The 113820-nt window shown below is 59.4% G+C and carries 106 protein-coding genes, 2 tRNA genes and 1 pseudogene (2 of these 109 only partly in view); 64 read left to right on the top strand and 45 right to left on the bottom strand.

Annotated features, from left to right (window positions below; all coding sequences use genetic code 11):
* Positions 1 to 1640: the 3' portion of a beta-glucosidase BglX gene (gene bglX / locus FHW68_RS10430; RefSeq protein WP_183680297.1), read on the top strand. 652 nt of this gene lie to the left of the window's left edge; only the last 1640 of its 2292 coding nucleotides appear in the window; its start codon lies beyond the left edge, outside the window; it ends in the stop codon at positions 1638 to 1640.
* A 122-nt stretch (positions 1641 to 1762) separates the two neighbouring features.
* On the opposite strand, the gene FHW68_RS10435 is transcribed toward bglX, so the two are convergent.
* The 5 genes from FHW68_RS10435 to FHW68_RS10455 all read right to left on the bottom strand — a co-directional run bounded on the left by FHW68_RS10435 (position 1763) and on the right by FHW68_RS10455 (position 6228).
* Positions 1763 to 2920, bottom strand: coding sequence for a phosphatidylserine/phosphatidylglycerophosphate/cardiolipin synthase family protein (locus FHW68_RS10435; protein ID WP_183680299.1), 1158 nt, complete (start codon positions 2918 to 2920; stop codon positions 1763 to 1765).
* Between the two features lies 1 nt (position 2921).
* On the bottom strand, positions 2922 to 3512 hold the full coding sequence (locus FHW68_RS10440; RefSeq protein WP_095632354.1) for a YceI family protein: 591 nt from the start codon (positions 3510 to 3512) through the stop codon (positions 2922 to 2924).
* A 245-nt stretch (positions 3513 to 3757) separates the two neighbouring features.
* Positions 3758 to 4087, bottom strand: coding sequence for an amidase (locus FHW68_RS10445; protein WP_183680301.1), 330 nt, complete (start codon positions 4085 to 4087; stop codon positions 3758 to 3760).
* The gene (locus tag FHW68_RS10450) at positions 4084 to 5178 is read right to left on the bottom strand and encodes a serine hydrolase (RefSeq protein ID WP_183680303.1); all 1095 of its coding nucleotides are present in this window, start codon (positions 5176 to 5178) and stop codon (positions 4084 to 4086) included. Before FHW68_RS10450 ends, FHW68_RS10445 begins: the two co-directional genes overlap by 4 nt.
* Positions 5179 to 5346: 168 nt before the next feature.
* On the bottom strand, positions 5347 to 6228 hold the full coding sequence (locus FHW68_RS10455) for an acyl-CoA dehydrogenase family protein (RefSeq protein ID WP_183680305.1): 882 nt from the start codon (positions 6226 to 6228) through the stop codon (positions 5347 to 5349).
* Between the two features lie 154 nt (positions 6229 to 6382).
* On the opposite strand from FHW68_RS10455, the gene olsB reads away from it, so the two are divergent.
* Together olsB and FHW68_RS10465 are read left to right on the top strand one after the other, a co-directional pair.
* The gene (gene olsB, locus FHW68_RS10460) at positions 6383 to 7138 is read left to right on the top strand and encodes an L-ornithine N(alpha)-acyltransferase (protein ID WP_183680307.1); all 756 of its coding nucleotides are present in this window, start codon (positions 6383 to 6385) and stop codon (positions 7136 to 7138) included.
* Complete coding sequence (locus FHW68_RS10465) at positions 7138 to 7932, top strand: 1-acyl-sn-glycerol-3-phosphate acyltransferase (protein WP_183680309.1); 795 nt, start codon at positions 7138 to 7140, stop codon at positions 7930 to 7932. The genes olsB and FHW68_RS10465 overlap by 1 nt, the downstream gene beginning before the upstream one ends.
* A gap of 105 nt (positions 7933 to 8037) precedes the next feature.
* Here the strand turns inward: FHW68_RS10465 and FHW68_RS10470 are convergent, their stop codons facing one another.
* On the bottom strand, positions 8038 to 8607 hold the full coding sequence (locus tag FHW68_RS10470) for an ACP phosphodiesterase (RefSeq protein WP_095632360.1): 570 nt from the start codon (positions 8605 to 8607) through the stop codon (positions 8038 to 8040).
* Positions 8608 to 8761: 154 nt separating this feature from the next.
* On the opposite strand from FHW68_RS10470, the gene FHW68_RS10475 reads away from it, so the two are divergent.
* Genes FHW68_RS10475 through FHW68_RS10485 form a run of 3 tightly spaced genes read left to right on the top strand, consistent with a single transcriptional unit; the run spans position 8762 to position 11322 of the window.
* Complete coding sequence (locus FHW68_RS10475; protein ID WP_030132713.1) at positions 8762 to 9082, top strand: helix-turn-helix transcriptional regulator; 321 nt, start codon at positions 8762 to 8764, stop codon at positions 9080 to 9082.
* A 2-nt stretch (positions 9083 to 9084) separates the two neighbouring features.
* Positions 9085 to 10251 (top strand): MFS transporter, encoded by a 1167-nt coding sequence (locus FHW68_RS10480; protein WP_095632361.1) that lies wholly within the window; start codon positions 9085 to 9087, stop codon positions 10249 to 10251.
* 21 nt (positions 10252 to 10272) lie between these two features.
* Positions 10273 to 11322 carry an alkene reductase gene (locus FHW68_RS10485; protein ID WP_038979272.1) on the top strand — a complete coding sequence of 350 codons (1050 nt, stop codon included), beginning with the start codon at positions 10273 to 10275 and terminating at the stop codon, positions 11320 to 11322.
* A 97-nt stretch (positions 11323 to 11419) separates the two neighbouring features.
* On the opposite strand, the pseudogene FHW68_RS10490 reads toward FHW68_RS10485, so the two are convergent.
* Both FHW68_RS10490 and emhR read right to left on the bottom strand, forming a co-directional pair.
* Positions 11420 to 12303 (bottom strand): annotated as a pseudogene (locus FHW68_RS10490) (DMT family transporter).
* A 162-nt stretch (positions 12304 to 12465) separates the two neighbouring features.
* On the bottom strand, positions 12466 to 13098 hold the full coding sequence (emhR, locus tag FHW68_RS10495) for an efflux system transcriptional repressor EmhR (protein WP_095632364.1): 633 nt from the start codon (positions 13096 to 13098) through the stop codon (positions 12466 to 12468).
* 238 nt (positions 13099 to 13336) lie between these two features.
* On the opposite strand from emhR, the gene emhA reads away from it, so the two are divergent.
* From emhA to FHW68_RS10530, 7 genes are all read left to right on the top strand, one after another.
* Positions 13337 to 14494 carry an efflux RND transporter periplasmic adaptor subunit EmhA gene (gene emhA, locus FHW68_RS10500; protein ID WP_183680311.1) on the top strand — a complete coding sequence of 386 codons (1158 nt, stop codon included), beginning with the start codon at positions 13337 to 13339 and terminating at the stop codon, positions 14492 to 14494.
* A gap of 3 nt (positions 14495 to 14497) precedes the next feature.
* Complete coding sequence (gene emhB / locus FHW68_RS10505; protein ID WP_095632366.1) at positions 14498 to 17659, top strand: efflux RND transporter permease subunit EmhB; 3162 nt, start codon at positions 14498 to 14500, stop codon at positions 17657 to 17659.
* Entirely contained in the window at positions 17659 to 19119 is a 1461-nt protein-coding gene (gene emhC, locus FHW68_RS10510; protein WP_183680313.1) for an efflux RND transporter outer membrane subunit EmhC, read from the top strand. The genes emhB and emhC overlap by 1 nt, the downstream gene beginning before the upstream one ends.
* A 437-nt stretch (positions 19120 to 19556) precedes the next feature.
* A complete protein-coding gene (locus tag FHW68_RS10515; protein ID WP_183680315.1) occupies positions 19557 to 20816 on the top strand; it encodes an OprD family porin in 1260 nt (419 codons plus the stop codon).
* A gap of 200 nt (positions 20817 to 21016) precedes the next feature.
* Positions 21017 to 21664 carry a hypothetical protein gene (locus FHW68_RS10520; RefSeq protein WP_095632369.1) on the top strand — a complete coding sequence of 216 codons (648 nt, stop codon included), beginning with the start codon at positions 21017 to 21019 and terminating at the stop codon, positions 21662 to 21664.
* Positions 21665 to 21699: 35 nt separating this feature from the next.
* The gene (locus FHW68_RS10525) at positions 21700 to 22461 is read left to right on the top strand and encodes a DUF3050 domain-containing protein (protein WP_095632370.1); all 762 of its coding nucleotides are present in this window, start codon (positions 21700 to 21702) and stop codon (positions 22459 to 22461) included.
* A 49-nt stretch (positions 22462 to 22510) separates the two neighbouring features.
* Positions 22511 to 23329 (top strand): methyltransferase domain-containing protein, encoded by an 819-nt coding sequence (locus FHW68_RS10530; RefSeq protein ID WP_183680317.1) that lies wholly within the window; start codon positions 22511 to 22513, stop codon positions 23327 to 23329.
* Positions 23330 to 23424: 95 nt separating this feature from the next.
* Here the strand turns inward: FHW68_RS10530 and pcaC are convergent, their stop codons facing one another.
* The 10 genes from pcaC to pcaR form a co-directional block, all read right to left on the bottom strand.
* Positions 23425 to 23817 (bottom strand): 4-carboxymuconolactone decarboxylase, encoded by a 393-nt coding sequence (pcaC, locus tag FHW68_RS10535; RefSeq protein WP_017336845.1) that lies wholly within the window; start codon positions 23815 to 23817, stop codon positions 23425 to 23427.
* Between the two features lie 10 nt (positions 23818 to 23827).
* Positions 23828 to 24634 (bottom strand): 3-oxoadipate enol-lactonase, encoded by an 807-nt coding sequence (gene pcaD, locus FHW68_RS10540; protein WP_095632372.1) that lies wholly within the window; start codon positions 24632 to 24634, stop codon positions 23828 to 23830.
* An 11-nt stretch (positions 24635 to 24645) separates the two neighbouring features.
* Positions 24646 to 26010, bottom strand: coding sequence for a 3-carboxy-cis,cis-muconate cycloisomerase (locus FHW68_RS10545; RefSeq protein ID WP_183680319.1), 1365 nt, complete (start codon positions 26008 to 26010; stop codon positions 24646 to 24648).
* A 245-nt stretch (positions 26011 to 26255) separates the two neighbouring features.
* Positions 26256 to 26822, bottom strand: a complete 567-nt coding sequence (gene pcaG / locus FHW68_RS10550; RefSeq protein ID WP_183680321.1) for a protocatechuate 3,4-dioxygenase subunit alpha — start codon at positions 26820 to 26822, stop codon at positions 26256 to 26258.
* A gap of 1 nt (position 26823) precedes the next feature.
* A complete protein-coding gene (pcaH, locus tag FHW68_RS10555; RefSeq protein WP_095632375.1) occupies positions 26824 to 27528 on the bottom strand; it encodes a protocatechuate 3,4-dioxygenase subunit beta in 705 nt (234 codons plus the stop codon).
* A 37-nt stretch (positions 27529 to 27565) separates the two neighbouring features.
* Positions 27566 to 28771 carry a 3-oxoadipyl-CoA thiolase gene (pcaF, locus tag FHW68_RS10560; protein WP_177409325.1) on the bottom strand — a complete coding sequence of 402 codons (1206 nt, stop codon included), beginning with the start codon at positions 28769 to 28771 and terminating at the stop codon, positions 27566 to 27568.
* Positions 28768 to 29547 carry a CoA-transferase subunit beta gene (locus FHW68_RS10565; protein ID WP_095632377.1) on the bottom strand — a complete coding sequence of 260 codons (780 nt, stop codon included), beginning with the start codon at positions 29545 to 29547 and terminating at the stop codon, positions 28768 to 28770. Before FHW68_RS10565 ends, pcaF begins: the two co-directional genes overlap by 4 nt.
* Entirely contained in the window at positions 29547 to 30404 is an 858-nt protein-coding gene (locus tag FHW68_RS10570; protein WP_007903838.1) for a CoA transferase subunit A, read from the bottom strand. Before FHW68_RS10570 ends, FHW68_RS10565 begins: the two co-directional genes overlap by 1 nt.
* A gap of 284 nt (positions 30405 to 30688) precedes the next feature.
* Positions 30689 to 32035 (bottom strand): MFS transporter, encoded by a 1347-nt coding sequence (locus FHW68_RS10575; RefSeq protein ID WP_095632378.1) that lies wholly within the window; start codon positions 32033 to 32035, stop codon positions 30689 to 30691.
* A gap of 288 nt (positions 32036 to 32323) precedes the next feature.
* The gene (gene pcaR / locus FHW68_RS10580) at positions 32324 to 33166 is read right to left on the bottom strand and encodes a pca regulon transcriptional regulator PcaR (protein WP_095632379.1); all 843 of its coding nucleotides are present in this window, start codon (positions 33164 to 33166) and stop codon (positions 32324 to 32326) included.
* 666 nt (positions 33167 to 33832) lie between these two features.
* Here pcaR and FHW68_RS10585 point away from each other — a divergent pair.
* Entirely contained in the window at positions 33833 to 34033 is a 201-nt protein-coding gene (locus FHW68_RS10585; protein ID WP_183680323.1) for a hypothetical protein, read from the top strand.
* Positions 34034 to 34410: 377 nt separating this feature from the next.
* Positions 34411 to 35886, top strand: coding sequence for an inorganic phosphate transporter (locus FHW68_RS10590; protein WP_095632380.1), 1476 nt, complete (start codon positions 34411 to 34413; stop codon positions 35884 to 35886).
* Between the two features lie 256 nt (positions 35887 to 36142).
* On the opposite strand, the gene ccoM is transcribed toward FHW68_RS10590, so the two are convergent.
* From ccoM to FHW68_RS10600, 3 genes are all read right to left on the bottom strand, one after another.
* Positions 36143 to 36259, bottom strand: a complete 117-nt coding sequence (gene ccoM, locus FHW68_RS27430) for a cytochrome c oxidase subunit CcoM (RefSeq protein WP_007906619.1) — start codon at positions 36257 to 36259, stop codon at positions 36143 to 36145.
* 144 nt (positions 36260 to 36403) lie between these two features.
* Positions 36404 to 36565, bottom strand: a complete 162-nt coding sequence (locus FHW68_RS10595; protein WP_007906621.1) for a hypothetical protein — start codon at positions 36563 to 36565, stop codon at positions 36404 to 36406.
* A 103-nt stretch (positions 36566 to 36668) separates the two neighbouring features.
* Positions 36669 to 37010, bottom strand: coding sequence for an aspartate-semialdehyde dehydrogenase (locus FHW68_RS10600; protein ID WP_095632381.1), 342 nt, complete (start codon positions 37008 to 37010; stop codon positions 36669 to 36671).
* A gap of 229 nt (positions 37011 to 37239) precedes the next feature.
* Between FHW68_RS10600 and rapA the strand changes: the two genes are divergently transcribed.
* Complete coding sequence (gene rapA / locus FHW68_RS10605) at positions 37240 to 40086, top strand: RNA polymerase-associated protein RapA (RefSeq protein WP_183680325.1); 2847 nt, start codon at positions 37240 to 37242, stop codon at positions 40084 to 40086.
* 174 nt (positions 40087 to 40260) lie between these two features.
* Here rapA and FHW68_RS10610 read toward each other — a convergent pair whose 3' ends face one another.
* Positions 40261 to 41613 carry an MFS transporter gene (locus FHW68_RS10610; protein ID WP_183680327.1) on the bottom strand — a complete coding sequence of 451 codons (1353 nt, stop codon included), beginning with the start codon at positions 41611 to 41613 and terminating at the stop codon, positions 40261 to 40263.
* Positions 41614 to 41904: 291 nt separating this feature from the next.
* On the opposite strand from FHW68_RS10610, the gene FHW68_RS10615 reads away from it, so the two are divergent.
* Positions 41905 to 44187 carry a bifunctional diguanylate cyclase/phosphodiesterase gene (locus FHW68_RS10615; protein ID WP_183680329.1) on the top strand — a complete coding sequence of 761 codons (2283 nt, stop codon included), beginning with the start codon at positions 41905 to 41907 and terminating at the stop codon, positions 44185 to 44187.
* Here FHW68_RS10615 and FHW68_RS10620 read toward each other — a convergent pair.
* On the bottom strand, positions 44078 to 44974 hold the full coding sequence (locus FHW68_RS10620; protein ID WP_183680331.1) for an NAD(P)-dependent oxidoreductase: 897 nt from the start codon (positions 44972 to 44974) through the stop codon (positions 44078 to 44080). The genes FHW68_RS10615 and FHW68_RS10620 overlap by 110 nt on opposite strands.
* 198 nt (positions 44975 to 45172) lie before the next feature.
* On the opposite strand from FHW68_RS10620, the gene FHW68_RS10625 reads away from it, so the two are divergent.
* Positions 45173 to 47368, top strand: coding sequence for a hypothetical protein (locus FHW68_RS10625; protein ID WP_183680333.1), 2196 nt, complete (start codon positions 45173 to 45175; stop codon positions 47366 to 47368).
* Positions 47369 to 47649: 281 nt separating this feature from the next.
* Here FHW68_RS10625 and FHW68_RS10630 read toward each other — a convergent pair whose 3' ends face one another.
* Positions 47650 to 47955 (bottom strand): DUF2288 domain-containing protein, encoded by a 306-nt coding sequence (locus tag FHW68_RS10630; protein ID WP_095632386.1) that lies wholly within the window; start codon positions 47953 to 47955, stop codon positions 47650 to 47652.
* A gap of 352 nt (positions 47956 to 48307) precedes the next feature.
* Between FHW68_RS10630 and FHW68_RS10635 the strand changes: the two genes are divergently transcribed.
* The 11 genes from FHW68_RS10635 (at position 48308) to FHW68_RS10685 (ending at position 57109) form a co-directional block, all read left to right on the top strand.
* Positions 48308 to 49435: a branched-chain amino acid ABC transporter substrate-binding protein gene (locus FHW68_RS10635; RefSeq protein ID WP_095632387.1), complete on the top strand. Its 1128-nt coding sequence runs from the start codon at positions 48308 to 48310 to the stop codon at positions 49433 to 49435.
* Positions 49436 to 49667: 232 nt separating this feature from the next.
* Positions 49668 to 50591 carry a high-affinity branched-chain amino acid ABC transporter permease LivH gene (livH, locus tag FHW68_RS10640; RefSeq protein ID WP_095632388.1) on the top strand — a complete coding sequence of 308 codons (924 nt, stop codon included), beginning with the start codon at positions 49668 to 49670 and terminating at the stop codon, positions 50589 to 50591.
* Positions 50588 to 51844, top strand: coding sequence for a high-affinity branched-chain amino acid ABC transporter permease LivM (locus FHW68_RS10645; RefSeq protein ID WP_095632389.1), 1257 nt, complete (start codon positions 50588 to 50590; stop codon positions 51842 to 51844). The genes livH and FHW68_RS10645 overlap by 4 nt, the downstream gene beginning before the upstream one ends.
* Entirely contained in the window at positions 51841 to 52608 is a 768-nt protein-coding gene (livG, locus tag FHW68_RS10650; protein ID WP_060541115.1) for a high-affinity branched-chain amino acid ABC transporter ATP-binding protein LivG, read from the top strand. The genes FHW68_RS10645 and livG overlap by 4 nt, the downstream gene beginning before the upstream one ends.
* Positions 52609 to 53310: an ABC transporter ATP-binding protein gene (locus FHW68_RS10655; protein ID WP_030128348.1), complete on the top strand. Its 702-nt coding sequence runs from the start codon at positions 52609 to 52611 to the stop codon at positions 53308 to 53310.
* 165 nt (positions 53311 to 53475) lie between these two features.
* The gene (locus FHW68_RS10660) at positions 53476 to 53880 is read left to right on the top strand and encodes an antitoxin Xre-like helix-turn-helix domain-containing protein (RefSeq protein WP_183680335.1); all 405 of its coding nucleotides are present in this window, start codon (positions 53476 to 53478) and stop codon (positions 53878 to 53880) included.
* Positions 53874 to 54566, top strand: a complete 693-nt coding sequence (locus tag FHW68_RS10665; RefSeq protein ID WP_183680337.1) for an RES family NAD+ phosphorylase — start codon at positions 53874 to 53876, stop codon at positions 54564 to 54566. The genes FHW68_RS10660 and FHW68_RS10665 overlap by 7 nt, the downstream gene beginning before the upstream one ends.
* Positions 54567 to 54683: 117 nt before the next feature.
* Positions 54684 to 54989, top strand: coding sequence for a DUF2282 domain-containing protein (locus FHW68_RS10670; protein WP_095632391.1), 306 nt, complete (start codon positions 54684 to 54686; stop codon positions 54987 to 54989).
* 25 nt (positions 54990 to 55014) lie between these two features.
* Complete coding sequence (locus FHW68_RS10675) at positions 55015 to 55869, top strand: DUF692 domain-containing protein (RefSeq protein ID WP_095632392.1); 855 nt, start codon at positions 55015 to 55017, stop codon at positions 55867 to 55869.
* A complete protein-coding gene (locus FHW68_RS10680) occupies positions 55866 to 56627 on the top strand; it encodes a DUF2063 domain-containing protein (RefSeq protein WP_095632393.1) in 762 nt (253 codons plus the stop codon). The genes FHW68_RS10675 and FHW68_RS10680 overlap by 4 nt, the downstream gene beginning before the upstream one ends.
* Entirely contained in the window at positions 56624 to 57109 is a 486-nt protein-coding gene (locus tag FHW68_RS10685; protein WP_183680339.1) for a DoxX family protein, read from the top strand. The genes FHW68_RS10680 and FHW68_RS10685 overlap by 4 nt, the downstream gene beginning before the upstream one ends.
* Before the next feature lie 62 nt (positions 57110 to 57171).
* Here FHW68_RS10685 and FHW68_RS10690 read toward each other — a convergent pair whose 3' ends face one another.
* Entirely contained in the window at positions 57172 to 58086 is a 915-nt protein-coding gene (locus FHW68_RS10690; RefSeq protein WP_095632395.1) for a LysR family transcriptional regulator, read from the bottom strand.
* A 107-nt stretch (positions 58087 to 58193) separates the two neighbouring features.
* Here FHW68_RS10690 and FHW68_RS10695 point away from each other — a divergent pair, with 107 nt between their 5' ends.
* The 3 genes from FHW68_RS10695 (at position 58194) to FHW68_RS10705 (ending at position 61299) form a co-directional block, all read left to right on the top strand.
* Entirely contained in the window at positions 58194 to 58793 is a 600-nt protein-coding gene (locus FHW68_RS10695) for a short chain dehydrogenase (protein ID WP_095632396.1), read from the top strand.
* Positions 58794 to 58933: 140 nt separating this feature from the next.
* The gene (locus tag FHW68_RS10700; protein WP_183680341.1) at positions 58934 to 59590 is read left to right on the top strand and encodes a COG3650 family protein; all 657 of its coding nucleotides are present in this window, start codon (positions 58934 to 58936) and stop codon (positions 59588 to 59590) included.
* A 95-nt stretch (positions 59591 to 59685) separates the two neighbouring features.
* The gene (locus tag FHW68_RS10705) at positions 59686 to 61299 is read left to right on the top strand and encodes an NAD(P)/FAD-dependent oxidoreductase (protein WP_183680343.1); all 1614 of its coding nucleotides are present in this window, start codon (positions 59686 to 59688) and stop codon (positions 61297 to 61299) included.
* A gap of 125 nt (positions 61300 to 61424) precedes the next feature.
* On the opposite strand, the gene FHW68_RS10710 is transcribed toward FHW68_RS10705, so the two are convergent.
* Positions 61425 to 62522, bottom strand: coding sequence for a PLP-dependent cysteine synthase family protein (locus FHW68_RS10710; RefSeq protein WP_183680485.1), 1098 nt, complete (start codon positions 62520 to 62522; stop codon positions 61425 to 61427).
* 246 nt (positions 62523 to 62768) lie between these two features.
* Between FHW68_RS10710 and nhaA the strand changes: the two genes are divergently transcribed.
* Positions 62769 to 63953: a Na+/H+ antiporter NhaA gene (gene nhaA / locus FHW68_RS10715; RefSeq protein WP_183680346.1), complete on the top strand. Its 1185-nt coding sequence runs from the start codon at positions 62769 to 62771 to the stop codon at positions 63951 to 63953.
* Positions 63954 to 64168: 215 nt separating this feature from the next.
* On the opposite strand, the gene FHW68_RS10720 is transcribed toward nhaA, so the two are convergent.
* Positions 64169 to 64633 (bottom strand): glycine zipper 2TM domain-containing protein, encoded by a 465-nt coding sequence (locus FHW68_RS10720; protein ID WP_007906703.1) that lies wholly within the window; start codon positions 64631 to 64633, stop codon positions 64169 to 64171.
* 169 nt (positions 64634 to 64802) lie between these two features.
* Between FHW68_RS10720 and FHW68_RS10725 the strand changes: the two genes are divergently transcribed.
* Positions 64803 to 65039, top strand: coding sequence for a hypothetical protein (locus tag FHW68_RS10725; RefSeq protein WP_183680348.1), 237 nt, complete (start codon positions 64803 to 64805; stop codon positions 65037 to 65039).
* A gap of 5 nt (positions 65040 to 65044) precedes the next feature.
* On the opposite strand, the gene pdxH is transcribed toward FHW68_RS10725, so the two are convergent.
* The 5 genes from pdxH to dinG all read right to left on the bottom strand — a co-directional run bounded on the left by pdxH (position 65045) and on the right by dinG (position 73075).
* A complete protein-coding gene (gene pdxH, locus FHW68_RS10730; RefSeq protein WP_095632404.1) occupies positions 65045 to 65692 on the bottom strand; it encodes a pyridoxamine 5'-phosphate oxidase in 648 nt (215 codons plus the stop codon).
* Positions 65693 to 65716: 24 nt separating this feature from the next.
* On the bottom strand, positions 65717 to 66814 hold the full coding sequence (locus FHW68_RS10735) for an OmpA family protein (protein ID WP_183680350.1): 1098 nt from the start codon (positions 66812 to 66814) through the stop codon (positions 65717 to 65719).
* A gap of 112 nt (positions 66815 to 66926) precedes the next feature.
* The gene (locus tag FHW68_RS10740) at positions 66927 to 68072 is read right to left on the bottom strand and encodes a serine hydrolase domain-containing protein (RefSeq protein WP_095632406.1); all 1146 of its coding nucleotides are present in this window, start codon (positions 68070 to 68072) and stop codon (positions 66927 to 66929) included.
* Between the two features lie 266 nt (positions 68073 to 68338).
* On the bottom strand, positions 68339 to 70834 hold the full coding sequence (locus FHW68_RS10745) for a beta-galactosidase (protein ID WP_183680352.1): 2496 nt from the start codon (positions 70832 to 70834) through the stop codon (positions 68339 to 68341).
* A gap of 96 nt (positions 70835 to 70930) precedes the next feature.
* Positions 70931 to 73075 (bottom strand): ATP-dependent DNA helicase DinG, encoded by a 2145-nt coding sequence (gene dinG, locus FHW68_RS10750; RefSeq protein ID WP_183680354.1) that lies wholly within the window; start codon positions 73073 to 73075, stop codon positions 70931 to 70933.
* Positions 73076 to 73175: 100 nt separating this feature from the next.
* On the opposite strand from dinG, the gene FHW68_RS10755 reads away from it, so the two are divergent.
* Entirely contained in the window at positions 73176 to 73634 is a 459-nt protein-coding gene (locus FHW68_RS10755) for a CopD family protein (RefSeq protein WP_183680356.1), read from the top strand.
* Between the two features lie 111 nt (positions 73635 to 73745).
* On the opposite strand, the gene FHW68_RS10760 is transcribed toward FHW68_RS10755, so the two are convergent.
* From FHW68_RS10760 to FHW68_RS10775, 4 genes are all read right to left on the bottom strand, one after another.
* The gene (locus FHW68_RS10760; protein WP_183680358.1) at positions 73746 to 74504 is read right to left on the bottom strand and encodes a collagen-like protein; all 759 of its coding nucleotides are present in this window, start codon (positions 74502 to 74504) and stop codon (positions 73746 to 73748) included.
* Positions 74497 to 74775, bottom strand: a complete 279-nt coding sequence (locus tag FHW68_RS10765) for a DUF1145 domain-containing protein (RefSeq protein WP_095632411.1) — start codon at positions 74773 to 74775, stop codon at positions 74497 to 74499. The genes FHW68_RS10760 and FHW68_RS10765 overlap by 8 nt, the downstream gene beginning before the upstream one ends.
* A gap of 148 nt (positions 74776 to 74923) precedes the next feature.
* On the bottom strand, positions 74924 to 75637 hold the full coding sequence (locus FHW68_RS10770; protein WP_183680360.1) for an OmpA family protein: 714 nt from the start codon (positions 75635 to 75637) through the stop codon (positions 74924 to 74926).
* A gap of 90 nt (positions 75638 to 75727) precedes the next feature.
* Positions 75728 to 76423 (bottom strand): OmpA family protein, encoded by a 696-nt coding sequence (locus tag FHW68_RS10775; RefSeq protein ID WP_095632413.1) that lies wholly within the window; start codon positions 76421 to 76423, stop codon positions 75728 to 75730.
* Between the two features lie 200 nt (positions 76424 to 76623).
* Here FHW68_RS10775 and FHW68_RS10780 point away from each other — a divergent pair, with 200 nt between their 5' ends.
* The 4 genes from FHW68_RS10780 to FHW68_RS10795 all read left to right on the top strand — a co-directional run bounded on the left by FHW68_RS10780 (position 76624) and on the right by FHW68_RS10795 (position 78374).
* Positions 76624 to 77121: a DUF6231 family protein gene (locus FHW68_RS10780; RefSeq protein ID WP_095632414.1), complete on the top strand. Its 498-nt coding sequence runs from the start codon at positions 76624 to 76626 to the stop codon at positions 77119 to 77121.
* A 4-nt stretch (positions 77122 to 77125) separates the two neighbouring features.
* On the top strand, positions 77126 to 77602 hold the full coding sequence (locus FHW68_RS10785) for a YchJ family protein (RefSeq protein ID WP_095632415.1): 477 nt from the start codon (positions 77126 to 77128) through the stop codon (positions 77600 to 77602).
* A gap of 71 nt (positions 77603 to 77673) precedes the next feature.
* Entirely contained in the window at positions 77674 to 78159 is a 486-nt protein-coding gene (locus FHW68_RS10790) for an LEA type 2 family protein (protein ID WP_183680362.1), read from the top strand.
* Positions 78160 to 78164: 5 nt separating this feature from the next.
* A complete protein-coding gene (locus FHW68_RS10795) occupies positions 78165 to 78374 on the top strand; it encodes an SEC-C metal-binding domain-containing protein (protein WP_007906737.1) in 210 nt (69 codons plus the stop codon).
* 200 nt (positions 78375 to 78574) lie between these two features.
* On the opposite strand, the gene FHW68_RS10800 is transcribed toward FHW68_RS10795, so the two are convergent.
* Complete coding sequence (locus tag FHW68_RS10800; RefSeq protein WP_183680364.1) at positions 78575 to 79132, bottom strand: cysteine hydrolase family protein; 558 nt, start codon at positions 79130 to 79132, stop codon at positions 78575 to 78577.
* A gap of 425 nt (positions 79133 to 79557) precedes the next feature.
* Here FHW68_RS10800 and FHW68_RS10805 point away from each other — a divergent pair, with 425 nt between their 5' ends.
* From FHW68_RS10805 to FHW68_RS10840, 8 genes are all read left to right on the top strand, one after another.
* Positions 79558 to 82008, top strand: coding sequence for a penicillin acylase family protein (locus tag FHW68_RS10805; RefSeq protein ID WP_183680366.1), 2451 nt, complete (start codon positions 79558 to 79560; stop codon positions 82006 to 82008).
* Positions 82009 to 82327: 319 nt separating this feature from the next.
* A complete protein-coding gene (locus FHW68_RS10810) occupies positions 82328 to 83359 on the top strand; it encodes a ligase-associated DNA damage response exonuclease (protein WP_183680368.1) in 1032 nt (343 codons plus the stop codon).
* Entirely contained in the window at positions 83356 to 85044 is a 1689-nt protein-coding gene (locus FHW68_RS10815) for an ATP-dependent DNA ligase (protein ID WP_095632419.1), read from the top strand. The genes FHW68_RS10810 and FHW68_RS10815 overlap by 4 nt, the downstream gene beginning before the upstream one ends.
* 372 nt (positions 85045 to 85416) lie before the next feature.
* Positions 85417 to 86199, top strand: coding sequence for a transporter substrate-binding domain-containing protein (locus tag FHW68_RS10820; protein WP_095632420.1), 783 nt, complete (start codon positions 85417 to 85419; stop codon positions 86197 to 86199).
* A 56-nt stretch (positions 86200 to 86255) separates the two neighbouring features.
* Positions 86256 to 86984 (top strand): ABC transporter permease, encoded by a 729-nt coding sequence (locus FHW68_RS10825; RefSeq protein WP_095632421.1) that lies wholly within the window; start codon positions 86256 to 86258, stop codon positions 86982 to 86984.
* Positions 86981 to 87691 (top strand): ABC transporter permease, encoded by a 711-nt coding sequence (locus tag FHW68_RS10830; protein WP_095632422.1) that lies wholly within the window; start codon positions 86981 to 86983, stop codon positions 87689 to 87691. Before FHW68_RS10825 ends, FHW68_RS10830 begins: the two co-directional genes overlap by 4 nt.
* Positions 87692 to 87703: 12 nt before the next feature.
* Positions 87704 to 88822 (top strand): succinylglutamate desuccinylase/aspartoacylase family protein, encoded by a 1119-nt coding sequence (locus FHW68_RS10835; protein ID WP_183680370.1) that lies wholly within the window; start codon positions 87704 to 87706, stop codon positions 88820 to 88822.
* A 13-nt stretch (positions 88823 to 88835) separates the two neighbouring features.
* Positions 88836 to 89600 (top strand): ABC transporter ATP-binding protein, encoded by a 765-nt coding sequence (locus FHW68_RS10840; RefSeq protein WP_095632424.1) that lies wholly within the window; start codon positions 88836 to 88838, stop codon positions 89598 to 89600.
* A gap of 131 nt (positions 89601 to 89731) precedes the next feature.
* On the opposite strand, the gene FHW68_RS10845 is transcribed toward FHW68_RS10840, so the two are convergent.
* Both FHW68_RS10845 and dcd read right to left on the bottom strand, forming a co-directional pair.
* On the bottom strand, positions 89732 to 89938 hold the full coding sequence (locus tag FHW68_RS10845; protein ID WP_095632425.1) for a hypothetical protein: 207 nt from the start codon (positions 89936 to 89938) through the stop codon (positions 89732 to 89734).
* 105 nt (positions 89939 to 90043) lie between these two features.
* A complete protein-coding gene (gene dcd / locus FHW68_RS10850) occupies positions 90044 to 90610 on the bottom strand; it encodes a dCTP deaminase (RefSeq protein WP_007904652.1) in 567 nt (188 codons plus the stop codon).
* A gap of 354 nt (positions 90611 to 90964) precedes the next feature.
* Here dcd and FHW68_RS10855 point away from each other — a divergent pair, with 354 nt between their 5' ends.
* Positions 90965 to 91174, top strand: a complete 210-nt coding sequence (locus FHW68_RS10855; protein WP_002554837.1) for a cold-shock protein — start codon at positions 90965 to 90967, stop codon at positions 91172 to 91174.
* A 180-nt stretch (positions 91175 to 91354) separates the two neighbouring features.
* On the opposite strand, the gene FHW68_RS10860 is transcribed toward FHW68_RS10855, so the two are convergent.
* Positions 91355 to 92362: a DUF481 domain-containing protein gene (locus FHW68_RS10860; protein WP_095632426.1), complete on the bottom strand. Its 1008-nt coding sequence runs from the start codon at positions 92360 to 92362 to the stop codon at positions 91355 to 91357.
* Between the two features lie 227 nt (positions 92363 to 92589).
* Here FHW68_RS10860 and FHW68_RS10865 point away from each other — a divergent pair, with 227 nt between their 5' ends.
* The 4 genes from FHW68_RS10865 (at position 92590) to FHW68_RS10880 (ending at position 97314) form a co-directional block, all read left to right on the top strand.
* Positions 92590 to 92883, top strand: coding sequence for an MGMT family protein (locus FHW68_RS10865; protein WP_221217118.1), 294 nt, complete (start codon positions 92590 to 92592; stop codon positions 92881 to 92883).
* Between the two features lie 44 nt (positions 92884 to 92927).
* On the top strand, positions 92928 to 94487 hold the full coding sequence (locus tag FHW68_RS10870; RefSeq protein WP_095632428.1) for an AmpG family muropeptide MFS transporter: 1560 nt from the start codon (positions 92928 to 92930) through the stop codon (positions 94485 to 94487).
* A gap of 140 nt (positions 94488 to 94627) precedes the next feature.
* Entirely contained in the window at positions 94628 to 96343 is a 1716-nt protein-coding gene (locus FHW68_RS10875) for a proline--tRNA ligase (protein ID WP_095632429.1), read from the top strand.
* 17 nt (positions 96344 to 96360) lie between these two features.
* A complete protein-coding gene (locus FHW68_RS10880; protein WP_183680373.1) occupies positions 96361 to 97314 on the top strand; it encodes a hypothetical protein in 954 nt (317 codons plus the stop codon).
* Positions 97315 to 97428: 114 nt separating this feature from the next.
* On the opposite strand, the gene dinB is transcribed toward FHW68_RS10880, so the two are convergent.
* Complete coding sequence (dinB, locus tag FHW68_RS10885; RefSeq protein ID WP_183680375.1) at positions 97429 to 98490, bottom strand: DNA polymerase IV; 1062 nt, start codon at positions 98488 to 98490, stop codon at positions 97429 to 97431.
* A gap of 300 nt (positions 98491 to 98790) precedes the next feature.
* Here dinB and FHW68_RS10890 point away from each other — a divergent pair.
* The 4 genes from FHW68_RS10890 (at position 98791) to FHW68_RS10905 (ending at position 103369) form a co-directional block, all read left to right on the top strand.
* Positions 98791 to 98867: transfer RNA gene (locus FHW68_RS10890), tRNA-Met, on the top strand.
* A gap of 221 nt (positions 98868 to 99088) precedes the next feature.
* Positions 99089 to 99165: transfer RNA gene (locus FHW68_RS10895), tRNA-Met, on the top strand.
* A 278-nt stretch (positions 99166 to 99443) separates the two neighbouring features.
* Entirely contained in the window at positions 99444 to 102074 is a 2631-nt protein-coding gene (gene mprF / locus FHW68_RS10900; protein WP_183680377.1) for a bifunctional lysylphosphatidylglycerol flippase/synthetase MprF, read from the top strand.
* A complete protein-coding gene (locus FHW68_RS10905) occupies positions 102074 to 103369 on the top strand; it encodes a virulence factor family protein (protein ID WP_183680379.1) in 1296 nt (431 codons plus the stop codon). Before mprF ends, FHW68_RS10905 begins: the two co-directional genes overlap by 1 nt.
* A 204-nt stretch (positions 103370 to 103573) precedes the next feature.
* On the opposite strand, the gene FHW68_RS10910 is transcribed toward FHW68_RS10905, so the two are convergent.
* Both FHW68_RS10910 and FHW68_RS10915 read right to left on the bottom strand, forming a co-directional pair.
* A complete protein-coding gene (locus FHW68_RS10910) occupies positions 103574 to 103861 on the bottom strand; it encodes a type II toxin-antitoxin system RelE/ParE family toxin (protein ID WP_183680382.1) in 288 nt (95 codons plus the stop codon).
* Positions 103862 to 103872: 11 nt separating this feature from the next.
* Positions 103873 to 104163 carry a type II toxin-antitoxin system Phd/YefM family antitoxin gene (locus FHW68_RS10915; protein ID WP_183680384.1) on the bottom strand — a complete coding sequence of 97 codons (291 nt, stop codon included), beginning with the start codon at positions 104161 to 104163 and terminating at the stop codon, positions 103873 to 103875.
* 118 nt (positions 104164 to 104281) lie between these two features.
* On the opposite strand from FHW68_RS10915, the gene FHW68_RS10920 reads away from it, so the two are divergent.
* Positions 104282 to 104569, top strand: coding sequence for a DUF3077 domain-containing protein (locus FHW68_RS10920; protein ID WP_260296392.1), 288 nt, complete (start codon positions 104282 to 104284; stop codon positions 104567 to 104569).
* Positions 104570 to 104807: 238 nt separating this feature from the next.
* Here FHW68_RS10920 and FHW68_RS10925 read toward each other — a convergent pair whose 3' ends face one another.
* Entirely contained in the window at positions 104808 to 106709 is a 1902-nt protein-coding gene (locus FHW68_RS10925; RefSeq protein ID WP_095631627.1) for a potassium transporter Kup, read from the bottom strand.
* Between the two features lie 289 nt (positions 106710 to 106998).
* Here FHW68_RS10925 and rimO point away from each other — a divergent pair, with 289 nt between their 5' ends.
* The 6 genes from rimO (at position 106999) to tsaA (ending at position 112185) form a co-directional block, all read left to right on the top strand.
* The gene (gene rimO / locus FHW68_RS10930) at positions 106999 to 108336 is read left to right on the top strand and encodes a 30S ribosomal protein S12 methylthiotransferase RimO (protein ID WP_018926946.1); all 1338 of its coding nucleotides are present in this window, start codon (positions 106999 to 107001) and stop codon (positions 108334 to 108336) included.
* Between the two features lie 113 nt (positions 108337 to 108449).
* Positions 108450 to 108923 carry a GNAT family N-acetyltransferase gene (locus FHW68_RS10935; protein WP_183680386.1) on the top strand — a complete coding sequence of 158 codons (474 nt, stop codon included), beginning with the start codon at positions 108450 to 108452 and terminating at the stop codon, positions 108921 to 108923.
* Between the two features lie 188 nt (positions 108924 to 109111).
* Positions 109112 to 109822, top strand: a complete 711-nt coding sequence (locus FHW68_RS10940; protein ID WP_095631631.1) for an rRNA pseudouridine synthase — start codon at positions 109112 to 109114, stop codon at positions 109820 to 109822.
* Positions 109823 to 109899: 77 nt separating this feature from the next.
* On the top strand, positions 109900 to 110367 hold the full coding sequence (locus FHW68_RS10945) for a DUF1456 family protein (RefSeq protein WP_095631632.1): 468 nt from the start codon (positions 109900 to 109902) through the stop codon (positions 110365 to 110367).
* A gap of 160 nt (positions 110368 to 110527) precedes the next feature.
* Positions 110528 to 111298 carry an SDR family oxidoreductase gene (locus FHW68_RS10950; RefSeq protein WP_095631633.1) on the top strand — a complete coding sequence of 257 codons (771 nt, stop codon included), beginning with the start codon at positions 110528 to 110530 and terminating at the stop codon, positions 111296 to 111298.
* A gap of 185 nt (positions 111299 to 111483) precedes the next feature.
* Positions 111484 to 112185, top strand: coding sequence for a tRNA (N6-threonylcarbamoyladenosine(37)-N6)-methyltransferase TrmO (gene tsaA / locus FHW68_RS10955; protein ID WP_183680388.1), 702 nt, complete (start codon positions 111484 to 111486; stop codon positions 112183 to 112185).
* 145 nt (positions 112186 to 112330) lie between these two features.
* Here tsaA and fpr read toward each other — a convergent pair whose 3' ends face one another.
* The gene (fpr, locus tag FHW68_RS10960) at positions 112331 to 113110 is read right to left on the bottom strand and encodes a ferredoxin-NADP reductase (RefSeq protein WP_003443014.1); all 780 of its coding nucleotides are present in this window, start codon (positions 113108 to 113110) and stop codon (positions 112331 to 112333) included.
* Positions 113111 to 113231: 121 nt separating this feature from the next.
* Here fpr and FHW68_RS10965 point away from each other — a divergent pair, with 121 nt between their 5' ends.
* On the top strand, positions 113232 to 113820 hold the 5' portion of the coding sequence (locus FHW68_RS10965) for a LysR family transcriptional regulator (RefSeq protein WP_095631635.1). 338 nt of this gene lie beyond the right edge of the window; the window shows 589 of its 927 coding nt (coding positions 1-589); the start codon lies at positions 113232 to 113234; its stop codon lies off the right edge, out of view.

Here is a 113820-nt window from a genome sequence, read left to right on the forward strand (position 1 = left end):
ACGTCGTCGACATGAGCCCGGTCAAGATGTACCAGGATTACCTGCCACCGTATCGCGCCGCCATCGACGCCGGTGCTGGCGGGGTGATGGTTGCGCTGAACTCGATCAACGGCGTGCCGGCCACCGCCAACACCTGGCTGATGAACGACCTGCTGCGCAAGGAATGGGGCTTCAAAGGCCTGGCGGTCAGCGATCACGGCGCGATTTTCGAGCTGATCAAGCATGGCGTCGCCGCCGACGGTCGCGAAGCGGCGAAGCTGGCGATCAAGGCCGGCATCGACATGAGCATGAACGACACCCTTTACAGCAAGGAATTGCCGGGGCTGTTGAAGGCGGGTGAGATCGAACAGAAAGACATCGACAATGCCGTACGTGAAGTGCTCGCCGCCAAGTACGACATGGGCCTGTTCAAAGACCCATACCTGCGCATCGGCAAGGCCGAAGATGACCCGGCCGATACCTACGCCGAAAGCCGTCTGCACCGCGCCGAGGCCCGTGATGTCGCGCGCCGCAGCCTGGTATTGCTGAAAAACCAGGGCGACACCCTGCCGCTGAAGAAAACCGCGAAAATCGCGCTGGTCGGTCCACTGGCCAAGGCGCCGATCGACATGATGGGCAGTTGGGCCGCTGCTGGCCGTCCTGAGCAATCGGTGACGTTGTTCGATGGCATGACCCATGCGCTTGGCGCGCAGTCGACGCTGATCTACGCCCGTGGCGCAAACATCACCAGCGACAAGAAAATCCTCGATTACCTGAACTTCCTCAACTTCGACGCGCCGGAAGTGGTGGATGACCCGCGTTCGGCCAATGTATTGATTGAGGAAGCGGTCAAGGCTGCCAAACAAGCGGATGTAGTGGTGGCCGCGGTAGGCGAATCCCGTGGCATGTCCCACGAGTCGTCGAGCCGTACCGACCTGAACATTCCAGCCAGCCAGCGCGAGCTGATCAAGGCGTTGAAAGCCACCGGCAAACCACTCGTGCTGGTGTTGATGAATGGCCGTCCGCTGTCGATTCTCGAAGAGAACGAGCAAGCTGACGCGATTCTGGAAACCTGGTTCAGCGGCACCGAAGGCGGCAACGCCATCGCTGATGTGCTGTTCGGCGACTACAACCCGTCAGGCAAACTGCCGATCACCATCCCGCGCTCGGTGGGTCAGATTCCGACCTATTACAACCACCTGAGCATCGGCCGGCCGTTCACGCCGGGCAAACCGGGCAACTACACCTCGCAGTATTTCGAAGACACCACCGGGCCGCTGTTTCCATTCGGCTTCGGCCTGAGCTACACCCAATTCAGCCTGACCGACATGGCCCTTTCTTCAACCACACTGAACAAGACCGGCAAGCTCGACGCCAGGGTCGTGGTGAAGAACACCGGCAAGCGTGATGGCGAAACCGTGGTGCAGTTGTACATCCAGGACGTGACCGGCTCGATGATCCGCCCGGTCAAGGAACTGAAGAACTTCCAGAAAGTGCTGCTCAAGGCCGGCGAACAGAAAGTCGTGCACTTCACCATCACCGAGGACGACCTGAAGTTCTACAACGCCCAGCTCAAGTACGCCGCGGAACCGGGCAAGTTCAACGTGCAGATCGGCCTGGACTCCCAGGACGTGACGCAGCAGAGCTTTGAGTTGTTGTAATCCCTGCACGGACTGATCGTTCCACGCTTCGCGTGGGAATGCAGCCCGTGACGCTCCGCGTCACTGGACGCGGAGCGTCCCTAGAGGCATTCCCACGCGGAGCGTGGGAACGATCTGGGTGACTATCCCCGCCGATCCAGCATATTCACCACCAGCCGATCCACCCATCCCCACACCCTTTGCTTGATGCGTCGCCACAACGGGCGGCGTTTCCATGCGTCGATGCTGACTTCCTGGCTCAGGGCAAAGTCATTGCCGAAACTCGCCGCCACCGCCAGGGTCAGTGCGGGGTCCAAGGCTTCGAGGTTGGCTTCCAGATTGAAACGCAGATTCCAGTGATCGAAATTGCACGAGCCGATACTCACCCAGTCATCGATCAACACCATCTTCAGGTGCAGGAAACACGGCTGGTACTCGAAGATTCTCACCCCGGCCCGCAGCAGTCGCGGGTAGTAGCGATGCCCGGCGTAGCGCACCGACGGATGATCGGTGCGTGGCCCGGTCAGCAGCAGACGCACATCGACGCCACGAGCAGCCGCCCGACGCAATGAGCGGCGGACTTTCCAGGTCGGCAGGAAATACGGCGTGGCCAGCCAGATTCGGCGCTGGCCGCTGTTCAGCGCGCGAGTCAGCGATTGCAGAATATCGCGGTGTTGGCGGGCGTCGGCATAAGCGACCCGGCCCATGCCCTCGCCCGTGACTGGCACCCGTGGCAAGCGCGGCAAACCAAAGTGCGCAGTGGGTTTCCAGGCGCGCCGATGGCGGTTGGCGATCCATTGGCGGTCGAACAGCAACTGCCAGTCGATGACCAAGGGACCGGTGATTTCCACCATCACTTCGTGCCATTCGCTGGTGTCTTCGCCCGGGGTCCAGAACTCATCGGTGACCCCGGTGCCGCCGACCACCGCCAGGCATTGATCCACCAGCAGCAGCTTACGGTGATCGCGATAAAAGTTGCCTACCCAACGGCGCCAGCTCAGGCGATTGTAGAAACGCAACTCGACACCGGCGGCCATCAGGCGCTGACGCAAGGTCAGGGTAAAGGCCAGGCTGCCGTAGTCATCGAACAGGCAACGCACCCGCACACCGCGCTCGGCCGCCTGGACCAGCGCCTGCACCATGGCCTCGGCGCAAGCCCCCGCCTCCACCAGGTACAGTTCCAGTTCGACCTGTTCCTCGGCGCGGGCGATCGCCACCAGCATTCGCGGAAAAAACTGCGGACCGTCGATCAGCAATTCAAAGCGGTTGCCGTCGCGCCAGGGGAAAATTGCGCCGCGCATTTCAGCGCGCCGTGAAAATCAGCACCGCACCCACCGGCACCGACAGACTGATGGCCGACAAACCGGCAACCTTGCGCAAGCTTTCCAGGCCCGGGGCCAGGTCGAAGTCTTCAGCGTTGATCACCAACGGTTCGAGGGTCACCACTTGAAAGCGCCGGTCATCGAGACGGGTCGCCAGCAATTCGGCGTTGTACTGGTGTTGTTTGCCATGCAGGTTGACGGTCAGCGGCAAGCGCAACTCCAGTTGCGCTCCGGGCGCCAGGTCGTTGATCGGCCGCAGATCGATTTGCGTGGTGATCAGCGCTTCAGGGAACGTCTGGATATCGAACAGCTCCTTGCGCATGCGTTCGTCACGCAGCGGAATGCCACTGTTGATCGACTCCAGCTCAACTTCCACCTGCGCCAGGCCTTTGGGATCGACCTTGCCGTGAAGCACGAGAAAGCGCTGCACTTCGGAAATATTGGCGTTTTTAGTGCTGATGAACGACAGCCGCGAGGACTCGCCGTCCAGGTACCAATTGGCCTGGGCCGACACGGTGACACCGGCCAGCAGCAGGGAGGCGAGGGTTTTGCAGACAAAGCGGTTGAACATAGAGACTCATGGGCAGATAAACCTGAGCGAACCTTAACTGGCTGTGGGCGCATTGCAAACTCTAATGCCCCGGATCTTGAAACAAAGACATTCCCCTGTGGCGAGGGGGCTTGCCCCCGTTCGGTTGCGCAGCAGCCGCAAAACCTGTGTATGTGGACTACTTGAAGAAACTCATTGCCTGATTTTGGGAGTGCTTCGCCCTCCAACGAGGGCAAGCCCCCTCGCCACAAAGAGTCTGATGGCTGTCAGGGCTGCAACCGACATCCCTGCCGTTCACCAACCCAAACAGCGCTATGGCTGCGCCCCATACCGCCCGCCGTCACGCGCTTGTTCGCTGCGTCATCGACGAACCCGCTGGTGGGCAAATACTGCTTCACATAGCCTTGGCAATACTCGGCCGGATTGTTCATCACATAGCGGCACGAGCAGTATTCCTTGGCGGTGTAGGCGCTAATGATGCCCGGGAAGGCCCACAGCGCCACCCGCTCCTGCCAGGCCCAACCGAGCAAGGCAATCAGCAGCACCAGCAAAAGTGTGCTGAACGGTCGACGACGAATAAAACTGCGTCGGTTCATGGCTGCACCTTCATGGCAAACGCCTTGAGCACGAGTTTGAGCAATTCGTTGTGCCGATAACTGCCATCGCGATCATCGCCGTAGCGCACGATCACCAGCTTTTCGCTGGGAATCACGTACATTGCCTGCCCCCAATGGCCCAGCGCGGCATAGGTATCGGCGGGCGCATCGGGCCAGGGTTGGGTTGCGCCCTCCACTGCGCGATTGAGCCACCAATGCCCGCCGGGTACCGCTTCATCCTGATTGGCTTGATAGCCAGCGAACGGTTCACGACTGAAGTCGACCCAGTCCTTGGGCAGCAATTGCCGCTCACGCCACCGACCGTCGCGCGCCATCAACAGGCCGACCCGCGCCAGGTCCCGGGCAGTGAGATAGGCGTAGGACGATGCGACAAACGTACCCGTGGCATCCACTTCCCACACCGCACTGCGAATCCCCAAGGGTTCGAACAGCGCAGTCCATGGATAATCCGGATAACGGGCCGGGCCAACGATGGTTTTCAGCGCGGCGGACAGCAAGTTGGTGTCACCACTGGAGTAGCGGAATGCCTGACCGGGTTTGGCATATTCGTCGTGGTTGGCAGTGAACGTGGCCATATCGCGATGTCCACGGGTGTAGAGCATGGCCACCACCGAGGACTTCAATGGGGCATATTCATAATCTTCCTGCCAGTCCAAACCCGAGGCCCAGTGCAGCAGGTCGGCCATGGTCATGGCGGGGTGTTTTTCCAGCGCGGGATAGAATTTGCGCACCGGATCCTGGAGTTTGAACAACCCTTCGCCATAGGCCACACCCAGCACCGCGCCCATCACGCTTTTGCTGATGGACCAGGTCAGGTGCGGCGTTTGTGCAGTGGTCGGGCCGGCGTAGCGTTCGTAGATCAGCTGACCGTCGCGGATCACCAGCAAGGCATCGGTGCGAATGCCTTGGTGAGTGGCATCGTCGCGGGGCGCGAAGGCGTAGTTCTCCAGGGCTTGAAGTGCCGGGCCGATGATTTTCGGGCCGGGCGACCATTGCTCGGCCGGCCAGTTTTCGGCCTGGGCTGTGAGGCTGAGCAGCAGCATGTAAATCAGGGACAAGCCTTTGAACATGAGGGGCGCTCGGAGGGATGAACCTGCAGAGCCTAGTCGAGCTAGATGACAGTTTTTGAATTTGCGTCGTCCAAGAGATCGCCTTCGCGGGCAAGCCTCGCTCCTACAGGATTTGTGCCGGATGCGATTTGTAGGAGCGAGGCTTGCCCGCGAAGGGTCCCTTCAGCCTTATAACAATCCCGCCAACGCCTTGGCCAACCGCTTGCCCCGCGCCCCTGCCGCCAAATCCATCACCGCCTGATCGCGCTGCCACATCTGCGCCCATTGTGGCGGGCCATCGGCCAGGGCCTGGTTCACTTCAGTCTTGAGCCCGTCGAACTGCGCAAACAACCCGCCCAGCAACACATGCCCCGCCGGATTGTTCGGCGCCTGGCGGCTGACCTCCGCGCACCCGGCCAGCAGCGCCAGCAAGCGCAGTTGCAAGGTTTGTGGCCAGTCGCTGTCCTGCCCGACGCCGAACAGCCACGCCGTCATGGCACTCAGCACATAGATGTCTTCCAGGGTGCGGAACGGTTTGACGTACGCATCCCAGCCATCGCCGGCGAGCAATTCACACAGCGCGTTATCGAGAAACAACCGGCCGTGACCTATGTCCGGCATCAGTGGCATGGGCGCGAGTTTTTCCAGACGCACACCCGGTTCGCCGGGGTAAACCACCGCAAGGTTCAAGCGTGGCGCTTCGCCGGGTTCTTCACTGCGGGCGGCGACCAGCAACCAGTCGGCAGCATCGCCAGCGGTGACGAAATCCTTGCGCCCGCTCAGGCGCAGGTCGCGCAGCCGGGTTTGCATGTCCGCTACCCGCAAGCTGCGCTGTTCGGTCGCGCACAACGCGCCGAGGCTCAGCGGCGCGCTTGGCCAGAGCATGCGCAATGCCGCCTGATAGCCCACCAGAAACGCCAGCCCTGGCGTCGCCATCAGCCGTCCACCGACCACCGCCAATTCGAACGGCGACACCGCGCCCAATTGTTGCAACAAGCTTGCAAAACCTTCCCCCAGATCAGGATTGACGGGCAGACGATCACGGCGTTTCAACAGGGTTTGCCAGGGCATAAGAGGCTCCTTGTGGGCTGTCATATAAGCATCACCAAAGCTTCATGGCGATGACACCGGGGCTACATAGCCTGACTTTGCACAACACGGCTGCATAAAGAAAGTCGATCGGCTGTAACCCAAGACGGGTGGCCAGCCCGTACGGAGACTCACAATGACTCAGATCGCCCGCATCAGCGACACCGGCAATGAACGCCGCCTGCAAGCCGAACGCCTGGTGGGCGCCGAGGCGTTGCAGGAAGCCCAGGCCTTGCGCTTCACCGTATTCAGCGGCGAATTCAACGCCAAGCTGAAAGGCGCGGAGCTGGGCCTGGACATGGACGACTATGATGTTCACTGCGCCCACATCGGCGTGCGTGACTTGAACACCGGGCGCCTGGTGGCGACCACCCGTTTGCTCGATCACACAGCGGCCAGCAGCCTGGGCAAGTTCTACAGCGAAGAAGAATTCCGCCTGCATGGTCTGGTTCATTTGAAAGGCCCGATCCTGGAAATCGGTCGCACTTGCGTCGACCCGGCCTACCGCAACGGCGGCACTATCGCCGTGCTCTGGGGTGAACTGGCCGACGTGCTGAACCAGGGCGGCTACAGCTATCTGATGGGGTGCGCGAGCATTCCGATGCAGGATGGCGGCATCCAGGCCCACGCGATCATGCAGCGCCTGCGCGAACGTTACCTGTGCACCGAATACTTGCGCGCCGAACCGAAGAAGCCACTGCCGAGGCTGGATATTCCGTCCAACGTCATCGCCGAAATGCCGCCGCTGCTCAAGGCCTACATGCGCCTGGGCGCTAAAATCTGCGGCGAGCCGTGCTGGGACGAAGACTTCCAGGTGGCCGACGTGTTCATCCTGCTCAAGCGTGACGAGCTCTGCCCACGTTACGCCAAGCACTTCAAGGCGGCTGTGTAATGAGCCGCTTGCGGGTGTATGCGCGAATCGCGCGAGTGCTTTTGGTGGTGGCGCTGGGTTTGAGCATGGCCAGTGTGTTCGGGTTGTTCGAGCGATTGGGAATGGCCCATTCGATGGTTCGTCGCCAGCGCTGGTCGCGGTTTTTCATGGCGCGGCTGAGCAATGCCCTGCCCTTCCGCGTCACCGTCCATGGTGAATTACCACAGGCGCCGATGCTCTGGGTCAGCAATCACGTGTCCTGGACCGATATTCCATTGCTGGGCATGCTCACGCCGTTGTCGTTCCTGTCCAAGGCCGAAGTGCGCACCTGGCCGGTGGCGGGCTGGTTGGCCGCCAAGGCTGGCAGCCTGTTCATTCGTCGTGGTTCAGGCGACAGTCAGTTGATCCGCAAACAGATGACCCGCCATCTGGAACAAGAGCACCCGCTGCTGATGTTTCCCGAAGGCACCACCACCGACGGCCGCTCGCTGCGTACGTTTCATGGTCGTTTGCTGTCCGCGGCGATCGATTCCGAAGTGGCGCTGCAACCGGTGGCGATTCGTTATCTGCGCAATGGCGAGCTCGATACCCTGGCACCGTTCATTGGCGAGGATGATTTGCTCTCACACCTGATGCGCTTGTTCGCCAATGATCGGGGCGAGGTGGAGATTCACCTGCTCAAGCCGATCGAGTGCCAGAACCGGGAACGTGCGGCGCTGGCGTTCGAAGCGCAGCAGGCAGTGCAGAAGGCGTTGTTCGGTGAAGTCGCAAAACCTGCCGAGCCACGGCGTGCCGGCGAATTGATCGCTGCCTGAATCTGCTTCTGCATCTGCTTCTGTAGGAGCGAGGCTTGCCCGCGAAGCTTTTGGCGCCCTCAAGGGCCTCTTCGCGGGCAAGCCTCGCTCCTAGGGGGATGTGTGTTACCGATTCTGCGCGAATGCCTGCAACTCGGGATAGAACAACCGGAAATCCTCGCTCAGCGGTTCATACAACCGTCGCAATTCCTGCATCGCGCCGGCCAGTTCCTCGGGCCGGGTCAACCTGCGCGAAATCCCTCGTAATACCTGCTCAAGCACTTCGAACTCCTGATATGAACCCAGCCAATCATTGGCCACCATGTGCGGCGCAATCTTCGCCAGGCGCTCCGGCAACTGCGATTCGGCGGACAACACCCGGTACACGTCGCAAGTGAATTGTGCGAGCGGACGGTCGGCATAGCGCATCCAGTCCCGCGCCAGGCAATGGTCGAAAAACACATCGAGCACGATGCCGGCGTACCGCCGGCGAGTGATGGAAAACCGTGACAGGGCGATGTCCACCTGCGGATGGCGATCGGTAAACACGTCGATGCTGCGATGCAACTGAATGGCCGCTTCGATCTCCGGATCGAACTGCCCTTGCAGCCGCCCTTTGACGAAATCGCCATACAGACTGCCGAGCAGTTGACCGGGGCGCTGGCCACCGAGGTGCAGATGTGCGAGATAGTTCATGCGCGCAGCTTAGCACTGCGTCATCCATATCGTTATAACCCGATATACCGATTCATGCGGTCATCAGACCAAAATCATATTGGTATATCGCGAAGTACCGATTTAAAGTTCGCCTCATCGCGATATAGCGTTTTACTCATCACGAGCCCACACCATGACCATCGACCTCGACGAAATAATAAAAGCGCTGGCACACCCAGTACGCCGAGACATCCTCATCTGGCTGAAAGACCCCAAGGTCCAGTTCCCGGAACAGCTCCACAACCATGAGTACGGCATCTGCGCCGGACAGATCGATCAACGCTGCGGCCTGTCGCAGTCGACCGTGTCCGCCCATTTGGCAACTTTGCAACGGGCCGGACTGATCAGCAGCCAGAAAGCCGGTCAATGGCACTTTTTCAAACGCAACGAGGACGTGATTCAGGCGTTCCTCGACGCCATCGTCAAGGAGCTCAGCGCTCCGACAAGGAACTGACAATGCCCCTCTCGCTACTCATTCTGGCCTTGAGCGCCTTCGCCATTGGCACCACCGAGTTCGTCATCATGGGCCTGCTACCCGAGGTGGCGGCCGACCTTGGAGTGTCGATCCCCGGCGCAGGCTGGCTGGTGACCGGTTACGCCCTGGGCGTGGCTATTGGTGCACCGTTCATGGCACTGGCCACCGCCAGACTGCCGCGCAAGGCCGCTTTGGTAGCGTTGATGGGAGTTTTCATCATCGGCAACCTGCTCTGTGCCCTGGCCAGTGACTACAACGTTTTGATGTTTGCCCGGGTGGTCACCGCGCTGTGCCACGGTGCTTTCTTCGGCATCGGTTCGGTGGTGGCGGCTGGTCTGGTGCCAGCAAACAAACGTGCATCGGCCGTGGCCCTGATGTTCACCGGCCTGACCCTGGCCAACGTGCTCGGCGTGCCGCTGGGCACCGCGCTCGGTCAGGAAGCCGGCTGGCGCTCGACCTTCTGGGCGGTGACCGTGATCGGCGTGATTGCACTGATCGGCCTGATCCGCTTCCTGCCGGCCAAGCGCGATGAAGAAAAACTCGACATGCGCGCCGAGCTGCGCGCCCTTAAAGGCGCCGGCATTTGGTTGTCGTTGAGCATGACGGCATTGTTCGCTGCCTCGGTCTTCACTTTGTTCACTTATGTGGCCCCGCTGTTGGGCGAGGTCACTGGGGTTTCGCCCCGCGGCGTGACCTGGACCTTGATGCTCATCGGTCTGGGCCTGACGGTCGGCAACATCATCGGCGGCAAGCTGGCAGACAAAAGCCTGGCCGCGACGCTGATCGGGGTGTTCGTCGCCATGGCGGTGGTGTCCACCGTGCTGACCTGGACCAGCATTGCCGTGATCCCGACCGAAATCACCCTGTTCCTCTGGGCCACCGCATGCTTTGCCGCCGTACCCGCGCTGCAAGTGAATGTTGTGACCTACGGCAAGGCGGCACCAAACCTGGTATCGACCCTCAACATCGGCGCTTTCAATGTCGGCAACGCACTCGGCGCCTGGGTCGGCGGCAGCGTCATCGCCCATGGCTTCGGCCTCACCAGCGTACCGCTCGCGGCAGCGGCACTGGCGGTACTCGCCCTGCTGGTGACCCTGATCACTTTCCGTCAGGGCGGCAATGCCGAACTGGCCCCCGCTACTAACTGATCGCTAAAAGAGAGCTATTTCATGACGACTATTTTCGATCCGATCAAACTGGGTGACCTCGAGCTGGCCAACCGCATCATCATGGCGCCACTGACCCGTTGCCGCGCCGATGAAGGCCGTGTGCCAAACGCGCTGATGGCCGAGTACTACGTACAGCGCGCCTCGGCCGGCCTGATCCTCAGCGAAGCGACTTCGGTGACGCCAATCGGCGTGGGCTACCCGGATACCCCCGGGATCTGGTCCAACGACCAGGTGCGCGGCTGGAGTAACGTGACCAAAGCCATCCACGGCGCGGGCGGCAAAATCTTCCTGCAACTGTGGCACGTGGGCCGGATTTCCCATCCCTTGTACCTGAACGGCGAAGCACCGGTCGCGCCGAGTGCCATCCAGCCTAAAGGTCATGTCAGCCTGGTGCGCCCATTGGCCGACTTCCCGACCCCGCGCGCCCTGGAAACCGCAGAAATCGCCGACATCATCGACGCTTACCGCGTCGGTGCCGAAAACGCCAAGGCTGCCGGTTTCGACGGTGTGGAAATCCACGGCGCCAACGGTTACCTGCTCGACCAGTTCCTGCAAAGCAGCACCAACCAGCGCACCGACAACTATGGCGGCTCCCTGGAAAACCGTGCACGCCTGTTGCTGGAAGTCACCGATGCCGCCATCGAAATCTGGGGCGCGGGCCGCGTGGGTGTGCATCTGTCACCACGTGCCGATCTGCATGACATGGGCGACGACAACCTGTCCGAGACCTTCACTTACGTCGCTCGTGAACTGGGCAAGCGTGGCATCGCCTTCATTTGCTCGCGCGAGAAAGAAGCCGGCGACAGCCTCGGCCCACAACTCAAAGAAGCCTTCGGTGGCCCATACATCGCCAACGAACGCTTTACCAAGGACAGCGCCAACGAGTGGCTGGCCAGCGGCAAGGCTGATGCAGTGGCATTCGGGGTACCGTTTATTGCCAACCCGGACTTGCCAGCACGTTTGAAGGCCGATGCGCCGTTGAATGAAGCACGTCCGGAACTGTTCTATGCGAAGGGTCCGGTCGGTTACATCGACTACCCGGCGCTGTAAACATCTGCCGTTGAAATGCAAAAGCCCCGTCTCGAAAGAGCCGGGGCTTTTGCGTTGGAAGATCAAAAGGTCGCAGCCTTCGGCAGCTCAGATCTTGTCAGCGCTTGCGCTGTCCCCAGGCGACCGCAAGACCACTGAGGCAAATCACCGTGATACCGATCACGCCGAAGCTGTCCGGGGTATGGTCGAAGATCAAATACCCATACATCCCCGCAAACAGGATCTGCCCATAACTGAACGGTGCCAGCATCGCCGGCGCCGCATGGCGGAAGGCCTGGGTCAACAACATGTGACCGAGCATGCCGCAAGTGCCCAGCCCGATCATGAACAGGCCGTGCAGCCACGTTGGCGTGCTCCAGAAAAACGGCACCAACGCAGTCATCACCAGGCTGTTGAGAATACCGGTCAGAAAATTACTGGTGGTCGGGCTGTCGATACCGCTGAGCAGGCGGGTGACCAATTGATAGAAGCCAAAACACAACGCCGAACACAGCGGCAGCAAAATCGCCGGGGTAAACAGCGCACCACCAGGCCGTACGACGATCAGCACGCCAACAAACCCACCCAGCACCGCCAGCCATTGGTTACGCGTCCCCCCTCATGCAGCAACGGCACCGACAGCGCCGTCACTAATAATGGCGCAAGGAAGTTAACGGCCGTGGCTTCGGCCAAGGGGATGTATCGCAGACCGGTGGTGAAAAACAGGCTGGTGCCAATCAGGCACAGGGCCCGCAGCAATTGCAAACCGGGCCGTTTGGTGCGCACCACCGCTGAAAAACCAGTGCGTGGCACGAAAATCATCAGCATCAACACGGTGTGCACCACGTAGCGTGCCCATACCACCATCACGATCGGATAAAACCCGGACAGGTATTTGGACAACGTATCGTGACTGGCGAATAACAACACCGCCAGGCAAATCAGTGCGATGCCCTTGATTGGCTGCTCGGCGCCTTTGTACCCGGGGTTGTTAACACTCATTCACACACTCGACACAAAACTCCTACAAAATACGTAGCTCGCTACCTATCAACTCGGCGAACGTCCCTATATAAAAGCACCCCATTACAAAAAGGCGAATGAAGCGAAGACATCTCCTCGCTTCAAACCTTGACACAACCGGATCCAATTACGCATTTTGTTTCATTTGCGCAGGCTGGGACTCAAGCGCAGCATATCCAACCCTGTATCGGCGCAGCGCTCGGCTTCGGTGTGCAGTTGAAAACTGTCGGGAGCCAATAGCCACTGATACAGAATGCCATCGATGTACGCATGCAGGCTGATGGCCGCGCGGGCCGTGTCGAGGTCTTTCGGCAACTGCCCGCGATTCACCGCATTACTCAGGGCCAGCGCGATTCGCACATTGCAATCGAGACTGACCGTCCGGCGCTGCTGGCGCAGGTCGCACATTTCATCGGTGAATTCGCACTTATGGAACAGAATCTCATTGATGCGTCGGGTTTTCGGGTCCAGGGCAACTTGATGAAACAGATGAATCAACAGCTTGCGCATACAGCCCAGCGGATCGAGTTCATCTTCGCTTTCACTGGCCTTGGCCATTTCATCCAGCGGCTCATGCAAGGTATCGAGCATCGCCTGCAGCAGATCCGCCTTGTTGCTGAAATGCCAGTAGATGGCCCCACGAGTCACACCGGCCAGGTTAGCGATATCGGCCAGTGTCGTGCGGGCCACGCCCCGCTCGAAAAAGGCTTTTTCTGCCGCTTCGAGTATCTGGCTTCGGGTTTCTTGAGCTTCCTCTTTGGTACGACGGACCATGGCAGTAAAACCTCAATCAAGGGAGCTTCAGCGAAATCGGAATATCAGCTGAAGGAAAGTGGGTGAGCGCTCGCGAACCTTTGGATGGCTTTTGTAACCGTGTGGATACATCGCCAAAGCCTTTACAAACAACCGTGAACGTAAGTATATTACTTAGCAAGCTACTTATCTACCCGGCTAAATTTTTTTAACCTTCCACCTTTCTTGTGCGCAATTGCGCGCCTGACCGAGGATCTTCATGCAATTCAAGCCAGCTGTTACCGCTCTGGTTACTGCCGTCGCCCTGGCATCGCTGCTCAGCGGATGTAAAAAGGAAGAGGCGGCACCTGCCGCACCAGCACCTCAGGTCGGCGTCGTAACCCTGCAACCTCAAGCCTTCACCCTGACATCCGAACTTCCGGGGCGCACCAGTGCGTTCCGCATCGCCGAAGTTCGCCCACAGGTCAACGGCATCATTCTCAAGCGACTGTTCAAGGAAGGCGGCGACGTCAAGGCCGGTCAGCAGCTTTATCAGATCGACCCCTCGGTCTATGACGCGACCCTCAAAAGCGCCGAAGCCAACCTGCGTTCGACCAAATCGATCGCCGACCGCTACAAGCAACTGGTGGACGAACAGGCTGTCAGCCGCCAGGAATACGACACCGCGCTGGCCAACCGCCTGCAATCGGAAGCGTCCCTGCAAAGCGCCCAGATCAATGTGCGCTACACCAAGGTTTACGCACCGATCTCCGGTCGCATCGGCCGTTCGTCGGTGACTGAAGGCGCATTGGTCAGCAATGGCCAAACCGACGCCATGGCCGTTATCCAGCAACTGGACCCGATCTATGTCGACGTCACCCAGTCTTCGGTGGAGCTGCTTGAGCTGCGCCGCGAACTGGAAAGCGGTCGTCTGCAAAAGGCTGGCGACAATGCCGCCGCGGTCAAGCTGACGCTCGAAGACGGCAGCCAGTACCAGCTGGACGGCAAGCTCGAGTTCTCCGAAGTTTCGGTTGACCAGACCACCGGCTCCGTAACGCTGCGTGCCGTGTTCCCGAACCCTGATCACACCCTGCTGCCGGGCATGTTCGTTCACGCGAAGTTGCAGGCCGGTGTGGACAGCGCGGCGATTCTGGCCCCGCAACAAGGCGTGACCCGCGACCTCAAAGGCTCTCCGACCGCGCTGGTCGTGGGTCCAGACAACAAGGTCGAACTGCGTCAGCTCAAGGCCAGCCGCACCGTCGGTAACCAATGGCTGATTGAAGACGGGCTGAAGGCAGGCGATCGCGTGATCACCGAAGGGCTGCAATTCGTCAAACCTGGCGTTGAAGTCAAAGCCACTGAAGCCACCAACGTTGGCGCCAAGAGCCCGGCCCCCGTACAGGCAGCTAACACAGCTGTCGGCGGCAAAGGGGAGTAAACCATGTCGAAATTTTTTATCGACCGCCCGATTTTCGCCTGGGTGATTGCCCTGGTGATCATGCTGGTCGGGGCTCTATCGATCCTCAAACTGCCGATCAACCAATACCCGAGCATTGCCCCTCCAGCCATTGCGATTTCCGTGACCTACCCGGGCGCGTCTGCACAAACCGTGCAGGACACCGTGGTGCAGGTGATCGAGCAACAGCTCAACGGTATCGATAACCTGCGTTATGTCTCCTCGGAAAGTAACTCCGACGGCAACATGACCATTACCGCGACCTTCGAGCAGGGCACCAACTCCGATACCGCGCAGGTTCAGGTCCAGAACAAGCTGAACCTGGCCACCCCGCTGCTGCCACAAGAAGTGCAGCAACAGGGCATCCGCGTGACCAAGTCGGTGAAAAACTTCCTGTTGGTCATCGGCGTGGTGTCGCGCGACGGCAGCATGACCAAGGACGACCTGTCCAACTACATCGTGTCGAACATGCAGGACCCGATTTCGCGCACGGCCGGTGTCGGTGACTTCCAGGTCTTCGGTGCCCAGTACGCGATGCGGATCTGGCTGGACCCGGCCAAGTTGAACAACTTCAACCTGACTCCGGTAGACGTGAAAACCGCCATCGCGGCGCAGAACGTCCAAGTCTCGTCCGGTCAACTCGGCGGCTTGCCTGCCCTGCCCGGCCAGCAACTGAACGCGACGATCATCGGCAAGACCCGTCTGCAGACCGCCGAGCAGTTCAAGGCGATTCTGTTGAAGGTCAACAAGGACGGCTCGCAAGTACGTGTCGGCGACGTTGCGGAAGTCGGTCTGGGTGGCGAAAACTACTCGGTCAGCGCCCAGTTCAACGGCGCCCCGGCTTCCGGTCTGGCGGTGAAACTGGCCAACGGCGCCAACGCCCTCGACACCGCAAAAGCCCTGCGCAATACCATCGACACCCTCAAGCCGTTCTTCCCGGAAGGGATGGAAGTGGTGTTCCCGTACGACACCACCCCGGTGGTGACCGAGTCGATCAAGGGTGTGGTTGAAACCCTGGTCGAAGCGATCGTGCTGGTGTTCCTGGTGATGTTCCTGTTCCTGCAAAACTTCCGCGCCACCGTCATCACCACGATGACCGTGCCGGTGGTATTGCTGGGTACGTTCGGGATCCTCGCGGCGTTCGGCTTCAGCATCAACACCCTGACCATGTTCGGTATGGTGTTGGCCATTGGCTTGCTGGTGGACGATGCCATCGTCGTGGTGGAAAACGTCGAACGGGTCATGAGCGAAGAAGGCCTGTCACCCAAGGAGGCCACCAAGAAATCCATGGGGCAGATCCAGGGTGCCCTGGTCGGTATTGCCCTGGTGCTATCGGCGGTACTGCTGCCGATGGCGTTCTTCAGTGGTTCCACCGGTGTAATCTACAAGCAGTTCTCGATCACTATCGTTTCGGCCATGGCCTTGTCGGTACTGGTGGCGTTGATCTTCACCCCGGCGCTTTGCGCAACCATGCTCAAGGCGATACCGAAAGGTGAGCACGGCACGCCGAAACGCGGCTTCTTCGGCTGGTTCAACCGCAGTTTCGACCGTGGCGTCAAAAGCTACGAGCGCAGCGTGGGCAATATACTCACGCACAAGGCTCCCTACCTGCTGGCGTACCTGATCATTGTGGTCGGCATGATCTGGCTGTTCACCCGTATTCCAACGGCGTTCCTGCCCGAAGAAGACCAGGGCGTACTGTTTGCACAAGTGCAAACCCCGGCCGGTTCCAGCTCCCAGCGCACGCAAGTGGTCGTGGACGAAATGCGCGAATTCCTGCTGCGTCCAAGCTCGGAGGGCGGTGAAGGCGATGCCGTGGCCTCGGTGTTTACCGTGACCGGCTTCAACTTCGCCGGCCGAGGCCAGAGTTCGGGCATGGCGTTCATCATGCTCAAGCCATGGGAAGAACGTAACGCCGACAACAGCGTGTTCAAACTCGCGGCCCGTGCCCAGCAGCACTTCTTTACCTTCCGTGATGCGATGGTATTTGCCTTCGCGCCACCGGCGGTACTGGAGCTGGGTAACGCCACCGGTTTCGACGTGTTCCTTCAGGACCGCGCCGGTATCGGTCACGAGAAACTGATGGAAGCCCGTAACCAGTTCCTCGGCATGGCAGCGCAAAGCAAAGTCCTGTCGCAGGTCCGTCCTAACGGCCTGAACGACGAGCCGCAATACCAGCTGGAAATCGACGATGAGAAAGCCAGCGCCCTGGGCGTGACCCTCACCGACATCAACAACACCCTGTCGATTGCCCTGGGCAGTAGCTATGTGAACGACTTCATCGACCGTGGTCGCGTGAAGAAGGTTTACATCCAGGGCTTGCCTGGTGCTCGCATGAGCCCCGAGGACCTGAAGAAGTGGTACGTGCGCAACAGCGCCGGCACCATGGTCCCGTTCTCGTCGTTCGCCAAGGGTGAGTGGATCTACGGTTCGCCGAAACTGGCCCGTTACAACGGCGTGGAAGCGATGGAAATCCTCGGTGCCCCGGCGCCAGGCTATTCCACTGGTGAAGCGATGGCCGAAGTCGAAGCCCTGGCCAGGAAACTGCCGGCCGGTGTCGGTATTTCCTGGACTGGCTTGTCGTACGAAGAGCGTCTGTCCGGTTCGCAAGCGCCCGCGTTGTACGCCTTGTCGTTGCTGATGGTATTCCTGTGTCTGGCGGCGCTGTATGAAAGCTGGTCGATCCCGATCGCGGTGATGCTGGTGGTACCGCTGGGGATTATCGGTGCGCTGATGGCCACCAGCATGCGTGGCCTGTCCAACGACGTGTACTTCCAGGTGGGGCTGTTGACCACGATCGGTCTGGCGGCGAAAAACGCCATTCTGATCGTCGAGTTCGCCAAGGAACTGCATGAGCAAGGACGCAGCCTGCGCGATGCTGCGATCGAAGCCTGCCGGATGCGACTGCGACCGATCATCATGACCTCGCTCGCGTTCGTGCTCGGTGTGGTTCCGCTGGCCATTTCCACGGGCGCCGGCTCGGGTAGCCAGCATGCGATCGGTACCGGTGTGATTGGCGGTATGATCACAGCGACTGTGCTGGCGATCTTCTGGGTCCCCTTGTTCTTTGTCACCGTGTCGTCCATGGGCCAGCGCAAAGTCGCCGACCAGGATGACGCCATTGAACCATCTAAAGAGGCTGGCTAATGAGCAAGTCGCTACTCTCCATCGCAGTCGCGGCCTTCGTGCTGAGCGGCTGCTCGCTGATACCCGATTATCAGCAGCCTGAAGCTCCGGTGGCGGGCCAATACCCGCAAGGCCCGGCGTATTCGCCGGCCCAGGCGCCTGGCCAGGCTGCGGCCGAACAAGGCTGGAAACAGTTCTTCCACGACCCGGCGCTGCAACAGCTGATTCAGACCGCACTGGAGAACAACCGCGACCTGCGTGTCGCGGCGCTGAACATCGACGCTTATGCGGCTCAATACCGCATTCAGCGTGCCGATCTGTACCCGGCCGTTTCGGCCACCGGTAGCGGCAGCCGTCAGCGAGTTCCGGAGCGGGCCTCGCAAACCGGCGAAGCGAACATCAGCAGTTCCTATTCTGCCACCGTCGGCATCAGCGCCTATGAACTCGACCTGTTCGGTCGAGTGCGTAGCCTGAGCGAAGAAGCCTTGCAGAAATACTTCGCCACTGAAGAAGCACGCCGCAGCACGCAAATCAGCCTGGTGGCCAGTGTGGCCAATGCCTACCTGACCTGGCAGGCTGATAAAGAGCTGTTGAAACTGACCCAGGAAACCCTCAGCGCCTACGAGGAGAGTTACAAGCTCACCTCGCGCAGCAACGAAGTGGGTGTCGCCTCGGCGCTGGATCTGGCCCAGTCGCGTACCTCGGTGGAAAACGCCCGCGCGCAACTGGCCAAATACACCCGTCAGGTCGCCCAGGATGAAAACAGCCTGGTGCTGCTGCTCGGCACCGGTATCCCGGCCAATCTGCAAGCGGCCAAGCCACTGTCGGACGACGTGCTGAGCGAAGTGCCGGCCGGACTGCCGTCGGACTTGCTGCAACGTCGTCCGGACATCCTTCAGGCCGAGTACAACCTCAAGGCTGCCAACGCCAATATCGGCGCGGCACGGGCTGCGTTCTTCCCGAGCATCAGCCTGACCGCCAATGCCGGCTCCCTGAGCCCGGACCTGTCCGGTCTGTTCAAGGGTGGTTCGGGCACCTGGTTGTTCCAGCCGCAAATCAACCTGCCGATCTTCAATGCCGGCAGCCTGCGCGCCAGCCTGGATTACTCCAAAATCCAGAAAGACATCGGCGTGGCCAACTACGAGAAATCCATTCAGACGGCCTTCCAGGAAGTCGCCGACGGCCTGGCCGCTCGCCAGACCTACACCGAGCAGTTGCAGGCTCAGCGTGACTTCGTCAGCGCCAACCAGGACTACTACCGTCTGGCCGAGCGTCGCTACCGTATCGGTGTCGACAGCAACCTGACCTTCCTCGATGCCCAGCGCCAGCTGTTCAGTGCCCAACAAGCGCTGATCACCGACCGTCTGGCGCAGCTGACCAGCGCAGTCAATCTGTATAAAGCGTTGGGTGGTGGCTGGAATGAACAGACGGCGAAGAACGAGCCGTTGAAAGAAGAAGCGCCGAAGATGAAGTTGTTCTGATAGCGCGGTAAAAACACGAAGCCCACCGATTGGTGGGCTTTTTGTTGGCGGCGGGAAAAGGTGCATTAGCCGACAGGCCCCTTCGCGGGCAAGCCCGCTCCCACAGGTTCAGCGGGCTCACAGAATTTGTGTTCGATACGGACCCTGTGGGAGCGGGCTTGCCCGCGATGGGGCCGGTCCCGACACTACAAAACCACGATCAATCTTATGTTCGATAATCGCCCAAAACCCGCCCTCGCCGATTGAACCGTTCAGTTCCTTTCCCTCACCATCTGTCGCACAAAACCAATAACAACAGGTTCGACACCATGTCCCCGCGCCCTGCCCTGTCCGGCTGACTTCGCCCCCGTTTTTCTGAATTCGACATCTTATGTCTGCAACCCGAACGTTGCGGCACCGCCCCGTTTCATCCCCAAGAATTAGAGAGACCCCAGCCCATGCCCCCTTTCACCGCGCAGTATTTCGTTCCCAGCCTGATCGCCATCGCATTGGCCACTGCGGCTCTGCCCGCCATGGCCGAGGAAGCCGGTTTTGTCGAAGGTGCCAAGGTCAACCTGAACCTGCGTAATTTCTACATCAACCGTAATTTCACCAACCCGACCAAAAGCCAGGGCAAGGCTGAAGAGTGGACGCAAAGCTTCATCCTCGATGCCAAATCCGGGTTCACCCAAGGCACCGTCGGATTTGGCATGGACGTGTTGGGTTTGTATTCGGTGAAGCTCGACGGCGGCAAAGGCACCGGTGGTACGCAGTTGTTGCCGCTGGACCACGATGGTCGCCCGGCAGACAATTTCGGTCGAACCAACGTGGCGTTCAAGGCCAGGCTGTCGCACACCGAAGCGAAGGTCGGCGAATGGATGCCGGTGCTGCCGATCCTGCGTTCGGACGATGGTCGCTCGCTGCCGCAAACGTTCCGGGGTGGCCAGATCACCTCGAAGGAAATCGACGGCCTGACCCTTTACGGCGGCCAGTTCCGCGCCAACAGCCCGCGCGATGACAGCAGCATGAATGACATGTCAATGAGCGGTAAAACGGCGTTCACCTCAGACCGCTTCAACTTTCAGGGTGGGGAATATGCCTTCAATGGCACACGCACCCAGATCGGCGTGTGGAACGCTGAACTCAAGGACATCTACAGCCAGCAATACGTCAACCTGACCCATACCCAACCGCTGGGCGACTGGACATTTGGCGCCAATCTGGGGTTTTTCTACGGCAAGGATGACGGCAGCGCCCGGGCCGGCGAGCTGGACAACAAGACCTGGTCGGGCCTGTTCTCGGCCAAATATGGCGGCAACACGTTCTACGTCGGCTTGCAAAAACTGACCGGTGACAGCGCCTGGATGCGGGTCAACGGCACCAGCGGCGGCACGCTGGCCAACGACAGCTATAACGCCAGCTACGACAACGCGAAGGAAAAATCCTGGCAATTGCGCCACGACTACAACTTCGCCGCCCTCGGCGTGCCGGGCCTGACGTTGATGAACCGCTACATCAGCGGCGACAACGTACACACCGCAACCACCAGCGATGGCAAGGAATGGGGCCGCGAAAGCGAACTGGCCTATACCGTGCAGAGCGGCACCCTCAAAAACCTCAATCTCAAATGGCGCAATTCAACCATCCGTCGCGACTTCAGCAACAACGAATTCGACGAGAACCGGTTGATTGTCAGCTACCCGATCAATTTGTTGTGAGGCGTTCATCAGGTTCCTCCTGAATCAGCGAAATAAGCCGCAAGGAAGCGGTTGCCGAGTCGTTATAACAAAATGAAAGTCATTTTATTATCAAAGCAACTTAACGCCTGTTAGTTCTGCCAGTAGACGCCTGCGCCTTGGACTTCTAGAGTCTGACCTTCGAAGTATCCAACGGCTTTTAACCATGGAAGGTAGACACTATGAACTGGTGGCAGATCGATTTATTGATTATGGCTTCTTATGGATTAGTCCATTCTTGCCTGACCACAAAACCGGCAATGAATCTATATGAAAAAATATTTCCCGCCTGGAGCTGGAATATCGGCATGTGTGTATTTTCTGCGGCCACGCTGATTCTGGGCATTCTTTATTGGCAACCGTCCGGGCACTATATTTATGTATTGATACCGGGCAGCCCACTGTTTCATTTCGCCGCATTATCGATGGTCACGCTGTTGGGCCTGACCATTTACTGTTTCCGGTATACCTCGACATTTTGGCAATGGCTCGGCGCTCACCAGCTAATTGCCCGTCTTAGAGGAAGAAAATCTCCCGAGCCCTATCGGCTGCATATTCAAGGCATCAAACGTTACATCCGTTTTCCCCATCATACGTTCTTGATGTTCTTTTTCTGGGCCCACCCGATCATGACGTACGACACCCTGCTCTTTTCAGTCGGTGCGACGATCTATATGTACATAGGCACGTGGCACATGGACAAACGTCTTGAAGCAATATTTGGCGATGAATGGCGGATCTACAAGAAAGATACCGGCCTCATGCTGCCGTCACCCAAAGCATGGTCACGGCTCTTTACAGATATTCGCCAGCAACAAGACGCTATCTGAGAGTGGCTCAGATAATTTCATGCAGGGATGCAATCATGTTTGAAACAGAACTCGAACCCTATCAATACCGGCTGGCCCAACATCCACTGTATGCGGCCATTCGTTCAATCGAACACGTCAGGTTATTCATGAGTCGCCATGTCTTTGCAGTCTGGGACTTCATGAGCCTGGCCAAACGACTGCAACGTGACCTCACCTGCACGCAAATTCCATGGATGCCGGTACAGCATGCCGACTGCGCTCGTCTGATCAATGAAATCATTACTGGCGAAGAATCGGATATCGATCTGAATGGCCACCCAGCCAGTCATTTCCATTTGTACCTGGATGCAATGGCGGAAGTCAGTGCGCCCACCGAGCGAATCGAGATGTTCATGCATCAATTCGCCCACTCTTTTTCGCTACCGCAGGCCCTGACTCAGGCTCGTGTTCCGGCGTACGTCCAGACGTTTGTCAGACACACCCTTAAAACGGCCCGCAAGGCATCCACTGCAGAAGTGGCCAGCAGTTTTCTTTTTGGCCGCGAAGACCCGATACCCGACATGTTTCAGACATTGTTGAACAATTGGGGGATCACCCAAAGTCAGGCCCCCAAGTTTATTCATTACCTGAATCGACACATTGAAGTGGACAGCGGCGACCATGGCCCTGGGGCGCAAAAAATGCTGTCCCGATTGATCACGACGCCCGACCTGCGGGAAAAAGCGTTGAGCGCCGCCATCGAGGCTATCGAACACCGCATCAGGCTTTGGAACGGCATCTATCGCGACATAAAAAAGTCGGACAGAGGTGGGTAAGAATCCGCAGCGATAGTTGGTCAGCCTCATGGACACAGAGGACTTCCTCATGCTCACACGACGAGAGCCAATGGCTCCCGAGAATACCCATTGGGACGCCAAGGCCTACCAGCAATTCTTCCGCCTTCGACAACGCCCTGTTAATGAGTTACTCAACCGGGTTGAACTGAAAAAGCCCAAGTATATTTACGACTTGGGTTGCGGCACCGGTATCGCGACTCAACTGCTGGCAAAGCGTTGGCCCCGAGCCCGTTTGCAGGGCATCGACAGTTCCGGACAAATGCTGCAGGAAGCCCGGTGCCTGCCCATCAAGGCGCTGTGGAAGCAATGTGATCTGCTCGACTGGGCGCCGGCACACTCGGCCGATCTGCTGTTCGCTGCCGCCGTATTGCACTTCATCAGCGACCATGAACAACTGCTGCCGCGCCTTCTTCGCCTGCTCAACCCTGGCGGTTGTCTGGCGGCGCACATGCCCGACTGGCGAGATGCGCCGTGGTACCAATTGATGCTCGACACACTCCAAGATGCCGGTCCCGGCCACACCGCCTTGGGCACCGCGCAACTGCGTCAGGCCATGGCGGCGAGACCGTTGTTGTCGCTGGAAGGCTATTACCGTTTGCTGACGCCACTCACGCAAAAACTGGAGATCTGGGAGACCGAGGAATTACAGGTGGTCGAGGGACGTTCGCCAATCTACGATTGGGTCAAGGTTTCAGCCCTGCGACCGGTATTGATGGCGTTGAATGATGATGAAAAGGCACGCTTTCTGTACCACTACCTGATGCGCGTGCATGCGCATTACCCGCCGGAGAGCGACGGGCTTACGTTGTTTCCCTTCAAGCGGATCTTTATCGTTGCGACGGTGTGATTGCACACAGGGCGTTGATCAAGATCGACCACCGCCATCGCGAGCCTGCTCGCGATGGCGGTTAACAGGGTGCAACCTGATGCAAGGGTGGACAGTTACTCCCGCGACTCAACCCCCAACTCATCCCACACCGATTCAGCCAGGTGGAAGGTCGCATTGGCCGCCGGGATGCCGCAGTAGATTGCGCTCTGCATGATCACTTCCTTGATCTCGCCACGGGTCACGCCGTTGTTGGCGGCGGCGCGCAGGTGCAGTTTGAGTTCCTCGTTGCGGTTCATGCCGATCAGCATGGCGAGGGTGATCAGGCTGCGGGTATGACGCGGCAGGCCGGGGCGGGTCCAGATGTCGCCCCAGGCGTGGCGGGTGATCATCTCCTGGAACTCCGAGTTGAACTCGGTCAGTGCATTCAGGCTGCGGTCGACATGGGCATCGCCCAGTACAGCGCGGCGAACGTTCAGGCCCTCGTCATAACGTTGTTTCTCGTCCACAACCATCCCCTTAATGAGCTGACAAAAACGCCAGTACCCGGTCGCTGAACGCAGCGCCAGCCTGGACGTTGGACAGGTGCGCGGCGTTGAATTCGGCGTACTCGGCACCCTGCACACGTTCCTGAATGAAATGCCCGCCGGACGGCGGCGTCACCGCGTCTTCAGTGCCGGCGATCACCAGCAGCGGCACCTTGATCGAAGACAACTGATCGCGCAAATCGGCATCACGTACCGCCGCGCAATTGGCCGCGTAACCTTCAGGCGACGTTGCCGCGAGCATGTCGGTAATCCGCTTCACCACCGCCGGATTGGCCTCGGCAAAATCCGCGGTGAACCACCGCGCAATCGACGCATCACGCAATGCGACCATGGCCGCTGCACCGTCACGCAACACGGTTTCGATCCGTGGATTCCACACCGACGGGTCGCCGATTTTCGCCGCGGTGTTGCACACGATCAGTTTGTTCAAACGCTGACCGGCATTGATCCCCAGCCATTGACCGATCAACCCGCCCATGGACAAACCACAGAAATGCGCGCGTTCGATGTGCAGCGCATCCAGCAGCGCCAACACGTCGCGGCCCAATTGCTCGATGCTGTACGGCCCCGGCGTCACCAATGATTGACCATGACCACGGGTGTCGAAACGCAGCACGCGAAAGTGTTCGCTGAACGCCGGGATCTGCGCATCCCACATGTGCAGGTCGGTGCCCAGTGAGTTGGACAGCACCAACACCGGCGCATCCGCCGGTCCATCGAGTTGCGGCCCTTGAATTTGGTAGTGCAGTTCGCCCTCGGCGAGTTGTACGAATGCCACGGCAGTCTCCTTCAAGCTATCAACGCAAAATGTTCAGCCGTCGCTCGCTCGACCCAGGTATGGGCCTGACCGAGGTAATGGGCGGGGTCCAGCAGATGATCGAGTTCGGCGTCCGACAGCTGCGCAGTCACTTGCGGTTCGTCGCCAAGTACCGCGCGCAGATGACGTTGCTCGGCCACTGCGCGCTTGCAGCATTGCTCCAGCAGATGGTGCGCAGTGTCGCGACCCACCCTTTGCGCCAGCACGATGCTCACGGCTTCGGCCAGCACCAGGCCCTGGGTCAGGTCGAGGTTGCGCGTCATGCGGTCGGCGTCCACTTCCAGTCCGTCGGCCACCAATAGCGCTTGCTGCAGGCTGCCTGACACCAAACAGCAGATCTCGGGCAGGGTTTCCCATTCGGCATGCCACAGCCCCAGGCTGCGTTCATGTTCCTGCGGCATCGCGCTGAACAACGTCGAAAGCAAGCCAGGCACCCGCGTCGCCGCGCCGATCAGCACCGCCGCGCCCACCGGGTTGCGCTTGTGCGGCATGGTCGAGGAACCGCCCTTGCCCGGTGCCGACGGTTCAAACACTTCGCCGGCCTCGGTCTGCATCAACAGGCTGATATCGCGACCGAGTTTGCCGAGGCTGCCGGCGATCAGTCCAAGCACCGCGCCAAACTCCACCAGACGATCACGCTGGGTGTGCCAGGGTTGATCCGGCACGGTCAGTTGCAGTTCTGCGGCCAAGGCTTGGGCAATTGGCATGGCCTGTTCGCCAAGGGCCGCGAGGGTGCCGGAGGCGCCGCCGAATTGCAGCACCAGCAAGCGCGGTTTGAGTTCCCGCAGACGCTGACGGCTGCGCGTCACCGCCCCCAGCCAACCGGCGATTTTCATGCCGAGGGTGACCGGCGTTGCGTGTTGCAGCCAAGTGCGTCCGGCCATGGGTGTGGCGACGTAACGCCTGGCCTGGGTCGCGAGGGTTTCCCCCAGTTGCGCCAGATCAGCTTCGATCAATTCCAGCGCCCGGCGCAGTTGCAGCACCAGGCCGGTGTCCATTACATCCTGGCTGGTCGCGCCCAGATGCACGTAACGCTCGGCTTCGGCATCGTTCTTCGCGATCTGCTTGCCCAACGCCTTGATCAGTGGAATCGCCGAATTGCCCGCCGTGGCAATCGCCTCACCCAGCGCGGCGAAGTCGTAATGCTCGGCCCGACAGGCCGCTTCGATAGACGCCACAGCCGTCTGCGGAATCAGCCCAACCCGCGCCTCGGCCCGAGCCAGTGCCGCTTCGAAATCAAGCATGGCCTGAATCCGGCCCCGATCGCAGAACACTTCACGCATGTCGTGTGTCGTGAAGTAGGCATCGAACAATTGATTGCCCGGTCGCTGGTTCATAAACAGTCCTTGCAGGCGTGGGGCCGGTCAGGCCGACGCGTAGAAATCAAAGGTCGTGGTGCAAATACTTCGCCGACACGTATCAGTGAACATTTCGAGTCCAGACAGGCATTGCAATATCCCGTTCCATGCTATCCCTGTGGGAGCGGGCTTGCCCGCGATGACTGATTCACATCCAACATTAATGTTGACTGACCCAACGCTATCGCGGGCAAGCCACGCTCCCACAGGTTTGCGGCTTTCACTCAATAATCGAAGAACACCGTCTCGGCATCCGTCCCCTGCAAAACCACATTCCACTGATAAACACCCGCAGCATCCCGCTTCGCCAGCAAGGTGCTGCGCCGCTCGGCTGGCACACATTCCAGTAACGGGTCCGCCACGTTGGCCGGTTCGCCATCAAAGTAAATCCGCGTCAGCAAATGCTTGACCAACCCGCGAGCAAACACCAGCACCACCAAATGTGGCGCCTGGGTCGTGCCTTTCAAGCCTTCCACGGAGCCTGGTTTGATCGTGGTAAAGCGGAAGCGCCCTTGCGCATCCACCGGCACCCGGCCAAACCCTTCGAAATTCGGGTCCAGGGGTTTGTCCTGATCGTCTTCGGGGTGGTCGTACTTGCCGGCCGCATTGGCCTGCCAGACTTCGAGCATCGCATCGTTGACGAAGTCACCATTGCCATCGACGACTTGCCCGGTGATCGCCACGCGTTCGCCGAGTGTCTGCGCAACGGTCAGGTCTTCGCGATTCAGCCAGGTCAGGCCAATGTGGTAATACGGCCCGACGGTGTGGGACGTGGTTGCGTTCAGCGTCATCTTATTTCTCCATCGGCGTGGCTTCGCGGCCGCGCAAGACGATGTCCCAACGATAACCGAGGGCGTAGGAAGGGATGGTTTTTTCCAGGTCGAAACGGGCGATCAGGCGCTCTTTGGCGCTGGTATCGGGCACGCAGTTGTAGATGGGGTCGTAGGCCAGCAACGGGTCGCCCGGGAAATACATCTGGGTCACCAGACGCGTGAGAATACTCGGCCCAAACAGTGAGAAATGGATGTGCGCCGGGCGCCAGGCGTTGTGATGGTTACCCCACGGATAGGCGCCAGGCTTGATGGTCTGGAACTGATACCAGCCATCGGCGTCGGTCACGGTGCGGCCGGTGCCGGTAAAGTTGGGGTCCAGCGGTGCGTCGTGCAGGTCGCGCGCATGGTTGTAGCGACCGGCGGCGTTGGCCTGCCAGATCTCCACCAGAATGCCTGGCACCGGCAGACCGTTTTCATCCAGCACACGGCCGTGAATGATGATCCGTTCACCCAGTGGTTCGCCCGAGTGCTGGGCAGTCAGGTCATTGTCCTGCTCCTGGATGCGCTCGGCGCCGATAGTCGGCCCGGTGATTTCCGACAGCGAATGAGGCAAAAACACCAACGGTTTGGACGGCGAGCGCAGGTTGGTGGATTGATAAGGAGGGTGCAGGTATTCCGGCTGAGTGCCCGCCTGTGGGCGACGGTAACCAGGTTTGTCAGTCATTGCGCTTTCCTCAATTCTTGTTAGTTACTGCTGGGTGTCAGACCCGTTCGATCGCCAAGGCCAGACCCTGGCCGACACCGACGCACATGGTCGCCAGTCCCTTCTTGCCACCGGTTTTTTCCAGCTGATGCAGCGCGGTCAGTACCAGTCGTGCACCGCTCATACCCAACGGATGACCCAAGGCAATGGCGCCACCGTTCGGGTTGACCTGGGCGGCGTCATCCGCCAGCCCCAGCTCACGCAACACCGCCAAGCCTTGGCTGGCGAACGCTTCGTTGAGTTCGATCACATCGAAATCGCTGACCGCCAGGCCCAGGCGCTCGGTCAATTTGCGCACTGCTGGCACCGGGCCGATGCCCATCACCCGAGGTGCAACGCCGGCGCTGGACATGCCGAGCACTTTGGCGCGAGCGGTCAGGCCGTGCTTTTCAACTGCTTCGGCCGAGGCCAGAATCAACGCCGCCGCACCGTCGTTCACCCCGGAGGCATTGCCAGCGGTGACGGTTTTGTCCGGGCCATTGACCGGTTTGAGTTTGGCCAGGGTTTGCAGCGTGGTGTCGGCGCGAGGATGCTCATCCTGATTGACGACACTTTCACCCTTCTTGTGGGCAATGCGCACTTCAACAATTTCTTCGGCGAAAAATCCGGCGGCTTGCGCGGCGGCTGTCCGCTGCTGACTGCGCAGTGCGAAAGCGTCCTGATCCTCGCGGGAAATTTCGTAATCGTCAGCCACGTTGTCGGCGGTCTGCGGCATCGCATCCACGCCGTATTGGGCTTTCATCAACGGGTTGATGAAACGCCAGCCGATGGTGGTGTCTTCCAGCTTCATGTTGCGCGAAAACGCCGCATCCGCCTTGCCCATCACGAACGGTGCGCGGGACATCGACTCGACGCCGCCGGCAATTGCCAACTCCATCTCGCCACTGGCGATGGCGCGGAACGCGGTGCCGATCGCATCCATGCCTGAGGCGCAGAGGCGATTGAGGGTCACGCCCGGAATGGTTTCCGGCAGGCCCGCCAGCAGCAACGCCATGCGCGCCACGTTGCGGTTGTCTTCGCCAGCCTGGTTGGCGCAACCGAGGAACACCTCGTCCACCGCGCTCCAGTCCACCGAGGGGTTGCGCGCCATCAACGCCTTGATCGGCACGGCAGCCAGATCATCGGCGCGAACCGCTGACAGGCCGCCGCCGAAACGGCCGATGGGGGTGCGAATGGCGTCGCAGATATAAACGTCACGCATCAGGCTTCTCCAGGTGCTTGGCCGTGGGCGGCTGCGGTGCGGGCTTCCAGATCCCTGAGCGCCTTGAGTTCGACTTCGGTCGGCTCGGCGGTGTTTTCAACATGTTCTGCAAAACGAACAGCCCAACCGGTAGCCGCGGTCACTTGCTCCCGAGTCACGCCCGGGTGCAGCGCAGTGACGACGAATTCATGGGTGCCGGCTTCCGGTTCCATGATGCACAGGTCGGTAATGATGCCGACCGGTCCAGCGCCCGGCAGGCCGAGACGCTTGCGCGAATCACCGCCCTCGCCATGGCCGACCGAGGTGATGAAGTCGAGCTTGTCGACAAAGGAGCGCGCCGACTGCTTGAGGATGATCAATACGCTCTTGGCGGAACCGGCGATTTCCGGCGCGCCACCGGCGCCTGGCAAGCGAACTTTCGGCTGATGGTAGTCGCCCACCACGGTGGTATTGATGTTGCCGAAGCGATCGACTTGCGCGGCGCCGAGGAAACCGACGTCGATGCGCCCGCCCTGCAACCAGTAGCGAAAGATCTCACCGGTCGGGACGACAGTGTCGGCGGTTTCCGCCAGCTCACCGTCACCGATCGACAACGGCAGTACGCTGGGCTTGGCACCGATCGGCCCCGATTCATAGATCAGGACGACATCTGGCGAGGAAGTCAGACGTGCCAGGTTGGCGGCTTTCGACGGCAGGCCGATGCCGACGAAGCATACCGAACCGTTTTTCAGACGACGGGCGGCAGCGACGGTCATCATTTCATTAGTGGTGTAAGTCATTACTTGGCCTCCGAAGCAGCGGCCAGTTTGGCCTGGAACTCGCTGAAGTCAGCGCAGCCATGGATGTACTCGTTGATCCATGCGGTGAAGGTTTCACGGTCACGGGCAATCGGGTCCCAGGCTTGATAGAAGCGGTTGTCGCGTTCGGTGTAACCGTGGGCGTAGGACGGATGCGCGCCACCTGGCACATGGCAGACCGCGCTCAAGGCCCAGGTCGGCAGCACGCAAGCGTTCATCGGTGCATTGAGGTCGTCGACGATTTCCTCGACAGTGACGATGCAGCGCTTGGCGGCCAGTGCGGCTTCTTTCTGCACGCCGAGAATGCCCCAGAGCAGTACGTTGCCTTTGCGATCGGCTTTCTGCGCGTGAATCACGGTGATGTCCGGGCGCACCGACGGTACCGCCGCCAGCACTTCGCCGGTGAACGGGCACGTGACGGTTTTGATCAGCGGGTTGACCTTTGGCAGGTCGGAGCCAGCGTAAGCACGCAACACCGCGAAGGGTAAGCCCGAAGCGCCCGCGACGTAGGCATTGGCCAGGTCGGCGTGGCTGTGTTCTTCGATTTCCAGCGCATGCGGCCACTGCCTTTCGACCGCGTCACGCAGACGGTGCAGAGAACCCACGCCCGGGTTCCCCCCCCAGGAGAAAATCAGCTTGCGAGCACAACCGGCACCGATCAACTGGTCGTAGATCAAGTCGGGCGTCATCCGCACCAGGGTCAGGTCTTTCTTGCCCTGGCGGATGATTTCGTGACCCGCCGCCGTAGGAATCAGGTGAGTAAAGCCTTCGAGCGCGACGGTATCGCCGTCGTTGACGAACTGCTTTACCGCGTCATGCAGCGAAAGGATTTCAGCCATGGGGCAGGCTCCCGTTTTGTTATGAACCGACAGTGGTAGAAAAAGGCGCGAGGTTCGGCGCCGGAATGACTGAAGGTTAAGCCCCTGAAAAACGCTAAACAATCCGATAATCGACTGAGTGTTCGTTTATCGAACAGATTGTTACTTCCCTACCGATTTCCTTTGCCGATCGTTCCCACGCTCCGCGCGGGAATGCAGCCCGGGACGCTCCGCGTCCCAGAAGCGGACGCAGAGCGTCCGTTGAGGCATTCCCACGCGGAGCGGGGAACGATCATCACCTGACCTCAGGTCGCATCCGCATGGCTGACCATGCCCTTGATCACCACCGCCGTGGTCGCCAATGCGGCCGGAATCACCAGCGCCGTCAGCACCTGTTCGAAATTCCAGCCCAGGCCCAACAACGTTGCGCCCATCCAGGCACCCAGGATCGCGCCAAAGCGGCCAATCCCGAGCATCCACGACACTCCTGTCGCCCGGCCTTGAGTCGGGTAGAACCGCGCCGCCAGCGACGGCATCGCCGATTGCGCCCCGTTGACACACATCCCGGCCACCAGGACCAGGGTCGCCAGCAATGTGATGTTGCCCAGGCTCTGCCCTACCGCGTAGGCAAACACCCCGGCGAACAAGTAGAAAATGCCGATGACCTTGTGCGGATTGAACCGGTCCATCGCCCAGCCCACACCCACTGCGCTCAACACCCCACCGAACTGGAACAGCGCACCAATGAACGCCGCCTGCTCCATGCTCGCGCCGCTGTCACGCATCAGTGTCGGCAACCAACTGGTCAACAGGTAAACAATCACCAGGCCCATGAAGTACGTCAGCCACAGCAACAACGTGCCGGTGCTGTAGGTGCCGGAGAAGATCACCGCAAACACATTGCGCGCCTTCACGGTTTTCTGTTCCGGCACGCTGAAGCTCGAAGCCTGAGCCACCACCGTCGGGTCGATCGGCGCCAAGGCCTTGCGCACCTTGTCCGTGCCACGATTGCGCACCACCAGATAGCGCGCCGATTCCGGCAACCAGAACAGCAAGACGACAGCGAGGATCAACGGCAGAATCCCGCCGATCATCAACAGACTGTGCCAGCCGAAGGCCGGGATCAGCTTGGCCGAGATGAACCCGCCCCCGGCCATGCCAAGGTTGAAGCCGCAGAACATGCTGGTCACCAGCAGGGATTTTTTGCGCTCCGGTGTGTATTCGGACAGCAGCGTGGTGGCGTTCGGCATGCCGGCGCCCAGGCCCAGGCCGGTGAGGAATCGCAGTACCAGCAATTGGTCGACGTTGGTGCTATAGGCCGACGCCAGGCTGAAACCGCCGAACACCAACACCGCGCCCACCAATACGACTTTTCGCCCGAAGCGGTCAGCTAATGGGCCGGAACCCAAAGCGCCGAAGACCATCCCGATCAACGCCGCGCTCATTACCGGGCCGAGACTGGCGCGATCGATGCCCCAGTCCTGAGACAGTGCCGGCGCGATAAAACCCATGGCCGCGGTGTCGAGGCCATCGAGGAAAACAATCAGGAAACATAAAATCACCACCCGCCATTGGTAGCGCGAAATGGGTTGAGTGTTGATGAAGGACTGCACATCGAGGCAGTTTCCTACAGCAGACTGAGGCTGGTTCATTATTTTTATTCCACGCAAAGACGCAGTCGAACAGGTGTCAGCCGGGGCTGACGCTATGACAGGAAAGGAGGTCGGAATCAGGCAATCCGGTTTCGGCAGCTAAACCGATGGGAACAGCGACGGTCGGAAAACGTGCGCATGATGGTGCCTCTTCTCATTATTATTGGGGGCATGATCCGGCGATCGGGCTTAAGGCCAACAGTGCCGGATGACGCTGCCGCGACATTAATGATCCGAGGGAAAGAGCGTCAATTCGATAAACGCGACTCTGTGCGTTTATCGAACAGCTTAGGCAAAGAGCTGCGCGCTCAGGTCACGACTGGCGCTTAGCAGGCCGGGCAAGAAACGTTGCTCCAGCTCGTTGCGACTGACCCGGCCGGCGTGGGTGCTGACGTTCAAGGCCGCCACCACTTGGCCAGAAGCGTCGTACACAGGAACGGCAATTGAGCGCAGGCCCTGCTCCAACTCCTGATCAACAATGCACCAACCTTGTTGCCGTACCTCTTGCAGGCATTCGAGCAACGCCTGGGGCGTATGCAAGGTGCGACTGGTCTTGGCCTGCAGCTCGGCATGGTCGAGGTATTCACGCAGTGACGTATCGTCCAGCGCGGCGAGAAGAATCCGGCCCATGGACGTGCAATAAGCCGGCAGTCGTCCGCCCACCGAAAGGTCGACGGAAATCAGCCGCTGGGTGGTCGCCGAGCGCGCAATGTACAAAATGTCATCGCCCTCCAGCGTGGCCATGTTGCAGGCCTCATGCAATTGCTCGCTCATGCGGTCCAGATAAGGCTGGGCAGAAACCGCCAAGGGCGTCGACGACAAATAGGCGTGGCCCAGGGTCAGTACTTTGGGCAGTAGCGAATAGGTACGCCCATCGGTGGTGGCGTAACCGAGCTTGATCAGCGTATGCAGGCAACGTCGCACAGCGGCGCGGGGAATTTCGGTGCGATGGCTGATCTGCGCAATGGTCAGGTGCCGCTTGCGTTCCTGGAACGCTTGCACCACCGCCAGGCCACGGGCCAAAGAGGTCATGAAATCCGGGTCACCGGTCAGCGCCTGGATTCGCTTGGCGGGCGAGGCAACGATCGGCGGTGCCACTGAAGCGAAGGAATTGCGCATTTGATCGTTCATATAGTTGTTTCCCACACGAATCAGCGACTATTACAAGCGGCTCCCGGTCTGCCACACAAGCCTACGGCCGCCAAGATTGGGCGATTATCGAACCATGGATCGATAATCGCAATCCATGGTTGCTGAGTGTGGGCCCTGCTGCTTTCAGTCTCGGTGCAATACGTTTGTTATTTTCAGTCGCGTTTTAAAGAAGCACCCGTGTACTAATTCGTTCGGCTTAATGACGCCAGAAAGTCACCGCGGTAACTGGCATCACGGCACTGTAGTTGCCGGTAAAAGTTTGCGAGTAACAAAACAATCACACACGAGGAACTACTTTTAACTCCCAAGAGATAGTGTTCTTCGGATCGACCGCTATAATGCATCTCAACGGCGATCGGTTTTTTACGTGCCGATTTCGCCAACCGGCAGCGCAATATCCATTGCCGCTGTCCGCAGCAAGCGCCTGACGCTCATTTCATATGCTCCGCCAACGCGCTCGCTGAAACAGGAGACTGATGCTACGTCAGCTGTTTTTCTCTGGTGCCGTGGCCGCCTGCAACAAGGACGAATTGATTGCTCCGAGGGAACGATGCCGAGTCAGGCATTGTCCCTTCAACGAACGCGGTCAATAAATCGATGCAGCGCGTTTCACCAGAATTAATCTCAACTCAATCAGGTAGCACTGTGACGAAAGACGAACTGCGCGCGGAACTTGAGCGCCAGGAACAACGTTACAAGGAAGTTTACGGCGGGGAAGTCACCACCTACGCCGCTCAGCCCGAACCCGAACGCAAACCCTGGCGTAAACGCGCCACCGTTCAGGACCAGGCCTTCTCTCAGGAATTGCAGAAGATGGAAAAGGAACTCAAATCCGAAGAGCCATGACTGCTTGGGTTTGAATTCTTTCAAGAGCCTGCATCTACACCTGTTAAAAGCGGGTTGTATCGATGATGCTTTTCGCGCCCGCTACAAGCGGGCGGCGGTCCCCTCATCCATTGGATGAGGTAAATGGCTCCTGTCCGACCTTCTTCTCAGATATTTCACACACGCGTTCAAGCCTCTCGCCCTGCCGGGAGAAACCCTTGTGGCTACGGCCTTTGCAAGTCAATTCAATGACTTGTAAAACCCCGAAAAAACCTGGGGCCCGAGGGATTGCTACAAATTAATTCGTTGAAGAATGTAACCGATGAGCAGCTAGTGCATCGATTACCCATCTTTTCTGGCATAATCGCGCCCCCTTACGACCGGGTCAGAAAACCTTCATGATCGATTTATTCAGCGGACTGGATGCTTGGGTGCTTGTGAGCCTCTTCCTCGCCCTGGCTTTTGTCCTCGCCTTCGAGTTCATCAACGGCTTTCATGACACCGCAAACGCGGTGGCCACTGTTATCTACACCAAAGCCATGCCGCCTCATCTGGCGGTGTTCTTTTCCGGTGTGTTCAACTTCCTCGGCGTGCTGCTGGGCGGTGTGGGCGTGGCGTATGCCATCGTCCATTTGCTGCCGGTAGAACTGCTGATCAATGTGAATACCGGTCACGGACTGGCCATGGTGTTCTCGTTGCTCGCCGCCGCCATCACCTGGAACCTGGGCACCTGGTACTTCGGTATCCCCGCCTCCAGCTCGCATACGTTGATCGGTTCGATCCTCGGTGTCGGCCTGGCCAACGCCCTGATCAACGATATTCCGTTGGCCGATGGCGTGAACTGGCAGAAAGCGATTGATATCGGTGCCTCCCTGGTGTTCTCGCCAATGGCCGGTTTCCTGATCGCCGCCCTGGTGCTGATCAGTCTTAAATGGTGGCGTCCGCTGTCCAAGATGCACAAGACACCGGAACAGCGCCGCAAGATCGACGACAAGAAACACCCACCATTCTGGAACCGTCTGGTGCTGGTGATTTCGGCGATGGCCGTCAGCTTCGTGCATGGCTCGAACGATGGCCAGAAAGGTATCGGCCTGATCATGCTGGTGCTGATCGGTATCGTACCGGCACAGTTCGTTCTCGACCTGAACAGCACCACCTATCAGATCGAACGTACTCGCGATGCGACCCTGCACCTGAGCCAGTTCTACGAGCGCAACCGCGAATCCCTGGGTGAGTTCCTGGCACTGGGCAAAAGCGTGAAAGGCGATCTGCCGGAGAAATTCCGTTGCAACCCGCAACAGACCGAACCGACCATTTCAGCGCTGCTTGGCACCCTTAAAGGTGTAGCCGACTACCATTCGTTGCCGTCGGAAAGCCGTATCGAAGTACGTCGCTACCTGCTCTGCCTGGACGACACTGCGAAGAAAGTCGCCAAGCTGCCAGGCCTCGCTGCCCGTGAAAAAGCCGACCTGGACAAACTGCGCAAAGACCTGACCACCACCACCGAATATGCCCCGTTCTGGGTGATTCTGGCGGTCGCACTGGCCCTCGGCCTGGGTACCATGGTCGGCTGGAAACGCGTGGTCCTGACCATCGGCGAGAAAATCGGCAAGCAAGGCATGACCTACGCCCAAGGCATGTCGGCGCAGATCACCACAGCGTGCATGATCGGCGCGGCGAACATCTTCAGCCTGCCGGTTTCCACTACCCACGTCCTGTCTTCAGGTGTGGCCGGCACCATGGTCGCGAACAAAAGCGGCCTGCAAGGTGGCACCGTCAGAACCATCCTGCTGGCCTGGGTCCTGACCCTGCCAGCCACCGTGGCATTGTCGGCCGGCCTGTTCTGGCTGGCGTCGAAGGCTCTGGCTAGCTGATACACAGCGGCATAAAAAAAGGCGCGTTCCGTGAGGTTCGCGCCTTTTTTATTGCCCGCATTTCGGTATTAGATCGTTCCCACGCTCTGCATGGGAATGCAGCCCGGGACGCTCCGCGTCCCTTTCGAGAGCTGGAACGCGGAGCGTCCCTTGAGGCATTCCCACGCAGAGCGTGGGAACGATCGAACTGCGGACAAAAAAAAGGGCGACCGAAGTCGCCCAAAATGCCTTGCGTGCTCATTGCTCCAGAAAGACCCTACGGTTTTTTCCGCTTGTGCGAATCCTTCCAGATAAAAAATCCAAACCCTGCAAAAAACAGAACCATGAGGCCGACAGTCAGCACTCCGGCGATCACCACGTTGTCAAAAAACATGACTGGCCTCCTGCACTTGCCCTGTTGCGATGGCGCTAAGTTAACCAATCAGGCAGGAGAGAAAATTGACCGGGATCAATGCCGCCCTACAAGGGCGTAAAAGGAAGGGGAATAACTGACCTGCATCAATCGATGCAGGGTGTTTCAACGCTTTTTCGGTTTGTTCTTCGGCTTTTTCTTCGCTTTGCCCAACGGCATCGCCTGCTCGAACGCCTGGCGCACTTCGTTCAAGCGCTTTTCATTAAGGTCATGAACCCGCTTGGCGCGTTCGGTATTGAGGTCAATCAGCTTGTCATCTTGGCTCATGGCGTTCAGTGCATCGCTTGGAAATGAATTCAACTGCCGATAAAGGCGACAGGATTACGCCAATAATGCGGTCTGGCGAGTGCGCTGACCAGTAATCCGGCATTCAGATTTCGATATCGACCCACAACCCCTGACGCGGCTGATCCTCCATCAACGGCACCACCGGTACGGTGTTGTCGGCATTGAGCTCATTACCGGGAATCGCCAGGTGCTCTTCAGGATCTTCATCAGCCTCACGACGGCGACGCTCCCGTTCCTGTTGCCGACGCTGTTCCTCGCGCAGCTGCAGGCCTGCCTCCTCCGGATCGCGCTTTTGCAGGTCGATGGTGCTTTCGTTGGAGCTTTCCTGCACCGGCACCACGGGCGGGATATCCGGGCGCTGGCGAACCGGATCCTGCTGTGACGTGATCGGTACGGCGCTCAAGGGAAGCATCGGTGGCAGCATATTATTAATCTCCTGTCAGCAAGCTGTCGGCTGCCGCAATGGCGACTTGAGCCATCGGTCACAAACTTGTGATCAGCCTGGCACCGCAGGAGCTGGCGCAGCCTGCGATCTTTTGATCTTCAGCGTCTGAAAAGTTCGCATCCTCCGTCGGCGCGCGCATGTAATCCTTTGGCCCTGAAGGCTCATTCCGTTAAGATAGCCCGCTTTTTCAAGGTGGGAGTCAGGCAGCATGGCGCAGCAGTATCAACCGGGGCAACGCTGGATCAGTGACAGCGAAGCCGAGCTGGGTTTGGGCACCGTTCTGGCACAGGACGGCCGCTTGTTGACCGTGCTCTATCCGGCCACTGGCGACACTCGCCAGTACGCGCTAAGGAATGCGCCCCTCACCCGCGTGCGGTTTTCGCCGGGTGACAGCATCACTCACTTCGAAGGCTGGAAACTGACCGTCCAGGAAGTCGACGATGTCGATGGCCTGCTGGTCTACCACGGCCTCAACGCGCAGAACGAAGTGGTCACCCTGCCGGAAACCCAACTGTCGAATTTCATTCAATTCCGTCTGGCCAGTGACCGTCTGTTCGCCGGCCAGATCGATCCGCTGGCCTGGTTCTCCCTGCGTTATCACACCCTGGAACATACCAGCCGCCAGTTGCAATCCGCCCTTTGGGGCTTGGGTGGCGCGCGTGCGCAACCGATCGCGCACCAGTTGCACATTGCCCGTGAAGTCGCCGACCGCATTGCGCCGCGGGTTCTGCTGGCAGACGAAGTGGGCCTGGGCAAAACCATCGAGGCCGGTCTGGTGATTCATCGCCAACTGCTCTCGGGCCGCGCCAGTCGCGTATTGATCCTGGTGCCGGAAAACCTCCAGCACCAATGGCTGGTGGAGATGCGCCGCCGCTTCAACCTGCAAGTCGCGCTGTTCGACGAAGAACGCTTCATCGAAAGCGATGCCGCCAACCCGTTCGAAGACACCCAGCTCGCACTGGTTGCGCTCGAATGGCTGGTAGATGACGAGAAAGCCCAGGACGCGTTGTTCGCCGCCGGCTGGGATTTGCTGGTGGTCGACGAAGCGCACCACCTGGTGTGGCATGAAGACCAGGTCAGCCCTCAGTATTCGCTGGTGGAGCAACTGGCCGAAGTCATTCCTGGTGTGTTGCTGCTGACCGCGACCCCGGAACAACTGGGTCAGGACAGTCACTTTGCGCGTTTGCGCCTGCTCGATCCGAACCGTTTCCATGACTTGCACGCCTTCCGCGCCGAGAGCGAAAACTATCGCCCGGTGGCCGAAGCCGTTCAGGAGCTGCTGGACAAGGGGCGCCTGTCGCCTGAAGCGCACAAGACCATCCACGGTTTCCTCGGCAACGAAGGCGAAGCCCTGCTAGCCGCCGTCAACGATGGCGATACCGAAGCCAGCGCCCGTCTGGTCCGCGAATTGCTGGACCGTCACGGCACCGGCCGTGTGCTGTTCCGTAATACCCGCGCCGCCGTGCAGGGCTTCCCGGAGCGCAAACTGCACCCGTACCCGCTGCCCTGCCCGGCCGAATACCTCGAACTACCATTGGGCGATCATGCCGAGCTGTACCCGGAAGTCAGCTTCCAGGCCCAGCCGGACGCCAACGAAGAAGAGCGCTGGTGGAAATTCGACCCACGTGTCGAGTGGCTGATCGACACCCTGAAAATGCTCAAGCGCACCAAAGTGCTGGTGATCTGCGCCCATGCCGAAACCGCCATGGACCTGGAAGACGCCCTGCGCGTGCGTTCCGGCATTCCGGCCACGGTCTTCCACGAAGGCATGAACATCCTCGAGCGTGACCGCGCCGCCGCCTACTTCGCCGACGAAGAATTCGGTGCTCAGGTGCTGATCTGCTCGGAAATCGGCAGTGAAGGTCGCAACTTCCAGTTCTCGCACCATCTGGTGCTGTTCGATCTGCCGTCGCACCCGGACCTGCTGGAGCAGCGTATCGGTCGTCTCGACCGGATCGGTCAGAAACACATCATCGAACTGCACGTGCCGTACCTGGAGACCAGTCCGCAAGAGCGGCTGTACCAGTGGTACCACGAAGCGCTGAACGCATTCCTCAATACCTGCCCGACCGGCAACGCCTTGCAGCATCAGTTCGGCCCGCGCCTGTTGCCGCTGCTGGAAACCGCCGATGACGGCGAGTGGCAAGCGCTGATCGACGAAGCCCGCGCCGAACGCGAGCGTCTGGAAGCTGAACTGCACACCGGTCGCGACCGCTTGCTGGAGCTCAATTCCGGCGGCGCCGGCGAAGGTGAAGCGCTGGTCGAGGCCATCCTCGAACAAGACGATCAGTTCGCCTTGCCGATCTATATGGAAACCCTGTTCGACGCTTTTGGCATCGACAGCGAAGACCATTCGGAAAACGCACTGATCCTCAAGCCAAGCGAAAAAATGCTCGACGCCAGCTTCCCGTTGGGCGACGACGAAGGCGTGACCATCACCTATGACCGCAACCAGGCGCTGTCTCGCGAAGACATGCAATTCATCACCTGGGAACACCCGATGGTTCAAGGCGGCATGGACCTGGTCCTGTCCGGCTCGATGGGCAACACCGCCGTGGCACTGATCAAGAACAAGGCGCTGAAACCGGGCACCGTGTTGCTGGAACTGCTCTACGTCAGTGAAGTGGTTGCCCCGCGCTCGCTGCAGTTGGGCCGTTACCTGCCACCGGCGGCCTTGCGCTGCCTGCTCGACGCCAACGGCAACGATCTGTCGACGCGAGTGTCGTTCGAAACCCTGAACGATCAACTGGAAAGCGTACCCCGCGCCAGCGCCAACAAGTTCATCCAGGCCCAGCGCGACCAGCTGACGCCACGGATCAACGCCGGCGAAGAGAAAATCACCCCGCGTCATGCCGAGCGCGTGGCCGAGGCGCAACGTCGCCTGGCGGCGGATACCGACGAAGAACTGGCACGCCTGACCGCCTTGCAAGCGATCAACCCGACCGTGCGCGACAGCGAACTGGTTGCCCTGCGCAAACAACGTGAGCAAGGCCTGGCCATGCTCGACAAAGCGGCGCTGCGACTGGAAGCGATTCGGGTGTTGGTGGCGGGTTAATCCCCCTACTCCACCGCTGGAACAAGAAGGCCCGCAGCGATGCGGGCCTTTTTGCTTTCTGAAGATCTGTGGTGAAACAACCGCCGCCAAGATCGCAGCCTTCGGCAGCTCCTACAGGGGCGCGCCGATCACGATCGCCCTGTAGGAGCTGCCGAAGGCTGCGATCGTTTGATCTTAAACCGCGGGCGCCGCTGCAATCCCAGGCTCAACCACCGCCACCAACCCCTCTTTCATCCGCTTGGCATCCCTGACAAAACACCGCGAGGCCAAAAACAGAAACACCATGGTAAAGAACAGCGCCACCGGGATCAGGTACATCGCGTCATGCAAACCGACCGCCTTGTACGCCTCGGTCATCTGTTCGGCACCCGCCGAAAGCATCGCACGATGGGCGAAGTGATCGGACAAACCGCCGACCACCACCGGCCCCAATCCGCCGCCCAGCAAATACAGACCGGCGAAGAACAACGCCATGGCCGTAGCGCGCAGGCGCGGTTCGACCACGTCCTGGATCGCCGTGTACACGCAGGTATAGAAGTTGTAGGCAAACAGCCAACCCAGGCTGAATACCGCGACAAATACGCCGATCTCGATGCGTCCGGCGTGCAGCGCCCAAGCGGTGCATACGGTCGAAATGATCAGGCTGAACGCCGCGAACAGCAGCCGACCATTGGCTACGCGCTGGTGAATCTTGTCAGCAATCCAGCCGCCGAGCGTCAGGCCGAACAGCCCGGTTACCCCAACGATCACCCCGGTCGCCACGGCTGCATCCTGCAACGGCATCAGAAAATATCGCTGCAGCATCGGCACCAGAAACGAGTTACAGGCATAAGTCGCGAAGTTGAAACACAGCCCCGCCATGACCAGCCACAGGAAAGTCGGCACCGCCAGCACTCGACGGATCGGCCGGTCCACGCGTTCCTGAGACACTTGCACGTTTTCCGCCGCGCCGCGCTTGGGCTCTTTGATGAAGAACATGAACACCGCCAGGATCAGCCCCGGTACCGCCGCGATAAAGAACGGCGCGCGCCAGCTGTCGAACGCCTTGACCATCCAGCCGATGGTGAAGAACGCCAGCAGCAACCCCAACGGCAACCCCAGCATGAAAATGCCCATGGCCCGAGCCCGACGATGAGCCGGGAACAAATCGCCGATCAGTGAATTGGCGGCGGGTGCGTAACTGGCTTCACCGATGCCGATGCCCATGCGCACGATCAGGAAACTCCAGAAACTGCCCACCAGCCCGTTGACCGCCGTCAGCCCGCTCCAGGTTGCCAGGCCCCAGCCCATCAACTTGCTACGCGAACCGGTATCGGCCAATCGGCCAAGGGGCAAGCCGGCAATGGCGTAAACGATGGTGAATGCGGTGCCGATGATCCCCAGTTGAAAATCACTGAGGCGCCATTCCATGCGGATCGGCTCGATGATGATGGCCGGGATGGTGCGATCGAAGAAGTTAAACAGGTTGGCCAGGAACAGCAGGAACAGAATGCGCCAGGCATTCGCCGCTTGGGTCGAGTTCTGCATGGGTCCGTCTCTTTATTGTTATTGGGGCTTCACTGCCAGCGCATTCGAGCCCGGAACCGTCAATCTAGTCAGGCGCACCCGAACTGTCTGTAATTATTCGTAATGCTGATACCCATCCATGGCAGCCATTGCGAGCCATGAAACAATTTATTTCCAATCGTTCTAAATGCCATTCCAAAAACATTGGTACTAAGGTGCCATCACCGCTTGCGCTCCTTTCAAGGCCTCTATACTGCAAGCATTCGCCAGCGTGCACGGCGCAGGCCAGGGAATTCAGAGACGGGACATGCTATGGAGTGGCTTGGTTTGCATTTCATGACCGGGCTACCGGAGAAGGGGCAGGTCATACTCGATTGCAGCCATAACCCGTTTTTGGTCTTGCTGGCCTATCTAGTGGCTTGCGCGACCGGTTTCGCCACACTGGGCATGACCGAGCGGGTCGGCCAAGTGGAAAAACCCGCCACCCAGCGACTTTGGCGCTGGGTCGGTGCCGGGTGTCTGGCGGTCGGTATTTCGGCCATGCATTTCATCAGCATGCTGGCGTTCCAGGCGCCGATCGAAATCCATTACCACTTGCCCACTATCCTGCTCTCGCTGTTGTTCGTCCTGATCGCCGCATGCCTGGCCATGCATACCCTCAGTCATCCTCAGCTCAATTTCTGGCAATACTTGCAGGCCGCCGTGTGGATCGGCCTGGGCATCGCAACCATGCATTACGTGGGTATGGCCGCTCTGCGATCGAATGCGATGGCTTACTACCAACCTGTTCTGTTCGCGCTCTCCATTGTGATCGCCATCGGTGCCAGCCTGGCGGCGCTGTTGATTTCCAGTCACTTGCGCGATGGCGCCGGCGTGTTTCATCAATTGCTCAAATACACCGCCAGCCTGGTGCTCGGGGCTGGCATCGTAAGCATGCATTTCACCGGCATGGCGGCGTTCAGCCTCGTGCTGCCCGCCGGCAGCCTCGGGCCGCTGCCCGGCGACAACAATCACATGCAACTGGGTCTGACGGTGGCGGTAATGACGCTGCTGATCATCGGCAGCGTCATTACCGCTGCATGGGCCGACAAGAAGCTGCAACACAAAGAGCATGACCTGCAACGGGTCAACGCCCTGCTCAGTCAACTGGATCAGGCACGCCTGTCGCTGCAACAGGTGGCGCATTACGACCCCTTGACCAGCCTGATCAACCGACGAGGCTTCAATCAGATCTTCGCCGAGAAACTCATCCAGAAAACCAATGAAGGCGGCATGCTGGCGGTGATGTTCCTCGACATCGACCATTTCAAGCGGATCAATGACAGCCTCGGCCATGACGCCGGTGACGAATTGCTTAAAGTTCTGGCCGGCCATATCAAGACTGCAGTGCGCAGTCATGAAGACGTGGTTGCGCGCTTCGGCGGCGACGAATTCTGCATCCTCATCACCTTGTATGACCGTGAAGAAGCGCGGCAGATGGCCCAGCGCATCATGCTGAAAATGAAGGAACCCATCGAATTGTCGGGACGGCGCATGGTCATGACCACCAGCATCGGCATCAGCCTGTTTCCCGAAGACGGCAAGACGTGCGAAGAACTGCTGAAAAACGCCGACCTGGCGCTTTACCAGTCCAAGGATGGCGGCCGTAACGCCCTGCATTTTTTCAGTGCGAACCTGAAAACCCGCGCCACCCTGGAGTTACAACTTGAAGAAGAACTGCGGTATGCCCTGCGCGAAAACATCGGCTTGATGCTGTATTACCAACCGATTTATGACCTGAGAATCGGCCAGGTCAGCAAACTTGAAGCGCTGATTCGCTGGCAACATCCGGTTCACGGGTTGCTCACACCGGACCGATTCATCACCATTGCCGAAGCCAACGGCCTGATCGGCGAACTCGACAACTGGGTGCTGCGCAAGGCTTGCGAGGACTTGAGCGAGCTGTCCCATCCCGATTGCGAAGAACTCAAAATTGCAGTGAATTGCTCACCCTTGAACCTGGCGCGAGAAGAACTGGCCGACGAAATCGAACACGCCCTGCACGCCTTCGGGGTAACACCACAGCGCCTTGAACTGGAAGTGACCGAGAATGCGCTGATGGGCAATATCAGCAACACCCTGGTGTTGCTGCGCCAGATTCGCGCCCTCGGGGTCTCGTTGTCGATCGATGACTTCGGCACCGGCTATTCATCCCTGGCCTACCTCAAGCGCCTGCCATTAAACACGTTGAAGATCGACCGCTCGTTCATTCAGGACATCCCCAAGGCTACCCAGGACATGGAAATCGTCCAGGCCATTATCGTCATGGCGCATACCCTGCATTTACAGGTCGTCACCGAAGGCGTCGAAACCCTGGAGCAATACGACTTTCTCGAACGCCATGGCTGCGATTTCGTTCAGGGCTACCTGCTCAGCCGTCCGGTGCCGCTGGCCGAGTTGCGTCCAGTGCTGGCCGAAATCAATCAGCGCAAGCACATGCACACCGTCAATCCTTTGAGTTTGGCTCACGGTACAACTGCACTAGCGTCGACGGATCCTTTTCCAGGTAACCCTGGCCCCCATGGAGGCGCATCAGTTGTGCGGCCAATCCGCTGATCGGTGTGGCCGAACCCTGTTCACGGGAAAATTTCACAGCAGTGTCCAGATCCTTGAGCAGCGTGCGTACGTGCCATTTCACCGGTTCGAAATGGCTGTCGGCCATTTGCGGCGCAAGAATCTGCAGCGGTTTTGAATCGGCGAAACCACCGGCGAGCGCCTCGGCGATCAGCCCGGCGTCGACGCCGGAACGCTCAGCCAGGGCCACCACTTCGGCAATGACCAGGGCATTGCACGCCACGATCATCTGATTGCAGGCCTTGGTCACCTGCCCCGCACCGACAGCGCCCATGTGAGTCACGCGCTGGCCCAGGGTCAGCAACACCGGACGCACGCGCTCAAGGTCTGCCGCCTCGCCACCGACCATGATCGCCAGGCTGCCGGCCTGGGCACCGACCACTCCACCGGAGACCGGCGCATCGAGCCAACTCATGCCGGTTTTACTGGCCAGTGCATTCGCCATTTCCCGCGTCGCCGTGGGTTCCAGGCTGGAAAAATCCACCAGTAACTGGCCGCTTTTCGCCCCCTCGGCAACGCCTGCCGCGCCAAACATCACTTCCTGTACAACAGCGGTGTCGGCCAGACACAGCATCACCACATCAGCGTGTGAGCACAATTGGGCCGGTGTCGCCACTTGCCGCGCGCCGGCCTCGACCAGCGCGGCGCACTTGTCAGGGTTACGGTTCCACACCGTCAGCGGATAACCCGCCGCCAACAGGCGTCGGCACATTGGCAAGCCCATCAAACCGATTCCGGCAAACCCCAGCGCTGGCAACGTTGCCATCATTTAGCCTCCTTTTGATTAAAGATCATCGAATATTGGCCGATCCAGCATGACCAAGGAAAGGATTCCCCCGAGCGATGCACAGGTCCAAGACCCTGACGCTTGGGCCACATTCGCGCTGTACAAAGACGCGAGATCTCATTCCGTGATGACTCGATGACACTTGTCGCCGAGCCGACCAGTCCAGGTATATGGCGCACAATGACTTCTAAAAATAATCCGGCAACCGCGGTATCCGACCTGACCCTGAGCCCCGCGGCGAACAGCCCCTCCTCGTCGAAGCCATTGACCCCGTCGCGTCCGCTGGCGACCCAGCAATACCTGTACTTCACCGAAACCAATACCGACCGCATCCTCGACAACCTCGACGGCCTGCGCGACATGGTATTCCCGCGCCCGCCCCATCTGGAAGGCGACAACGAACAACACAGCGATCAGGAATTCCCGTCGGTGTGCCTGATCGGCCTGGGTCGCTGTGGTTCGAACATCGCGCTGGACGTGGCGGAACTGGTGTACAACGCCCGTAAGTTCTACCTCAACGAATTCAACAACGAAGATCGCCTGTCGCCAGACAAACGCTACGCCGAAAAGGGCTACAGCCCGGCGCAATGGATACGCAACAACCTGCGCCTGGGGTCGAACAAGGCCAGCAAACCGGTGTTTCTGGTCGAGCCGCTGGTGATGCTCGGCGACCTGGACAAGGACATCGCCGGCCGCATCCGTTTCTCGCGCAAGGGCGAAAAAAGCGGCTTTCTGCGCGATTACAGCAAAATGAAGATCATGGATTTGTCGGAAGTCCACGCCGGTGGCGCCGGTAACGCGCCGATCCTCGGCCAGTACCTGGCCAAGATCATCCTGAACAAGGATACCCAGCGGTTCTCCAGCCCTGACTGGAAGATGATTCATTCCTACCTGATCGACAGCTGCGGGATCAAGGCGAACCAGTCGCGCCTGTATTTCTCCATCTTCAGTGCCGGCGGCGGTACCGGTTCGGGCATGGCCTCGGAGTTCGGCCTGGCCCAGCAGCACTCGTACATGAACAAGACGTTCGACACCAAACCGATGGACGAACACGACAGCAAAAGCGGTCATTCCTTCGTCTTCGAGCCGATCTTCACCAGTGGCATTTGCGTGTTGCCGAACATCTCCGATCACCGCAGCGAAATGTCCGAGGCGCTGCACATCAATGCCGGTCGCCTGCTGTGCAAATACCTGTCGGAAGAGTGGGACTTCTCCTACAACTTCGCCAACGAAGACAGCAGCGAAGCCAGCGTCATGGGCCGTATCCGCCCATGGAACGCGATGATGCTGATCTCCAACGACATCATGCGTTATGCCGAAGAAAGCGATGACGGCAACATCCAGAACATTGATGTCAATGCCATGGAAAAGCACGCCAACCAGTACATCTCACAACAGATCTTCAACATTCTGACGGCGCAGGCGGTCACTACCGACTACGACCAGAACTATTTCCGTCGTGCCGGCATCGACATCGGTGAAACCATTCGCCTGGACGCCAACGACCTGTTCATGAGCCTGGCCGGCCCTGTGGCAATTGCCTACGCCGAATCCGTCGTGCCAGAAACCCCGCCGCCGAGCAGCGACAAGTTCAAGGTGTTCGAGAAAGAGCCGCAGCGTCTGAATATCGACGACCTGTTCTTCCGCTCCATCGACCTGCCGCACTTCAACAAGGTCACGCAGGCGATCGAAGGCATCAGCCTGTTGCCGATCGAGTCCAAGCGCTATCGCGCCTCGCTTGAGCAGTACAAGAATTCGGGCTATGACGCCGCCGCGTTGCACGACCTGCACTTCTTCAAGAATTGTTCGTCGGTGGTGTCGATTGTGTCCTTGCCCAAGGACTACAAGCTTTCCTACATGGACCTGAACCGGTTGAAGACCCACCTCAACAGCCTGTTCCCCAACACCACGCTCAAGCGTTACGCGTTGGTAATCGGCGCCTCGGCCAATTTGTCGCTGACCACGCTGATCGCCAAGAGCCCATGCCTGTCGGACGACTTCCTGACCCTGATCGTGGCCTTCATCAAGCGCTGCTTTGCGAAAAACCCCTACCGCTTCGACGAGACGCTGGACAACTCGATCCTGGACTTCATCATCAGTGAAGACTTCGACGAAGACCGTATCGACGAGTTGCTCAACGAATTCGAAAACCCGGCGAAAATCCTCGATACCAACTGGTACGCGATCAAACCGATGTACGAGAAGAAGTACCGCGAGCTGATCAACGACAAGGACAAGTTTGTCTCGATCAATGACATTCGCTTGTCCCGGGATTGCGTGAAGAAGTCGATCAAATATTTGCGTGAGATCTATCGTCACCGGATTGGCAAGACCAAGGTTATTTCGCTGAATAACCATACGGGCAAGACGGCTTAACTCACCTACTGTCGATCGTTCCCACGCTCTGCGTGGGAATGCCTCAATGGACGCTCTGCGTCCGTTTTGGGACGCAGAGCGTCCCGGGCTGCATTCCCACGCGGAGCGTGGGAACGATCACAATTAAGCAGCCCGTCGGCTGCTCAATAAACTGTTCCCGTTACGTTTACGTCACCCTCGCCAAGACCCTTCTGTGGCCTTTCTCTACGGCAACATGCCACCACGCTACGCGGCTACACACTTTTAACCGGCAACGTAGCGCACCAATTAAGTGCAAACGTTCAACTCGTCGCCCTTTCCTGGATCAGAATCCACGGTGAAACGACCACGGCCCACAGCTCGGGATCGCGCTCGAAAATATCCAGCGCCCGCGTTTCAGACAGCTTGGCGACCTTGTCGGCGGCCAGCCAGGCAGCGACTTTCTCGCCTTCATCGGTTGCTACCGCCTCTGCCACCGCGATCAAATCCAGGCCGGAATCGACCCACAATAGGGCACCCTTGGCGAAGAATGGCTCCAACTCTTTCCAGGTAATAGATGCGGTCTCACCAAGCAGCTTGGCATAGAGGGTGCTAGGTTCTTGAATCATGGGTTCGTGTCCGCAAAGAAAAATCGACGTGAATGATAACGTCGGTCATGCGCCAGAAAAACCCGGATGCAATTGCGTTACCGATTGAAAAACGTAGGAAAGCCAAGGAATGCAGCTGAATTCAAGTAGTAGCCAGCTAACATCCCGCCGTGATTCTGTCTTTTTCTTTCAATAAAGCGACACCCTCAGGTTTTGCCCCCCGGCGCTGCCTTCCCAGGCTGACAATCGGCGCTCTACACTGTACCGGTACAGTTGCCGGGGGCATTTTCCGGAGGATATCAACGATATCTGACCCGGTTCTGCTGCTACGGCGCCAGGACTATAAAAACTACAACAGTAAGAGTGGAGCACTATGACTAAGGCTACTAAGCAGATTTCAAAACTGTTTGCCGCTATGGTTCTGGCCGGGGTTGCCAGCCATTCGTTCGCCGCTGACACCATCAAGATCGGCATCGCCGGCCCTAAAACCGGCCCTGTAGCCCAATACGGCGACATGCAGTTCAGTGGCTCGAAAATGGCCATCGAACAAATCAACGCCAAGGGCGGCGTCGACGGCAAGAAGCTCGAAGCCGTTGAATACGACGATGCCTGCGATCCAAAACAAGCGGTTGCCGTTGCGAACAAAGTCGTCAACGACGGCGTCAAGTTCGTGGTGGGTCACCTGTGCTCCAGCTCCACTCAACCGGCGTCCGATATCTACGAAGACGAAGGCGTGATCATGATCACTCCGGCTGCCACCAGCCCGGACATCACCACTCGCGGCTACAAGATGATCTTCCGTACTATCGGCCTGGACAGCGCCCAAGGCCCTGCCGCCGGTAACTACATCGCCGATCACGTCAAACCGAAAATCGTTGCTGTGTTGCACGACAAACAGCAATACGGTGAAGGCATCGCCAGCGCCGTTAAAACCACCCTCGAGAAGAAAGGCGTCAAGGTTGCCGTGTTCGAAGGCATCAACGCCGGCGACAAAGACTTCTCTTCGATGGTCTCCAAGCTCAAGCAAGCCAACGTCGACTTCGTCTACTACGGCGGCTACCACCCAGAGCTGGGTCTGATCCTGCGTCAATCCCAGGAAAAAGGCCTGAAAGCCAAGTTCATGGGTCCGGAAGGCGTGGGTAACGACTCCATTTCGCAGATTGCCAAGGAAGCTTCCGAAGGCCTGCTGGTGACCCTGCCGAAGTCCTTCGACCAGGATCCGGCCAACATCGCCCTGGCTGATGCGTTCAAAGCCAAGAAAGAAGACCCGAGCGGTCCGTTCGTGTTCCCGGCCTACTCGGCTGTGCAAGTCATCGCCGAAGGCATCAAGGCCGCCAAGAGCGAAGACACCACCAAAGTGGCTGAAGCTATCCACAAAGGCACGTTCAAAACCCCGACTGGCGACCTGTCTTTCGACGAGAAGGGCGACCTGAAGGACTTCAAATTCGTGGTTTACCAGTGGCACTTCGGCAAACCTAAAACTGAAGTTTCGCCTCAGTAAGGCCTGGCCTGACTGACTGCCAATAAAGCCCACGGCGTGCCGTGGGCTTTATTTTACGAACGTATTGGGCTGCGCTGGCGTGATCCGCCGGTCTTCCCACCTGAAAATCTCAAAACCGTCATCAGCGGTTCGCTGGCAAACCTCGAATTCGAAGTGGATGCAGATCCACGGGGCTCGAGCGGGAAAATGACTCCACCAGTGAAATGCGTATCAGGTTTTTAGGAGCGCTGTAATGCCTGACATTTATCATTTCTTCCAACAGCTGGTTAACGGTCTGACCGTTGGCAGCACGTATGCCCTGATCGCCATCGGCTATACGATGGTTTACGGCATCATTGGAATGATCAACTTCGCCCACGGCGAGGTGTACATGATCGGCTCTTACGTGGCGTTCATCGCCATCGCCGGGCTGGCCATGCTGGGACTCGACAGTGTCCCGCTGTTGATGACCGCGGCTTTCATCGCGACCATCGTCGTGACCAGTGCCTATGGTTACAGCATCGAACGGATCGCCTACCGCCCGCTACGCGGCAGCAACCGTCTGATCCCGCTGATTTCCGCCATCGGCATGTCGATCTTCCTGCAGAACACGGTTCTGCTGTCGCAAGACTCCAAGGACAAATCCATCTCCAACCTGATCCCCGGCAACTTCGCCATCGGGCCAGGTGGCGCACATGAAGTGCTGATTTCCTACATGCAAATCGTGGTGTTCGTGGTGACGTTGGTCGCCATGCTCGGCCTGACGCTGTTCATCTCCCGTTCTCGCCTGGGCCGCGCCTGCCGCGCCTGTGCCGAAGACATCAAGATGGCCAACCTCTTGGGCATCAACACCAACAACATCATCGCCCTGACCTTCGTCATCGGTGCCGCCCTGGCGGCCATCGCGGCCGTGCTGCTGAGCATGCAATACGGCGTGATCAACCCGAACGCCGGTTTCCTGGTCGGCCTCAAGGCCTTCACCGCCGCAGTATTGGGCGGTATCGGCAGCATTCCCGGCGCGATGCTCGGCGGGCTGGTGCTTGGGGTGGCGGAAGCCTTTGGTGCCGATATCTTCGGCGACCAGTACAAGGACGTCGTGGCGTTCGGTCTGCTGGTTCTGGTGTTGTTGTTCCGGCCAACCGGCCTGCTGGGCCGTCCGGAGGTTGAGAAAGTATGACTAGGAATCTTAAACAGGCGTTGTTCAGCGCCTTGCTGGTGTGGGCGGTTGCCTACCCGGTATTGGGTCTGAAACTGACCATTGTCGGCATCAACCTCGAAGTCCATGGCACTAGCACTTCCACGCTGATCACCATCGCCGTGTGCTCGGTGCTGATGTTCCTGCGGGTGCTGTTCGACCAGCAGATCAGCTCGGCCTGGAAAGCTTCGCCCAACTTGCCGGTGATCCCGGCCAAAGCCAGTAACTTCCTCACCCTGCCGACGACCCAACGCTGGATCATCATCGCGTTGATCATTGGTGCTCTGGTCTGGCCGTTCTTCGGCTCTCGCGGGGCGGTGGACATCGCCACGCTGGTGCTGATCTACGTGATGCTCGGCCTGGGCCTGAACATCGTGGTCGGCCTGGCCGGCTTGCTCGACCTGGGCTACGTCGGTTTCTATGCCGTCGGCGCCTACAGTTATGCGCTGTTGTCGCATTACTACGGCCTGAGCTTCTGGATCTGCCTGCCGATCGCCGGGATGATGGCGGCCACCTTCGGCTTCCTGCTCGGTTTCCCGGTGCTGCGTTTGCGCGGTGACTACCTGGCAATCGTGACGCTTGGTTTCGGTGAAATCATCCGTCTGTTCCTGCGTAACCTGACCGACCTCACCGGCGGCCCGAACGGTATCAGCAACATCGAGAAACCGACGTTCTTCGGCCTGACCTTCGAACGCAAAGCTGCCGAAGGCCTGCAGACGTTCCACGAATACTTCGGCCTGCCGTACAACTCGATCAACAAGGTGATCTTCCTTTACCTGGTGGCGTTGTTCCTGGCGCTGTTCGCGCTGTTCGTCATCAACCGTTTGCTGCGCATGCCTCTGGGCCGTGCCTGGGAAGCGCTGCGTGAAGACGAAATCGCCTGCCGTGCGCTGGGTCTCAATCCTACGGTCATCAAGCTATCGGCCTTTACCCTCGGTGCTGCGTTCGCCGGTTTCGCCGGCAGCTTCTTCGCCGCGCGCCAAGGCCTGGTGACACCGGAGTCCTTCACCTTCATCGAGTCGGCGACCATCCTCGCCATCGTGGTGCTGGGCGGCATGGGCTCGCAACTGGGCGTCGTACTTGCCGCCACAGTGATGATCCTGTTGCCGGAAATGATGCGTGAATTCAGTGAATACCGCATGTTGATGTTCGGCGCCTTGATGGTGCTGATGATGATCTGGCGTCCTCAGGGTCTGCTGCCCATGCAACGTCCTCACATGGAGCTGCGCAAATGAGCCGCGAGATCCTTAAAGTCGAAAATCTGAGCATGCGCTTCGGCGGCTTGCTGGCGGTCAACGGCGTCGCCCTGAGCGTGAAAGAAAAACAGGTGGTGGCACTGATCGGCCCCAACGGCGCCGGCAAGACCACGGTGTTCAACTGCCTGACCGGTTTCTACAAACCGAGCGGCGGCAGCATCCTGCTGGACGGCGAGCCCATTGAGGGCCTGCCCGGCCACAAGATCGCTCTCAAAGGCGTGGTGCGGACTTTCCAGAACGTGCGGCTGTTCAAGGACATGACCGCGGTCGAGAACCTCTTGATTGCCCAGCACCGTCACCTGAATACCAACTTCCTGGCCGGTCTGTTCAAGACGCCGGGCTTTCGCAAAAGCGAACGCGAAGCCATGGAGTTCGCCGAGTACTGGCTGGAAAAGGTTAATCTCAAGGAATTCGCCAACCGTCCGGCCGGCACCCTGGCTTACGGCCAGCAACGTCGTCTGGAAATCGCCCGTTGCATGATGACCCGCCCGCGGATCCTCATGCTCGACGAACCGGCCGCCGGCCTGAACCCGAAGGAAACCGAAGATCTGAAGGCGCTGATCAGTGTGCTGCGTGAAGAGCACAACGTCACCGTACTGCTGATCGAACACGACATGAAACTGGTCATGAGCATTTCCGACCACATCGTCGTGATCAACCAGGGCACGCCCCTGGCCGACGGCACGCCGGAACAGATCCGTGACAATCCTGAAGTGATCAAAGCCTACCTGGGGGAAGCGTAAATGCTGCAGTTCGAAAACGTTTCCACCTTCTACGGCAAGATCCAGGCGCTGCACAGCGTCAACGTCGAAGTTCGCCAGGGCGAGATCGTGACCCTGATCGGCGCCAACGGTGCGGGCAAGTCGACCCTGCTGATGACTCTCTGCGGTTCGCCGCAAGCCCACAGCGGCAGCATCCGCTACATGGGCGAGGAGCTCGTTGGCCAGGACTCGTCGCAGATCATGCGCAAGAGCATCGCCGTGGTCCCGGAAGGTCGTCGGGTGTTTGCCCGCCTGACCGTGGAAGAGAACCTCGCCATGGGGGGATTTTTCACCGACAAGGGCGATTATCAGGAACAGATGGACAAGGTCCTCGGACTTTTCCCACGCCTGAAAGAACGCTTCGCCCAACGCGGCGGCACCATGTCGGGCGGCGAACAGCAAATGCTCGCCATCGGCCGTGCGCTGATGAGCAAGCCCAAGCTGTTGCTGCTCGACGAGCCATCGCTGGGTCTGGCACCGATCATCATCCAGCAGATCTTCGATATTATCGAGCAGCTGCGCAAGGACGGCGTGACGGTGTTTCTGGTGGAGCAAAACGCCAACCAGGCACTGAAAATCGCTGACCGTGCGTACGTTCTGGAAAACGGCCGGGTAGTGATGACTGGCACCGGTGAAGCGCTGCTGACCGACCCGAAAGTGCGCGAAGCGTACCTCGGTGGTTAAGCCATTGCGGTAAACAAAAAACGGCCTTCGCAGGCCGTTTTTTTATGCCTGCTACAACCCCACACAATGAAAATCCCCGTAGGAGCTGCATATTCACAATCCAAGCTTGCCCTACAGATACATTATTCATATATTTGAATCTACAGACCAATACAAGTGATCGCCATGACAGCAACCTCCCAGGCCCAAGCCCTCAGCAAAGACCAGTGCGTGACGGGTTTGCGAGCGGCTGTAGGCATACTCGAAAAGTGGCAAGCGTCGAGCGATCAGGCCTGTCGTATCTTGCGCATTTCCCGCAGTACCTACTCCCGGGCAAAGCAGCGCGATCCCGATTGGTCCGTCAGCCTGGATTCGGACCAGATGCAGCGCATCAGTTTTATTCTCAACATCCATGCCACCCTGCGCCTTGTCTTCGACAACCCTGAAAACGTCTATGGTTTTGCGGCAATGGCGAACGAGAACGAGTTCTTCAACGGGCGTAGCCCCCTCGAAATCATGTCCCAAGGCGATATGATTTCCCTGTACGAGACGTTTCGACGGATCGACATGCTGCGAGGCGCACAATGGTAACGGTGAGCCAGCTGGCCATATTGGCCGGTGAACAGTTACAGGCCTACCGATTGATCAATTCGAAATTTCCGCCCATTGCACTGTTTGACGACGTGGCAAATGCGGACGAATTTGAGGTGCTGTATCAGATCCAGGCCCTCACCAATCCGAGGCTGCAAAATGAAGTCGGCCGGCTTGAGCTGATACCGCGTGCGCAAATTCCCTTCGGCATCCCCGGGTGCTCTTACGCAATCGCTCCTTTCACCCACATCAACCCAGCAGGTTCGCGCTTCAGCGATGGCAGTTTCGGCGTGTTGTACCTGGCGGCTTCGATGGACACCGCACTGGCCGAGGTGCGTCATCATCAGAACCAGTATTGGTCGAAAGTCCAGGGGCTCAATTACGAGAGGTTTGTTTTCCGCGGGTTATCCTGCATTTTCGTTGACGAAGCCATGCGGGACGCCGTGTCCATCGCGATGGACGATCCAATCTACGATCCTGTCGATTACACGCACTCCCATCGCTTGGGAAAGGCCATCAAGGATGCCGGAATCCCTGGTCTGCGGTACAACTCCGTGCGCATGCAAGGGAGCCACTGCTGGGCATTGATGACTCCCAGCCCTCTCTCATCGATCACTCAAACAGCCCACTACGAGATGATCTGGAATGGTCAGATCACCAGCGTCAATAAACTCAGCATTGCCTGACGACCTTATCGGCAAAAAATTTTTTGGGTGGCCTGTAACGCATCGTCCTGTCGTTTCTCTAGAGCAGTAAGCAAGCACAAACGCTTGCCAACCCAAGCTCAATTTCGGAGAAACATCATGACTGCTACCACCCGCACCCTGTCCGCCACCGCCCTGGTGCTGGCCCTCGGTTCTGCCCTGAGCATCGCCGCTGTGTCCACTGCCCATGCCGCTGACGACAACATGGAAAAATGCTTCGGCGTGGCCATGAAAGGCAAGAATGATTGCGCCGCAGGCGCTGGTACTACTTGCGCCGGCACGGCAAAGACCGACTATCAGGCCAATGCCTGGAAATACGTCCCCAAGGGCACCTGCGTCACGACGATGAGCAAAACTTCGCCGACCGGTTTCGGCCAGTTGGAAGCCTACAAAGCCAAGTCGTAATCCACGCCCAGCCTGAGCGTCGACCATGAACCATTCATCTTCAGGGCTCCCGCCCCGCTCCGGGCTGGGGCTCAAGACCGAGCACTTTCGTGAAGTGCTCGGTGCACAACCGGACATTGGCTTCTTCGAAGTCCACGCCGAAAACTACATGGTGGCCGGCGGCCCGTTTCATCATTTTCTGGGGTTGATCCGCGAGCGATATCCGCTGTCGTTGCACGGCGTTGGCCTGTCCATTGGTGCCGAAGGTCCGCTGGATCTTCAGCACCTGCAAAGGCTTGCCGCGCTGATCGAACGCTATCAACCCCAATCCTTTTCCGAACACCTGGCCTGGTCCAGCCATGGCCCGGTGTTTCTCAATGACCTGCTGCCCCTGGCCTACGACGCGCCGACGCTGAACCGCGTCTGCGAGCACATCGATCAGGTGCAGAGCTTCCTCAAACGGCCAATGCTGCTGGAGAACCCGGCGACGTATCTGGCGTTCCAGCGCTCGACCATTGATGAAGCCGACTTCATCAGCGAAGTCATTCGCCGTACCGGCTGCGGCCTGCTGCTGGACGTCAACAACGTCTACGTCTCCTGCATCAATCACCAAAGGGATCCGCTGGCCTACATCGACGCACTGCCGCTGGACGCAGTGGGAGAGATTCATCTGGCCGGGTTTGCCGAAGACACCGACAGCCTCGGCGACCGTCTGCTGATCGACGATCACGGCGCGCCCATCGATAACGCGGTGTGGACGCTCTACCGGCAAGTGCTGGAGCGGGTTGGCCCGATTGCCACGTTGATCGAGCGCGACAACCAATTGCCGGCCTTCAGCGTGCTGCATGCCGAAGCCCGCCAGGCCGATGAATGGCTGCATGGCGCGGGGAGCCGATCATGAGCACTCAAGCTGCGTTTGCCGCCGCCTTGCTCGATCCGCAACAACCCTGCCCTGACGGTTTGCTCAGCGCCAATGGTGCCGATCCGGCCAGCCGTTTCGCGGTGTATCGCAACAATGTGCAGAGCTCGCTGATCAACGCCCTGGCTGACAGTTACCCCGTGGTTTCGCAGTTGGTGGGCGAAGCGTTCTTTCGGGCGATGGCGGGATTGTATGTGCAGCATTGCCCGCCTCAAGGCCCACTTATCAACGATTACGGCAAGGACTTCGCCGAGTTCATTGACAGTTTTGAGCCGGCAGCCAGCGTGCCGTATCTGGCCGATATGGCGCGGCTGGAGCGGTTGCGCGTGCAGGCCTATCACGCCGCCGACGCGCAGCCCCTGAGCCATGCACAAATCGCTGACGCGTTGTCGGACCCGCAGGCGCTGAGCGAACTGACGGTCGTGTTTCATCCCTCCTTGAATCTGTTGACTTCAGCTTTTGCCGTGGTTGCGATCTGGGCCGCGCATCAACAGGACGACGCGACGCTGGCCGGGATTGACATTGACCATGGGCAACATGCGCTGGTGTTGCGCAATGGCCTGGAGGTTGAAGTTTTCGCCATCGACCACGGCGCCAGCACGTTCATTCAGAACCTGCGACTCGGCCAGCCTCTGGCCCAAGCGCTGGAAACAGCACCCGCCTTCGACCTCAGCCAAACCCTGGCGCTGTTGATCAGCCACAACGTCATTACCCATTTACATCACCAGGTATCGCCATGAGCCTTCATCAAAATCCCATCGCCCGCGCCATCGAGTGGCTGGAAAAAATCCCCCACAGCCTGATTGCCTTTATCGCGCGTTTTTCCATTGCCGCGGTGTTCTGGAAGTCCGGACAAACCAAGGTGGAAAGCCTGGCCATCGACTTGGTCGATGGCACGTTTCAACTCGGCGTACCAAGGCTGGCGGACTCGACCATCCCGTTGTTCCAGAGCGAATATCGCCTGCCGCTGCTCTCCCCGGAACTCGCGGCGCACCTGGCAGCCTTCGCCGAGCATTTTTTTCCCGTGCTGATCCTGATCGGCCTCGCCACACGGTTTTCGGCGTTGGCGCTATTGGGTATGACCCTGACCATTCAACTGTTCGTGTACCCCGATGCTTATCCTACCCACGGCACTTGGGCAGCGGTGTTGCTGTACCTGATGGCGACCGGACCGGGCAAGCTGTCGATTGATCATCTGATTGCCAAGCGTTACGCCCACTAACCGCGAACCATTGCCGGATGGATTCCCTGTAGGAGCTGCCGACGCCGATTGTCATTAGCCCGTTACCGCGACAGCCGAGCCAACGCCTCGCCACTGCGCTTGAACCAATCCGTCAAATAATCTGCCAGCACTTGAGTACGTTTTGGCAAACCGCCTTGATACGGGTGCACCAGGTACATCGGCATGCTGCGAGTCTGATAATCGCGCAGCAGCCAGCGCAATCGCCCGTCAGCCAGCTCCTCTTGCAACAGGTACGACGGCAAACGCGCGATGCCCGCATCCGCCAGCGCGGCTTTCTTCAAGAGGTTGTAATGGTTACTGGCAAACGTTCCCGAGACTCGCACCCGCAGTAACTCGTGTTGCTGGTGATAGAGCCATTCTTCGCGACCGCTGTAATGGCTGTTGAGCAGGCAGCGGTGTTCGGCCAGTGCCGGAGGCGTCAAGGGTTCACCGAATCGTTCAAGGTACACAGGGCTGGCGCAGGTCATCTCGTGCCAGGCCAACAGCGGGCGGGCGACCAGGCGTTCGTCGTTGGCCACTTCCGAGCGGATTGCCAGATCGAAACCGTCCCGGGACAGGTCGCGGTAGTTATTGTTGAGCTCCAGTTCGATCTGCACCTGGGGGTATTGCCGGGAAAACTCCAGTAGCGCGCCGTCAAAGAAGGTTTCCCCCAGCGAAACCGGAACCGTCATCCGCACAGGGCCAGCGATATCGTCCTTCAACCTTGCCAACGCCTGACGCGCTCGCTCGACTTGAATCACCAATGCCTGGGCTTGCGGCAACAACGCCGCACCCGCCGCCGTCAGGCTCAAGCGGCGCGTGGTGCGTTGCAGCAACACCACAGCAAACCGCGTTTCCAGCAGGCTGATGCGCTTGGAAAGTTGCCCTTTGCTGCAACCCAATTGCTGGGCGGCCAACGTGAAACTGCCCGCTTCGATTAACACCGCAAACGCCGCCAGGTCGTCCATTTCGCTCATGGGGATTGTTTCCATTTGAAAACCAAAGGTTGCCTATTAGCCCGCTTATCAAGGGGAAAAACCACTCTAAACTTAGATTTAAATCCAGCCCATTCAGGTACAGCACGATGAAAATTCTTTTGATTGGCGCTTCTGGCACCGTCGGTTCAGCCATTGACCATGAACTGTCCCAGCGCCACGAAATCGTCCGTATCGGCCGTAAAAGCGGTGAATTCCAGGTCGACATCAGTGACAGCGCCTCGATCCGCAAACTGTTCGAACAGACCGGCAATTTCGATGCGCTGATCTGCGCCGCAGGCAGCGTCAACTTCGTGCCGTTGGCGACCATGACCGAACAGGACTTCGAGCTTGGCTTGCGGGACAAGTTGATGGGCCAGGTCAACTTGCTGCTGATCGGCCGGGAATTCGCCAATGACGGCGCCTCATTCACCTTCACCACTGGCATCCTCAGCCACGATCCGATCCGTACGGGCAGCTCGGCTTCTCTGGTCAACGGCGCCCTCGACAGTTTCGTTCGTGCAGCGGCAATCGAACTGCCGCGCGGTCTGCGCATCAACTCGGTCAGCCCGAATGTGCTGGCCGAAGCCATGGGCAGCTACGCCCCGTACTTCCGTGGTTTCAAACCGGTTCCCGCCGCTGAAGTGGCGCTGGCCTACGCCAAAAGCGTGGAAGGCTTGCAGACCGGCCAGACCTACCACGTCGGCTAAACCGCCAAAATCAAGAGATCGCAGGCTTCGCCAGCTCCTGCAAAGGCCCGGCGTACCTCCTCTCGGACGGGAGGGCATTGCAGGGTTGTGATGAGCGGTCAGCCTGAGTAACGTGGCGGCACTTGTCAGGAGACTCAAAGATGCGTATTGCCCGTTCCTTAGTGCTTGCTGCCCTGCTTCCGCTGTTCGCCGCCTGCCAATGGCTGGATGGCCCGCGCGAAAGTGCTTCCCATGTGGGCCAGACCCGCCTGCAGGGCCAGTTGACGGCGGCCGACGGCAAGTTGCTGTTCCAGCCGTGCAATGAGCAGCGCAGTTTGGTGGTCAACGACACGGGTGGCACCAGCGTCCTGCAAGAAGCCGCAAGCCTGGCCGATGATCAGGGCAAGCTGTTCGCCGACGTGCGCGGCCGGATCACCGCCAGCGGCCAGCTGGATCTGGAGCAGTTGTACCGCGTCGAACGCTCGGGCACGGCGTGCGACGCTCCAGATTTCAAGCAGCTGACGCTGCGCGCCGCCGGCCATGGCCCGGAATGGAGCGTCAAAGTCAGCGGCAAAGGCATGGTCATCCACCGTGCCGGTCAGCCGCCCCTGGCCCTGCCGTACGTTGAAGAACAACTGGGCGATGGCCGCTTTAACCTCAGCACCGAAGCCAATAACCAGCGCATCGAGCTCTGGGTTGCGCCGCAACGTTGCGTCGACACCAGCACCGCCAGCGTGCAGCACATGAGCGCCGAGCTGCGCATCAATGGCCAGGTGCAACGCGGCTGCGGGTATTTTGGCGGATCGCGTAACGACTGATCGTTTTTGCCTCACGGGAATCGTCCGTTGAGGCTTATAATCGCGGGCTTCAAACGCCTTGGCGCAGTTGTGCGCCCCGCGAACCGGATCCCGTCATGTTACGAATCACCGAACTCAAGCTGCCGATCGACCATCCCGAAGAAGACCTGCGCCCTGCCATTGTGCAGCGCCTGGGCATCGCCAGTGATGACCTGCTCGATTTCACCTTGTTCAAGCGCAGCTACGATGCGCGCAAAAAGTCCTCCGAACTGTGCTTCATCTACACCATCGACCTCAACGTTCGCGATGAGGCGTCGGTGCTGCACAGATTCGCCGATGACCGTAACGTCAACGTGGCGCCGGATGTCAGCTACAAAGTGATTGGCGAGGCGCCCGCTGATCTTGAGCAGCGTCCTGTCGTCGTGGGTTTCGGCCCGTGCGGAATCTTCGCCGGCTTGCTGCTGGCGCAAATGGGCTTCAAGCCGATCATTCTCGAACGTGGCACCGAAGTGCGTCAGCGCACCAAGGACACCTGGGGCCTGTGGCGCAAAAGCGTGCTCAACCCCGAATCCAACGTGCAATTCGGCGAAGGCGGCGCGGGCACGTTCTCCGACGGCAAGCTCTACAGCCAGATCAAAGACCCGAAATTCATCGGTCGCAAAGTCTTGCACGAGTTCGTCAAGGCCGGCGCGCCGGAAGAAATCCTCTACGTCAGCAAACCGCACATCGGTACGTTCCGTCTGACCGGTGTCGTGGAAAACATGCGTGAGCAGATTCGCGCCATGGGCGGTGAAGTACGCTTCCAGCAGCGCGTCACTGACGTCTTGATAGAGGACGGCCAACTGATCGGCGTCGAGCTCAACGGCGGCGAGCAGATCCATTCGAAACACGTGATTCTGGCCCTCGGCCACAGCGCCCGGGACACCTTCCGCATGCTCCACGGTCGTGGCGTGTACATGGAAGCCAAGCCGTTCTCGGTGGGTTTCCGCATCGAGCACCCGCAATCGCTGATCGACCGCGCGCGCCTGGGCAAATACGCCGGGCACCCGAAACTCGGCGCTGCCGACTACAAACTGGTGCACCATGCCAGCAACGGTCGTTCGGTCTACAGCTTCTGCATGTGCCCGGGCGGCACCGTGGTGGCGGCGACCTCCGAGCCGAACCGCGTAGTCACCAACGGCATGAGCCAGTACTCGCGTAACGAGCGCAACGCCAACTCCGGGATCGTCGTCGGGATTACGCCGGAAGTCGATTACCCGGGTGGCCCGCTGGCCGGCATCGAATTGCAGGAACGTCTGGAATCCCACGCCTTTGTACTGGGCGGCAGCAATTACGAAGCGCCAGCGCAATTGGTTGGCGACTTCATTGCCGGCAAACCGTCGACCGAGTTGGGCAGCGTCGAGCCGTCCTACAAGCCGGGCGTTGCCTTGGGTGATTTGGCCCTGGCGTTGCCGGCGTTCGCCATCGAAGCGATTCGCGAAGCCTTGCCGGCGTTCGAGAAGCAGATTCGTGGCTACTCGCTGCACGACGCCGTATTGACCGGGATCGAAACGCGTACCTCATCGCCACTGCGCATTACCCGTAACGAGTCGATGCAAAGCCTGAACGTGAAGGGCTTGTTCCCGGCGGGTGAAGGCGCGGGTTATGCGGGCGGGATTCTGTCGGCGGGTGTGGATGGTATTCGGATTGCCGAAGCGGTGGCCCGAGACATTCTTGGCCTCGAAGCCTAAGGAACGATCACACGCCCCTGTAGGAGCGAGGCTTGCCCGCGAAGAAGTTGACGCGGTCTTCCTGAAAGACCGCATTATCGTTCTTCGCGGGCAAGCCTCGCTCCTACGGGGGGCGGTGTCTGGTGTCAGATGTTTGCGCGCAACACGCTGGCGGGCAGCGGCTCGCCGCGCTCGACACTCGCCGCCACGGCATCCATCAAGCCACTCAACTCATACCCCTGGGCCTTGAGCCAGGCCTGATCGTAATAGGTGGTGGCATAGCGCTCGCCGCCATCGCACAAAATAGCCACGATCGAGCCCGACTCCCCCGCCGCTTTCATTTGTTGCGCCGCCATCAACGCGCCGATCAGGTTGGTGCCGCTTGATCCGCCCACATGCCGACCCAAACGCTGCGCCAGGTAATGCATGGCCGCCAGCGACAACGCGTCCGGCACTTTGACCATCGCATCGATCACTTTGGGCAGGAATGACGCTTCCACTCGCGGCCGACCAATGCCTTCAATCCGTGACCCGCAATCCAGGCGCAAGCTGGCATCGCCAGTCTGGTAGTAATCGAAGAACACTGAACGCTCGGCATCGGCGCACAGCACGCGGGTGCAGTGCTGGCGATAGCGCACGTAACGACCGAGGGTTGCGGTGGTGCCGCCGGTGCCGGGGCTGGAAATCAGCCAGCTCGGTTCCGGATGCCGCTCGAAACGCATCTGCTGGAAGATCGATTCGGCAATGTTGTTGTTCGCCCGCCAGTCAGTGGCACGCTCGGCGTAGGTGAACTGGTCGATGAAGTGCCCGTCGTGTTCGCGCGCCAGGCGTTCGGATTCGGCGTAAATCTGCGTCGGATCGTCCACCAGATGGCTGTTGCCACCGTAGAAAGCGATCTGCGCGATCTTTTCCTTGGACGTGCTGGCAGGCATCACCGCAATAAACGGCAAACCCAGCAACCGAGCGAAGTACGCCTCGGAAATCGCTGTCGAACCGCTGGACGCTTCGATCACCGGCGCACCGGGTTTGAGCCAGCCGTTACACAAAGCGTAAAGAAACAACGAGCGCGCCAGCCGATGTTTCAGGCTGCCAGTGGGATGGCTCGACTCGTCCTTGAAGTACAACTCAATGCCTGGCAACCCCGGCAGCGGCAAGGGAATCAGGTGGGTATCGGCGCTGCGCTGGAAGTCGGCTTCGATGATCCGGATGGCTTCGCGGGCCCACTGTCGGTTGTCGCTCATGATGGTTTTCTCGTTGAATCAGGCAGGGTCGGCCTAGTTGCAAGGCTCAGCCCACAAGCTTAGGAAAGAACCTACATCATGCACAGATACAGCTGAGGTCCAATACGTTTGGCAACTGCTAGGCTCAGACCTTTGTTGAGCACCCACGTTGTAACGGTATATAACAAAAAAGAATATAACTTTTGTTTTAACAACTAACGGTACGGGTTAGGGTGTGCCACCTTTTGAATTCATCGATGGAGAGCGACCTTGCCTCTGCGTAGCACGTTCACGCGTTTCTTTCAGTTGGAAGCTGCCAGCGGTCTGTTATTGATCGCCGCCGCCGCTCTCGCCCTGATCATCAACAACTCATCACTGTCATGGCTCTATAGCGGGCTGCTGGACACCCCCGTGGTGGCTCAGATCGGCGCGCTGAAAATCGCCAAGCCACTGCTGTTGTGGATCAACGATGGCTTGATGGCCCTGTTCTTCCTGCTGATTGGCCTGGAAGTGAAGCGTGAAGTCCTCGACGGCCAGCTGTCGAAGCCCTCGCAAATCGTCCTGCCCGGCGCGGCGGCGATTGGCGGCATGGTGGTGCCGGCGCTGATCTACTGGTTCCTCAACCGCGACAATCCGTCCGCCCTGAGTGGCTGGGCCATTCCGACCGCCACCGATATCGCCTTCGCCCTCGGCGTACTGGCCTTGCTCGGCAAACGCGTGCCGGTGTCGCTGAAACTGTTCCTCATGACCCTGGCGATCATCGACGACCTGGGCGCGATCATCATCATCGCGATCTTCTATTCCGGCGCACCGTCGACCTTGTCCCTCGCGTTGGCCGCGGCCTGCATCGCAGCGTTGATCGGGATGAATCGTCTCGGCGTGGTCAAGCTTGGGCCTTACATGATCATCGGGCTGATCCTCTGGATCTGCGTGCTCAAGAGTGGCGTACATGCCACGCTGGCTGGCGTGACCCTGGCCTTCTGCATTCCACTGCGCACGAAAAACGCCGAGCCTTCGCCGCTGCTGTCCCTGGAACATGCCCTGCATCCATGGGTGGCCTACGGCATCCTGCCGCTGTTCGCCTTCGCCAACGCCGGCCTGTCCCTGAGCGGCGTGACCGTCGACAGCTTCACCCACGACGTACCCATGGGCATCGCCGTCGGCCTGCTGCTGGGCAAGACCGTCGGTGTCTACGGCCTGACGTGGCTGGCGGTAAAAATCGGCATCGCCACCCTGCCCCAAGGCGCCAATTGGGGCCAGATCATGGGCGTGGCGATCCTTTGCGGCATCGGGTTCACCATGAGCCTGTTCGTCGGCTCCCTGGCCTTCGTGCCCGGCACCAGTGAATACGCCGGGATGGATCGAATGGGAATTCTGACCGGCTCGATACTGGCGGCATTGATCGGTTATGCGGTGACGGCGGCAGCGAGTCGCAAGAACACCGCCCTGCCTTGACTATCGCCTTACCGAACAAATCATCGGTATAGAAAAAGCATGCTCACTCGATCTGCCTAAAAATCTCGAATTATTTCTGACATCACACGACTAACGAGTTATCGAAACGACTTGCATGCGACGTCTGCCAGTACCCACGCCATCCATAAACAATCCCAATAACAAAAACCCCGACCAGTCACCTGATCGGGGTTTCTTTTACCCTACATTCCCGCTTAGTGCGTAACGCGGCTGGTGCCATCAACCGTGGCAATCCGCACCCGCTCGCCCACGCGGAACACTTCGTTTGGCTGAACTTCCTGCACGTAGGCGCGCATGCTGCCATCGTCTTCGCGCACGGTGATTTCAACACCTTGCGTACGGGTCAGGCCTTCTTCGGCAGCCGAGCCTATCAGGCCGCCGGCGACAGCGCCGATGACCGCTGCGACGATGCTGCCGCGACCGCCGCCGATGGAGCTACCGCCGACACCACCCACGGCGGCGCCCGCGACGCTGCCGATCGGGGTTTTGGTGCCTTCGATTTTCACCGGACGCAGCGCTTCGATGGTGCCCATGCGAATCGTCTGCACACGACGCGCTTCGTCACGGGAGTAGGAGTCACCGGTCAGGCTCGATTGGCAGCCAGTGAGCAACATCGCCATCGTGGAAAAAGAAGCAACCAGTAGAACAGACTTACGCATAGCATCAAACTCCATAGGACAGGTATCCATTAAACTCCGCAGCTTGACGCCTGTCACGGCATTGCCCGGATAAAATTGGTTTCATTCAGGCCCGATACAGGCGCTTTATCGAACTCGGCATACAGTAGCGCCAAAATACGAAATCTGCGCCATCGACCCAAGGATTTTCATGGATTACTTCATCATTGTTGTCACGACCGTCGCCGGCTTGTACTTCCATTGGTGGCTGTACGTGCGGATCAAACGCTGGATGGACCGCGATCTGGCGTTGTCACTGGCGGGGCAAGACGAACAGAAAAGAGCCTTCATGCTCCAGCAACTGGCGAACGCTCAAGCGCAGAAGATCAAGCGGCGGGACCTGCCCCAGTGGCTGGCGGCCGCTGCGGCAGGGTATTCCGATCGGTAGGCTATTTACGGTGCCAGACGCTCACGAACCCAGTCGGTGCCTTGCAAGCGATAGTTGAGGCGATCGTGCAGACGGCTCGGACGGCCCTGCCAGAATTCGATGCGCTCGGGTAGCAAACGATAACCGCCCCAGTGTTCGGGGCAGTGAGGCTGAGTATCGCTGAAACGTTGCTCGGTGTTCTTGAGCAGCGCTTCCAGTTCACCGCGATCGGCGATCACCCGGCTCTGTGGCGAGGCCCAGGCACCGAGACGGCTGCCCAGAGGACGAACCTGATAATAAGCGTCGGACTCTTCAGGCGTGACCTTCACCACCCGCCCTTCGATACGCACCTGGCGCTCCAGGGCCGGCCAGAAGAACGTCATGGCCGCAAATGGATTGGCCGCCAGTTGCTGACCCTTGTCGCTTTCATAATTGGTGAAAAAGGTGAAGCCCTGCTCGTCCAGGCCCTTGAGCAGCAGGATGCGGCAATGCGGCCGCCCCTGCTGATCGACGGTGGCCAGCGTCATCGCATTCGCCTCCACCGGCACTTGTTCGGTGTTCACCGCGTCGGCAAACCATTGATGAAACAGTTCGAACGGCTCAGCCGGGGCTTGTGCCTCGGTCAGGCCATCTCGGGTGTAGTCGCGACGCATATCTGCCAAGGGCCGGGTCATGGCGCATTCCTTTTGATTAACGAATCACTTCTTTGTGTCATCGGCGACAGCGACTTTCTTGGTGTCGACCGCCGCTTTGGCTGGCGCAGTCTTTTTCACCACGGCTTTTTTGGCTGGCGCCTTGGCAGCCGGCTTCTTGGCCGGGGCCTTTTTCGTCGCCGGCACAGCCGCTTTCTTCGCAGCAGGCGCCGGGGTCACAGGCTTGGTCACTGGCTTGATGTCTTGCGCAGCGACCATGGTTTTCACCGGTGCCGGAGCCGGCATGTTGTACTTGCTCAGCAACGCGACCATGGTGTTTGCTGGCGTCACCAACAGCTCGACGCGACGGTTCAGGGCACGCCCTTCAGAACTGTCATTGGCGGCACGTGGAGCCTCGCCACCCATGCCACGCAACATCAGGCGATCACGCTGCAGACCGCTGAGACGGAAGATCGCCGCCACCGCTTGGGCGCGCTCCTGGCTCAGCTTCACGTTGGCCGGTGCAGCGCCTGTCGTGTCACTGTGACCGAGTACCAGCACGGCAGTCTTTGGATCGACTTCGAGGATTTTCGCGACACGGGTGAACGGGCCGAGGGTTACCGGCAGCAGCATGGACGGACGATCAGGGTTGAACGAGCCTTCTACCGGCGCCGTAACGACCAGCACGTTTTCGCGGCGCTCGAGTTTCAGGTTGCTGTCCTTGATCGCCTCGCGCAGGCGCGGTTCGTAATCGTCGAGCCAGGCCTGGGTGACTTTCGGGTCGGGCATCGGCACGGCCTTGGCGGTGCTTTGCTCCTTGCCGCCAAACGGCCACCACCAGTTGCCACCGGCATCGGCTTCAGCCTTGGCCACAGCAACCGGCTTGGCTTCAGGTTTAACGTCCGGTTTCACGTCCGGCTTGGCCACTTTGTCGGCAGCGTCATCGGAACCGAATGGCCAATACCAAGGGGATGCACTGTCAGCTTTGGCGACGGGTGCTGTTGCAGCAGGTTTCAACGGAGCCGGGGCCGGTTCTTTGGTCGCGACCTTGTCGGAAGAGCCAAACGGCCACCAGCTGCCACCGTCTGCATCATTTTGTGGGGTTTGTGCGCAACCGGTGATAGCGAAGCACAGGGCCAGGGCGAGCGTTTTATTGGATGACATCGGATATCCACAAAATGAAGTAATGAAAAATCAAACCGGGTTAGCCCGGATAAACAGCGCTTTGAAACCACAAAGGCTTTCGGGTTCCGGCCCTGGCCCCCTTAAGCGTGATTTACAGACAAGTGGCCAGTACTCGCACCAGCTTTTGCGCTCGTGGATCCATCAAGACGTACGGCCCCAGGGTATTTGTCACAAAGCCGAAGGCGACATCATAGTGCGGGTCAGCAAAACCGATGGAGCCGCCAGCGCCCGGGTGACCGAACGCCCGTGGGCCGAGGCCATAGGTGGCGTTGGGTACATCCGGTTGATCGAGCATGCAACCCAGGCCGAAGCGGGTCCGGGTCAGCAAAGTCTTGTCTTCGCCGACGCTGTGTTCGCGGGTCAGTTCCTCGAGCATTTCGCTTTCCAGCAGGCTACCGTCGAGCAAACCGGCGTAGAACCCGGCCAGGCTGCGGGCATTGCCATGGCCATTGGCGGCGGGCTGCTGCATGCGCCGCCACTCCGGCTTGTTGGTACTGGTCATTATAGACGGCGGGTTAGTGAAAGCCCGGGTGCTCATGGCCGTCGGCTCGCGCAGGGTCACTTGCAGCAAGCGCTGGGCCGCGGCATCGCCGAGGTTGCCCTTGCTCCGGGCAATGTGCGCCACGCGATGGAACTCTTTGTCGGCGAGGCCAACATGAAAATCCAGCCCCAAAGGCTTCGCGACCCGTGCCACGATGGACTCGCCCGGCCCACGACCGTCAGCGCGACGCAGCAATTCACCGACCAGCCAACCATAGGTGATCGCCGCATAACCGTGACCTTGACCCGGCGTCCACCAAGGCGCTTCGCCAGCCAGGGCATCGACCATGGTCTGCCAGTCGTAAAGTGCTTCTGGCGGCAGCAATTCGCGCAGAGCAGGCAGGCCCGCCTGATGGCAGAGCAAGTGGCGCAGCGTCACCGATTCTTTGCCGGCGGCAGCGAATTCGGGCCAGTAGCGCGCGACTGGAGCATCCAGTTGCAGCTTGCCTTCGGCTACCAGTTGCAGCGCGGTCACGGCGGTGAAGGTCTTGGTGCAGGAAAACAGGTTGGCAATGGTGTCGCTGTGCCAGGCCTCGGTGCCGTCCTTGTCGGCGGTGCCGCCCCAGAGGTCGAGAACGGTTTCCCCGCCAATGCGGATGCACAACGCCGCGCCACGCTCCTGAGGATCGTCGAACAGCGCCGCAAAAGCTTCGCGCACCGCTTCAAACTTAAGCTCGTAATGACCCTGAATCTGCACCCACAACGCTCCCGGATAAACGCTCTATAAAGTGGCCCGCATTGTTCCAGCCCTTGAGGGTTTTGGGAACAGGGCCGGGCCGGGCGGTCGCCCGCCCGTGAGAATGCCTCAGATATCGATGGTGCGATCCCTGTGGCGAGGGGGCTCGCCCCCGTTCGACTGCGAAGCGGTCGCAAAGCCTGAATTTGCGGTGTATCTGTAAAAACATGGGGGCCGCTTCGCGCCCCAACGGGGGCAAGCCCCCTCGCCACAGGCGGTCTCAGCTATTAATGACCATTACTCGAATGCCCACCCGCATCGCCGGCACCTTGCTTGCCGCCCTCGCCTTCCTGGTTCCCGGCGGCTTTTTCCGCCTCGGCCCTGGCCTTCTCGGCCGCTTTGCCAAGTTGATCGACGGTCTGCAGATTGCTTTTGCGCACCGTGTCGACAAAGCCCTGGAACGGCAGATCAGTAATGCCCACCAGGCCGAAGTGACCGTTCTCGCCGTCCAGCAGGCGACCCGTCACCGGTTGATCGAGGTACTGGAACCAGTGCACCCCGACAATCGACGGTTCGCTCATCGCCTGTTTGAGGAAATTGGCGTAGGCCGGGCCACGGTCTTCTTCTTTCGCCAGTTGGGTCACGCCGCCCCAGAACGGGCCGCGATCTGTCGAACCGAAATTGAATTCAGTGATCAGCACCGGTTTGTCCAGGCTGCGCAGTCTGGCGAAGTCGTAACCGTCCTGGGGTTGCAGGGTGTACATATTGAAGCTCAGCACGTCGCAGTATTGCGCACAGGACTCGACGGCTTCCGGGGTGCTGACGGCAAAACGGCCACCCAGTAACAACTGGTTCGGCGCATGCCACTTGAGCGAGTCGGAGACGGTTTTGAAGTAGGTGTCGGCGAACACTTTCTGGAAGTATTTGAAGTCGGCTTCGATTTCCGGGTACTCGGCACTCGGTTGCGGCGGAACGAAGCCTGGGTCTTCCATCAATTCCCAAGCCGGCAGATCGATGCCCCAGGCTTTGGAAAGCCCCGCCTGATTGCGGTACTTGTCACGCAGCTGTTTGAGGAAGGCACGTTTGGCCGGCACATCGGTGGTCATTTTCAAGGTGCCGTAGGCCAGCGCGTAACGGGCCTTCGGGTCATCGCCGGGACCGGCCCAGGCCAGTTCGTTGTCGGCGAAGTAACCGATCAGCCACGGATCGTCGCGGTGGTCGCGGGCGGCGATGGCCACGGCGCGCTCGGTGGCCATGGCGAAACGCGGATCGAACGGATCGGGCATGCCGCCCCACCAATCAGTGCCGGTGCTGATGCTGGCGTAATCGCCGACGATCGACAGCGGCAAGGTGTATGGCACCCGGTCAGCATTGCCAAACACCGGGGCGCTCCAGTTACCGAGGGTGTTGAACCCCCAGGCTTGCAGGCGATCGAGGGTGTGACTGGCCCAACGCTTTTCGTCGAAAACCGCTTTGCAGGGTTCGGTGGCCGTTTGCTCGGCCGCCTTATCGACTGACGCTTCAACGGCGCCGGTCTTGGCCGCTTCGGCAACCCCGGCCGCGGATTCGGTTGCCACAGGATCGGCTGAGGGTGCGGCGGCCTTATCGGCCGTCGCCTCGACCGCATCGGCTTTGGCCGCTTCGGCGACACCGGCCTTGGTGTCGCTGCCCGGTGCACAAGGCTCGCCATAGAGGCGCTGCAGGTTGGCGCCATAGAAATCGTACCAGCGCCCGGCGTTGTAGGCTCGGCCCTGATCGGCGCCATTGCCGCCACGGTTGTCGCCTTCGCCGTAGTGGCTGGCAAGGGGCTCATCGGGTTGGGGCAGCGACTCGAACATCCATTCGCGACCGGCGACGTAGGTCTGGTTGACGTTCGGGGTCACCGTGTTGACGCCGAGAGAATAGAACGGATGCCCTTCCGGGGTCACCAGGTACCAGCGACCGTCACGTTTTTCGGTGCGGAAAAAGCCGCTGGCCTTGAATGCCAGGCCGTTGGTCCAGCCGCCGAACTTGTCCAGGGACTGCTTCTCGCGCTCGGCCAGCCAGGTTTTCAGTTGCTGCTGTTCTTTGGCCGCGGCGGATTTCAGTTGCTCGTCGCTGCTGACCTTCTCTGGCCATTTGGCCCGGGTCGATTGGCCGTAAGCGTCCACCAGGCCGCCATAAGCGGCCTTGGTGACAGCCTCGCCGTCCTGCACACCGAAGCGCTCAAGCAGGATGCTTTGGGCGACTTTGGGCTGATCCATCGACAAGGTCACTGACACCACTTGGCTGCGGTCCAGCTCACCGGCGCTGCTGGCCAGCAATACACGCTGGCCTTCGTAGTTGATCGGCATCGGCGGGCCGGCCTTCATGCCCTGGCTCAAAGGCGAACTCGGTTGCAGTGGCACCAACAGGGTTTGCGCCGGGCCGGCGGGCAGGTCTACGCGGCTGACCAGGGTTTTGCCGTCGTTACTCTGGATGGTTACGTTCAGGGTCACGGCCCAGTTCATCGCGCTCTGGATCCGCAGGCTCATGACGCCCGACTGCGACCAGTCCCAGGCACCGGTCTGCGGCGTCAGGCGCAAGGTCGGTCGCGCAGCCGGGTTGAAGGTCACGCGGCGCAGCACTTCGCCTTCGGCTGTTTGTTCGGCGTTGGACTGCGGCAGGCTGGCATCCTGGGTCGCCACCTGAACCACGTCGGCGGGACGCACAAAATTGAACAGCGTCTGCTGACCGGCAGGAGCCGCCAGCAAAGGGGCTGCGAACATCAGGGCAAAAACAGCGGGCAACGAACGGCGAATCATAGGAACGTGTTTCTCCCTAACGACCTTCAATAGGCCAGTGGAAAAGCATTGGCAGTGAGGTAGACAACGCGGTGGGCCAATTTGCCCACCGGCGTTTCAGGAAATTTCACGACGAAATGGCGGCAACGCATTGAGGATCGCTTTGCCGTAGCGCTGCGTGACCAGACGACGGTCGAGCAAAGTGATGGTGCCGCGGTCTTCTTCGGTCCGCAGCAAGCGACCGCAGGCCTGGACCAGTTTCAGCGAGGCATCTGGCACGGAGATTTCCATGAACGGATTGCCGCCACGGGCCTCGATCCATTCCGCCAGCGCCGCTTCGACCGGATCGTCGGGCACCGAGAACGGAATCTTGGCGATCACCACATGCTCGCAGTACGCACCGGGCAAATCCACGCCTTCGGCGAAACTCGCCAGGCCGAACAACACGCTGGAATCCCCGCCATCAACCCGCGCCTTGTGCTTGTTCAGGGTTTCCTGCTTCGACAGGTTGCCTTGAATGAACACTTGCTTGCGCCAGTCGCGATCCAGGCCGTCGAACACGTCCTGCATCTGTTTGCGAGAGGAGAACAGCACCAGGGTGCCGCGTGAACCTTCTACCAGTTGCGGCAGGTCGCGGATGATCGCTGCGGTGTGAGCCGGCGCATCACGCGGGTCGGCTTTGAGGTCTGGCACCCGCAGCACGCCGGCGTCGGCGTGATGGAACGGACTCGGGACCACGGCGGTCACGGCGGTTTTAGGCAGGCCCGCACGCATGCGGAAGCGGTCGAAGGTGCCGAGGGCAGTCAGGGTCGCCGAGGTCACCAGTGCCCCGTAAGCCACGTTCCACAGGTTGCGCCGGAGCATGTCCGCCGCGAGGATCGGGCTGGCATTGACCTCGATGTCGAACAGCGAACCGCTTTCGGCCAGGGTCAACCAACGGGCCATGGGCGGGTTGTCTTCCGGGTCTTCGACGGTGAAGGCGGTCCACAACTCCCAGTTGCCCGAAGAACGCGACAACAGGCTGCCAAACAGCGGATACCACTCTTCGGCCTGATTACTGGCGATGCCGATATTGACCTCGCCGTCCATGCCTTCCTTGAGCAGTTCGGTGAGCCGGGTAAACAAATCGGTCAGGCGGGCAAAGCCCTTCTTCAATTCAATGCCCATTTCGCGCATGTGTTCGGGAATCACCCCGCCGAGGAAACGGTGACGTGGCCGCTCGCGGCCTTCGACGTCTTCGCCGGGTTTGAACTCGGCGACTTGCTCGCAGGCGCTGAACATGAACTGCTGCTGGGTCTTGATCTCCCGGGCCAGCTCCGGCACCTGCTCGATCAACTTGCCCAGATCCCCCGGCAACGGGTGCTGGGCGAGTAATTTGGTGAGGTTCTTGGCAGTGGTTTCCAGCCAGTCGGCAGTGGAGCGCAGGCGCGTGTAATGCGCGAAGTGACCGATGGCCTTGTCCGGCAGGTGATGGCCTTCGTCGAACACGTAGATGGTGTCACGCGGGTCTGGCAGAACCGCACCACCGCCCAGGGCCAGGTCGGCCAGGACCATGTCGTGGTTGGTGACGATCACGTCGACCTTGCCCATGCCTTCGCGGGCCTTGTAGAAAGCGCACTGGCCGAAATTCGGGCAATGACGGTTGGTGCACTGGCTGTGATCGGTGGTCAGACGCGCCCAATCGGCGTCTTCCAGCGCGGTGGACCAACTGTCGCGATCGCCGTCCCACTTATTGCCGGCGAGCTTCTCGATCATGCTGGTGAACAGCTTCTGGCTGGCCTCATCGACTTCGATCTTGAAGCCTTCTTCTTCGAACAATTGCGCGGTAGCAGTCTGCGCGTGACCTTCCTGGAGCAACATATCCAGCTTGGACAGGCACATGTAGCGCCCGCGGCCCTTGGCCAGGGCGAAGCTGAAATTCAGCCCGCTGTTGCGCATCAGGTCGGGCAAATCCTTGTAGACGATCTGCTCTTGCAGGGCCACGGTGGCCGTGGCGATCACCAGACGCTTGCCGGCGGCCTTCGCGGCAGGGATGGCCGCCAGGCTGTAGGCCACGGTTTTGCCGGTGCCGGTGCCGGCTTCCACCGCGACAATCGCGGGGTCGCCACTGCGCCGGCCTTCGTCGTCGGTGTCGATGTCACCGAGGACTTTGGCAATTTCGGCGATCATCAGGCGTTGGCCGTAGCGCGGCTTGAGGCTCTTGGCTTCGAGAAAACGCGAATAGGCGCCCTGGATCGTGGTTTTGAGTTCGATGCTGATCATTGGTTGTCGGGGCGCAAAAAATGCTGGATAAATTTTCAGTGGTTCGGATCGGCCGCTATCATACCCCGCTAATCAATCCCGCGCAGAACGGAGTACCTCAATGACACCTTTTGGCATCGTTTATACCCTGCACGTCCTCGCTGCCCTGGTGTGGGTGGGCGGCATGTTTTTCGCCTGGATGGTCTTGCGCCCCGCGGCGATGAAGGCACTCGAAGGCCCTGCCCGGTTGAAGCTGTGGGTAGAAGTGTTTCAAGGTTTTTTCCGTTGGGTCTGGATCGCAGTGGTGCTTTTGCCGATCAGCGGTGTGGGCATGATTCATCTGCAGTTCGCCGGATTTGAAGCGGCGCCGCGGTATGTGCAGGTGATGATGGGGTTGTATGTGGTGATGACGGCGCTGTTCATCCGAATCCAGGCGTTGATGCTGCCGGAACTGCGCACGGCGGTGGCCGCTCAGGACTGGCCGACGGGTGCGGCGGTGCTGGGGAAGATTCGCCGGTTGGTGGGGATTAACCTGATGGTCGGGTTGGTGCTGGTGGCGATTGCGGCGGCGCGGCCGTGATCGTTCCCACGCTCTGCGTGGGAATGCCTCAAGGGACGCTCCGCGTCCAGTGACGCGGAGCGTCACGGGCTGCGTTCCCACGCAGAGCGTGGGAACGATCACTTGAGGGGTTTACAACCGCTGAATCGTCACTGAGCCCGCCACTCCCGCAGGCCCTGGCTGGCCGTCGATACCGGGGCGGCCGCTTTTGCCGCCATCGGCTTTATAGACGAAACAGCCCTTGGCCTTGCCGCCCGCCCCTGGTTTTCCACCGAGCCCTGCGGTACCACCTTCCCCGCCCGCAATCTCGACCTTGATCTGCTCAGCGGGGTAATCACGCGGCACTTGCAGCCGAACCAGCGCGCCTGGCGCTCCCGGCTGGCCATCACTGCCATTGCTGCCATCGGCGCCGCGACCGGCCTGGCCCCAGGTACAACCCGGTGCCTGACCATTAGCCCCATCGAGGCCGACAAAACCTGGAGCACCCGCGCCACCGCGAGCGTCTACCGACAATTGAGGCGCGTTCAATACTTTGATCTGCAAATCCAGATTGCGCCCGGAGCGAGCGGCCTTGAGGTATGTCCCCGGCGCGCCCCGTGCAGTGATCTGGCTGCCTTCAGCCAATTCGGCACGATTGATCTTCAATGCCAGAGCTTGTGCGCTCGGCACAATGGCGATCCGCGCATCCCGTCCCAGGTGCAACTCACCGACCGTGACTTCGGTCACATTCGAAGGAATCAGCAAGGTGCCGTAATCGGCGACTTCCAACCGTTCCAGTTGCAGGGTACTGGTGGTGTTGGGCAAGCGCATCAGCGAGTTGGTTTCGACGCTCACCACCTGTGCGCAGGCCAATGGGCTGATAAATGCAGCGAGCAGACAGAGTTTACGCATGGGAGGCCTTCGAAGCGGCCGGGGCCGGAATGGTTTGCAGGTGGAAAACGCCGAAAAAGACAATCTTCAGGCGATCGCGCCAAGGGTGGGCTCGACCTTTGAGGCTGCGGTTGCAGAACACCAGCTCCAGAAGATGAAGCCCGGCCAACACACTGCCTGCAAAATTGATCAACAGGTTAAATGGATGAACGAATGGCATGAGCAGATTGGCCAGCAACACCAACCAGAACAGCAGGGTCAACAACTTCCCCAGCCCCCAAAACACCTTCATACGCTCCCCCGTTGAGAATTATTCTTTGCGCGCACAGTAACGGCTTACAGGCGGGATAAGCCAGAGGGCAACAAAAAATTCTTCCCGAAGGTCGCAGATGGGCCGTCGGATCAACCCGCATCGTTGTCCGACAGCTCTATGACAAGGCTCAGCGATTGATGTGCAACTCCACGCGACGGTTTTGCGCCCGTCCTTCTTCCGTGTTGTTCTCGGCCACTGGCTGGCTTTCGCCCCGGCCTTCGCTGGTGAGTTTGTTGGGCGCGACGCCCTGGCTCAACAGGTAAGCCGCGACGCTGCTGGCACGACGTTCCGACAGTTTCTGGTTATAGGCGTCCGAACCCTGGCTGTCGGTATGACCGATGACTTTAATGCTCGCCACATCGGCGTTCTGCAGTTTGGCCATCAGCGAATCCAGCTCACTGCGCGCTTGCGGCATCAGCTCGGATTGGTTGTACGCGAACAACACGTTGCCGTTCAGGGTGATGACTTCGGAGACTGGAGGTTCAACAGGCTTCACGCTGGCCGGGTATTGCGGCAGCGGGCAACCGTGATGTTCGACAGGCGTATCGGCGGGCGTGTCGGGGCAGCGATCACGTCGATCGAAGACGCCATCATCGTCTTCATCGCCATCCTGGGCGTAGCAGATCAGGCCACCGGTCAGGATCCCGAGCGCAGCTCCTCCCGCTGCCCAGGCACTACTTTCAATCGCGCCCAAACCGCCGCCGACCAGTCCACCCATGACGCTGCAGATCGGCCAGGTACGTTGATTGAGGGGGGCGGTGCCATCGCTGCGAGTTGCACAACCGGTCAGAAGACTGCCCAGCAGCAGTACCGGTAAGACAGTCCTTGTGAGAACGCTCATTGTGAATGCTCCTGTGTCACCGGCCCATACCGGTCACACAGGAGTAAAGACCCGCATCCGCGACTGTACAAGCCGCGCAAAGGGAGAGGCCTAGCGGTTGATTTTGATTTCCGTGCGGCGGTTCATCGCACGGCCGTCAGCGGTTTTGTTATCGGCCACCGGCTGGCTTTCACCGGCACCGGTCACAGACACGAAACTGCTGCGTGGCACGCCTTGGTCAATCAGGTATTCCACCACTGAATGAGCGCGTCTATCCGACAGTTTCTGGTTGTAGGCATCGCTGCCGACGCTGTCGGTATGACCGGTGACAGTCAGTTGGGCGCTGGAGGATTCCTGTTTCAGGCGCGTGGCAATGGTGTTGAGTACGTCTTTATCGGCAGCCGTGAGCTTGGCCGAGTCGAACTGGAAGTGCACATCACGGATCACGATGACTTCTTCCTTGACCACTGCCACCTCCTCGACCACCGGCGCAGGCGCGGGCGGAGGGCAGCCGTTGGCATCGACCTGCACGCCTCGAGGCGTACCCGGGCACTTGTCGCGGCTGTCCGGTACGCCGTCGCCGTCTTCGTCGCCGTCACCATGCACCCAGCAATAAGCGGCTGCCGTGCCGCCAACCAGCAGCGCGCCATACCCCGCCCATGCCGAGCTTTCGGTCGCGCCGAGCCCTGCACCGATGACGCCACCGACCGCCGCACAGGACGGCCAGTCGGTTTTCTGCAAACCTGCGCAACCAGTCAACACACTGGTTAGCAGAACCAAGGGTAATGCTGTCCGAATTATGCTCATCTAGTTCTTCTCCTGAGGGATCGGCTTAAAACCGATTCCAGGAGTAAAGACCCGACTTTTAATCTCCGCCAGCAATAGGCCATTGCTGTTTTATCCTGTGTTCGCGGAAGATCGGCGCTTTTTGCCTAAACCCGCTAGAAGGGACGCTAGGCCCGGACGTTGGGGCAGGCTAATCTTGGCGCTCTGATTGAGGATCTTCGATGATTGCAGGTATTTCTTCGCGCACACCCCAGCAGGCGTTGGCCGCCTTGCTTGATCGTTATGCCCCGGCGCGTCTGCTGCTGATTGGCGCCAGCGAATTCCCCGCGCTAGAGGCATTCAAACTTGCGCACCCGGACAGCATCGTCGCCTGTGCGGCCCCTGGGCCACTGCCCGCCGACCTGGCGGCGCAACGGTTTGATCTGGCGCTGGTGGTCGATTGCCTCGAACATTTGCCCAAGCGCGACGGCCTGAATCTGCTCGGCGGGATACGCAACCTCAATGCCAGCCGCATTGCGGTGCTGGCTGACTTGCCCGCCTGCGGCTGGAAGGAGACGGACTTCTTCTCTCTGGCGTTGCAAGCCAGCGAACGCTTCCAGCGTGAAGATCAAGTACTGACGCTGTTTACCTACGATCTGCTTGACTATAAACAGGTGCCCGACTGGCTCAACTCACGCTTCTGGGCCAATCCGGAAAACTTCGGGAAATATTGGTGGTAACGCAATGAGTACATCCATTTGCCCTTGCGGCAGCGGCACGCCGCTCGATGCCTGCTGTGGCCATTACCATGCCGGCCATCCCGCCCCCAGCGCCGAAGTCTTGATGCGGTCGCGCTACAGCGCCTATGTACTGGGGCTGATCGACTATCTGGTGGCGACCACTCTGCCCGCACAACAGGCCGGCCTGGATCGTCAGTCGATCAGCGACTGGAGCGCCCAAAGCACCTGGCTGGGCCTGGAGGTCGAAAGCGCCGAAGTTTTCGGCGGTCAGCCGGAGCACGCTTTCGTCACCTTTACCGCTCGCTGGCACGACAGCAGCGGCGAACACAGCCATCGCGAACGCTCGTCATTCGTACAGAACGCCGGCCACTGGTACTTCATCGACCCCACCGTGTCACTCAAGGCCGGACGTAACGACGCGTGCCCGTGCGCCAGCGGGCAGAAGTTCAAGAAATGCTGCGCGAGTTACTTTGGCGCTTGAGGTGATCCCTGTACGTTCGCCTGTAGCAGCCTCGCAAGCTCGACAGCTGCTACGAGGGAGAAACACCGACCATGAACACCCGGCGGCGCGCAATACAGCTGTTCACCCTGTTCCTGTTTCTGGGGCTCGGTGGCTGTGCGTCGTGGTTCAGCGACGACCTGCCAGACCCGCAGGTGCATCTGGTCAAGGTCAAGGTGATCCGGGCCAATCTGCTGGAGCAAAAATTCCTGCTGCATTTTCGCGTCGATAATCCCAACGATCGCGACCTCACGGTGCGTGCCCTGGAATATCGCATTCACCTGGGGGATATATTGCTGGCCGAGGGTGAGCACGAACGCTGGTTTACGGTAGGCCCCAAACGCAGCGCTTATTTTAAAGTACCGATCCGCACCAACCTGTGGCCGAAAGTCCGGGACTTGGTGAAACTGCTGAAAAAAGCCGACCAACCAATCCCCTATCGGCTGGAAGGTGAGATGAAAACCGGTTTATTCATCGCGCACCACGTGCACCTGGCACGCAATGGCGTGATAATCGCCGCCGATTTAATTCCGGAGTAAGCCCGATGACCCAGCAACCTCATGTCCATGGCCCTGACTGCAACCACGATCATGACCATCACGATCACCATGATCACGACCATGGCCATGTCCACGGCCCGAACTGCGGCCACGCCCACCAGGAACCGGTGCGCAACGCCCTGAAAGACGTCGGCCGCAACGACCCTTGCCCATGCGGCAACGGCAAGAAATTCAAGAAGTGCCACGGCGCTTGATGCTTCGGGCGAAGATAATCTTCGCCTGTTGAATCGCTATCGCGGGCAAGCCTCGCTCCCACAGGGGTATCGTCGTTCACAGATTTCGCGTACGACACAATCTACTGTGGGAGCGGGCTTGCCCGCGATGACGGCGGCACATTCAATACAACTGTTTCAGTTAGATCCTCATCGCGGGCAAGCCCGCTCCCACAGGTTTTTTAGTCGGCCTGCAGAATTTTCGCGGTACTGACGACCGTCGCATACTCGCCATGCAAATTACCCAGCGACATCGCATGCACCTCCTCGGCTGAATGGGCATTGCCGAAAAAGTCCGCCTTGTCGAAGGTAAAGCACGCATCCTCGGCAACCCACGCTTCGAACCCCAGATTCCCGGCCGTTCGCGCCGTGGATTCCACCGAGTTGTGGGTCGCCACGCCAACGATGATTAACTGATCGATCCCCGCCTCGCGCAAACGTGCTTCCAGCCCCGTCGAACAAAACGCATCCGGCACCTGTTTCTGAATCAGCCATTCACCCATCGATGGCTGAAAACGCTCTTGAAATTCCACCCCCGATTGCTGCGGCCAGAACACTGAATCCTCTGAGCGGGACAGGTGCTGCACGTGAATCACCGGCCGCCCGGTTCGACGCCAATGCCCCAGCAGTTCCAGGATGCGCGCTTCGGCCTGAGGATTGTTTCGGCGGCCCAGCCTGGGATGCAGGATGCCTTTTTGTTGATCGATGATGATCAGCGCCGCGTTGGTCTTGAGCTCCATGCTGATTTTTCTCGTGCCGGGCCATTGAATTTCCCGCACTTCAGCATCACCTCCTCCCACTGGCAAGCCATCAACCGCAAACAGGACGACCTGATGCCGACGGTCGCTCTCCGTACCTGACGATGCTCGATCTGTATTACTGGCCCCCCCCAACGGCCACAAGATTTCGATATTCCTGGAAGAAGTCAATCCGCCTAAATCCTGAGGCCCTGCACTCTGATCGTTCCCATGCTCCGCGTGGGAATACCTCAACGGACGCTCCGCGTTCGGCGCTGAATGTGACGCAGAGCGTCACGGGCTGCATTCCCACGCAGAGCATGGGAACGATCACCGTAAAGAAATAACACCGCCGCCGCTTGCGCGGCTTCCTCCTGCTCACTAACGTAGCGCCTTTATTGCGTCACTACCCCCGCAGGAGCTTTGCCATGGCCTCGCCAGCCCTCTCACATTTTCTTCCCCGGTTCGGCGTTGCCGCAGCAGTGGCCGGTGTTTTAAGCCTGACCGGTTGTCAGACCTGGAACACTCAAGACACCCTCCTGCCGACTTCCGGTGTGCAACCGCTCAAGGGCCTGGCGCAAAACGTTTCGATTCGGCGCAATGCCATGGGCATGCCGCTGATCGAGAGCAATAGCTTCCACGATGCGCTGTTCAGCCTGGGCTACGTGCATGCCAGCGACCGCATCAACCAGATGGTCACTCTGCGTTTGCTGGCCCAGGGCCGTTTGGCGGAGATGTCCGGCGCGGACTTGCTTGACGCCGACCGCTACATGCGTGCGGTCAATCTGAAGAAAAGCGCGGGTGAGCTGTACAAGGCCTCTTCGCCGCGACTCAAGCGTTTCTTCGAAGTCTATGCCCGCGGGGTCAACGCCTACCTGTTCCGCTACCGCGACAAACTGCCTGCCGACCTCGCGGCCACTGGCTACAAGCCGGAATACTGGAAACCGGAAGATTCGGCGCTGATGTTCTGCCTGCTGAATTTCAGTCAATCGGCGAACCTGCCGGAAGAAATTGCCTCATTGATGCTGGCTCAGACAGTCAGCACCGACAAGCTGGCCTGGCTGACGCCGTCCGCTCCTGACGAAAAATTGCCGGTCGCCGAAGCGGAAAAACTTCAAGGCATCAAACTCAATGGGCAAATTCCAGGGCTGAGTGAAGTCAGCAAAGCCACCGCTCAACTGTCGAATCTGAACCTGCTGGGCGCCACGTCTTCCAATAACTGGGCGATAGCCCCGCAACGCAGTCGCAGTGGCAAAAGCCTGTTGGCCAGCGACATCCATGGACCGCTGGGCGTACCGTCGCTGTTCAGTTACGTGCAGATTCGCGCACCGAAATACCAGGCCTCCGGCGCGACCATTGCCGGGCTACCGATGGTACTCGGTGGTTTCAACGGCAAAGTTGCATGGAGCATGACCACGGTCATGGGCGACAACCAGGACCTGTTCCTGGAAAAAATCAAACGTCAGGGCAATGGTCTTTCCTACGAAGTCAGCGGCAAATGGCAGCCGGCGATCGTGCGCAACGAAACCTATTTCATCAAAGGCCAGAAGCCGATTCGCGAAGCGGTGTACGAAACCCGCCACGGGTCGCTGCTCAACAGCGCCCAAGGCAGTGCACTGGCGAATGGTTTCGGCCTGGCCTTGCAGATGCCCAACTTCACCGACGACAAAACCCTGGACGCGTTTTTCGACCTGTCCCGAGCGCAGAGCGTGGAGAAAGCCTCGGACGCCAGCCGCGAAATCCGCGCCATCGCCCTGAATCTGGTGTTTGCCGATGCCAGCAATATCGGCTGGCAAGTTACCGGGCGTTACCCGAACCGTCGCGAAGGCGAAGGTTTGCTGCCGTCGCCGGGCTGGGAAGGTCGCTTCGACTGGGACGGTTACGCCGACCCGATGCTCCATCCCTATGACCAGGACCCGGCTCATGGCTGGCTCGGCACCGCCAACCAGCGGGTCATCCCCCATGGCTACGGCATGCAGCTGTCCAATTCCTGGTCGGCGCCGGAGCGCGGCGAACGCATGACTGAGCTGGCGGGCGTGGGCAAACACGACACGCGTAGCCTGATTGCCATGCAATACGACCAGACCACCACCTTCGCTGCCAAGCTGAAGAAGATGTTTGAAGCGCCGGGCATGTCCCAGCCCCTCAAGCACGCCATCGAAGCATTGCCGGTGGCCGATCGCGGCAAGGCTCGTGAGGCCTATACACGCTTGATGGCCTTCGACGGCAAACTCAGCCCGACCTCTGCCGACGCGGCGATCTACGCGCTATTCCTGCAGCAAAGCACCCAGCAGATTTTCCTCGATGAACTGGGCCCGGAAAGCAGCCCGGCGTGGAAAGCCTTTATCGCCAATGGCAAGTTGTCTTACGCGGCGCAGGCCGATCATCTGCTGAGCCGTGAGGACAGTCCGTTCTGGGACGACTCGCGCACAGCGCAGAAAGAAGACAAGCCGACGATCCTCGCCCGTAGCCTGGCGGCCGCGATCAGCGCGGGTGACAGCCAGTTGGGTGGCGATCACAAAGCCTGGCAGTGGGGAAAACTGCACCGCTACGAGTGGAAGAACGCCAGCGGCCAGACCGTGCGCGGTCCACTGGCCGCCGGTGGCGATCACACCACACTCAACACCGCGGCGTTCACCTGGGGTCAGGACTTCAACACCACGCTGGCGCCAGCCATGCGCTTTATCGTCGACTTCGGCCAGGCCGAACCGCTGATGGGCCAGAACGGTACCGGCCAGTCCGGCAACCCGGCCAGCGCCCACTATCTCGATAGCGTCGAGCCTTGGCTCAAGGGGCAATATATGAGCCTGCCGATGCAGCCACAGAACTTCGACAAGGTGTATGGCAAGACGCGGTTGACGCTGACGCCTGGCAAGTAACCTGGAGTGGGACCGGGTCGGCTCGCGAAAGCATGCTGTCGGTCCCACTGCTGCTGAAAATCCATTGTGGCGAGGGAGCTTGCTCCCGCTCGACTGCGCAGCAGTCGCAATACAGACGCCTGTGTTCTAACTGGATCTGCGCGGCGGTAGATTCGGGGCCGCTGCGCGCCCCAGCGGGAGCAAGCTCCCTCGCCACAGGTGCGATATCCCTCGCTAAAAAAGCGGCCTGTTTAACGCCTCCATTCTTCCCGAAAATAAATCGAACTTCTCGTTTCGCGCAAACCTCCTAGCTAACAGGCCTCTCCATTTGGGTAACAACATGGACCTTGTTATCGCTCGTCCTGAAGGTTTGTACTGTCCGCCCGGTGATTTCTATATCGACCCGTGGCGCCCGGTCGAACGCTCGATCATCACCCACGCCCACAGCGACCATGCTCGCCATGGCAATCGACATTATCTGGCCGCGGCGCCGGGTGCAGGCATTTTGCGTGCGCGTCTGGGCCAGGACATCAGCCTGCAAACCTTGCCTTATGGCGAGCCGTTACTGCATCGCGGTGTAACACTGAGTTTTCACCCCGCAGGCCATGTGCTCGGCTCTGCCCAGGTGCGTCTGGAATATGGCGGAGAAGTCTGGGTCGCCTCAGGGGATTACAAGACCGAGCCCGATGGCACCTGTGCGCCGTTCGAACCGGTGCGTTGCCACACCTTCATCACGGAATCGACGTTCGGCCTGCCGATTTACCGCTGGCAACCCCAGGCGCAGATCTTTGCCGAGATCAATCAGTGGTGGCGGGCCAATGCGGCGGTCGACAGAACCAGCGTGCTGTTTTGCTATGCCTTCGGCAAGGCCCAGCGGATTCTCCACGGCATCGATGCCAGCCTGGGCCCCATTCTGGTCCATGGCGCGGTTGAGCCCATCAATTGGATTTATCGCCAGAGCGGCATTTATTTACCGCCAGCAATCTATGCCGGCGACGTTAAAAAGCATGACCCGATGATGCGCAAGGCCTTGGTCCTCGCGCCTCCTTCGGCGGGTGCCAGCCCTTGGGTACGGCGTTTCGGTGATTACAGCGACGGCTTTGCCAGCGGCTGGATGCGCTTGCGCGGTACACGGCGCCGGCGCAATGTGGACCGCGGCTTTGTGTTATCGGATCACGCCGACTGGCCCGGCCTGCTTTGGGCCATCGAACAAACCGGAGCCGAACGCGTGATCGTCACCCACGGTTCGATCGGGGTATTGGTGCGCTATCTGCGCGAACAAGGCCTCGATGCCAAGAGTTTCAGCACCGAATATGGCGATGATGAAGAAATCGCAGTCCTCGAGCCCGAGAGCGCGGAGGTGCTGGCATGAAAGCCTTCGCCGAGTTGTATGCCGAACTCGACGCCACCACCTCAAGCAATGCCAAACTGGCGGCGATGCAGAGCTATTTCGCCCAGGCCGCGCCCGAGGATGCCGCCTGGGCGGTGTACTTTCTGTCCGGTGGGCGACCTCGACAATTGGTGCCGGTACGAATACTGCGGGAAATGGCCACAGCGTTTTCCGGGCTCTCACCCTGGTTGTTCGAAGAAAGTTATCAGGCCGTCGGTGATCTGGCGGAAACCATTTCGCTGGTGCTGCCCGAAATGCCCCACACCTCGACCGATGGCCTGGCCGTGTGGATTGAAGACAAACTGCTGCCACTGCGTAACGCGCCCCCGCTGACCCTCGCCGAATGCTTGCCTGCCTTGTGGGCACAACTGGATCGCCAGAGCCTGATGCTGTGCATCAAACTGATTACCGGCAGTTTCCGTGTCGGGGTCTCCAAATTGCTGGTTACCCGCGCCTTGGCGGCGATGGCCGGGCTCGACAGCAAACGCGTGGCCCAGCGGCTGGTGGGTTACACCGACTTGTCTAACCGCCCAAGCGCCGCCAGTTACCTGAAGCTGATCGCTCCCGAGTCACCTAATGAGCATGCCCAACGGGATGGTCAGCCATACCCGTTTTTCCTCGCCCATGCGTTATCGAACCCGGTCGAACAGTTCGAAACCCTGCTTGGACCTGCCAGCCGATGGCAAGTGGAATGGAAGTGGGACGGCATCCGCGCGCAAGTGGTCAAGCGTGACGGGCGTTTGTGGGTATGGTCCCGTGGTGAAGAATTGGTGAGCGACCGTTTCCCCGAACTGGACAGCCTGGTTCACGACTTGCCCGACGGGACAGTGATTGACGGTGAAATCGTGGCCTGGAAAGCCGCACAACCACGCACCGAGGACGCCTTCGACCCGCAATCGCCGTCGTCACCTTCCGTGCAACCCTTCGCTCTGTTGCAACAACGGATCAGCCGCAGGACGCTGAGCAAGAGAATCCTCGATGAGGTGCCCGTGGTGATCATGGCCTATGACCTGCTGGAATGGCAGGGTGAGGATTGGCGTAACCAGACTCAAGCCACACGCCGTACTCAACTGGAACAATTGATCAAAACCTGTGCAAACCCGGTGTTACTGAGCTCGCCCGTGCTGAGCGGCGAAAACTGGTTCGACCTCGCCCGCCAACGGGAAGCCTCCCGCAAATTGGGCGTCGAAGGCATGATGCTCAAGGCCCGCGATGCGCTGTATGGCGTCGGGCGGACCAAGGACATGGGTGTGTGGTGGAAATGGAAAGTCGACCCGTTCAGCGTCGATGCGGTGCTGATCTACGCCCAGCAAGGCCATGGTCGCCGGGCCAGTCTCTACACTGATTACACCTTCGCGGTATGGGACGGTCCACCCTCTGCCCGCGAACGCACGCTGGTGCCATTCGCCAAGGCCTACTCCGGATTGACTGATGAAGAAATGCGTCAGGTCGACGGCATCGTACGCAAGACCACCGTGGAAAAATTCGGACCGGTGAGCAGTGTGAAACCGACGTTGGTGTTTGAGCTGGGATTCGAGGGTATTGCCCTGTCGAAGCGGCACAAGAGCGGGATTGCAGTACGGTTTCCGAGAATGTTGCGTTGGCGGCAGGACAAGTCGGTGGAGGACGCTGACAATTTGGCGACGTTGCAGGATTTGCTCGCCTGACCTGATTTCGCTGAGCTGATCTTTGTAGCAGCTGGCGAAGCCTGCGTTCGGCTGCGCAACAGTCGTGAAACCAGAACTTGCGGTGTAATCAGGCAGACCGCATTGGACTTACGACTGCTGCGCAGCCGAACGCAGCCTCGCAGGCTCGACAGCTGCTACAGGCCCCTCACCCTTCTGCGCACCACCCTGGCGCAGGAGTCTGGCGATGCCCGTTTTCGTGCATAAAACCCCGCGTAGCCACTTCTTGTATTACCTTTTAAACGCTTGTTCGGGAGTCTGGTTCGGAAATTGCTACTTTTAATAGGTCTTACGCTTTCCAGTAACAGTACTTCTGCGCCACAAGCGCTCATATTGGTTCTTAGGGATTGAATAATGAAAAAAGCATTGCTGACCCTTTCTGCACTGGCGTTGTGCGTGGCTGCCGGTTCCGCGCTGGCCAAGGAATACAAAGAATTGCGTTTTGGCGTTGACCCTTCTTACGCGCCGTTCGAGTCCAAAGCAGCCGACGGTAGCCTGGTAGGCTTCGACATCGACCTGGGCAATGCGATCTGTGCCGAGCTGAAGGTCAAGTGCAAATGGGTCGAAAGCGATTTCGACGGCATGATTCCGGGCTTGAAAGCCAATAAATTCGACGGTGTGATCTCTTCGATGACCGTCACGCCGGCCCGCGAAAAAGTCATCGACTTCTCCGACGAGCTGTTCTCCGGCCCAACCGCTTACGTGTTCAAGAAAGGTTCCGGCCTGAGCGAAGATGTCGCTTCGCTGAAGGGCAAGACCGTCGGCTACGAGCAAGGCACTATCCAGGAAGCCTACGCCAAGGCCGTGCTGGACAAGGCAGGCGTGAAAACCCAGGCCTATCAGAACCAGGATCAGGTGTATTCCGACCTGACTTCCGGCCGTCTTGACGCTGCAATCCAGGACATGTTGCAAGCCGAACTGGGCTTCTTGAAGTCGCCAAAGGGCGAAGGCTACGAAGTCAGCAAACCTGTGGACAGCGAACTGCTGCCATCCAAAACGGCGATCGGTATTAAGAAAGGTAACACCGAGCTGAAAGCGCTTTTGAATAAAGGTATCAAAGCGTTACACGACGATGGCACCTACGCCACCATTCAGAAGAAACACTTTGGCGATCTGAATCTGTACAGCGGCAAATAATGCCCGGCGCCCATCTCGCGATGGGCGCTTTTTTTATCCGATCAGGTTGCTGATTTATGTTTGAAAACCTATTACAAAGCCTGGGGCTTTCAGCCTTCAGCCTTCAGGGCTTCGGCCCATTGCTGATGGAAGGCACCTGGATGACCATCCAATTAGCGGTGTTGTCACTGTTGCTGGCGGTATTGCTCGGCCTGCTCGGTGCCAGTGCCAAACTGTCAAAAGTCAAACTGATGCGCATACCGGCTCAGCTCTACACCACGCTGATTCGCGGGGTGCCCGACCTGGTGCTGATGCTGCTGATTTTCTACAGCCTGCAAACCTGGCTGACCTCGTTTACCGATTTCATGGAATGGGAATACATTGAAATCAACCCCTTCAGCGCCGGGGTCATCACCCTGGGCTTCATTTATGGCGCGTACTTCACTGAAACGTTTCGCGGAGCGATTCTCGCCGTACCGCGAGGCCAGGTCGAAGCCGCCACGGCCTATGGCCTCAAACGCGGTCAGCGTTTTCGTCTCGTGGTGTTCCCGCAAATGATGCGCTTCGCCTTGCCGGGCATCGGTAACAACTGGATGGTAATGCTCAAGGCCACCGCGCTGGTCTCGATCATCGGCCTCGCCGATCTGGTCAAGGCCGCGCAGGACGCCGGTAAAAGTACTTATCAACTGTTCTACTTCCTGGTGCTTGCCGCATTGATCTACCTGCTGATCACTAGCGCCTCCAATGTCGTCCTGCGCTGGCTCGAACGCCGCTACGCCGCCGGTTCCCGGGAGGCCGTCCGATGATCGAACTCTTGCAGGAATACTGGAGACCCTTCCTTTATACCGATGGCAACAACATCACGGGCCTGGCCATGACCCTGTGGCTGCTCAGCGCGTCGCTCTTCATCGGCTTTGTGGTCTCGATCCCGCTGTCTATCGCCAGGGTTTCGCCCAAAATTTATATCCGCTGGCCGGTGCAGTTTTACACCTATCTGTTCCGGGGCACGCCGCTGTATATCCAGCTGCTGATTTGCTACACCGGCATCTACAGCCTGGCCTCCGTACGTGCCCAGCCAGTCCTCGATGCATTTTTTCGCGATGCGATGAACTGCACGATCCTGGCCTTCGCCCTGAACACCTGCGCCTACACCACGGAGATTTTCGCCGGGGCGATTCGCAGCATGGCGCATGGTGAAGTCGAAGCGGCCAAGGCCTACGGTCTGTCTGGCTGGAAGCTCTACGCCTACGTGATCATGCCGTCGGCCCTGCGTCGCTCGTTGCCTTATTACAGCAACGAAGTGATTCTGATGCTGCACTCGACCACCGTGGCGTTCACCGCGACTATCCCGGATGTCTTGAAAGTCGCTCGCGATGCGAACTCTGCGACCTTCATGACATTCCAGTCATTCGGCATCGCCGCGCTGATCTACCTGACCGTTACCTTTGCGCTGGTCGGCCTGTTCCGCCTCGCCGAACGCCGATGGCTGGCCTTCCTCGGGCCGACTCACTAGGACAACTCGCACATGCGCCACCAGATTCATGACCTGCTGGCCCCGCTGCCGGGGACCGTGCGACAGATTCACAGTTTCCACTTCGGGCCGTCGTCGGCCAAAGGCAAGATTTACATTCAGTCCTCTCTGCATGCCGATGAATTGCCCGGCATGTTAGTGGCCTGGCACCTCAAGCGTCGCCTGGCGGAGCTGGAAGCCGCCGGCCATTTGCGCAGTGAGATCGTGCTGGTGCCCGTGGCCAACCCGGTCGGCCTGGAACAGGTGTTGATGGACGTTCCACTGGGCCGCTACGAGCTGGAAAGCGGGCAGAACTTCAATCGCTGGTTCGTCGACTTGAGTGAAGAAGTCGGCAACGCGATCGAAGGCCTGCTCGGCGACGATCCGCAACGCAACCTCGAACTGATCCGGGACAGCCTGCGCACGGCATTGGCGCGGCAGACCGCAGGCACTCAATTGCAATCCCAGCGCCTGACCCTGCAACGGCTGGCCTGCGATGCCGACATGGTGCTGGACCTGCATTGCGATTTCGAAGCCGTGGCGCACCTTTACACCACGCCCGAGGCCTGGCCGCGGGTCGAGCCACTGGCGCGCTATATCGGTTCCGAAGCCAGCCTGCTAGCTACCGATTCGGGTGGCCAATCGTTCGACGAGTGCTTCACCTTGCTCTGGTGGCAGTTGAAAGAGCGTTTCGGCGAGCAATTCGAAATTCCGCTGGGCAGCTTTTCAGTGACCGTCGAATTGCGTGGCCAAGGTGACGTCAATCACCCGCTGGCCAGCCTCGATTGCCAGGCGCTGATCGATTATCTGATTCATTTCGGCGCGATCGCCGGTGAGCCGGCGCCATTGCCCGAACTATCCTACCCGGCGACACCGCTGGCCGGCGTCGAACCGGTCGCGACCCCGGTGGGCGGGTTGCTGGTGTTTTCGGCCCTGCCCGGGGAATACCTGGAGGCCGGCCAACTGATTGCCGAAATCATCGACCCGATCAATGATCGCGTCACTCCTGTTCATTGCACCGCCGCCGGGCTGATGTATGCCCGTTCGTTGCGGCGCATGGCCACTGCCGGCATGGTGATCGCCCACGTCGCGGGCACCGAAGCCTATCGCAGCGGCTATTTACTTTCGCCTTGAGGATGCATGCCCCATGTACAAACTGACCATTGAAGGCCTGCATAAAAGCTATGGCGATCATCAGGTGCTCAGAGGCGTTTCGCTCAAGGCCAGAACCGGCGACGTCATCAGCCTGATCGGCGCCAGCGGCTCGGGTAAAAGCACCTTTTTGCGTTGCATCAACTTTCTTGAACAACCCAACGATGGCGCCATGAGCCTGGATGGCCAGACGATCCGCATGATCCACGACCGTCATGGCATGCACGTGGCCGATGCCGATGAACTGCAGCGGATTCGCACCCGCCTGGCCATGGTGTTCCAGCACTTCAACCTGTGGAGCCACATGACGGTGCTGGAAAACATCACCATGGCCCCGCGCCGAGTGCTCGGCTGCAGCAAGCAAGAGGCCGAAGACCGTGCCCGACGTTACCTCGACAAGGTTGGTCTGGCGGCGCGCGTAGCGGATCAATACCCGGCCTTCCTGTCAGGTGGCCAGCAACAACGGGTTGCCATTGCCCGTGCACTGGCCATGGAACCGGAAGTCATGCTGTTCGATGAACCGACCTCGGCGCTCGACCCGGAACTGGTGGGCGAAGTGCTCAAGGTGATCCAGGGCCTGGCCGAAGAAGGCCGGACCATGATCATGGTCACCCACGAAATGAGCTTCGCGCGCAAGGTATCGAGTCAGGTGCTGTTCCTGCACCAGGGGCTGGTGGAAGAGGAAGGTGCGCCGGAAGACGTGCTGGGCAACCCGAAGAGCGAGCGGCTGAAGCAGTTCCTCAGCGGCAACCTCAAGTAACCCCTTGCACTGCCCCTTTCAGGAGCGAGGCTTGCCCGCGAAGACGTAGGCACATCCAGCATCGATGCGGCTGAAAAGCCGCTTTCGCGGGCAAGCCTCGCTCCTACAGAAATCAGCTTGTCCCAGAGGTATCAGGCCACAGGCGCGGGCGGTGGCTTATCCGGCACAGTGGGCTCTCCGGGCTCTTTTGGCTCTTCATTGGGCGTGTCAGGATCAGGCTGAGTGGGGATGCCCCCTGCCATGACGGGCGGATGCGCCAACAAGGACCAGGCCAGCACGCCAACCTGATTGGGCTCAAGCCTTGCCAGTTCGGCACTTATTCGCGGATCGATCTTCATGAAGCACTCCTGAGCGATGGCCCGATCCGCTTTGCGCGAATCGGCAGTACATTCCATAGAGTGTACGCCCGCCCAGGAATTCCAACGGTTTGTCAGACGGCTGACTCAGGTACGCGGCAAGGTCACGCCACGCTGGCCCTGGTACTTGCCGCCACGGTCCTTGTAGGAGACTTCGCATTCTTCGTCCGACTCAAGGAACAACATCTGCGCCACGCCTTCGTTCGCGTAGATTTTCGCCGGCAGATTGGTGGTGTTGGAGAACTCAAGGGTCACGTGACCTTCCCACTCAGGCTCGAGCGGCGTGACGTTGACGATGATGCCGCAACGCGCGTAAGTGCTTTTACCCAGGCAAATGGTCAATACGTTACGCGGAATGCGGAAGTATTCGACGGTGCTGGCCAGAGCGAAGGAGTTCGGCGGGATGATGCACACGTCGCTATGGATGTCGACGAAGCTGCCAGCATCGAAGTTTTTCGGGTCGACGATTGCCGAATTGATGTTGGTAAACACCTTGAAGTGATTGGTGCAACGCACATCGTAGCCGTAGCTGGACACGCCGTAGGAGATCACACGGCTATCGTCGCTGCCGCGCACCTGGCGCTCGACGAAGGGCTCGATCATGCCGTGCTCTTGCGCCATGCGGCGAATCCACTTGTCCGATTTGATGCTCATGGCGGGTGTCCTGAATAGCGAGGTGGAAAAATTCTGTCCGGCATCTTACCGGGCAGGCGCGCCGGGTTCAAAGTCCGGGAGACAATTCTCGCCAATCGCCCGTGAATCCCGGGTCTTCACCGCCAGTCAATGGACCGCCAGTCATGAAAACAGAGAAACCTTCGCAAGAAACATTGGCACGTTCCGGAAAAAGGGTTAAGGTGGCGCCACTGTGCTGCTTGTGTCACTGAGAATCTCTACACGATATGTTGAATTTCGATCCAACCATCTACAAGAATTTTTCCTGCTCTTTGCACTCAGTCTCGGCCAGGGTTCTTCCTGCGTCGCAGTTATCTTTGTTCAAGGAGTTACACCATGTCTAATCGCCAAACCGGTACCGTTAAGTGGTTCAACGATGAAAAAGGCTTCGGCTTCATCACTCCACAATCCGGTGACGACCTGTTCGTTCACTTCAAAGCTATCCAGTCCGACGGCTTCAAAAGCCTGAAAGAAGGCCAACAGGTTTCTTTCATCGCTACCCGCGGTCAGAAAGGCATGCAAGCTGAAGAAGTTCAAGTTATCTAACTTGTACTTGCTTTAGTAAAAAGCCCCGCCCTCAAAAGCGGGGCTTTTTTGTGCCCGTGTGTTTTTGCATGGCAAAAAAGATCGCAGCCTCGCTTCGCTCGACAGCTCCTACGTTGATAGGTGATCTCCGTAGGAGCTGTCGAGCGAAGCGAGGCTGCGATCTTTTGATCTTTGTGCGTGTTACCAGGTCACGCCAAACCCTGCGGTGTATCGGGTCTTGCTCAGGTCGGCCTCGTCACTACCGCTGATAATGTCTTTCTCGGCCTTCAGGTTCAGCGACGCCCAATCGGTGACTTTGTAGCGCAGGCCGACCTCGGCATCGAGGGCGTAATCCGCCACACCCGACAGCGGTTTGCCAACCTCACCATTGGTGAAGAACTCGACCTTCTTGCCGATCAGGTAGCGATTGTAGTCCCACTTCATCGCCAGGGAGTAGAAGTTTTCCTTGTTGCCGTTGGAATACTCATAGTCCGCGTTGTTCAGCAGCGAGCCCAGGGAGAAGGCGCCTAGCTCGTTATCCCAGAATTGATAACCGGGGCCGGTACCGATGGTGCGCTGACGGGCGAGTTCTTCGATTTTGTCGCGCTTATAGTTCAAACGACCTTGCCAGAACCATTTCTCGGTAAGAAAACGGTCGAGGGCGTACTCACCCCGCCAATTATCCGTGGTGACCACGTCATCCTGGAACTCGCGGTTGTACTCGCCTTCTGCCGTGTGTCGCCACCTGCCATGGCGCGCACTGGTCTTGAAGTCGACGTCATAATCATCCGTGTCTTTTTCGGCACGCTGGTAATCCAGCGCCAAATCGACATGCCCCTTCCATACCAGATCCTCAACCACCGGTTTGGGCTTGAGCATCTGCTGGATACTGGTCAATTCCACGGTTTTGGGGCCATCGCCGTTGGCCAGAGTGACTTTGCCATCCTCTGCCGCGTGCAGCGACCTGGCCTTCTCACCGGTGTAGGCATCCTGCTTGACCAGCAGTTGCTGGTCGCTTTCCAGGGTTTTGACCTGATTCCAGTCGATTGGAACCGCGCCTGCGTACTCGGTCTGAATCAGCAGCTTGCCACCATCGAATACAGTGATTTTGCCGCTCAATTTGTCACCGTTCTTCAACCAGACGGTGTCGGCGAGCAAGGGAGTGGAAGCACCGAAGACAGCGAGGCACAGCAAGGTTCTGGACAACATAAGCGAATCGAAGGCTCAACTTTGCGAAAAAAAGTCGGCATTATCCATAGGAATAAGGCCCTAGCAAGGACTGACCCGACTTTTTCTATTGAGTTCATTTCTCAATAGGCGATCCTGGATTTACTCTACAGACGGTCAATTGCGCATTTTTTCAGGAAGACCGGGACGTGACCGACTCAACCGCTGAAACCGAAAGCGCAGCGCAAATCCGACGCACGGCGCTCTACATGACCCTGGCGCAAGTGCCTGAGGGCAAAGTCGTGAGTTATGGCCAGCTCGCCGAGCTAGCCGGACTGGGTCGTGCTGCCCGCTGGGTTGGGCGAACACTGAGCCAATTGCCCGGCGACACCCAATTACCCTGGCATCGGGTGCTGGGTGCCGGCGGTCGGATCAGCCTGCCTGTGGGCAGCCCTTCGGGGGATGAACAACGGGCCCGATTGCGCATGGAAGGCATAAGTATCCTGAACAATCGTGTTGATATTCAGCGCCATGGGTGGCGCCCGGTAGAGCACAGCGGTTAGAGTGCGCGCTTTGTTTCCGTAATCCTTGAGGCAGACTCCAGCCCATGCCCCGTAAAACCTGGCGCGCCGCGCTCGCCGCCTATGCCAGCCCCTCGACGCTCGTGCTATTGCTGCTTGGTTTCGCCGCCGGCTTGCCTTACATGCTGGTGTTTTCGACGCTTTCAGTCTGGCTGCGCGAGGCCGGTGTTGCCCGCGAAACCATCGGCTATGCAAGCCTGATCGGCCTGGCCTACGCCTTTAAATGGGTCTGGTCGCCGCTGCTCGACCAATGGCGCCTGCCATTTCTTGGCAAGCTTGGCCGACGACGCTCCTGGCTGGTACTGGCCCAGGCACTCGTGATCCTGGGCCTGATCGGCATGGGCTTCTGCGACCCGCAAAAGCACCTGTCCTGGTTGATCGCGATCGCCGTGGTCGTCGCCTTCGCCTCGGCGACGCAAGACATCGCCGTCGACGCTTATCGCCTGGAAATCGCCGACGAAACCCGCCAAGCCGCGTTGGCGGCCAGCTATATGGCCGGCTATCGGGTCGCCGCCCTGCTGGCGACTGCCGGCGCACTGTTCTTCGCTGAAGGCTTCGGCTCCACCGGTTTCAACTATAAGCATGCGGCGTGGACCGGCACCTATGTGCTGTTCGGCGTCTTGATGATCCCGGCACTGCTGACCACCCTGTTCATGCGCGAACCGCCGGTGCCTTTGCGCACTCAGTTGCAGGCCGGGCGCTACAGCTTTGTGCACCAGTTGGCGTCGGTATTCGTGCTGATCGTGCTGCTGGTGTCCGTACCGGCGATGTTCACCCAGCTCTACAACACTGACTTCGCCAGCGTACTGTTCGACGACGTCAGCGTGCTCGACCTGCTGCTCGAAGACCGTGCGTTCCTGCGGGCGATCCTCTATATCACGCTTACCGGCCTGTGCTTGTCGGCCATGGGTCGCCGTGGTTTGGCCCCGGTGCTGACGCCGGTCAATGACTTCATCCTGCGTTACCGCTGGCAAGCCCTGCTGCTGCTCGGGCTGATCGCCACCTATCGGATGTCCGATACGGTCATGGGCGTGATGGCCAACGTGTTCTACATCGACCAAGGGTTCACCAAGGATCAGATTGCCAGCGTCAGCAAAATTTTCGGCCTGATCATGACACTGGTCGGCGCCGGCATGGGCGGCCTGCTGATCGTACGCTTCGGCATCCTGCCTATCCTGTTCATTGGCGGCGTTGCATCGGCCGGTACCAACCTGCTGTTCCTGATGCTCACGGATATGGGCGCCCATCTGCAAATGCTGATCGCCACCATCTCGCTGGACAACTTCAGCTCGGGCCTGGCAACGTCGGCATTTGTCGCTTACCTGTCGAGCCTGACCAACCTCAAGTTCTCCGCCACCCAGTACGCCCTGCTCAGCTCGATCATGCTCTTGCTGCCCCGCCTGATCGGTGGCTACTCAGGGGTCATGGTGGAAAAATTCGGCTATCACAACTTCTTCCTGATCACGGCCCTGCTGGGTGTTCCAACCTTGGTGTTGATCGCCTTGCACTGGTTCCAGGAAAACCGCCGCGCGGGTCCGACGCCGACGCCAGAACCGGTGCAGTCCCCGGTCGCGGAAGAATCGTAGGTATTTAATGCAGGATGCATCGCAGAGGGAGCAGATTTTCTCCCTCTGCGACACAGCCGGCCGCACGCCTGTACGCCAGCAGATCTCGCCCGTACAATGTTCCGTCATTTCTCGTCATCAGCAACCGACAACGGCCAACCATGCGCACCAGTCAATTTTTGCTCGCCACACAGAAAGAAACGCCTTCCGACGCGGTCGTCATCAGCCATCAGCTGATGCTGCGCGCCGGCATGATCCGCAAACTCGCCTCCGGCCTGTACACCTGGCTGCCCATGGGCTTGCGAGTGATGCGCAAGGTTGAAGCCATCGTGCGTGAAGAAATGAACGCCGCCGGCTCTCTCGAAGTGTTGATGCCGAGCACTCAACCGGCTGAGCTGTGGCAGGAATCCGGCCGCTGGGAAGAGTACGGCCCTGAATTGCTGCGTTTCAAGGATCGCCATGGGCGCGACTTCTGTGCCGGCCCGACTCACGAAGAAGTCATCACCGACCTGATGCGTAACGAGTTGAGCAGCTATAAACAGCTGCCGATCAACCTGTATCAGATCCAGACCAAATTCCGTGACGAAATCCGCCCACGCTTCGGTTTGATGCGCGGCCGCGAATTCATCATGAAGGACGCCTATTCGTTCCACGCTGACCAGCCTTCGCTGCAGATCACCTACGACCGCATGCACCAGGCGTACTGCAACGTGTTCACTCGCCTGGGCCTGAAATTCCGCCCGGTCGAAGCCGACAACGGTTCGATCGGTGGTGCCGGCTCCCACGAATTCCATGTGCTGGCCGAGTCCGGTGAAGACGACATCGTCTTCAGCAACGGTTCCGACTATGCGGCGAATATCGAAAAGGCCGAAGCCGTGCCGCGCGAAACCTCTCGCGCCGCGCCAACCGAAGAGCTGCGCCTGGTCGACACGCCGAACGCCAAGACCATTGCGCAACTGGTCGAAGGCTTCAACCTGCCGATCGAAAAGACCATCAAGACCCTGGTGGTGCACGCTGAAGAGAAAGGCAAACTGATTGCCCTGATCATCCGTGGCGATCACGAGCTGAACGAAATCAAGGCCGCTAACCAGCCTGGCGTGGCCAGCCCGCTGGTCATGGCTTCTGAAGCTGAACTGCGCGACGCCATTGGCGCCGGCGCCGGTTCCCTCGGCCCGTTGAACCTGCCACTGCCCATCATCATCGATCGCTCCGTCGAGCTGATGAGCGACTTCGGCATCGGCGCCAACATCGATGACAAGCATTACTTCGGCGTGAACTGGGAACGTGATCTGCCGGTTCCGACCGTCGCCGACCTGCGCAACGTCGTGGCCGGTGATCCGAGCCCTGACGGCAAAGGCACCCTGGAAATCAAGCGCGGCATCGAAGTCGGGCACATCTTCCAGCTGGGCAACAAGTACAGCAAAGCGATGAAGTGCGAAGTGCTGGGCGAGAACGGCAAGCCGGTCACCCTGGAAATGGGTTGCTACGGTATTGGTGTATCCCGCGTGGTGGCAGCCGCCATCGAACAAAGCAACGACGAGAACGGGATTATCTGGAGCGATGCTCTGGCCCCGTTCCAGATTGCCTTGGTACCGCTGCGCTATGAAACCGAACAGGTTCGCGAAGCCACCGACAAGCTCTATGCAGAACTGACTGCCGCCGGCTTCGAAGTGCTGCTGGACGACCGCGACAAGAAAACCAGCCCGGGCATCAAGTTCGCGGATATGGAGCTGATCGGCATTCCACACCGGATCGTGGTCAGTGACCGCGGCCTCGCCGACGGCAATCTGGAATACAAGAGCCGCACAGAGGCCGAGGCGCAAGCGCTGCCGGTCGCTGACGTGCTGTCTTTCCTTCAGGCCCGTATCCGCCGCTGACACCAGATAGAGACGTCATGTTCAAGCGAAACACCTTAGGCCTCGGTGGCGCCGCCCTGTGCGGCGCCCTGCTGGTCAGCGGCTGTGCCAATCAGATGTCACAACGCAACGAGCACGAGGAACGGGTCGAGCGTAAATTGCTCGATCACAGCCTGCAGATCGATGTCGGCGAGCCCAAGGTGCTCGAGCTGCCACAACGTCGGGTGAAAATCCACGAGCAGAAAACTTTCGAAGTCACCGAGTTCGAAGTCACGCGCCACTACGATCGCTATACGCCTTACCAACCCTGGCGGGAGGTTTATGAGATCCCGCTGGGCGCGGTGGCTGTGGTGGCCGGTGTCGGTGCGAACGTGGTCAACGTGTTCGCCCTGGGCAATCTGTCGGACAGCGTGACCAAGGACTGGCTCAGCTATGGTTTCGCCGGGCTCAACCCATTCATGAACGCGCAGTCCCATGGTCGGGCGCAACAGAACCTGGCGGGTATCGACGAAGTCCAGCGCGACAAGCGCACGGAATACTCGAGCCTGCCGTGGAGCGAGCGTCCGGTGCAGGTCAAGGCCGGCAAGAACACCTTCGAACTGACCACCGACCGTAACGGCGTGCTGCGCCTGAACCTGCTGGACAGCCCGTTCGCCGAACATGACCTCAATCACCTGGGCAAGCTGCAGATCAGTGTCGAGGACAATAAGGACGATGTGCACACCGACTCGTCCCTGGCGATCAGCAGCAACTTGCGCGGCAAGCTGCTCGAAGCCCATGGCTTGATTTACGACGACCTCGAAGACGACGAAGTGAGCCAGTGGGTACACCGGGTCAAGCGCTTGTCGGAACTGGGTCTGGAAGAAGAAGCCAGCGAGCTGGAGCAGAGCCTGATCGAACTGACCCGCAACGATCCCGAGTTGCAGACCGAATTCCTCAAGTCATTGACCAAGGATGCCGGGCGACTGGTGGCGGATCCGGGACCGAATTAAAGTCAAAAGCTTCGCGGGCAAGCCTCGCTCCTACAAGGATTACGCAATACCCGTAGGAGCGAGGCTTGCCCACGAAGGCGTCATTGCATACACCACCGCACCAAAACCCTGCCCCTACCGCTCAAACAACTCCATCTGCTCAAACCCGCCCCGTAAATCCTCCAGCCTCACCCCGATCCCCAACAACCGCACCGGTTTCCCGCCACGGTTAAAAGCCTGGGTCAGCAGCAACTGATAACTCCCCAGATCCCGCCCTGCCCCGGCCTGCTCCAACGTAGTCTGGGTAAAGTCATGAAATTTCACTTTGACGAACGGCTTGCCCGGCCGATAACTGCTGTCGATCCTTGCCATGCGGCCGCTCAAGGATTCCAGCAACTCGGGCAATTTATCCAGACAACTCGCCAGATCCGGCAAGTCCGTGTCGTAAGTGTTTTCGACGCTGATCGATTGCCGGCGACTGTCGTTATGCACCAACCGCTCATCGATCCCACGAGCCAGGCTCCAGAGCCGCTCGCCGAAGCTGCCGAACTCACGCACCAGCGCCAACTTGTTCCATTCGCGCAAATGTGAGCAATCGACAATGCCGAGCCTGCCGAGTTTGTCGGCGGTCACTTTGCCAACGCCGTGCAGTTTGCTCACTGGCAAACCACTGACGAAGTCTTCCACCTGATCCGGCGTGATCACGAACAAGCCGTTAGGCTTTTTCCAGTCACTGGCAATCTTGGCGAGAAACTTGTTTGGCGCCACGCCGGCCGACACGGTGATGTGCAATTGATTGGAGACCCTGCGGCGAATGTCTTGGGCGATTCGCGTGGCGCTGCCGCCAAAATGCGCACTGTCCGACACATCGAGGTAAGCCTCATCCAGGGACAGCGGCTCGATCAAGTCGGTGTAATCGCGAAAGATCGTATGAATTTCCTTCGATGCCTCTCGATAGGCCTCCATGCGCGGCTTGACGATGGTCAGGTCTGGACAGAGTTTCAAGGCATGTCCGGAAGACATGGCCGAGCGTACGCCATAAGCCCGCGCTTCATAGTTACAGGTGGCAATCACCCCACGCCGATCTGCCGAGCCGCCCACCGCCAATGGCTTGCCGGCCAGGCGCGGGTCGTCGCGCATCTCGATGGCGGCGTAGAAGCAGTCACAATCGATGTGGATGATTTTTCGCTGTGTCATATAAAAGCAGGGTTCGGCGAAGAAATGAGGTATAGGTGAGTCGTGACCGGCAGTATCGCACTGACACCTGTATATAGCACCAGTACTCTGAATGTTCTTTTTCCTTTGTAGGAAAAGTACCGAAGAAATTTATTTTCTCAATCGAAAGCCCACCACCGATAGAGCCACAAGCCTTGCCCTGCCTGCGTTTCAGACCGATTGGCCGCGCCATTTTTCACCTAAGCACTTGAACAGGAACAGGTTTTACCGAAATTGCAGGTTGACAGCCCTGCGATCCTCTGTAGAATGCCGCCACACAGACGCGGGATGGAGCAGTCTGGTAGCTCGTCGGGCTCATAACCCGAAGGTCGTCGGTTCAAATCCGGCTCCCGCAACCAAATATCAAAAAAGGCTACTCGAAAGAGTGGCCTTTTTTGTGCGCGTCTGTTTTATAGAAAATCAGCGGTGCATGACTGACCGGCACAAAACAAGAAATCGTTCTGATTCCGAAACTTAGGTCACCTGTTCGTCCCTTGGCCGTCGATTTGAACTTATTTGAGCCATACTGGGATTAACGGTTGACACTTCGGCGTTCGCCTGTAGAATGCCGCCACACAGACGCGGGATGGAGCAGTCTGGTAGCTCGTCGGGCTCATAACCCGAAGGTCGTCGGTTCAAATCCGGCTCCCGCAACCAAATATCAAAAAAGGCTACTCGAAAGAGTGGCCTTTTTTGTGTCCGTTGAAAAAATCCTTTCGCAACAATGATCTGTCACTGTGCCGCGAGCCGTTCGGGATCGCCAGACTGTGAGTTCAAAAGCAGAATGAACCACAGGCGCAAGCCTCTACGACTGATGACGCGTCATTACCGGCGCTCGGTGAGAGGCGTTAATATTTGTAATTATTTTTTTCCGCAGGGATTGGTAACTTGGCTGGATACCCCCATCCTGTCGCGCACAATCCAAGAGGTGATTGATGCGCGCCAACTCGTCTGATTCACAAGACACCGTCACAGCGATACAACCGATCAAAGCCGAGCGTTTGCGCTTGCTGGATCGAATCAGCAAATACCGTCAACCCATCGGTCTGGCAATCACATTGCTCTTGTTCGCCATCGCGCTGATTGCCTGTCGTCAGCTGCTGAGCGAACTCGATCTGGACGCGTTGCACGACTCGATTCTGCAAGTGCCGAAACCGGCCTTGCTGGGCGCGCTCGGCGCGACCATTGTCGGTTTCATCATTCTGCTGGGTTACGAATGGTCGGCCAGCCGTTATGCCGGCGTGACGCTGGCCCCGCGAATATTGGCGCTGGGCGGCTTCACCGCATTTGCCATTGGCAATGCCATCGGCCTGTCGCTGCTGTCAGGCGGCTCGGTTCGCTACCGTTTATATGCACGTCATGGTGTGGGGGCTTCGGAAGTCGCGCGCATGACCTTGTTTGCCAGCCTCTCGCTTGGCTGCGCCCTCCCGCCCCTGGCTGCCCTCGCCACCCTCAGCAACCTGCCCGCCGCCTCCGTGGCCCTGGGTTTCTCCGAGACGTTGCTGGGTGCCATTGCAGTGGCCGTGCTGCTGCTCTCAACAGTGCTGGCCATTGGCGTTTATCGCCGCCGCTTGCCGGAACAGCCTTACCCCGACAACCTGCTGGTCAAGGTCGGCCGGCGCACCTTACGCCTGCCGGGTCGCCGCCTGACATTCCTGCAATTGGTCATCACCGCCCTGGACGTGGCCGCTGCCGCGACCGTGCTCTATTTGTTGCTGCCCGAAGCGCCGCCCTTTGGTGCGTTCCTGCTGGTTTATCTATTGGCCTTGGCCGCTGGCGTACTCAGCCATGTACCGGGCGGTGTCGGTGTATTCGAAGCGATTTTTCTCGCGGCCTTCGCCGACAAACTCGGCGCCGCGCCACTGGCCGCCGCCCTGCTGCTCTACCGCCTGATCTACGTGGTGTTGCCGTTGCTGGTGGCATGCGTACTGCTGCTGGTCAACGAAGGCCAACGCCTGTTTCAATCGCGCGCTGCATCGGGCATGGCCGCGCCGATTCTGGCGGTGCTGGTGTTCCTGTCCGGCGTGGTGCTGCTGTTTTCCGGCGTGACGCCGGAGATCGATACCCGTCTTGAACACATCGGCTTTCTGATCCCGCATCGCTTGGTCGACGCCTCGCACTTTGGCGCCAGTCTGGTGGGTGTGCTTTGCCTGCTGCTGGCTCAGGGATTGCGTCGCCGCCTGTCAGCCGCCTGGATGCTGACCACCATTCTGCTGTTGGTCGGCGCCCTGCTCTCTCTGCTTAAAGGCTTCGACTGGGAAGAGGCTTGCCTGATGACCCTGACGGCGAGTTTGCTGGGGGTTTTCCGGCGTTCGTTCTATCGCCCCAGCCGCCTGACCGAAGTGCCGTTTTCGCCGCTGTACCTGGTGGCCAGCCTTTGCGTACTCGGCGCGTCGACCTGGTTGCTGCTGTTCGCCTATCAGGATGTTCCCTACAGCCATCAACTCTGGTGGCAGTTCACCCTCGATGCCGACGCCCCACGTGGCCTGCGCTCGCTGCTCGGCGCCGCGGTGTTGCTGGTCGTGGTGTCCCTGACCTGGCTGCTGCGCACCGCACGCCCGGTGATCCATCTGCCAACGCCCGATGAACTGGACCGCGCCGTAAAGATTCTCATGGCCTCATCCCAACCGGATGGCGGCCTGGCGCTGACCGGTGACAAGGCGCTACTGTTTCACCCCAACGAAGAGGCGTTTCTGATGTACGCTCGCCGTGGTCGCAGCCTGGTGGCCTTGTACGACCCGATCGGCCCGAGCCAGCAACGGGCGGAAATGATCTGGCAGTTCCGCGACCTCTGCGATATCCACCATGCCCGCCCCGTGTTCTATCAAGTCCGCGCGGAGAATTTGCCGTACTACATGGACATCGGCCTGACCGCCATCAAGCTCGGCGAAGAAGCGCGGGTCGATCTGCATCGCTTTGATCTCGAAGCCAAGGGCAAAGAGATGAAAGACCTGCGTTACACCTGGAACCGCGGCACCCGTGACGGCCTGTCGCTGGAGATCCATGAACCGGGGCAAGCGCCGATGGATGAGCTCAAGGTGATTTCCGACGCCTGGCTGACCGGCAAGAACGTGCGCGAGAAAGGTTTCTCGCTGGGGCGTTTCAGTGAGGACTACCTCAAGCACTTCCGTATCGCGGTGATTCGTTTCGAAGGGCGCCCGGTGGCGTTCGCCAACCTGCTTGAGACCTACAGTCATGAACTGGCCAGCCTCGACCTGATGCGCGCACACCCCGACGCGCCCAAGCTGACCATGGAGTTCATGATGGTCGGCCTGATTCAACATTATAAAAATCATGGATACGCGCGCTTCAGCCTGGGCATGGTGCCGTTGTCGGGGTTGCAACCCCGGCGCGGCGCACCACTGACCCAGCGCTTGGGTTCGATGGTATTCCGCCGTGGTGAGCAGCTGTACAACTTCCAAGGTTTGCGCCGCTTCAAAGACAAATTCCAGCCCGACTGGGAACCCCGCTATATGGCCGTGCCCGCCGGACTCGATCCGCTGGTTGCCCTGGCCGACACTGCCGCCCTGATTGCAGGTGGCTTGACTGGATTGGTGAAACGCTGATGATTCAACGCTCCCTGCGGTACGTACTGGCCACACTGGTAGTGCTGGCCCTGATGATCGGTGGCGGTTACTGGTACCTCAAACGCCCCGCACCAGAACCGACCCTTGAACTGCTGGCGCCGGCCGATGGCGCCGCGATGACCCGCGTCATCCCCGGCAACACGCCGCGCGCCCAGGTGCTGGTGGCGGTCAATGAAGACCAGAAGCTCAGCGACAAACAATTGCTGACCCTGAGCCGCAGCGGCTCGGCGCAGATCGTCCAGGTGATCCTGCCCAAGGACTGCATCCTGCAAGGTCGCGCCCTGCAGGCAGGCCTCAGGCAACTCAAAGGCCCGGCAACCCTGGTCAGCGGCATCGGCCCTGGCGCCGTGCTGGCGTGGCGCTGGCTGGCCGAGCAGAAAGACGACAAGGCCCAGGCCATTTCGGTTGACCTGGCCCTGGAAAAACCCGGCTGCACGCACCTGCTACCCAAAACTGCCGCCCATGGCCATTGGCTGGTGGCCTGGAACGACAACCCGGACGACACCAGCGCCGGCTTCGTGCGTGACCAGCCCAATGCCGAAACCAGCATCAGCGACTACGACATCAACCTGCCGCAAGTACTGAACAACGAACTGCGCAAAATTCTCGTCGGTGGCGATAAAGCCGCCGGTGGCCTGCAGATCCCGGTGGTCGAAGTCCCGGCCGGCCAGGCCAGGGACACCGTCACCCTGTTCCTTTCCGGCGACGGCGGCTGGCGCGACCTGGACCGTGATGTAGCCGGCGAAATGGCCAAGATCGGCTACCCGGTGGTCGGCATCGACACCCTGCGCTACTACTGGCAGCACAAAAGCCCGGAACAAAGCGCGCTGGACCTGACCGAACTGATGCAGCACTACCGGCAGAAATGGGGCACCAAGCGCTTCATCCTGACCGGTTACTCGTTCGGCGCCGACGTACTGCCTGCCCTCTACAACCGCCTGCCGGAAGCCGAACAGCAGCGCGTCGACGCAATCATCCTGCTGGCCTTCGCCCGCACCGGCAGCTTCGAAATCGAAGTCGAAGGCTGGCTCGGCAACGCCGGCAAAGAAGCCGCCACCGGCCCTGAAATGGCCAAGCTGCCCGCCGCGAAAGTGGTATGCATTTACGGTGAAGAAGAAGTCGACGAAAGCGGCTGCACCGACAAGACCGCCGTGGGCGAAGCGATGAAACTGCCTGGCGGCCATCACTTCGACGAGAACTACCCGGCGTTGGCCCGGCGTTTGGTGGATGTGATCGAGAAGCGTCAAGCGAAGGAAACGGCGGCTCAGGAGTGAGCTGAGCCGCGCTCACAAAAAAGCCCCCGCTGCCTTATGGTTGCGGGGGCTTTTTTCATTCTCACAGACGCCACTGATCCCTTGTGGGAGCGAGCCTGCTTGCGATGCGGCCGTCACCTTCAACATATGCGTTGGCTGACACTCCCCAATCGCGAGCAGGCTCGCTCCCACAGGGGATAACCTCTAACTTCAAGAGTTTCGTCGTTAGAGACGGCGCTCTGCCGCGTCGTAAACCTCTTCATCACGTCGCGCACCGACGGCGACGATCAAAACCTGGATCGCCTGTCCATCGACTCGATAAACAATCCGCGTGTCACCTGTGCGGAGCCGTCTACAACCTGCAAGACTGGCTCTTAGGGGCTTGCCGCTCTTGTCCGGCTCGCCGTTGATAATCCGCTCTTCGATAACATCAAGAATGCGATTCGCCGCCACAGCTCCCAGCAGATCCAGATCCTTCTGGACCTCCGGATGATAGATAACGCCCCAAACCATCCACAGCTCCTTTAGTCTTTCCTGGCGTACCGCGCCCGCATATCGTCGTGGCTGACGGCCTTGGCCTGATCAAAACCGATCAATCGTTCCCGAGCCGCTGCTTCAACCCGAAGCTCCTCAAGCTCGTCGAGCATTTCCTGATACGCATCGACATTGATAATGACCGCTGCCGGCTGATTGTCTTTGAAAATGACCAGCCGCTCAGTGGCTCGGCTGGAAATCTCTTTTAGCCTCGCGCTGAACCCCCTGACCATTGCCGTCACCGAAATCGCTTGGTCAGCACGCTCCAGTAATGCCGTCATACTCACCTCTCTACTCATTCATGCAAATTTGAACACACAGTTCTACACAGAGTATCGCGTCCAATTAGACATACAGCAAGCTGCAAAAAACTCGAATTTGCCAATCTGCGTTTTTTCCATGCCTACAAAAAATGAGCCGAACGACTGGTGGATTCATTCACCACGTTTAGTCCGCGCCGGCGTCCCCATCGTTGATGCCTTGTCGCAAGCTTCCGACCTGTTGTTCCTCGCCAAATCATTTACCGAGGATGCAGCCTACATAAAAGACACCGACCGCCACGCCTGGGCCGCGCATTACCTGACGGCGATGAGTAAGGCAGTGATTGATGATGTGGTGAAGGTGCTGACCCCGCGACCTGCCCGGACAAAAGCTGAATCTGAAGAAGCGCTGCCTGGAAGCCAGTAAAGATGCCAACACCGCAGATCCTCTGTGGGAGCTGTGGCGAGGGGGCTTGCCCCCGTTTGAGTGCGTAGCACTCACAAAATTTTTGGTACATCAGAGATTCAGGGGCTGCTTCGCAGCCCAACGGGGGCAAGCCCCCTCGCCACAGCCCGCTCCCACAAGGGATCTCCTTGACTCCAAAAAAAATGGACACAAAAAAGCCCCCGCTACCTTCATGGCAACGGGGGCTTTTTCATGTGGCTTACATCTCTACCTGAGTACCCAACTCAATCACCCGATTCAACGGCAAATTGAAGAAGCGCAAATTGCCGTTGGCATTTTTCAACATGAAGGCGAACAGCGTCTCGCGCCAGCGGGCCATGCCTTCGAGTTTGGAGGCGATGACCGTCTCACGACTGAGGAAGTAAGTGGTGCGCATCGGGCTGAAATCCAGGTTATCCAGATGGCACAGTTTCAAGGCTTCTGGCACGTCCGGCTCGTCGGTGAAACCGAAGTGCAGGATCACCCGGAAAAAGCCCTCGCCGTAGGAATCGACTTCGAAACGCCGTTGCGGCGGGACGCGCGGGATGTCTTCGTACACCACCGTCAACAGCACCACTTGCTCGTGCAGCACCTGGTTATGCAGCAGGTTATGCAACAGCGCATGAGGCACGGCATCCGGGCGGGCGGTGAGAAAAATGGCCGTGCCCTGGACCCGATGCGGCGGTTGCACGCGGATGCTGCTGATGAAGATCGGCAGCGGCAGCCCGCCTTCGTCCATTCGCTCCACCAGCAATTGCTTGCCGCGTTTCCAGGTGGTCATCAACACGAATAGTGCGATACCGGCAATCACCGGGAACGCACCGCCCTGGACAATTTTCGGCACGTTGGCGGCGAAGTACAGACCGTCCACCAACAGGAAACCCAGCAACACCGGGACCGCAAGAATCGGTGGCCACTTCCACAACAGCAACATGACCGCCGACACCAGGATAGTGGTCATCAGCATCGTGCCAGTCACCGCCACGCCGTAGGCCGAGGCCAGGGCGCCGGAGGACTCGAAGCCCAGCACCAATAAAATGACACCAATCATCAATGCCCAGTTCACCGCGCCGATATAGATCTGGCCTTGCTCGGCACTGGACGTGTGCTGAATGTGCATACGCGGGATGTAGCCGAGCTGGATCGCCTGACGAGTCAGCGAGAACGCGCCGGAAATGACCGCTTGCGAGGCAATCACCGTGGCCATCGTCGACAATCCCACCAAGGGGATCAACGCCCAGTTTGGCGCCAGCAGATAGAACGGGTTGCGGGCGGCTTCCGGATCACCGAGCAGCAACGCGCCCTGGCCGAAGTAGTTCAGCACCAGAGCCGGCAGCACCAGAATGAACCAGGCCCGGGCGATCGGCTTGCGACCGAAGTGGCCCATGTCGGCGTACAACGCCTCGGCACCGGTCAAGGCCAGCACCACGGCGCCAAGAATCGCGATCCCCATGCCCGGGTGGACCATGAAGAAGCGTACGCCCCACACCGGATTCATCGCCTGCAACACTTCCGGATGCTGGCTGATGCCATACACGCCCAGCGCGCCCAGCACCACAAACCAGGTGACCATGATCGGCCCGAACAGAATGCCGATCCGCGCCGTACCGTGACGCTGAATCAAAAACAGCGCCACCAGCACGATCAACGACAGCGGCACCACCCAATGGTCGATGCCCTCGAATGCCAGCCCAAGGCCTTCAATCGCCGACAGCACGGATATCGCCGGTGTGATCATGCTGTCGCCATAGAACAGCGCCGCACCGATCAGCCCGCAGACCACCAGCAAGGTACGCAACTTCGCATGCCCCGCCGCCGCTCGCCGCGCCAGCGCGGTCAAGGCCATGATCCCGCCCTCGCCCTGGTTGTCGGCACGCAGCACAAACATCATGTATTTGATGGAGACGACCCAGATCAGCGACCAGAAGATCAGCGCCAGAATGCCCAGCACGCCGTCATGGTTGACGGGCACGCCATAGTCACCGGAAAACACTTCTTTGAGGGTATACAGCGGGCTTGTGCCGATATCGCCATAAACCACCCCGACTGCTGCGACCAGCATACCGATCGGCTTCGCCGCCGAATGCTCGCTGGCCGCCACCTGACTACTTGCCTGCCCCATCCAAAAACTCCTACTGCTCAGACTCGGACTTCTTATAAGAAGCACATGCTTTGTGGCGCAGCATGCGCTGTTTTACTTGTTGTTACAGACGTTTTATTGACTACAGAGAATCGCTAAAGCCTAAAGGCGCGAAGCATAGCGCAGCACTCGTCGTATTTCCCTGCATAAAGCTGGTCAAGTGCGCGTCTCATCGCTAGAATTGCGCACTTTTTGACCAGAGACGCAACATAGCGTCCGTCTGTCGCCTTGCCGTCTTCGGCTGGAGGCGTCACAAATACCGAGGTTAGACATGTCCACCACTCCTGCGCCGGCCAATCCAAAAGTTGGCTTCGTATCCCTGGGTTGCCCGAAAGCACTGGTCGACTCCGAGCGCATCCTTACCCAGCTGCGTATGGAAGGCTATGACGTTGTGTCCACCTATCAGGACGCCGACGTCGTGGTGGTCAACACTTGCGGCTTCATCGATTCGGCCAAGGCTGAGTCTTTGGAAGTGATCGGCGAAGCCATCAAGGAAAACGGCAAGGTCATCGTGACCGGCTGCATGGGCGTCGAAGAAGGCAACATTCGCAACGTGCACCCAAGCGTGCTGGCCGTGACCGGTCCGCAGCAGTACGAGCAAGTGGTCAATGCCGTGCACGATGTAGTGCCGCCGCGTCAGGATCACAACCCGCTGATCGACCTGGTGCCGCCGCAAGGGATCAAACTGACTCCGCGCCATTACGCCTACCTGAAGATTTCCGAAGGCTGCAACCACAGCTGCAGCTTCTGCATCATCCCCTCGATGCGCGGCAAACTGGTCAGCCGCCCGGTCGGTGACGTGCTCGACGAAGCCCAGCGCCTGGTCAAATCCGGCGTCAAAGAGCTGTTGGTAATTTCCCAGGACACCAGCGCCTACGGCGTCGACGTGAAATATCGCACCGGTTTCTGGAACGGCGCGCCGGTGAAAACCCGCATGACCGAACTCTGCGAAGCCCTCAGCACTCTCGGTGTCTGGGTGCGTCTGCACTACGTTTATCCGTACCCCCACGTCGACGAGCTGATCCCGCTAATGGCCGCCGGGAAAATCCTGCCGTACCTGGACATTCCGTTCCAGCACGCCAGCCCGAAAGTCCTCAAAGCCATGAAACGCCCGGCCTTCGAAGACAAAACCCTGGCCCGCATCAAGAACTGGCGCGAAATCTGTCCGGACCTGATCATCCGTTCGACCTTCATCGTCGGCTTCCCTGGCGAAACCGAAGAAGACTTCCAGTACCTGCTGAACTGGCTGACCGAAGCGCAACTGGACCGCGTTGGCTGCTTCCAGTACTCGCCGGTCGAAGGCGCACCAGCCAATGATCTGGACCTGGAGATCGTGCCAGACGACGTCAAGCAAGACCGTTGGGACCGCTTCATGGCGCACCAGCAGGCCATCAGCTCGGCGCGTCTGCAAATGCGCATTGGCCGTGAAATCGAAGTGCTGGTCGATGAAGTGGACGAGCAAGGCGCGGTTGGCCGCTGCTTCTTCGATGCCCCGGAGATCGACGGCAACGTGTTCATCGACAACGGCAGCAACTTGAAGCCAGGCGACAAAGTCTGGTGCAAAGTGACCGACGCCGACGAATACGACCTGTGGGCTGAACAGATCTAAACGCAAAAAATAAAAGAACCCCCGCTCTCTTGACGAGATGCGGGGCTTTTTTACGTCTATCGTTTTGTGAGAGAAAGAACTCGCGTCATTTCACGCAAGAGAGGCCCGCGGGCATGCGCCAACACTCGGTCATTCACACACCGAAACAGAGCGACTACGAAGAACTCACCCAAGTGTGGGAAGCCTCGGTGCGCGCCACCCATGACTTTCTGCCCGACAGTTACATCGAACTGCTGAAGAATCTGGTGCTGACCCGCTACCTCGATGCGGTGATGCTGATCTGCACCAGAAACTCACGCCAGCGCATCACCGGATTCGCCGGCGTGGCGGCGGGCAAGATCGAAATGCTCTTCATCGACCCGGCGCATCGCGGCAAAGGCCTGGGCAAGCAATTGCTGCGTTATGCCATGGAACACCTGAATGCCGACGAGCTGGACGTCAACGAACAGAACCCGCAGGCCTTGGGGTTTTACTTCAAACAGGGGTTTGAGGTTATCGGCCGCTCGGAAGTCGATGGCATGGGGCAGCCCTATCCGTTGTTGCACATGCGTTTGCGTCAGTCTCAACAATTGACGCGCAATGGCTGACGCACCATGGAACAAATGTGGGAGCTGGCTTGCCTGCGATTGCATCACCTCGGTGCAACTGACATACCCCGTTGTCTGCATCGCAGGCAAGCCAACTCCCACAAAAAAGCCGCACGGCGCAAATGGAGCCGGGATTAACCGGCGCCCAGCAGGTACAATGCCCACCCCTTTTTTGTTACGGCCCTGTCATGACTGACCCGATTCGTCTCTCCAAACGCCTCATCGAACTCGTCGGCTGTTCCCGTCGGGAGGCTGAGCTGTTCATCGAGGGCGGCTGGGTCACCGTGGACGGCGAAGTCATCGATGAGCCGCAGTTCAAGGTCGACACCCAGAAAGTCGAGCTCGATCCCGAAGCCAAGGCCACAGCGCCGGAGCCGGTGACCATCCTGTTCAATGTCCCTGCGGGCATGGATGCGGACACGGCCATGGCGACTATCAGCGCCGAGACCCTGAGCGAAGAACACCGCTTCGGCAAACGCCCGCTCAAGGGCCACTTCCTGCGCCTGACTGCCAGCACCGATCTGCAGGCCAATGCCAGCGGTCTGCTGGTATTCACCCAGGACTGGAAAATCCTGCGCAAACTCACCGCCGACTCCGCCAAGATCGAGCAAGAGTATGTGGTCGAGGTTGAAGGCGACATGGTGGCTCACGGCCTCAACCGCCTGAACCACGGCCTGACCTACAAGGGCAAGGAACTGCCGCCGGTCAAAGCCAGCTGGCAGAACGAAAACCGCCTGCGCTTTGCGATGAAGAACCCACAACCGGGCGTGATTGCCCTGTTCTGCCAGGCCGTCGGCCTGAAGGTCGTCGCCATCCGCCGCATCCGCATTGGCGGCGTGTCCATCGGCAAAGTGCCTTTGGGGCAATGGCGCTACCTGTCCGGCAAAGAAAAGTTCTAAGACTTTTCCCGCCGCCCTACATTTCGGCGCCGCTGGTTATGCGGGGCGCCCACTGCTGAATATCAGGATTGCACACCATGATTCATAACGACGTACTGCGCAGCGTGCGCTACATGCTCGACATCAGCGACAAGAAAGTCATCGAGATCATCAAGCTCGGCGGCATGGACGTGTCCATGGAAGACCTGCGGGCGTACCTCGACAAGAAAGAGGAAGACGAGGAAGGCTTCGTGCGCTGCCCGGACGAAGTCATGGCGCATTTCCTCGATGGCCTGGTGATCTTCAAGCGCGGCAAGGACGAAAGCCGTCCACCGCAGCCGATCGAAGTGCCGGTGACCAACAACATCATCCTGAAAAAACTGCGTGTGGCCTTCGAACTGAAGGAAGACGACATGCACGCGATTCTCAAGGCGGCCGAGTTCCCGGTGTCCAAGCCAGAGCTGAGCGCACTGTTCCGCAAATTCGGCCACACCAACTACCGTGCGTGCGGCGATCAGTTGCTGCGCAACTTCCTCAAGGGGCTCACTCTTCGAGTGAGAGCGTAAAGCAGCTGCAGGCTACAAGCCGCAAGCGGATAGTGTCTAGCTTGTAGCTTGTAGCTTGTAGCTGGGCCGTATGGCCCCCCATTCCTCGCAAAAATAGTGGCTCCGCTTCTGGCGGCTGACGACTAGGGTGTACTGACCCTTTGCCCTCAGGACTCGCCCTATGCACCCGTATTTTTCTCTCGCAGGCCGCACCGCTCTGGTGACTGGTGGCACCCGCGGTATCGGCAAAATGATCGCCAAGGCCTACGTCGAGGCCGGCGCCACCGTTTACGTGTGTGCCCGCGATGCCGACGCCTGTCAGCAAACCGCCAACGAACTGAGTGTTTTCGGGATTTGTCATGCGGTAGCTGCCAACCTGGCCCACGAAGAAGGCGTCCAGCAATTGGCTGCACACCTGAGTGAACAGATCGGTCAGCTGGATATTCTGGTGAACAACGCCGGCACCACCTGGGGCGCACCGCTGGAGAGTTACCCGGTCAAGGGCTGGGAAAAGGTCATGCAGCTGAACGTGACCTCGGTGTTCAACTGCATCCAGCAATTTCTGCCGCTGCTGCGCAAGGCCGGTTCGGCGGCGAATCCGGCACGGATCATCAACATTGGTTCGGTCGCAGGGATTTCGTCCTTCGGCGAACAGGCGTATGCCTACGGCCCGAGCAAGGCTGCCCTGCATCAACTGTCGCGGATTCTGGCGCGAGAGCTGGTGAGCGAACACATCAACGTTAATGTGATCGCACCGGGACGTTTTCCGAGCAAGATGACGCAGCACATTGGCAATGATGAGCAGGCGTTGGCCGAGGATACGGCGCTGATTCCGATGAAGCGTTGGGGCCGGGAGGAAGAGATGGCTGCCTTGGCGATCAGTTTGGCGAGTACCGCGGGGGCGTATATGACTGGGAATATTATTCCTTTGGATGGTGGGTTCAGCCTCTGATATTGGCGGTGCGACCATCGCGGGCAAGCCTCGCTCCCACCGGTTTTATGTCGTATACAAAATCTGTGTTCGCTAGAGAACCCTGTGGGAGCGTGGCTTACCCGCGATGAGGCCGGCTCTGCCACCACCCGACTCGAGGCCCTTCGGGTTATCATGCCGCCTCAACTCCGCCTCGACCCCAAACCATGACCTACACCGTTTCCCCCATCGGCTTCGTGCGTTCCTGTTTCAAGGAGAAGTTCGCCATTCCACGCCAGCCGCAACTGGCCCCGGCGGCTCGAGGCGTGCTGGAACTGGTGGCGCCGTTCGATCAGGGTGAAGCGGTGCAGGGGCTGGAACAGGTCAGTCATGTCTGGCTGTTGTTCCTGTTTCATCAGGCCCTGGAAGAAAAACCACGCCTGAAAGTCCGCCCGCCACGCCTGGGCGGCAACAAATCCATGGGTGTATTTGCCACTCGGGCGACGCACCGACCCAATGGCATCGGTCAATCGGTGGTCAGACTGGACAAGGTCGAAGCCAATCGGCTGTGGATCTCCGGCATCGACCTGCTCGACGGGACGCCGATTCTCGACATCAAACCTTACGTGCCCTATGCCGACATCATCGACACGGCATCCAACAGCATCGCCAGCGCCCCGCCATCGCTGATTCCCGTGCAGTGGGCAGACTCAGCGCTGCAACAGGCTCATGGTCACGCTCAGCGGCTTGAGGAGCCCTTGGTCGAGCTGATTGAGCAATGCCTGGCACAAGACCCACGTCCGGCGTACCAGATTCCTACACCAGAAAGGGAATATGGCGCGCAGTTCTGGGATGTGGATGTGCGCTGGCATTATCCGACGCCTGATGTGATTCGCGTTCTCGAAGTCATCCCTGTCCCCAACCTGTAGTAGCTGTCGAGTGAACACTCGACAGCTACTACAGGTTTAGTTCGGCATAAAAAAGCCCCCATTGCCTGCACAGGCAATGGGGGCTGATCGTTCCCACGCTCCGCGTGGAATGCACAGTGACGCTCTGCGTCACCCAAACAACGGCTTACTTCTCGACGAACGCACGCTCGATCAAGTAATCACCCGGCTCGCGCATCCGCGGCGAGACTTTCAGGCCGAAGCTGTTCAACACTTCGCTGGTCTCGTCGAGCATGCTTGGGCTGCCGCACAGCATGGCGCGGTCGTCCTGCGGGTTGATCGGTGGCAGACCGATGTCGCTGAACAGCTTGCCGCTGCGCATCAGATCGGTCAGGCGGCCTTCGTTCTCGAATGGCTCGCGGGTCACGGTCGGGTAGTAAATCAACTTGTCACGCAGGGCCTCGCCGAAGAACTCGTTCTGCGGCAAGTGCTCGGTGATGAATTCGCGGTAAGCGACTTCATTGACGTAACGCACGCCGTGGCACAGGATCACTTTTTCGAAACGCTCGTAGGTTTCCGGGTCCTGGATGACGCTCATGAATGGCGCCAGACCGGTACCGGTGCTGAGCAGGTACAAATGTTTGCCAGGTTTCAAGTCATCCAGCACCAGGGTGCCGGTTGGCTTTTTGCTGATGATGATCTCGTCGCCTTCCTTCAGATGCTGCAACTGGGAAGTCAGCGGGCCATCAGGCACTTTGATGCTGAAGAACTCGAGATGCTCTTCCCAGTTCGGGCTGGCAATCGAGTAAGCGCGCATAAGCGGGCGGCCGTTGGGCTGTTGCAGGCCGATCATCACGAACTGACCGTTCTCGAAGCGCAGGCCCGGATCGCGGGTGCACTTGAAGCTGAACAGAGTGTCGTTCCAGTGGTGAACACTGAGGACACGCTCGTGGTTCATGTTGCTCATGTACGTGGGACTCCTGGAGATTTGCCTGCGCCAATGATGTGCGCAATTGCAACGCATTCTAATGGCAGCGACAATATCTGTTAACTGGATTATTAAGATAAGGGTTATCGGTTATATCGATATGCGATTTACTCTCCGTCAACTTCAAGTATTCGTCGCCGTCGCCCAGCAGGAAAGCGTATCCCGTGCCGCATTAACGCTCAACCTCTCACAATCGGCGGCGAGCACTTCAATCACCGAGCTAGAGCGTCAGTGCAGTTGCCAACTGTTCGATCGCGCCGGCAAACGGCTGAGCCTCAACGCCCTCGGCAAACAGCTGTTGCCCCAGGCGGTGGCCCTGCTCGATCAGGCCAAGGAGATCGAAGACTTGCTCAATGGCAAGTCCGGTTTCGGTTCTCTGGCGGTCGGCGCGACCCTGACCATCGGCAATTACCTCGCAACCCTGCTGATTGGCAGCTTCATGCAACGTCATCCGGAAAGCCAAGTGAAGCTGCATGTGCAGAACACTGCCAACATCGTGCAACAGGTCGCGCATTATGAAATTGATCTGGGTCTAATCGAAGGCGACTGCAGCCATCCAGATATCGAAGTGCAGAGTTGGGTCGAAGATGAGTTGGTGGTGTTCTGTGCGCCTCAGCACCCATTGGCCAGACGTGGCATCGCGACCATGGAGCAGCTGAGCCATGAAGCGTGGATTCTGCGCGAACAAG

The sequence above is a fragment of the Pseudomonas sp. Tn43 genome (assembly GCF_014192635.1).
Lineage (GTDB): Bacteria > Pseudomonadota > Gammaproteobacteria > Pseudomonadales > Pseudomonadaceae > Aquipseudomonas.

Excerpts from the sequence above, each read along its gene's own strand:
- FHW68_RS10435 (WP_183680299.1), bottom strand. The coding sequence starts at position 2,920 with ATGCGCGGCGCAATTTTCCCCTGGCGCGACGGCAACCGCTTTGAATTG.
- FHW68_RS10610 (WP_183680327.1), bottom strand. The coding sequence starts at position 41,613 with ATGCAGAACTCGACCCAAGCGGCGAATGCCTGGCGCATTCTGTTCCTG.
- pcaG (WP_183680321.1), bottom strand. The coding sequence starts at position 26,822 with ATGACGCTGAACGCAACCACGTCCCACACCGTCGGGCCGTATTACCAC.
- emhC (WP_183680313.1), top strand. The coding sequence starts at position 17,659 with ATGAGCAAGTCGCTACTCTCCATCGCAGTCGCGGCCTTCGTGCTGAGC.
- FHW68_RS10570 (WP_007903838.1), bottom strand. The coding sequence starts at position 30,404 with ATGGCTGAAATCCTTTCGCTGCATGACGCGGTAAAGCAGTTCGTCAAC.
- FHW68_RS10765 (WP_095632411.1), bottom strand. The coding sequence starts at position 74,775 with ATGAAGGTGTTTTGGGGGCTGGGGAAGTTGTTGACCCTGCTGTTCTGG.
- FHW68_RS10455 (WP_183680305.1), bottom strand. The coding sequence starts at position 6,228 with ATGCCCTGGCAAACCCTGTTGAAACGCCGTGATCGTCTGCCCGTCAAT.
- FHW68_RS10725 (WP_183680348.1), top strand. The coding sequence starts at position 64,803 with ATGGATTACTTCATCATTGTTGTCACGACCGTCGCCGGCTTGTACTTC.
- FHW68_RS10755 (WP_183680356.1), top strand. The coding sequence starts at position 73,176 with ATGACACCTTTTGGCATCGTTTATACCCTGCACGTCCTCGCTGCCCTG.
- FHW68_RS10590 (WP_095632380.1), top strand. The coding sequence starts at position 34,411 with ATGATCGATTTATTCAGCGGACTGGATGCTTGGGTGCTTGTGAGCCTC.
- rapA (WP_183680325.1), top strand. The coding sequence starts at position 37,240 with ATGGCGCAGCAGTATCAACCGGGGCAACGCTGGATCAGTGACAGCGAA.
- emhB (WP_095632366.1), top strand. The coding sequence starts at position 14,498 with ATGTCGAAATTTTTTATCGACCGCCCGATTTTCGCCTGGGTGATTGCC.
- FHW68_RS10845 (WP_095632425.1), bottom strand. The coding sequence starts at position 89,938 with ATGAAGATCGATCCGCGAATAAGTGCCGAACTGGCAAGGCTTGAGCCC.
- FHW68_RS10800 (WP_183680364.1), bottom strand. The coding sequence starts at position 79,132 with ATGGAGCTCAAGACCAACGCGGCGCTGATCATCATCGATCAACAAAAA.
- FHW68_RS10480 (WP_095632361.1), top strand. The coding sequence starts at position 9,085 with ATGCCCCTCTCGCTACTCATTCTGGCCTTGAGCGCCTTCGCCATTGGC.
- FHW68_RS10735 (WP_183680350.1), bottom strand. The coding sequence starts at position 66,814 with ATGTCATCCAATAAAACGCTCGCCCTGGCCCTGTGCTTCGCTATCACC.
- tsaA (WP_183680388.1), top strand. The coding sequence starts at position 111,484 with ATGACCTACACCGTTTCCCCCATCGGCTTCGTGCGTTCCTGTTTCAAG.
- FHW68_RS10465 (WP_183680309.1), top strand. The coding sequence starts at position 7,138 with ATGAGCCGCTTGCGGGTGTATGCGCGAATCGCGCGAGTGCTTTTGGTG.
- FHW68_RS10760 (WP_183680358.1), bottom strand. The coding sequence starts at position 74,504 with ATGCGTAAACTCTGTCTGCTCGCTGCATTTATCAGCCCATTGGCCTGC.
- FHW68_RS10450 (WP_183680303.1), bottom strand. The coding sequence starts at position 5,178 with ATGTTCAAAGGCTTGTCCCTGATTTACATGCTGCTGCTCAGCCTCACA.
- pdxH (WP_095632404.1), bottom strand. The coding sequence starts at position 65,692 with ATGACCCGGCCCTTGGCAGATATGCGTCGCGACTACACCCGAGATGGC.
- FHW68_RS10840 (WP_095632424.1), top strand. The coding sequence starts at position 88,836 with ATGTACAAACTGACCATTGAAGGCCTGCATAAAAGCTATGGCGATCAT.
- pcaR (WP_095632379.1), bottom strand. The coding sequence starts at position 33,166 with ATGAACGATCAAATGCGCAATTCCTTCGCTTCAGTGGCACCGCCGATC.
- FHW68_RS10660 (WP_183680335.1), top strand. The coding sequence starts at position 53,476 with ATGACAGCAACCTCCCAGGCCCAAGCCCTCAGCAAAGACCAGTGCGTG.
- FHW68_RS10595 (WP_007906621.1), bottom strand. The coding sequence starts at position 36,565 with ATGAGCCAAGATGACAAGCTGATTGACCTCAATACCGAACGCGCCAAG.
- FHW68_RS10825 (WP_095632421.1), top strand. The coding sequence starts at position 86,256 with ATGTTTGAAAACCTATTACAAAGCCTGGGGCTTTCAGCCTTCAGCCTT.
- FHW68_RS10780 (WP_095632414.1), top strand. The coding sequence starts at position 76,624 with ATGATTGCAGGTATTTCTTCGCGCACACCCCAGCAGGCGTTGGCCGCC.
- FHW68_RS10915 (WP_183680384.1), bottom strand. The coding sequence starts at position 104,163 with ATGACGGCATTACTGGAGCGTGCTGACCAAGCGATTTCGGTGACGGCA.
- FHW68_RS10615 (WP_183680329.1), top strand. The coding sequence starts at position 41,905 with ATGGAGTGGCTTGGTTTGCATTTCATGACCGGGCTACCGGAGAAGGGG.
- FHW68_RS10530 (WP_183680317.1), top strand. The coding sequence starts at position 22,511 with ATGCTCACACGACGAGAGCCAATGGCTCCCGAGAATACCCATTGGGAC.
- FHW68_RS10745 (WP_183680352.1), bottom strand. The coding sequence starts at position 70,834 with ATGATTCGCCGTTCGTTGCCCGCTGTTTTTGCCCTGATGTTCGCAGCC.
- mprF (WP_183680377.1), top strand. The coding sequence starts at position 99,444 with ATGCGCGCCAACTCGTCTGATTCACAAGACACCGTCACAGCGATACAA.
- FHW68_RS10910 (WP_183680382.1), bottom strand. The coding sequence starts at position 103,861 with ATGGTTTGGGGCGTTATCTATCATCCGGAGGTCCAGAAGGATCTGGAT.
- FHW68_RS10600 (WP_095632381.1), bottom strand. The coding sequence starts at position 37,010 with ATGCTGCCACCGATGCTTCCCTTGAGCGCCGTACCGATCACGTCACAG.
- FHW68_RS10865 (WP_221217118.1), top strand. The coding sequence starts at position 92,590 with ATGACCCTGGCGCAAGTGCCTGAGGGCAAAGTCGTGAGTTATGGCCAG.
- FHW68_RS10545 (WP_183680319.1), bottom strand. The coding sequence starts at position 26,010 with ATGAACCAGCGACCGGGCAATCAATTGTTCGATGCCTACTTCACGACA.
- FHW68_RS10810 (WP_183680368.1), top strand. The coding sequence starts at position 82,328 with ATGGACCTTGTTATCGCTCGTCCTGAAGGTTTGTACTGTCCGCCCGGT.
- FHW68_RS10700 (WP_183680341.1), top strand. The coding sequence starts at position 58,934 with ATGCGTATTGCCCGTTCCTTAGTGCTTGCTGCCCTGCTTCCGCTGTTC.
- FHW68_RS10920 (WP_260296392.1), top strand. The coding sequence starts at position 104,282 with ATGCCTACAAAAAATGAGCCGAACGACTGGTGGATTCATTCACCACGT.
- FHW68_RS10675 (WP_095632392.1), top strand. The coding sequence starts at position 55,015 with ATGAACCATTCATCTTCAGGGCTCCCGCCCCGCTCCGGGCTGGGGCTC.
- emhA (WP_183680311.1), top strand. The coding sequence starts at position 13,337 with ATGCAATTCAAGCCAGCTGTTACCGCTCTGGTTACTGCCGTCGCCCTG.
- FHW68_RS10805 (WP_183680366.1), top strand. The coding sequence starts at position 79,558 with ATGGCCTCGCCAGCCCTCTCACATTTTCTTCCCCGGTTCGGCGTTGCC.
- FHW68_RS10870 (WP_095632428.1), top strand. The coding sequence starts at position 92,928 with ATGCCCCGTAAAACCTGGCGCGCCGCGCTCGCCGCCTATGCCAGCCCC.
- FHW68_RS10655 (WP_030128348.1), top strand. The coding sequence starts at position 52,609 with ATGCTGCAGTTCGAAAACGTTTCCACCTTCTACGGCAAGATCCAGGCG.
- FHW68_RS10485 (WP_038979272.1), top strand. The coding sequence starts at position 10,273 with ATGACGACTATTTTCGATCCGATCAAACTGGGTGACCTCGAGCTGGCC.
- olsB (WP_183680307.1), top strand. The coding sequence starts at position 6,383 with ATGACTCAGATCGCCCGCATCAGCGACACCGGCAATGAACGCCGCCTG.
- FHW68_RS10775 (WP_095632413.1), bottom strand. The coding sequence starts at position 76,423 with ATGAGCATAATTCGGACAGCATTACCCTTGGTTCTGCTAACCAGTGTG.
- FHW68_RS10635 (WP_095632387.1), top strand. The coding sequence starts at position 48,308 with ATGACTAAGGCTACTAAGCAGATTTCAAAACTGTTTGCCGCTATGGTT.
- FHW68_RS10905 (WP_183680379.1), top strand. The coding sequence starts at position 102,074 with ATGATTCAACGCTCCCTGCGGTACGTACTGGCCACACTGGTAGTGCTG.
- FHW68_RS10665 (WP_183680337.1), top strand. The coding sequence starts at position 53,874 with ATGGTAACGGTGAGCCAGCTGGCCATATTGGCCGGTGAACAGTTACAG.
- FHW68_RS10820 (WP_095632420.1), top strand. The coding sequence starts at position 85,417 with ATGAAAAAAGCATTGCTGACCCTTTCTGCACTGGCGTTGTGCGTGGCT.
- FHW68_RS10680 (WP_095632393.1), top strand. The coding sequence starts at position 55,866 with ATGAGCACTCAAGCTGCGTTTGCCGCCGCCTTGCTCGATCCGCAACAA.
- FHW68_RS10690 (WP_095632395.1), bottom strand. The coding sequence starts at position 58,086 with ATGAGCGAAATGGACGACCTGGCGGCGTTTGCGGTGTTAATCGAAGCG.
- FHW68_RS10875 (WP_095632429.1), top strand. The coding sequence starts at position 94,628 with ATGCGCACCAGTCAATTTTTGCTCGCCACACAGAAAGAAACGCCTTCC.
- FHW68_RS10515 (WP_183680315.1), top strand. The coding sequence starts at position 19,557 with ATGCCCCCTTTCACCGCGCAGTATTTCGTTCCCAGCCTGATCGCCATC.
- FHW68_RS10815 (WP_095632419.1), top strand. The coding sequence starts at position 83,356 with ATGAAAGCCTTCGCCGAGTTGTATGCCGAACTCGACGCCACCACCTCA.
- FHW68_RS10575 (WP_095632378.1), bottom strand. The coding sequence starts at position 32,035 with ATGAACCAGCCTCAGTCTGCTGTAGGAAACTGCCTCGATGTGCAGTCC.
- fpr (WP_003443014.1), bottom strand. The coding sequence starts at position 113,110 with ATGAGCAACATGAACCACGAGCGTGTCCTCAGTGTTCACCACTGGAAC.
- FHW68_RS10835 (WP_183680370.1), top strand. The coding sequence starts at position 87,704 with ATGCGCCACCAGATTCATGACCTGCTGGCCCCGCTGCCGGGGACCGTG.
- FHW68_RS10830 (WP_095632422.1), top strand. The coding sequence starts at position 86,981 with ATGATCGAACTCTTGCAGGAATACTGGAGACCCTTCCTTTATACCGAT.
- FHW68_RS10770 (WP_183680360.1), bottom strand. The coding sequence starts at position 75,637 with ATGAGCGTTCTCACAAGGACTGTCTTACCGGTACTGCTGCTGGGCAGT.
- FHW68_RS10705 (WP_183680343.1), top strand. The coding sequence starts at position 59,686 with ATGTTACGAATCACCGAACTCAAGCTGCCGATCGACCATCCCGAAGAA.
- FHW68_RS10475 (WP_030132713.1), top strand. The coding sequence starts at position 8,762 with ATGACCATCGACCTCGACGAAATAATAAAAGCGCTGGCACACCCAGTA.
- dinG (WP_183680354.1), bottom strand. The coding sequence starts at position 73,075 with ATGATCAGCATCGAACTCAAAACCACGATCCAGGGCGCCTATTCGCGT.
- FHW68_RS10470 (WP_095632360.1), bottom strand. The coding sequence starts at position 8,607 with ATGAACTATCTCGCACATCTGCACCTCGGTGGCCAGCGCCCCGGTCAA.
- FHW68_RS10520 (WP_095632369.1), top strand. The coding sequence starts at position 21,017 with ATGAACTGGTGGCAGATCGATTTATTGATTATGGCTTCTTATGGATTA.
- livG (WP_060541115.1), top strand. The coding sequence starts at position 51,841 with ATGAGCCGCGAGATCCTTAAAGTCGAAAATCTGAGCATGCGCTTCGGC.
- FHW68_RS10565 (WP_095632377.1), bottom strand. The coding sequence starts at position 29,547 with ATGACTTACACCACTAATGAAATGATGACCGTCGCTGCCGCCCGTCGT.
- FHW68_RS10440 (WP_095632354.1), bottom strand. The coding sequence starts at position 3,512 with ATGTTCAACCGCTTTGTCTGCAAAACCCTCGCCTCCCTGCTGCTGGCC.
- pcaH (WP_095632375.1), bottom strand. The coding sequence starts at position 27,528 with ATGACTGACAAACCTGGTTACCGTCGCCCACAGGCGGGCACTCAGCCG.
- FHW68_RS10790 (WP_183680362.1), top strand. The coding sequence starts at position 77,674 with ATGAACACCCGGCGGCGCGCAATACAGCTGTTCACCCTGTTCCTGTTT.
- FHW68_RS10785 (WP_095632415.1), top strand. The coding sequence starts at position 77,126 with ATGAGTACATCCATTTGCCCTTGCGGCAGCGGCACGCCGCTCGATGCC.
- livH (WP_095632388.1), top strand. The coding sequence starts at position 49,668 with ATGCCTGACATTTATCATTTCTTCCAACAGCTGGTTAACGGTCTGACC.
- emhR (WP_095632364.1), bottom strand. The coding sequence starts at position 13,098 with ATGGTCCGTCGTACCAAAGAGGAAGCTCAAGAAACCCGAAGCCAGATA.
- FHW68_RS10950 (WP_095631633.1), top strand. The coding sequence starts at position 110,528 with ATGCACCCGTATTTTTCTCTCGCAGGCCGCACCGCTCTGGTGACTGGT.
- FHW68_RS10445 (WP_183680301.1), bottom strand. The coding sequence starts at position 4,087 with ATGAACCGACGCAGTTTTATTCGTCGTCGACCGTTCAGCACACTTTTG.
- FHW68_RS10645 (WP_095632389.1), top strand. The coding sequence starts at position 50,588 with ATGACTAGGAATCTTAAACAGGCGTTGTTCAGCGCCTTGCTGGTGTGG.
- dcd (WP_007904652.1), bottom strand. The coding sequence starts at position 90,610 with ATGAGCATCAAATCGGACAAGTGGATTCGCCGCATGGCGCAAGAGCAC.
- FHW68_RS10945 (WP_095631632.1), top strand. The coding sequence starts at position 109,900 with ATGATTCATAACGACGTACTGCGCAGCGTGCGCTACATGCTCGACATC.
- FHW68_RS10525 (WP_095632370.1), top strand. The coding sequence starts at position 21,700 with ATGTTTGAAACAGAACTCGAACCCTATCAATACCGGCTGGCCCAACAT.
- FHW68_RS10855 (WP_002554837.1), top strand. The coding sequence starts at position 90,965 with ATGTCTAATCGCCAAACCGGTACCGTTAAGTGGTTCAACGATGAAAAA.
- FHW68_RS10720 (WP_007906703.1), bottom strand. The coding sequence starts at position 64,633 with ATGCGTAAGTCTGTTCTACTGGTTGCTTCTTTTTCCACGATGGCGATG.
- FHW68_RS10685 (WP_183680339.1), top strand. The coding sequence starts at position 56,624 with ATGAGCCTTCATCAAAATCCCATCGCCCGCGCCATCGAGTGGCTGGAA.
- FHW68_RS10795 (WP_007906737.1), top strand. The coding sequence starts at position 78,165 with ATGACCCAGCAACCTCATGTCCATGGCCCTGACTGCAACCACGATCAT.
- FHW68_RS10630 (WP_095632386.1), bottom strand. The coding sequence starts at position 47,955 with ATGATTCAAGAACCTAGCACCCTCTATGCCAAGCTGCTTGGTGAGACC.
- FHW68_RS10860 (WP_095632426.1), bottom strand. The coding sequence starts at position 92,362 with ATGTTGTCCAGAACCTTGCTGTGCCTCGCTGTCTTCGGTGCTTCCACT.
- ccoM (WP_007906619.1), bottom strand. The coding sequence starts at position 36,259 with ATGTTTTTTGACAACGTGGTGATCGCCGGAGTGCTGACTGTCGGCCTC.
- FHW68_RS10620 (WP_183680331.1), bottom strand. The coding sequence starts at position 44,974 with ATGATGGCAACGTTGCCAGCGCTGGGGTTTGCCGGAATCGGTTTGATG.
- FHW68_RS10925 (WP_095631627.1), bottom strand. The coding sequence starts at position 106,709 with ATGGGGCAGGCAAGTAGTCAGGTGGCGGCCAGCGAGCATTCGGCGGCG.
- dinB (WP_183680375.1), bottom strand. The coding sequence starts at position 98,490 with ATGACACAGCGAAAAATCATCCACATCGATTGTGACTGCTTCTACGCC.
- FHW68_RS10940 (WP_095631631.1), top strand. The coding sequence starts at position 109,112 with ATGACTGACCCGATTCGTCTCTCCAAACGCCTCATCGAACTCGTCGGC.
- FHW68_RS10695 (WP_095632396.1), top strand. The coding sequence starts at position 58,194 with ATGAAAATTCTTTTGATTGGCGCTTCTGGCACCGTCGGTTCAGCCATT.
- FHW68_RS10935 (WP_183680386.1), top strand. The coding sequence starts at position 108,450 with ATGCGCCAACACTCGGTCATTCACACACCGAAACAGAGCGACTACGAA.
- FHW68_RS10880 (WP_183680373.1), top strand. The coding sequence starts at position 96,361 with ATGTTCAAGCGAAACACCTTAGGCCTCGGTGGCGCCGCCCTGTGCGGC.
- rimO (WP_018926946.1), top strand. The coding sequence starts at position 106,999 with ATGTCCACCACTCCTGCGCCGGCCAATCCAAAAGTTGGCTTCGTATCC.
- FHW68_RS10670 (WP_095632391.1), top strand. The coding sequence starts at position 54,684 with ATGACTGCTACCACCCGCACCCTGTCCGCCACCGCCCTGGTGCTGGCC.
- FHW68_RS10625 (WP_183680333.1), top strand. The coding sequence starts at position 45,173 with ATGACTTCTAAAAATAATCCGGCAACCGCGGTATCCGACCTGACCCTG.